We start from the raw sequence: 113804 nt of genomic DNA, 5'->3' as shown, positions 1-113804 counted from the left end.
CTCGTTGCGCAGCGCGGTCTTCATCTGTTCGCTGAACAGGACCGGTGTGTAGTTCACCGCGTTCTTCAGGGACTTGGCGGCGGCGACGCGCACCCGGGTCTCGTCGGTCCCGTCCTCCTTGGTGAAGTACGGGTCGTCCAGCGATCCGGCGGTGCTCGGGAAGATCGCGACCTTCCTGGCGAACGACATCTGGTTCTTCGCGTCGGTGACGTAGTGCGCGAAGGCGACCGCGGCGGGCTTCTGCTTGGTCCGTGAGTTCACCATCACGCCCATCACGTACATGTTCACCTTGCCGGTGCTGGTGATCTGGTCCGTGATGCCGATGTTCTTGTACAGGTTCGGCGCCTGCTTCTTGAAGTTGCCCAGATCCAGCGCGCTGCCGGGGTTCATGGCGACGGCCCCGGTGAGGAACTTCTTGCCGGACGACTCGGGGGTCGCGGTCAGCGCCTGCGAGTCGAGCGCCTTGGCGTCGTACAACTCCTTGTACTTGGTGAGGAGTTCGATGCCCTTGGCCTCGTCGAAGGCGAATTTGGTGCCTTCCTCGTTCATCAGCCGGACGCCGTAGCGGCCGAAGTCCTCGATGGTGGGCACGTTGGCGAGCGTGGCCACCTCGCCCTTGCTCTTCCTCGCCAGTTGCAGCGCGTCGGCGAAGAGTTCGTCATACGTCTTCGGAGGCTTCGAGGAATCGAGCCCGGCCTGCTCGAAGAGGCTCTTGTTGTAGAACAGCGGGCCCGTGTTCAGGTACCAGGGGAACGCGTACGTGCCGGTCATGCCCGGTATCCGGTGGCTGGCCCAGGCGCCGTCCAGGTACTCCTTCCGGTACTTCCCGGCGGCCTTGTCGAGGTCGAGGGCGAGGCCCGCCCGGGCGAGCGGGGCGACGAGGTCGGGCGAGACGTTGACGACGTCCGGCAGGGTGCCGCCGGCCGCGTCCGCGCTGATCTTGTCGGCGTAGCCCTCGGCGGGCTGGTCGACCCACTTCACGTGCGTGCCGGGGTACTTCTTCTCGAAGTCGGCGATCACACCCTCGAAGTACGGCTTGAAGTTCGCTCGCAGGTTCCAGGTCTGGAACGTGATGTCGCCCTCGATCCTGCCGGAGGCGTCCGTCGAGCCGCTGCCGTCGTCCCCGGAGCCGCAGGCGCTGAGCGGCAGGACGACGGCTACGGCGGCGGCGAGGGCTCTGCGGGAGATACGCACGGATGGGGCTCCTTCGCAGGGGATGAACGGGTGCCGTCGCAGACCTTGCACGCAGGCCCGCCGGGAAGTCAATGCATTCGCGCGCACGAAATTCACCAGCCGGGCGAATTACCAGGTCAGGACCGCTTCATGAATCCGTATCCACCTATGACTAATGCGCTTTAGTCAGCTGAGGCTCAAGCGCTTTAGTCAGCAGTCGGCTGCGGTACGCTGACGGCCGCAAGCCACGGGAAAGGGGCCAGGTGTGTCAGCCAAGCGATCCCCCGCGCGCCGGCCGACGATGAAGGACATCGCGCAGCGTGCCGGGGTCTCCGAGAGCGCGGTCTCCTTCGCGCTGAACGACCGGCCCGGAGTCTCCGAGGTGACGCGGGACCGGGTGCGCCGGGTCGCCGAACAGCTGGGCTGGCGGCCCAGCACGGCGGCGCGGCAGCTGTCCGGCGAGGGCACGGCCACCGTCGGCCTCGTGGTGGCGCGTCCGGCGGACACCCTGGGCGTGGACTCGTTCTTCCTGCAGCTGATCTCGGGGATCCAGGAAGTGCTGGCCGAGCGCCATCTCGGCCTGCTCTTCCAGGTGGTCGAGGACGTGGCCGCCGAGTGCGCGGTGTACCGGCGGTGGTGGGCCGAGCACCGCGTGGACGGTGTGCTGGTCGTCGATCCGCGCACCGACGACCCTCGGCCTGACCTCCTCGACGAGCTGGGCCTGCCCGCCGTGGTCATCGGCGGGGTGCCCGACGCGGGGCACCCGGGGCTGTCCGTCGTATGGGCGGACGACGCCGGCGCGATGGCCGCGGTCGTCGGCGAGCTGCATGCCCTCGGGCACCGCCGGATCGTGCACATCGCGGGCCTGCCCGGCCTCGCGCACACCGAGCGCCGGATCCGTACGCTGCGCGACGAGGCCGGCCGGCGCGGTCTGGCCGAGGTGCGCTCGGTGACCACGGACTACTCGGACGCGCAGGGCGCGGCGGTGACCCGCCGCGTCCTGGAGCAGGGCACACCGCCGACCGCGCTGGTCTACGACAACGACGTGATGGCGGTCGCCGGGGTGGCCGCCGCGGCCGAGCTCGGCTTCTCGGTTCCCGGGGACGTGTCGGTGGTGGCCTGGGAGGACTCCGCGCTGTGCCGCATGGTCAAGCCGTGGCTCTCCGCGCTCTCCCGCGACACCGTGGAGTTCGGGCGCACCGCCGCGCAGGAGCTGACGGCGCTGCTGGACGGCGGCCCGGCCCGCACGGTGCAGGTCCCGGTGCCGCGGCTGATCGAACGGGACAGCACGGGGCCCCGCGGGACGTGACCGCCGACCGCTGAACCGTCGGGCCCGGGTGCCGGAGGTCCCGGGTGCCCGAGGTCCCGGGCGCCCGCTGGTCCCGGGCGCCGGGGACCTCGGGGTGCCGGAGGGCCCGGGTGCCGGGGTTACGCACGTGAGGAGTCGCAACCACCGGGACGGCCGGCCGAGGGGGCTCGACGCGCGGCCCCCTCTCCGGGCACAGTGCTCCCTACTACTCGTGAGTAAGCCCGCGTTGCCCGACGAGGAACCCGCCGCGCCCCACCGTGCGGTGCACCCACCGACAAGGAGCGCCCGTGACCAGCTGGGCCGGCCGGACCGCCGCCGACATAGCCGCCGCCGTGCGCGGGAAGAGGGTCACACCGCGCGAGGTGGTGGCCGAGCACCTCGCGCGGATCGAGCGCCTCGACGCCCGGGTCGGCGCCTTCCGCAAGGTGCGGGCGGACGCGGCGCTCGCCGAGGCCGACGAGGTCGCCGCCCGCCCGGACCTGGCGGAACTCCCCCTCGCGGGGGTCCCGTTGGCGGTGAAGGACAACCTGCCCGTACGGGGTGAGGCCACCCGCAACGGCACGGCGGCGACGGCGGACACTCCCGCCGTCCACGACCACGTCACGGTGGCGCGGCTGCGTGCCGCGGGTGCCGTCGTGGTGGGCGTGACGAACGTGCCGGAGCTCTGCGTCTTCGGGACCACGGACGGGGTGCACGGCATCGCGCGCAACCCCTGGGACACCTCCCGCACGGCGGGCGGTTCGTCGGGCGGCAGCGCGGCCGCGGTCGCCGCCGGGCTGGTGCCGCTCGCCCTCGGCAAGGACGGGATGGGGTCACTGCGGATCCCGGCCGCCCACTGCGGGCTCGTCGGACTGAAGCCGGGGTACGGCGTGGTCCCGGCCGGCATCGGTCACGGGGACTGGTTCGGCATGTCGGAGAACGGGCCGCTCGCGACCACCGTCGAGGACGCCCGTCTGATGTTCTCGGTCCTCGCCGGTACCGCCGGTGCCCCCGGGACGGACAGCGACGCGGCACGCCCCTCCGGGGACGCGGGGCGCAGCATCGCCCTCTCCCTGCGCAGCCCGCTCGTCGGGGTGCGCGTCACCCGGCCGTACACGACCGCCGCCCGCGAGGCCGCGGGACTGCTGGCGGGCGCCGGTCACCGGGTACGGCCCGCGGACCCCCCGTACCCGTGGTGGCTCGGCACCACCTCGCTGGCCCACTGGACCGCGGGCACCGCGGTGGACGCCGAGGATCTCGACCCGCGCCGGCTCACCCGGCGCACCCGTGTCCACGCGGCCGTGGGACGCCGCTTCGCGCGGAGCGTCAGCGGCGGTGACCGGCGTGCGGAGCTGCGCCGGCGGCTGGAGCCGTTCTTCGCGGAGCACGACGTGCTGCTGACCCCGGCGCTCGCCCGGCGCGGACCGGCCGCGGCGGCCTGGCACGAGCGGGGCTGGCTGCGCAACCTGCTGGTCAACACCGGCTGCTCGCCGATGACGCCGCCCTGGAATCTGACCGGCTGGCCCGCGATGTCCGTCCCGTTCGGCACGTCGACGTCGGGCGCCCCGTGCGCCGTGCAGCTCGTGGGAAGGCCCGGCTCGGAACCCGTACTCCTGGACGTGGCGGGGCAGTTGGAGACGCTGCGGCCGTGGCGGCGCACCGCACCGCTCGACTAGCGAGCGGGGCTGCTGCCGCGTCAGAGGGCCCGGTACATGACGTGCAGGCCCACCCGGCCGTGCCGGGCGTGTTCGTAGGCGTCCGGGACGGTGCCCAGGATGGTGAAACCGAGCGACGTCCACAGCTTGACGGCGGGGTTGGTCTCCACCACGGCGTTGAACACCATGCCGCGGTAGCCGTCGGCCTTCGCCGCGGCGAGGAGGTGTTCGGCGAGCGCGCGGCCGATGCCGCGGCCGGACCGGTCGGGGTCGACCATGAAGCCCGCGTTGGCGATGCGGGCGGCGGGGCCGCCGTAGTTGGGGGTGACGTAGGCGGAACCGACGACGGTTCCGGTGTCGTCCTGCGCCACGTACACCCGCTTGCCCGGACCCATCCACAGGGCGCGGGCGGCCTCCTCGGAGGTGTCCGGGGCCCAGGCGTAGGTCTCGGCGGCGGCGACGATGCGGTGCCAGAAAGGCCAGATCCGCGGCCAGTCCTCGGCCGCGGCTTCCCTGATCAGCATGGGCGTCAGTCTGGCACGCCCATGCTGATCGCTGTGGCGACGGGTCCTCTGCGGATTTTCCGGAGGTCAGTCCACGCTGGGCAGGATATGGGGCTCGGCGAGGTCGTCCTCGTAGCCCGCGAGGCGGATCGGTGCGGACCTGGCCCACACGTCGAGGCTGCCGAGCTTCTTCTCGGACAGGCCCGCACGCTCCAGGCGTTCCTTGGAACGTTGATCGGGGTTCGTCTTCTCCGGTGTCACCGCGCACTCCTTATGTGTCGGGTCACCCTCGGGATGTACTGGCCCACTCTGCTGCCGTGCGCCTGACGCCCGCTCGGGTCTGGGTCGAAGCAGTTCGGACGCGGTGGCGCCGGTAAGTCGAGGGAGAGCAGGCCGTGATGTACGGCTTGTCCCGGGACGGACCGTGGGTGTGGGTGGGGCCCAGTGTGGCTGTCCGTCCGCTACAGAGTAACCAAATGAGCGGGCGCCCGCTCGATGGGGCTGAAAACAACAGGTAACCGTATCGAGTCGTCCGGCGCCCATCCCCCCACGGTACGGGGGTATTTGGCAGTTTGCGCCCCAAACATCCACCACCCGTTCGGCTCAGCGGGGGAAGGAAAACGCGGAACGGAGCACATCTCGGGACAGGCCCGGACGGACGTGGCGAACCGGGGGGCGCGATCGGGCCCTGACCGCGCCCGCGCTGGCGGCATGTTGGCTGACGTCCCGTCAGGCGGCGGTGCGTGGAAGGTGGAACGACGTCGCCGCGCCGTGGTCCGGCCGGCCTCGGACGCGGCCCCGGTGGATCACGGGCGCGGACCTGCCGGTGGGCGAGGGGACGCGGGTCCGCGCGGAGCACCACGCGGCGCCGCCCGCAGCGGGGACGTACGCCGTGCACGAGCGGCTGCGGAGCCGCGCGCCCGGTCAGCCTCGAGGGGTCACCACTTGCCGGGCGCGTAGTCCTTCAGGAAGACGCCGTACAGGTCCTCGCCCTGCTCGCCGCGGACGATCGGGTCGTACACGCGGGCCGCGCCGTCGATGAGGTCGAGCGGGGCGTGGAAGCCCTCGTCGGCGAGCCGCATCTTGTCGGGGTGGGGGCGCTCGTCGGTGATCCATCCGGTGTCGACGGCGGTCATCAGGATGCCGTCCTTCTGGAACATCTCCTGGGCGCTGGTGCGCGTCAGCATGTTCAGGGCGGCCTTGGCCATGTTGGTGTGCGGGTGGCCCGCGCCCTTGTAGCCGCGGTTGAAGACGCCCTCCATCGCGGAGACGTTCACGATGTAGGTCCGCTTCGCCGGCGCCGCCGCCATCGCCGCCCGGAGCCGGCTGATGAGGATGAACGGCGCGGTGGAGTTGCAGAGCTGCACCTCGAGGAGCTCGACCGGCGTGACCTCCTCGACGGACTGGATCCAGCTGTTGGTGTCGTGCAGGTCGGGGACGAGACCGCCCGCGTCGATCGCCGTGCCGGCCGCGATCCGCTCCAGGGAGGCCGAGCCGGAGACCAGCGCGAGGTCGGTGACCTCCTGCGCGGTGAGCGCGCCGCCGCCGGCGACCGGGAGCGCGGCCACGGCGCCGGAGCCGAAGGTGCCGATCACCTCGGCCGGGGGCAGCTCACCGGCGGGCAGCGGGCCCGACTCGGCGGCCAGCAGCTCGCTGTAGGCGCCCGGGGAACGGCGTACGGTCTGGGCCGCGTTGTTGATCAGGATGTCGAGGGGGCCCTCGGCGGCGACCGAGTCGGCGAGGGCGACCACCTGCGCGGGGTCGCGCAGGTCGATGCCGACGATCTTCAGGCGGCCGATCCACTCGTCGCTGTCCGGCATGGCCTTGAAGCGGCGGATGGCGTCATTGGGGAAGCGCGTGGTGATGGTGGTGTGCGCGCCGTCGCGCAGCAGCCGCAGCGCGATGTACATGCCGATCTTGGCGCGGCCGCCGGTGAGCAGCGCCCGCTTCCCGGCGAGGTCGGCGCGGGCCTCGCGCCGCGAGCGGTTCTCGGCGGCGCAGCCCTGGCACAGCTGGTGGTAGAAGTAGTCGACCTCGACGTACCGCGTCTTGCAGATGTAGCAGGAGCGGGGACGCTGGAGGATCCCCGCGATCTCGCCGGCGTCCGTCACCGACGACGGGAGGATGCCTTCCGTCTCGTCGTCGATGCGCTGGGCGGATCCGGTGGCCGTGGACTCGGTGACCGCCTTGTCGTGAGCGGTCTTCGCGGCCCGGCGTTCCTGACGGCGGCGCTGCTTGACCGTACGGTAGACGCCGGCGGTGGCGCGGCGTACCGCGATGGCGTCGGGGTGGTCGACGTCCAGCTTGTCGAGCTCATCGAGCACGCCGAGGCAGACGGCGAGGCGTTCGGGGTCGATGCCGGGGCCCCACGACACCTCCGTGAGGTCCGTGGCACCCGTCTGGCCGTGCTCTGTCACCGTCATCGCCGCTGCGTTCCTCATGTCACTCGGTCCGCCGCGCGCCTCGAACAGCCACGGCAGCTCCCAAAAGGGGGCACCCTACACGTTGCTCCCTACGTCCCGCCAGCTCAGGAGCATACTGACGCGACGGGTGTCAGCAAAATGGTCGCATGTCACCCGGCCGGCCCTCCTGGGCCGCCCCGGGAGCCGGGTTCAGCGCCGGTCGCCGTCGGCCGGGGGCGCGCCGGCCGCCGCCAGTTCGGCGATCTCGTCGCGCAGGGCGCGCGCCAGCACGTCGAGGTCCGGCACGGCCTCCGCGTCGGCCACCAGCCCGTAGTGGACGCGTCCGCGGAACGTGGACACGGCGACGGCGAGGGAGTGGCCGTGGGCGAGCGGTGCGAGCGGGAAGACCGCGGTGAGCGGGGAGCCGCCGAGCGTGAGGCTGAGGCCGGGCAGCGGCACGCTGGTGACGAGGACGTCGAAGAGCAGCCGGGCCGCCTGGCCGACGAGAGGCCCGCTGAGCCGGTGCCCGAGGGGCGGCACATGGTCGGCGAGCAGCGCGACGGCGCCTGCGCCCCGGTGGGGTCCGGCGTCCTTGTTGCGGTCCATCTCGGTGCGCACCGTGCGCAGCCGGCCGAGCGGATCCGGATCGTCCACCGGCAGCCGCACCAGGTAGCCCGACAGCCGGTTGCCCTGCGGGTACGCGGTGCGCGGGCGGCGCCGGGACACCGGGATCAGCGCCCGGGGCGCGACACCCTCGCTGCCGTCGCCCCGCTCGTCGAGCCAGCGCCGCAGCGCACCGGCGACGACGGCGATCAGCACGTCGTTGACGGTGCCGCCCACGCTCTTGCGGACGCGGTGCACCTCGTCGAGGTCGATGACGACACCCGCGGTCCTGCGGGTGCCGGTGGCCTCGGAGGTCAGCGCGGGCGAGGACCGTACGTCCCAGGTGGCGCGCGCGACGGACACCCCGATGTCGAGGGCGCGTCCCAGGTCGCAGAGCGTGTCGCGCAGGCGCCCCGGCAGGTCGCGCGCGTCCGGGAAGAGGCTTCGCGGGGGTGCGGCGGGGCGCGGCCCCGGCGCGGGCAGGTCCGTCGGGTCCATGAGCGCCGCGGCGAGCGTCAGCGCCCGCAGTCCGTCGGCGAGGGCGTGGTGGAAGGTGAAGAGGACGGCGAACGACATGCCGTCCTCGGCGGGCAGCACGTGGGCCTGCCACGGGGGCCGCCCGCGCTCCAGGGGGAGCTCCATGAGACGGCCCGCGACCGCGTGGAAATCGCGCGCCGGAGCGTGGAGGCGTACGTGCCGGAGCGGGTCGAAGTCGGGTACGGGCTCCCGCGTCGCACCGCCGAAGGCGAGCAGGGAGGGCAGCGGCTGCCAGCAGTCACGGATCCGCATGCGCAGCCCCGGAACGGCCGCCGCGCGCGCCGCGAGGAGTTCGGCCGCGTGCGGACCCGCGCTCGGCGACCGGGCCGCGAAGACCCCGAGGGCACCGAGGTGCATGGGGTGCCGGGCGGACTCGATGTTCCAGAACGCCAGGTCGAGTGGTGCGAGCGGCTCTGAGGTCAAGGGCTTGCTCTCGCGTCGACGGTCGGGTGAACCAGCAAGTCAACTCCTGACCCTCAATTACGGTCAAGTGTGATCAAGCTACGCTCCGTTAACAGCAGATTACGTCCCGCCCCTCCGGGAGAGGCGGGACGCAGGAGTGGCGGAGGAGCTACCGGGTCAGTTCAGGGCGGGCGGAGCGGCTTCCTCGGACGTACCCCACCCGGACGGCTCCGGGCCGACGGTGAAGGCGAGCGAGCGGATGCCGCGCAGCTTGTCCGTCGTCAGATACGTACGCCCGTACGCGTCGCCGTCCACCCGCGCCGACCGGATGTACCGGGAACTCTCCGAGGTGCCCGGCGCCGTCACGGTCAGGGCGCCGCGCGGGTAGTAGCGCCGGTCCAGGGTGAGGTCGACGCGGTCGAAGACGGGCGTGGACAGACCCCAGCTGTCGTAGCCGGGCTGCACCGGGAAGATCCCGATGGACGACAGGACGTTCCAGGCGGACATCGTGCCCAGGTCGTCGTTGCCCGTCATGCCGGTCGGGGTGTCGGTGAACAGGGTCAGCGCCGCGTGGACCACGTCCGTGGTCTTCCAGGGCTCACCGGTCGACAGGTAGGTGTAGGGGGCGATCAGGTCCGGCTCGTTCTGCGGGTTGTACTTGTCCGCGTTGTAGTAGTCGTACGGCCCGTTGACCCACACCTCGCGGGCGGTCTTCGCCGGGTCCTTCAGCAGCTCGTCGTAGGCGAAGAACGAGTCGAGCCGCTCGTTGGCCGCCCGCTTGCCGCCGATCAGGGCGACCATGCCGGGCAGGTCCTGCGGCACGAGCCACTGGTACTGCCAGGACGTGCCCTCGTGGAAGCCCTCGCTGCGGGCGGGGTCCGCCGGTCCGGTGAAGGCCCCGGCTGCGTCGCGTGCGCGGAAGAAGCCGGTCGAGGAGTCGAAGATCCTGCGGTAGTTCTGCGCCCGGGCGGCGTAGCGCGCGGCGTCCGCCCCGTGCCCGAGGTCGCGTGCCATCTCGCCGAGCATGGCGTCCGACAGTGCGTACTCCAGAGTCGCGGACGCGCCGTGGTCGTAGTCGGAGTCGCCGGGCTTCGCGTGCGGCCGCCCCTTGACGTGGGGTACGAACCCGTTGGCCTGGTACTCCTTGTTCGCCTCGCGGCCGACGGCCGGCGAGTCGGCGGGCGGCACCCCGTCCGCGTTCTTCTTCAGCGCGCGGTAGGCCCGCTCCTCGTACCCCTTGAGCAGCCCCTGCTGATAGGCGTTGGTGAGGAAGGGAGTGACCGGGTCGCCGGTCATGATGTTCGTCTCGACCGTCCCGTAGCCCCATTTGGGCAGCCAGCCGCTCTCCTCGTCGATCCTGATGACGGAGATCGCCATGTCGCGGGCCTCGCGCGGCGCGAGCAGGGACAGCAGCTGCGACTGGGTGCGGTAGGTGTCCCACAGCGACCAGTTCTGGTAGTACGTGAAACCCTTCGCGCGGTGGATCCGCTGGTCCCAGCCGGTGTAGCGGCCGTCGGCGTCGCTGCCGATGTTGGGCGCGAGGAAGGACCGGTACAGGGACGAGTAGAACGTGCGGCGCAGGGTGTCGCCGCCGCCCCGTGCGCGCACGTCGTCGAGCCGGTCCTCCCAGGAGCGGTGGGCCGCCCTCCTGACCGCGTCGAACGAACGGCCGCCCTCGGAGCGGAGGTTGACGGCGGCACCCCGGGCGTCCACGTACGACAGGGCGGTGGTCGCCTCGACCGTGCGGTCCTCGGTGGTGTCGAAGCGGACGAAGGCGCCGTTGCGGCCGGTGCCCGCCGACTCCCTGGAGCCCGTGGTGACGGTGTCGCCGTTCCAGGTGCCGGACGTCGTGAACGGCCGGTCGAAGCGGGTGACGGTGTAGACGGTGTAGGGCTTCGTGTCCTGGCAGAAGCCGCTGCCGGTGATCGCGGTGCGCACCGTGCGGCGGTCGAGGATCTCGACCTCGGTGGTGATCCCCCTGTGCAGCGACTGACCCGCGTTCAGCAGGACGTTGGCCTTGCCGGTCGCGGGGAACGTGTACCGCTGCACGCCGGTGCGTTCCGTCGCGGTCAGCTCCGCCTCGATGCCGGTCTTCAGGCCCACCTTGTAGTAGCCGGGGCTCGCGGACTCGTCGTCGTGGCTGAACTCGGCCTGGTAGGCGGCGTAGTCCGTCCTCGTGACGTCCCCGGTGGTCGGCAGTACCGGCAGATCGCCGCCGAGGCCGCAGCCGACGCCCGACAGATGGACGAGCGAGAACCCGCGGATGTGGGTGTGGGAGTAGTCGTAGCCGGTGTTGTGGCCGGTGTCCGGCGAGAACTGCACCATGCCGAACGGCACCGCGGCACCCGGGTAGGTGTTGCCCTCGTTCTCCGTTCCGATGAACGGGTTGACCAGGTCGGTGAGCGGTCCGTCCTGCGCGTCGGCGGCCTGGGCGGCCGGCGCGGTGAAGGAGCTGCCGAGCAGCGCGGCGGCGACGACCGCCATGCCCGCTCCGCGGAGCCGTTGGGTCCATTTCATGGGCGGGAGGGCCTCCTCAGGCTTGGACAACGTTGTCAAAGCACACAGCGCGCTCATTCTTCGTCGTGTACGTGTACTCGTCAAGAGTCACGGCCGGGACCCGGCGCGGCGCTGAGCCGATGCACGGCAGGTATCACACAGGCGGGCTTGTTGTCACGGTGAGCCGGGGGTTACCGGTTACGCAGCGATTCCGCGATCGTGACGGAGGACGGGGCGAGCCGGGTCTGGCCGTCGTCGATGTCCCAGAGCGAGTTCTGCAGCAGCCGTCCCAGGGTCCAGCAGGTCGCGCGTGCGCGGTCCAGGCCGAGGACATCGGTCAGCAGATCGAAGCGGCGCTGCACGATGCGCAGCGGGTCGCCCTTCGCGACGACGTCGTCCCACCTGCTGTCCAGGGCGGGCCACAGATCGAATCCTGGGTCGCCGGCGAGTGGCTCGGGATCGATGGCGATCCACGGCTCGCGTTGTGCGGCCAGAACGTTGTCGTAGTGCAGATCCCAGTGCAGCATCCGGTCCCCGGGCTCATCGACCAGTTCGGCCACCGCCGATGCCCAGCTCCGCAGGAGTTGACGCTCGGCCGGGTCGGCCAGCTTCGTGATCGCCCGTGGGACCCGCTCCAGCATCTCGGAGGCGATGTCGCCCAGACTGCGCAGTCCCTGCGGGGCGGGGACTGCGACCAGCCGCGAGTGAAGCTCGGCGAGGGTGCTCATCGCGTGGTCGTCGTCGTTGATCGAGGCCAGAGTGCGGGCTCCGTCCAGGCGCTCCAGGAGCATGCTGCTGCTCACAGGGTCGTGATCGAGCAGCCGTACCATCCCCTTGCCGTTCCAGGCACGGAGGCCGATCAGTGCAGCGGTGGTCTCCCGTCTGGGCATCTGAAGTCTGAGGACCGCGGGCGCGCCGTCGGGGCGCAGCACCGGCAGCACCAGCGAGGTTTCTCCGGCTCCTGCAGTGCCGTCCCGTTCCAGCTCCCAGCGTTCCAGCATTTCCGCCACGAGGGCCGGCAGTTCGGCGATCCAGGCTCTCCCTTCTTCACCGAAACCCCTGGCGTACGAAACCGCCAGGTGTTGCGGGACCTCGTCTGGTTCCGGCGTGCTCACATCGGACCTCCTGCCGAGGGAATCGAGTTCGCGCCGCAACCTACCGGAGGTCGACGGACAGCCTGCCGTCGCGGCGCACCAGCCATCTCGAACCCAGCGCGGCACCGGCCGTGACCTGCCTCCGGGTGTCCCGGGCGGAGTATTGGCCGGGGCGGAACGGGTCACCGACGACGGCCCGTTGGACCGTGGTCGGACGTCGAGCCGGCCGAGCGCGGGGATGTCCGGCCGGACCGGTCCGCCCGGGTGGGAGGGCGGACCGGGCCCGCGACCCGGCGCCGGGTCGGGGCGGGGCGCTCGCCGGGCGGCGGGGAGGTGCCGGCCGGCGGGCGCCCCGCCGTCATCAGGCGCAGCCCGCCGGTGTCGCCTGCGACGCGCCCCGGATCAGCGCCTGGTGGGCCGCCTTGAGCCGCCCCACATCGGGTTTGACCACCCTGCGGTCGTAGGTGACCAGGCCGTTCAGCTCACCCTCCACGTCCGAGATCTGGGTGTAGACGGCGCCGTTCCCGCCCTTGCAGGTCAGCTTCCGCACTTCGGCCAGCCGGGCGAGGTAGTCGTCCGTGTACGTCGACGGGTCCACGTCCACGTAGGACTGCTGCACCGACCAGGCGTGTCCCGGCACCGCGAGCCCGAGGCCCCCGTACTCGCCGCTGACCAGAGCCCGTTCACCGTCCGGGCGGGGTGGCAGCGCCGGGCTCGGGTAGCCGTGCTCGTCGATGATGTCGCCGGTGCCTCCGTCGCGTCCCAGGTTGATGCCCGACATGCTGTTGACCAGCCGGGTCGGGTCCCAGGCCTTGGCCTGGTCGGCGATGCGGGCCTCCTCGTACTGGCCCCAGCCCTCGTTGAAGGTCACCCACATGACGACCGACGGGCTGCTGATGTGCTCGTCGATCATCTGCTTCATCTCGCGCTCGTACTGGGCGCGGGACGCGGCGTCGGGGTCGACACCCGCGGTCATCGCGGGCATGTCCTGCCAGACCAGCAGGCCCAGCCTGTCGGTCCAGTAGAACCACCGGTCGGGTTCCACCTTGATGTGCTTGCGGACCGAGTTGAAGCCCAGCCTCTTGTGCAGCTTCAGGTCGTACGCGAGCGCCTCGTCGGTCGGGGCGGTGTGCAGTCCGTCCGGCCAGAAGCCCTGGTCGAGCGTGGCCATCAGGAAGACCGGCTTGCCGTTGAGGACGGTGCGCGGGGTGCCGTTCACCTTCTCGACGGCGATGGACCGCATCCCGAAGTAGCTGCCGACGCGGTCACCGCCGACCCTCACCGACAGGTCGTAGAGGAACGGATCGTCCGGCGACCACAGATGCGGGTCGTCGATCTTCAGGACGAGGGGTTGTCCCGTGCGGCCGCTGACCGTGGCGACCTTGTGCCGCCCGGCGTACGCGGTCGCCCTGACCGCGAGTCCGTCGCGCACACCCTTCGGCTCCACGGTCAGCTGCTTCCTGCCGACGTCGGGCGTGAGCTTCAGCGAGTCGACGTGGTCGGCGGCCACGGGCTCCATCCAGACGGTCTGCCAGATACCGGAGGACGGGGTGTACCAGATGCCGCTCGGGTCCAGGCGCTGCTTGCCCACCGGCGGGTTCTCGCCGCCCTGCGCGTCGGTCGGGTCGTAGACGCCGACGATCAGTTCCTGGGTACGGCCGGGCTTCAGTGCGTCGGTGACGTCGGCGCTGAACTTGTCGTAGCCGCCCTTGTGTTCGGCGACCCGGGTGCCGTTGACATACACCTCGGACTGCCAGTCCACGGCGCCGAAGTTGAGGCGCAGCCGTTTGCCGGAGCCGACCTTCCAGCCGACCGGGACGGTGAACGTGCGGCGGTACCACATCCGGTCCTCGTGCCGTTCGACGCCGGAGAGCTGGGACTCCACGGGGTACGGGACGAGGATCCTCCGGGCCAGCTTCCTGCCCACCGGCGGCTGCTCGCCGGCCTTGGCGGCGGCGAACTGCCACTGTCCGTTGAGGTTCCGCCAGGCGTCACGGGTCAGCTGGGGCCTCGGGTACTCGGGCAGGGCGTTGCGCGGTCCCACGTCGTCGGCCCACTTGGTGCGCAGTTCGTGGGTGGAGCGGTTGGGGCCGCTGCTCCAGAAGGCGCTGACAACGTTGCCGTCGGCCGCCAGCAGGCCGCCTCTGCCGTCGTAGCGCAGGTCGGCGGTCCCCCGGGCGGTGCCGGTCCTGTTGCCGACGACCGGCTCGTCCAGTCCGACGAGGAGCGCCTTGGCGTCGGCCGGGTCCAGCCTGACCTTCCCCAGCGGCCACTTGGCGCCGCCGACGACCGCCTCGACGTGGTCGGTGAGACCGGCCGGCGGCACCTTCAGCCGCTGCGCGAAGTCCAGCCGGAGCGTCCGGCCGTCCTTGAGCACCGTGGTCCTGATCGCGCCGTCGTAGGCGTAGCCCTCGGGCAGTCGCAGCGCCGACTGCGGCACGCCCTCCTTGCGGCCGCCGGGTTCGGTCCAGCGCAGGTGGAGGTTGGAGCCTCCGAAGTGCTCGAAGTACTCGACCTTGATGTCGTAGGCGCGGCCGGCGGTGAGTTCGACCGGCTCCGAGGTCTGCTCGCGGTCCCAGTCGTCGACCCAGTGGTCGATGGCCGGCTTCCCGTCGACCCACAGCCGGAAGCCGTTGTCGCCGGTGATCGAGAAGGTGTGGGCGCCGGTCTTCTCCGGCACGATCCTGCCGGTCCAGCGGACGTTGACGTCGTCCGACCGGCCGGTGGCGAAGTTCAGGCGCGGCTCCAGGTTGTCGAAGTCGAGGTGGGTGTCGAAACCGGTGGCCTTGAGCTCGTGGAAGTCGAAGGCGCCGGGGGCGGACTGGGTGTAGTACTCGCCCTTGAGGCCGTGGACCTCGACGGGGTCCCCGGCCGCGGTCGCGGCGGGCGTGGCGGTGAGTCCCGCCGTCCCGAGGGCGGCTGCGAGCAGGAACGCCATTCGGATTCTGAGTCGGCTGATGCGCACGGATCCTCCTTGGCTCAGGAAGGGTGGCGGCTCGGTGCTTCAGTCTGTACAACGTTGGAAGCAACGGCAGTTGGCATGAGAGCACGGCTCCCGGCCTCTGTCCAGGGCCATGACGAATGCCCCGGTGAGAGAGCCCCCATCGATGCGGAGGAGATCCCTTGCGGGTCAGCCTGAAGGACGTCGCGGAACGCGCCGGCGTCTCGATCAAGACGGTCTCGAACGTCGTGAACAACTATCCGCACGTCACACCCGCCATGCGCGCGAAGGTCCAGGAGGCCATCGACGAGCTGGGCTACCGCCCGAATCTGACGGCACGCCACCTGCGCAAGGGCCGTACGGGCATCATCGCGCTCGCCGTGCCCGAACTCGGCAACCCCTACTTCGCGGAGCTCGCCGGAGCCGTGATCGACGCGGCCGCCGAGCACGAGTTCACGGTGCTTCTCGACCACACCCGCGGCGACCGTCAGCAGGAGATGCTGGTCAGCCAGGGGTTCCGGGCCAATGTGATCGACGGCCTGATCCTCAGTCCGCTGGAGCTCGAGGCCGAGGACCTGCGCGCCCGGACGGACGACGTGCCCCTGGTCCTGCTCGGCGAGCGGGAGTACGACCTGCCCCACGACCACATCGCGATCGACAACGTGGCGGCGGCACGCGCGGCCGTACGTCACCTGCTGAGCCGTGGCCGGACGAGGATCGCCTACCTGGGCGCGCGCACCGACTCGGCCAACCGGCCCGCCCATCTGCGCCTCGCGGGCTGGCGCGAGGAGCTGGCGGCGGCCGGGGTGCCCGCGCCCGAGGAGCTGGTGGTACCCGTCGGCGGCTGGGACCGCGACGAGGGTGCGCGGGCGATGGCGCGGGTGCTGGATTCGGGGGTGCGCCCGGACGCCGTCTTCGCGTACAACGACCTGGTCGCGATCGGTGCGATGCGGGTGCTGCACGAGCGCGGGCTGCGGGTGCCGTGGGACGTGGCGGTGGTCGGGTTCGACGACATCGCGGAGGGCCGGTTCGGCGCGGTCACGCTGACCACGGTCTCGCCGGACAAGCAGGCGATCGCCCGCATGGCGGTGGCCTCGCTGCTGCGCAGCCTGTCGGGCCGTACGGACCCCGGCGGGCGTGAACTCACCGCGGAATTCCGGCTCGTGGAGCGGGAGAGCACACTGGGCCGACGCTGACGGGATTTCGGACAGAAGGCTTTACAGCCCTCTTCCAACGATGTAAAAACCTCCCCTGAACAACGTGCACATCGAGTTGACCGCAAGAGCCGAACTTCCCCGGGAGCGCTCTCAGCGCCGGGGCCGTGCCGTTTGGGGACTCCATGAAGCCGACCGCATTCCTTCGCCGCACCCCTGTCCAAACCCTCCTCGCCACCGGCCTCGTCACGAGCCTCGCGCTCGTCTCCGGATGCGCCAAGTCCGAGGACGACGACGGGAAGGACAAGAACCCCGCGAGCCAGGGCGACTCCGGCCAGGTCGTCGCGACGCCGGACGCCGGATCAGGACCGACCTGCGCCATCGACGCCTACGGCGGCAGGAAGATCGACCTCGACACCGCCACCGTCGGCTTCTCCCAGTCCGAGAAGGAGGCCAACCCCTTCCGGATCGCGGAGACGGCCTCCATCAAGGCCGAAGCGAAGAAGCGCGGCGTGAAGCTGCTGACGGCCAACGCGCAGTCGCAGTTCTCCAAGCAGATCAGCGACGTCCAGGATCTCATCGCCAAGGGCGCCGACCTGCTGGTGATCGCGCCACTGAACTCCGACGGCTGGGAGCCGGTGCTGCGCGCCGCGTCCGCCAAGCACATCCCGATCGTCACGATCGACCGCAAGATCAACGCCACCGCGTGCAAGGACTATGTGAGCTTCATCGGCTCGGACTTCGTCGAGCAGGGCAGGCGGGCCGCGGACCGGATGATCGAGGCGACCGGCGGCAAGGGCGAGATCGCCGTTCTGCTCGGCGCCGCGGGCAACAACGTGACCACCGAGCGCACGGAGGGCTTCGAGGACCGCATCAAGGAGAAGGCACCCGGCCTCAAGGTCGTGTTCAGGCAGACCGGGGAATTCGCCCGCGAGAAGGGCCAGTCGGTCACCGAGAACCTCATCCAGTCCAAGCCGGGCATCACCGGGATCTACGCCGAGAACGACGAGATGGGACTCGGCGCCGTCAACGCCCTCAAGGGGGCCGGCAAGAAGCCCGGCGCCGTCAAGATCGTGACGATCGACGGCACCCGCAACGCCGTACGGGGCATCGTCGACGGCTGGATCGACGGCGTCATCGAGTCCAACCCGCGCTTCGGTCCGCTCGCCTTCCAGACCCTCGACACCTTCACCAAGGGCGAGAAGGTCGCACAGGACGTCGTCATCGAGGACAGCGCCTACACGACCGACAACGCCGAGGCGGACCTGGGCAAGGCCTACTGACATGCTGGCGGTGACCGGTCTGTCCAAGAACTTCCCCGGCGTGAAGGCCCTGTCCGGGGTGGACTTCACGGCCCGCGCCGGGGAGGTGCACGCGCTCATCGGCGAGAACGGCGCGGGCAAGTCGACCCTCATCAAAGTCCTCACCGGCGTCCACCGGCCCGACGAGGGCGAGATGACCTACGACGGTGCCCCGGTCCGCTTCGCCACTCCGCTCCAGGCGCAGCTCGCGGGCGTCTCCACCATCTACCAGGAGGTCAACCTCGTCCCGCTGATGAGTGTGGCCCGCAATCTCTTCCTCGGCCGCGAACCCCGCGGCCGGCTGGGCCTGATCGACTTCCGGCGCATGCACCGCGAGGCCGACGAGGCGCTGCGCGGGCTCGGCCTCCGGATCGACGTCCGCAGACCGCTGCGTGAACTCGGCGTCGGGGCACAGCAGATGGTGGCCCTGGCGCGGGCGGTCTCGGTCGACGCCCGGGTCGTCGTCATGGACGAGCCGACCTCCTCGCTCGAACCCCGCGAGGTGCGCACCCTCTTCGAAGTGATCCGGATGCTGCGCGAACGCGGGATCGCGGTGGTCTACGTCAGCCATCGCCTCGACGAGCTGTACGAGATCTGCGACGCCGTCACCGTGCTGCGTGACGGCAAGGTCGTGCACACGGGCCGGATCGCCGGCCTCGACCGGCTCAGGCTCGTGTCCCTGATGCTGGGCCGCGATGTCGGCGCCGTACGGGACAAGGGCCTGACGGAGTTCACCGGGAGTCATGACACACAGGCCGAACCGGTGCTGCGGGCGCACGCCTTGACGATCCGTCACCGGCTGCGTGCGGTGTCCGTGAGCGTGCGGCCCGGTGAGGTCGTCGGCCTCGGCGGGCTGCTCGGCTCGGGGCGCAGCGAGACCGCGAAGGCGATCGCGGGCGCGCTGCCCGTCGACTCCGGCCGGGTCGTCGTGGCGGGGGCGGCGGTGCGCACCGGCTCCACGCCCGCCGCGATCCGGGCCGGCATCAGCCTGCTGCCCGAGGACCGGAAGGCGGAAGGCGGAAGGCATCGTGCCGGGGCTCTCGGTCCGCGAGAACATCGCCCTCGCCGCGCTGCCGGGACTGTCCCGGTTCGGTCTGGTCGACGAGGCGCGCGTCGACCGGATCGTCGACACCTTCATGAAGCGGCTGCGCATCAAGGCCGCGGGACCGCACCAGAAGGTCGGCGAACTCTCCGGCGGCAACCAGCAGAAGGTGCTGCTGGCCCGTTGGCTCGCCATGCACCCCAAGGTCCTGCTGCTGGACGAGCCGACCCGGGGCATCGACGTCGGTGCCAAGGCGGAGGTGCAACGGCTCATCGACGAACTGGCCGACGACGGCCTCGGGGTGGTGCTGATCTCCTCGGACACGGAGGAGCTGATCGAGGGCAGCGACCGGGTGATCGTCCTCAAGGACGGCGCGGTGGTCGAGGAGCTCACCGGCGACGCCGTCACCGAGGACCGGCTGATGCGGGCCATCGCGACCGCACCCACCGGCACCGAAGCCACGACGCCGGCCCCGGCCGCCACCGTCGTGGTGTCCGGCGGCCCCCCGCAGCCCGGCGCCGGCGTCGGCGCCGGGAAGACCCCGCCGAAGTCCCACGGCACCGGAGAGACCAATGACTGACCTGTCCCTGGGCCGGGTGACCGCGGACCGCGACCGGCTGCTGCGTCTGCTCAAGGACTACGGCGTCCATCTCGGCGTCGCGGTCCTGCTCCTGGCGAACACCGTTCTCACCCCGCACTTCCTGTCCGGCGAGAACTTCCGCACCCAGGCCGTCCAGGTGGCGCCGGTGCTGATCGTGGCACTGGGCATGGCCCTGGCGATCGGCAGCGAGGGCGTGGATCTGTCGGTGGGCTCGGTGATGGCCCTGTCGACCTCCCTGCTGTCCCTCTATCTCGGGTACGGGCCGTGGACCGCCGCCCTGACGGCGTTGCTCGGCGGGGCGGTGAGCGGCCTCGCGAGCGGGTCACTGATCGCGTACGTGGGCGTCCAGCCGATCGTCGCGACGCTCGCCCTGATGGTCGCCGGACGGGGACTCGCCCTGGTCCTCCTCCCCCAGCTCAAGGACGTCCGCGACCCCGGCATGGCCGAACTCGGCTCCGGGGCCGTGCTGGGAGTGCCGTACCTGGTGCTGATCGCCGCCGCGCTCGCCCTGCTCGTCGCCTTCGTGGTGCGCCGCACGACGTTCGGCCGGCAGCTCCTGGCGGTCGGCGACAGCCGTCCGGCGGCCCGGCTCGCCGGTCTGCCGGTGCGCCGGGTGCTGATCCTGGTGTACGTCGCCTCCGGCGTCCTCGCCGCGGTCGCCGGGGTGCTGGCCACCGCGCGCCTGACCGCAAGCGACCCCACCTCACTCGGCACCCTGATGGAACTGTCCGCGATCACCGCCGTGGTGGTCGGCGGCACCCCCCTGAGCGGTGGGCGGGTCCGCGTCGGCGGCACCGTCGCCGGCGCCGTCCTGATCCAGCTGCTCACCACCACGCTCATCAAGCACGATCTGCCGCCGTCGTGGACCCAGATCGCCCAGGCCGTGGTGATCGTCCTCGCCGTCTACGCGGCCAGGGAACGGGGAAAGCGATGACGACCGACGTGGACACTCCCCCGCGCACGACCCCGGCGCCCGGGGAGGAGCCGCTCGGTGCCGGGCGCTCCGAGCGGATCAGCGCCCTCGCCCAGCAGCACGGCGCGCTGGTCACGCTCGTCGTCGCCATGATCGTGGCGTCACTGAGCTTCGACACGTTCCCCACCGGCGACAACCTGGAGAACATGGCGCTGTCCTCGGCGTTCCTCGCCGTGGTCGCCCTCGGCATGACCTTCGTGATCGTCACCGGCGGCATCGACCTGTCCGTGGGGTCGCTGTTCGCCCTGGGCGGCGTGCTCGCGGCCTGGGGCTCGCAGTACGGGACCGCTCTCGCGCTGCTGCTCCCGCTGGCGGTGTGCGGGCTCATCGGGCTGGTCAACGGGCTGCTGATCGCCCGCTCCCGGCTGGCCCCCTTCATCGTCACGCTCGCCGCGATGCTGGGCGCCCGCGGCATCCTGCCCTCGGTCACCGACGAGGGGTCCCGGACCTACCTGGTGGACAAGGAGTCGTTCTTCGCCACCCTCGGCCAGGGCACGCTCCTCGGCATCGGCGTGCCGGTGTGGATCACCGTCGCGCTGTTCGTCCTCGGCGCCGTCGTCCTGCGGCGCACCCGGTTCGGGCAGTACGTGTACGCGGTCGGCGGCAACGAGGACGCGGCGGCGCTGATGGGCGCCCCCGTGGCCCGTACGAAGATCGTCGTCTACACGCTGTCCGGACTGTGCGCGGGGCTCGCGGGAGCCCTCAACGCGGCCTGGCTCGTGTCGGGGGTGACGATCCTCGGGTCCGGCATGGAGCTGGAGGCGATCTCCGCCGTGGTGATCGGCGGCACGCTGCTCACCGGCGGGTTCGGCTTCATCAGCGGCTCGCTGGTGGGAGTGCTGCTGCTGAAGGTCATCCAGAACGTCATCAACCAGATCGGTTCACTGGACTCGGCGTACCAGCAGGTCGTCAGCGGGGCGTTCCTCGCGGTCGTCGTCATCGCCCAGACCTGGCTGGGCCGGCGACGGCGGGTGCTGTGACGCCCGCGCCGGCCGTCCCGGCCCCGCCCCGTCCACCGCCGCGCTACGGGACCCGCTGCCCCTTGCCGAGGCCGATCACTCCGGCCTTCGAGACGGTGTAGAGCTCCGCGTCCCGCTCCGGATTGACCCCTATCGTCGCGCCGGGGGGCACCTCGACGTTCTTGTCGAGGATCGCGCCGCGCACCACCGCTCCCCGCCCTATGTGGACGTTGTCGTGCAGGACCGAGTTCTGCACGACGGCTCCCGGGTCGACGACGACGCCGGGCGAGAGCACGGAACGGGTGACCTGGCCGCGGATGAGGCATCCCGCGCTGATGATCGACTCGCTGGCGATGCCGCCGGCGTTGAACCGCGCCGGGGAGAGCTGCCCGGAGTGGGTGTAGATGGGCCAGCTGCGGTTGTAGAGGTTGAAGGTGGGGCGTTCCGCGATCAGGTCCATGTGGGCGTCGTAGTAGGCGTCGAGGGTTCCGACGTCACGCCAGTAGCCCTGGTCCCGGGTGGTCTCGCCGGGGACGTGGTTCTCGCTGAAGTCGTACAGCCGCGCCTCGCCGCGCTCGGTGAGCATGGGGAGGATCGAACCGCCCATGTCGTGCACGGAGTTCTCGTCCTCGGCGTCCCGGTGCAGCGCCTCGATCAGGGCCTTGGTGGAGAAGATGTAGTTGCCCATGGACGCGAAGACGCACTCGGGGTCGTCCGCGAGGCCCGGCGGGTCGGCGGGCTTCTCCAGGAAGCCCTGCACGGTCTGCCCGTCGGAGCCGGGCGTGATGATCCCGAACGCCGACGAGTCGGCGCGCGGGATCCGGATGCCTGCGACGGTCACCCCGGCGCCGCCCTCGATGTGCTGCTCCAGCATCTGCCGCGGATCCATGCGGTACACGTGGTCGGCGCCGAACACCGCTATGTAGTCCGGCTGTTCGTCGTGGACCAGGTTGAGCGACTGCAGGATCGCGTCCGCGCTGCCGAGATACCAGCGCGGGCCGAGGCGCTGCTGGGCGGGGACGGGAGTGACGTAGTTGCCGAGGAGGCTCGACATCCGCCACGTCGTCGTCACGTGCCGGTCCAGCGAGTGCGACTTGTACTGCGTCAGGACGCAGATGCGCAGGATGTCCGCGTTGACGAGATTGGAGAGCACGAAGTCGACGAGGCGGTACGTCCCGCCGAAGGTCACCGCGGGTTTCGCACGGTCCGCGGTGAGGGGCATGAGTCTCTTGCCCTCTCCGCCCGCCAGTACGATTCCCAGCACCGAAGGTCCACCGCGCCGCATTCCGCCGCCCCTCTACGCCCGGTCGGGCCGCCCCTGTCGCAGAGCCGGCTCCGGTTTCTCGACTACGCCTGCCCCACGGCTACCCCGGTTTGCGGACTTCCTCGTACAACTGGACGGTTCTGCGGGCGACCGCGTCCCAGCCGAACTCCCGCACGGCGCGCTCCCGTCCGGCCTCCCCCATCCGCCGCGCCGTCTGCGGATCGGCGAGCACCGAGTCCAGGGCACGCGCGAGCTGTGCCTCGAAGTCGCCCTCGACCGGGACGAGTACGCCGGTGCGGCCGTCGTCGACGACCTCCGGGATGCCGCCGACCCGGGAGGCCACCACGGCCGTGCCGCAGGCCATCGCCTCCAGATTGACGATGCCGAGCGGCTCGTACACCGAAGGGCACACGAACACGGCGGCGTGCGTGAGGAGTTGGATCACGTCCGGGCGCGGCAGCATCTGCGGGATCCAGTGCACTCCCTCGCGTACGCCGCTCAGTTCCCGGAAGAGGTCGCGGAACTCCCGGTCGATCTCCGGGGTGTCGGGGGCGCCCGCGCACAGCACCACCTGGACGGCCGGGTCGATGTCCCGTACCGCGCGCAGCAGATGGGGCACGCCCTTCTGGCGCGTGATGCGGCCGACGAACAGGACGTACGGGCGGTCCGGGTCGAGGCCGACGCGGGACAGGACGTCCGTGCCGTGGTCCGGCCGGTAGAGGGACGTGTCGATGCCGTTGTGGACGACGCGCACCTTGGCCGGGTCCAGGGCGGGGTAGCAGGTGAGGATGTCCTCGCGCATCGCTGCGGACACGGCGATCACGGCGTCCGCGGACTCCACGGCGGTGCGCTCCGCCCAGCTCGACAGGGCGTAACCCCCGCCGAGCTGCTCGGCCTTCCAGGGGCGCAGCGGTTCCAGGGAGTGGGCGGTCATCACGTGGGGGATGCCGTACAGCAGCTTGCCGAAGTGGCCGGCGAGGTTGGCGTACCAGGTGTGCGAGTGGACGAGGTCGCGGCCTTCGAGGGCGGCGGCGATGGCCAGGTCCACGGAGAAGGTGCGCAGCGCGTCGTTGGCGCCGTCCAGCGCGGGCCAGGGCCGGTGCCGTACGACTCCGCCGGCGGCGCCCTCGCCCCAGCAGTGCACGTCCAGGTCGACGAGGGACCTCAACTCGCGGGCGAGGAACTCGACATGCACCCCCGCACCGCCGTACACGTCGGGTGGATACTCCCGCGTCAGCAGCCCCACACGCACCCAGAACCCCTTGTCGTCGCAGTCGGATTCCATGGTCACCCAGAAGTGGCCCCCGGGGAAGAGCGCGGTGGCCGGGAACCGCTCCCCGCCGGCCGGGGCGGGCGGTCGAAACAGCAGTCGCCGCACAGGCCCCCGCCGGGCAGCCGGTAGTAGAGACAGCAGCTGCGGCGGCGGAGCGTGCTCCTGTCCAGCGTGCCGGACAGACCGGGGTGCGCGAGGAGCGGACCCGCGAGCGCGCGGGCCCGTGCCGCGACCTCCGGACGGCCGTTCGCCCGCGCCCAGCGGTCGAGCTGCCGCACCGCGCCGGCGAGTGCGGAAGCCGCGTTGCCCCACAGCAGACGGGCGGAGATCGTGTACCTGGCGTGCAGGGCGGCCGCCAGCGGCACCAGGTGTCCTTCCGTCACGACCTCGCCGAGCGCCTCCGCGGGCAGCGCCCGCACCTCGGACAGCCAGAGATCCCGCGGAGCGCCGCCGTCCGGATCCCACCGCAGCCGACGCGCGTCAAGGTCGGGCACCCGCCCGTACAGCGCGGCGGCGCCGAGGGAGACGGACCACAGCCGGGCCACGAGTCCCTGGTGCGCCACCGACACCGCGATCCGCGTCTCCGTCGCCCCGAGACTCCGCGCCACTTTCCGGACACGGAAAATTACCGGATCCCCGTAGACCTCCTGGCCGACGGCCGTCGGGTCCGCGTACGCCCGCGCGAGCGTCGGCAGCGCGCGGCCCGGCGCTACGCCGGTGCGTAGTACGAAGAAGCCGCCGAGGGCGTCGAGGTCTGCGAGGTCGGGGTCGAGGTCCACGAAGAGCAGTAGTACCAAGGCCCCTAGGGGGTGACACCCCCGGGGAGGCGTCCGGTGTCACCCACCCTGGGGAGGACGGCGGCCCCGCTCTACTCCATCGGCAGTAGGACTCAATGACTGCTCAAGGACGACGACATGGACTGATTCGCGAGGCATCGTTGTAACCATGGAAGCCGACCGTACGTCGCGCCGGGCACCGCGCCCCCGCAGCACGCAGAGGAGGGACTCGTGAACGCCCTCTCGCTGTCCGTGCTGCTCTCGCTCGTCTCCGCCGTCGCCTACGCGGGCGGGGCGATCGTCCAGGAGCAGGTCGCGGTGACGTCCCCGGACGAGACGTACGCGCCGCTGCGCAGGCCGGGCTGGTGGGCCGCCGTCGCACTGAACGGCCTCGGCGGGCTGCTGCACGTGGTGGCACTCGCCTACGGTCCGCTGAGCCTCGTGCAGCCGCTCGGCGCGCTGACGATCGTGTTCGCGCTGCCGATGGCGGCCCTCTTCGTCGGCCGCCGGGCCGGGTCGACCGCCTGGCGCGGCGCGATCATGGCGACGGTCGGCCTCGCGGGTCTCCTGTCCCTGGTCGGCACGGCCGACTCGCAGTCCCTGGGCGGCGCCCAGCGGGTGGTCCTGGCGCTGGTGACGGGCGGCGCGGTGGTGGCGCTCATGGTGGCGGCCCGCGCGGCACACCGTCACCCGGCGGTGCGCTCCGTGCTCCTCGCGGTCGCGGCCGGTCTCGCCTTCGGCATCTCGTCGGTGTTCACGAAGACCGTCGCGGTGGACTGGACCGGCGGTGTCTCCCTCGCGGACCTGCCGTCCCTGGCCGTCATCGCGGTCCTGGCCACGGCCGGCATGCTGCTGTCGCAGGCCTCCTACCGGGGCGGTGGCCTCGCGGCCCCGCTCGCCACGCTGACGGTGGTGAACCCGGTCGTGGCGGCGGCCGTGGGCATCACGATGTTCGGCGAGACCTTCCGCTACGGGACGACGGGGACGGTGCTGGCGCTGGGCTGCGGGGTCGTCGCCGCGGGTGGTCTGATCCTGCTCACCACGGAGCGGCTCGGCGGCGGCCGGGGCACGGACGCGCAGCCCGTCCCGTCGGGCACGCCCGTCACGGCCGGGGTCCCCGCGGCCCGGGGTGCCGGGGCGGAGGCGGCCGGGGCGCCGGAGGCGCCGGGGGTGGAGAGCACGGACGTGAGCGTCCCGGACACGTTCGCCGGACCGAAGGCGGTCGTCGGCACGCACGCGTCACGCGCCTCGGCCGCGCTGGCCGGACCGGACGTGCTGAGCGGACCGGACGTGCTCCTGGGGCCGGACGCCCTGGTCGACCGGGAGGCGCAGGCCGGGCCGGGAGCGCTGCCCGGGCCGGAGGCACTGGCCGCGTCGGACCTGGTCGAGGAACTGCTGGCGCGGCTTCCCGACCAGCCCGTCGCCGCGGCTCCCGCGGACGTCTTCCCCTGCGTGACGCTCCCGGAGGACGTCCTCGTCCCGGTCGCGGTGTCCGCCCCGGGGAGCGCGCACGACGACCGGGATGCGTCCGACGACGAGGTGCCGGGCTACTGGAGCCCCTTCTACGGCGCTCCGTACGTACCGCTGCCCCACCGCAACCACCGGCGGACCCGCGTCAGATCCTGACGCCGCCCGCTCGCAGATAGGCGACCGGGTCGACGTCGCTGCCGAAGCCGGGCCCCGTGCGCACCTCGAAGTGCAGATGGGGTCCCGTGCTGTTGCCCGTCGATCCGGAGCGTCCTATGCGCTGCCCGCCCGTCACGCTCTGCCCGCCGCGCACGGAGATCGCCGACAGGTGGGCGTACTGGCTGTAGCGCCCGTCGGCGTGCCGGATCACCACCTGGTAGCCGTACGAACCGCCCCAGCCGGCGCTGACGACCTGGCCGGCCCCGACCGCCCTGACCGAGGTCCCGGTGGCGACGGGGAAGTCGACGCCGGTGTGGTAGCCCTTCGACCAGGACGACCCGGCGGCGCGGTACGGCGTGCCGGTCGCCGCGCTCACGGGCGCGACGAGGGTGTGGGTCTTCGTCGCCGTGTCCGAGGACGTCTTTTGCGGATCGGCCTTGCGGGGCGCCGGCTTCCTCGGGGCGGGCTTCGCCGCGGGCCTGCGGGCGGGCGCGGTCGTACCGGCGGTGTGCGTCGGGGACTTGGCGCGCAGGTCCAGCCGCTGGCCGGGGACGATCAGGTCGGGATCGGCGCCCACGGTCGCGCGGTTGGCCTCGTACAGCCGCTGCCAGCCGCCCTGGACCCGCCGCGAGTCGGCGATCCCGGAGAGGGTGTCGCCCTGGACGACGGTGTACATCCGCGCGGTGCCCGCCTGCGACTGGGGCGTGGTCTGCGGCTGCACGTCCCGGACGGTGCGCGGGGGCGTGCGCGGTGAGGTGTCGACGGCGGGTGTGCCGCCGCCGCGGGTGAGACCCGCGCGAACGGAGCACACCGGCCAGGCCCGCGGCCCCTGGCTTTTGAGCACCTTCTCGGCGACGGCGATCTGCTGGCCCTTGGTGGCCAGGTCCGCCCGCCCGGCGAAGACCTTGCCGCCGTACGCCTCCCACGTGGACTGGCTGAACTGCAGTCCCCCGTAATAGCCGTTGCCGGTGTTGATGCTCCAGTTGCTGGTGGACTCGCAGGCCGCGACCTTGTTCCAGGTCCCCACGTCGGCCGCGTCCGCGACGCCGGCGCCGATGAGCGGGATCGCCATCCCGGCACCGCCCGCCGTGACGGTGAGCGAGGCCCGGTTGATCCTGTTCGGCTGGTACCGGCGATGCCGCCCGCGCACGGCCATGATGAAGCCCCCCTCGACACCTGTCAGGAGCGGCAAAAGTAAGTGCCGCGAACAGACCGTGACAAGGCGGCAATCGGCCGTGCTGTTGCCGTTTCAAGAGGTGCTGAGGTCAGCGGTGGGCCACCTGGCCGAAATCCGATGGTGCCGGACGGTGCCGCCCGATGAGGCCCGACGCATTCTCCTGCGTACACACCCTTGGCGAGTCAGGATGGCCGGAGCGCAATACTGACGAGCACGACCGGCATCAGCGACAACAGAATTCTCAGGAGTCACACCTATGAGCACTTCAGCGCAGATCGGCGTCACGGGTCTCGCGGTCATGGGCCGCAACCTCGCCCGCAACTTCGCGCGCAACGGCTACGCGGTCGCCGTGCACAACCGGACCGCCGCGAAGACGCATGCCCTGGTGGCGGAGTTCGGGCACGAGGGGGACTTCGTGGCGGCCGAGACCGCGAAGGACTTCGTGGCGGCCCTGGAACGTCCGCGGCGTCTGGTGATCATGGTCAAGGCCGGCGAACCCACGGACGCGGTGATCCAGGAGTTCGCCCCGCTCCTGGAGCCCGGGGACATGATCATCGACGGTGGCAACGCCCACTTCGCGGACACCCGCCGCCGGGAGCGCGAGCTGCGCGAGCAGGGCATCCACTTCGTCGGTACGGGCATCTCCGGCGGCGAGGAGGGGGCGCTGCACGGGCCGAGCATCATGCCCGGCGGCTCCCCGGAGTCGTACGAGTCGCTGGGCCCGATGCTGGAGAAGATCTCCGCGAAGGCCACCGACGGCTCGCCGTGCGTGACGCACGTCGGTCCCGACGGCGCCGGGCACTTCGTCAAGATGGTGCACAACGGCATCGAGTACGCCGACATGCAGCTCATCGGCGAGGCCTACCAGCTGCTGCGCGACGTGGCCGGGTACTCCCCCGCGCAGATCGCCGACATCTTCCGCACCTGGAACACCGGACGCCTCGACTCGTACCTGATCGAGATCACCGCCGAGGTCCTCTCCCACGTGGACGAGGCGACGGGCGAGCCGTTCGTGGACATCGTCCAGGACCGGGCGGAGCAGAAGGGCACGGGCCGCTGGACCGTCCAGATCGCCCTGGACCTCGGGGTCCCGGTGTCCGGCATCGCGGAGGCGGTCTTCGCCCGCTCGCTGTCCGGACACGCCGACCTTCGGGCCGCCTCCCGCGGTCTCGCCGGCCCGAAGGCCACCCGGCTCGGGGACGCCGAGGCGGCGGCCTTCGCGGACCGCGTGGAGCAGGCGCTGTACGCCTCGAAGATCGTGTCGTACACCCAGGGCTTCCACGAGATCAGCGCGGGCAGCGAGGAGTACGGCTGGGACATCGACCTCGGCGCGGTCGCCTCCATCTGGCGTGGCGGCTGCATCATCCGCGCCGCCTTCCTGGACCGCATCCGCGCGGCCTACGACGCCCGGGCGGACCTGCCGAGCCTGCTGTCCGACGAGACGTTCGCGCAGGAGATCGCAGCGGCGCAGGACAACTGGCGCGAGGTCCTCGTCGCGGCGACCCTCCAGGGTGTGCCGACGCCAGGTTTCGCGGCGGCCCTCGCCTACTACGACGCGCTGCGCGCCGAGCGGCTCCCCGCCGCCCTCACGCAGGGCCAGCGGGACTTCTTCGGTGCGCACACCTACCGGCGCACGGACCGGGAGGGCTCGTTCCACACGCTGTGGGGCGGGGACCGGTCGGAGGTCGAGGCGTAGGGGGTCGCGCGGGTACGGGGTTGCCGTACGCGCGGGTACGGGGTGCCGTACGCGCGGGTACGGGGTGCCGTACGCGCGGGTACGGGGTGCCGTACGCGCGGGTACGGCAGCGCCGTCGTCCGGTCGCGCCGGCGAGCGGTCGCCCGGGTCGCACCGGTCGACCGCGCGTCGTGCGGGTCGAGCGCGCGTCGTGCGGGTCGAGCGGGTCGAGCGGTCGCCCACGGCGTGCGGGGTGAGCGGACGCCAGCGTCGCGCCGGTCGAGGGGCCGCGCGGGTTCCTCGCCCGGGGTCGCCCGGGGCATCCGGAGTCGTCCGGGTCACCCGGGGGCGCCCGGCCGTCCCGGTCGTCCGTCAGGAGAGCGGTCCCGGCTGCGGCTCCGGCTCGGGGACCGGGTCGGGCCCCGGCGGCTTCGGAACGGGCGACGGCGACGGCTCCGGAGAGGGCTGCGGACCGGGGCCCGGACCCGGTGGCGGGGTCGGGTTCGGCGGAGCCGGGTCGGGGAACGGCTGCGGGTCGGGGACCGGCCCCGGCGTGGGGCTCGGCGGCACGGGTGTGGGGAACGGCTCGGTCATGTGTCCTCCAGCCAGTCGGTTCATCGGCCCTGGACTTTTCCCCCGCGTACCCGGCCCCGGCGCCCGCAGTCACCCCGTCGCCGCACGGAAGACGACCAGGTGGGGCCAACCGGGGCAACCGGGCCGACCGGGTGAGCCGGGCCGACCGGGTGAGCCGGGCCGACCGGGTGAGGCGGGCCGACCGGGTGAGGCGGGCCGACCGGGGAGCGTTCGCTTCGGGAGCGGAGGCCCCGTCACCCCCGGCGCACCGCGGCCGCTCCCGCGGCCAGTCCCGGACGAGGGCTCGACAGCACCGGCACGGCGGTCGTCGTCAGGTGCTGCGCGGGCGCCATGGACGCCTGGGCGAGGACGATCGAGTCGGCGTCGGTGACCGAGTCGGCGGCCTGGGCGACGGCGCGGGCGTACCCGTCCGTGTCGCCCGCCTCGAAACGGGCGAAGGCGCCGTCGACGAGGAGGGTGCGGACGTCGGCCGGGCGTCCGGCGCGCCGGGCCTCCTGCTCGACGAGGGCGACCGTCGGCGCCAAGGTGCTCTCCACCGTGGCGAGGACGACGACGCGGGGGCCCGCCGCCACCGCGGCGGCGGCCATCGGCCGGTCCACACGCAGGACGGGCACCGCGGCGCCCGAGGCCTCGGCGACCTCGCCGATGGTCGAGCACGTGCAGAGCACGGCTCCCGCCCCCTCGGCGACCGCCCGCCCGACTGCTGCCCGTACGTCGTCGGCGACCGCGTCCGGGCCCTGGGCGCGGGCCCGGGCGAGCAGGTCCTCGGCCACGAGATGCCGCAACTCCAGACCCGGGTGGGACTCGTCGCGCAGCGCGTCGAAGACAGGGATGTGCGCGGGCGAGGTGTGCAGCAGGGCGAGCGGGCGGGGCTGCGTCATCAGAACCGCTCCGGGTGCGCCGTCAACCAGTCCTTCGCGGCCTGTACCAGCTCCGGCGAGGCGGCCGGGGCCTCCTCGGGATGGCGGGCGGCCCACTTGACGACGTACGGGCACAGCGGCGCGACCGGGACGCCCTCGCGTCCCGAGAGGGCGTACAGCTCGCGCGCGAGGGAGCCGGCGATACCCCGGCCCTCGTGCTCGGGTTCCACAATCGTGTGCACGGGGACGAGGGCGCGCTCGGGGGCGTCGAGGACGAAGTACTCGATGCGGCCGACCACTTCGTCCCCGGCGAAGGCCGCCAGGCGGCCGGCGTCCCGGTCGTCGCGGATCTCGATGTCGCTCATGGAGCACACCTCTCGGGATGGGGTGCGGACCCGGACGACGGAGTGCGGCTCAGGCCGGGACGGCCTGCGGACTGCGCTCCTGGTCCGAGCCCGGCACCGGCTCGGACGGATCGGCACCCAGGGCGACGATGCGGTTGTCGCGGTCCACGTGCACGACCCGGGGCTGGAGTGTCCGCGCCTCGGCGTCGGTCACCTGAGCGTAGCTGATGATGATCACCAGATCGCCGGGGTGCACGAGGTGGGCGGCGGCCCCGTTGATCCCGACGACACCCGAGCCGCGCTCCCCCTCGATGACGTACGTCTCGAGGCGGGCACCGTTCGTGATGTCGACGATGTGCACGAGCTCGCCGGGCAGCAGATCGGCGGCGTCGAGCAGATCGGCGTCGATGGTCACCGATCCCACGTAGTGCAGGTCGGCCTGGGTGACGGTGGCGCGGTGGATCTTGGACTTGAACATGGTGCGGAACATGGAGAGCTCCCATTTTGTCAGCTCCCTGCCCGCTTCTGCGGGTCAAGGGCGATCTCCGGAGACTACAACGGTTCGCTTGTCCGGTCAGCTGTCGGCGGGTGTTCGAGCCCTCACACCGACTCGTTGCTGACTGTTCCGGCGAACCATCAGGGTGTTGCGGACCCTGCTCTGCAACCCGAGAGCATGGCTAGCCGGGCGAAAGACAGGCAGAGGTCAGACATCGGCTCACGCCTTCCCCGCCACCTCCGTCAGAGCCCACGTCGACACGGCGGCCTTCCGTCACGCCCTGGAGACCGGCCCGGTCCGCGCGGGCGTCCGGCGGACAACTGCTGTGGGGCGCACCGTCGCCTCGGCCGAACTCCTGCACGCCCCTGCCCATTTGGGATGTGCTGTCCCATACTCACCGGGAGGGGCTGGTCCAGTATCTCGTCCGGGGCCGGGGGGATGGGGGACGATCCATGGCTGACGCACGTCTTCAGTGGCTCCAAGAAGCAGTTTCCGAATTCGGCGCCGAATGCAAGCGGAACCTGATGGGCCCCGGTGACCGCGAAGCAGCCATCCGCAGCCCTCTGGAACAGCTGTTCCGGACCATCGCTGTGCACCGAGCCCGGCCCGAGGTCAGCTGGTATCCGGAGACCCGCATACCGCACCTGGGAGTACGACCCGACTACGCGGTGCGCGTCAACACGGACGTGACGGGTTATATCGAGGTGAAGCGACCCGCGAAGAGCATCGACCCCGACTCCTTCACCGGTCACGACAAGAGGCAGTGGGAACGCCTGCGCGACCTCCCCAACCTGCTCTACACCAACGGCACCCACTGGCGGGTGTTCCAGTACGGCGTGCAGATCGGTGAGGAGGTCGTGCTGTCGGGGGTTTTGAGGAGCGCCGGGGAGAGACTGACTGCCGTCGACCTCGCCGCCTTCGACGCGCTGGCACAGACGGTGCTCTGCTGGGAGCCGCCGCAGATCCGCCGTGTTTCGGTACTCGTCCAGCACCTCGCTCCACTGTGCCGCCTGCTGCGCGAGGCCGTACGGGAGCAACTACGGGCCGAAGAGGGGCTGAACGCGGACGGCTCCGCCGCCGACCGCCCTTTCACCGGTCTCCGAAGCGACTGGCGAAAATACCTCTTCCCCACCGCCGACGATGCGACCTTTGCCGACGGCTACGCCCAGACGGTCACCTTCGCGCTGCTCCTCGCCCGCACCGAGGACATCCCGGTCACCGGCACGAGCTTCCACGAGATCGGCCGCCGCCTCCACGCGGGCCACGCTCTGATGGGCAAAGCCCTTCAGCTGCTCACTGACAACGTCAACGAGCGGTTCGAAGTGACCTTGAACCTCCTTGCCCGCACCGTCGCGGGGCGTCGACTGGGAGACCATCCGACACGGCAACCGGGATGCCTACCTCCACCTCTACGAATCGTTCCTCTCCGTCTATGACGACAGCCTCCGCCAGCGCAGCGGCTCGTACTACACCCCGCACCAAGTCGTCGAGGAGATGGTCCGGCTCGCCGAAGAGGTACTGCGCACCCGCCTGGGCAAGGCACGCGGCTACGGCGACGAGAGCGTGCACATCGTCGACCCCGCGATGGGCACCGGAACATACCTGCACACCGTCATCGAGCGGGTGGCGCGGCAGGCGGCCGAGCGGCACGGCGAGGCCATGGCACCCGACGCGATCGGCCGGCTCGCCGAGCGGCTGTACGGGTTCGAGCTCCAGATGGGCCCGTTCGCTGTCGCCGAACTTCGGGCGGCCGACCTGTTGAAGAAGCACGGCGCCCCACTCCCACCGGGCGGGCTCAACCTCCATGTCACGGACACGCTCGACGACCCCTATGTCCAGGAGGAGCAACTCGCCTCGACGTACGCGGCCCTCTCCGTGTCACGCGCCCGCGCCAACCACGTCAAGGCCAACGTCCCGGTCACCGTGGTCATCTCCAATCCGCCGTACGACGACAAGGCGGAGAACCGCGGCGGTTGGATCGAGAAACGGGTGAAGGGCCAGGGCCGTCCTCCCCTGGACGACTTCCGGTATCCGGGCAACGGCCGTTACGAGCACGCGCTGAAGAACCTGTACGTCTACTTCTGGCGCTGGGCCACCTGGAAGGTCTTCGACGCCCATGCGGACGACCGGCACGGCGTCGTCTGCTTCATCACCCCGTCGGCGTTCGCCACCGGTCCCGCCGGGCGGGGCATGCGCGACTATCTGCGAAGGACGTGCGACGAGGGGTGGATCATCAACCTGTCGCCGGAGGGGCAGCGGTCCGACGTGGCCACCCGCGTGTTCCCCCGTGTCGCCCAGCCGTTGTCGATCTGCGTGTTCGTACGGCGGGCGGATCACGACCCCGGCCGCCCGGCGCGCGTCCACTACCGGGCTCTGCAGGGCAGGCGGGCGGACAAATTCGCTCAGCTCCGGGGGGTGACTCTGGATGACGGGGGCTGGCGGGACGCACATGCGCGGGAGGTGCGGCCGTTCACTCCGGTTTCCTCGTCGGGCTGGGACGAGTACCCGGCGCTGGAGGCGCTCTTCCCATGGGGCAGTCCGGGCAGCAAGGCAAACCGGTCATGGGTCACTTCGCCCTCGGCATCAGTCCTCGTTCGTCGCTGGGCGCGTGTCAGCGCAGAGGCGGACCCCGAGGCCAAAGCCGTCCTGTTCAAAGAGACACGAGACCGTCGGCTCAGCACACGGCCAGCGGCCCTGCCAGGTTTCCCCCACCGCGACCGAAGCATGGAGCAAGAGACGGACACACGACCGCAGTTGGCGCGGATAGCCATGCGCAGTTTCGACCGTCAGTGGCTCATCGCCGACAACCGGGCACTCGACTTCCCACGGCCCGACCTATGGGAGTCCTTACAGCCGGGGCAGGTGTTCCTCAATCAGCAGAGCAGCCATGAGATAGGCAGCGGCCCCGCACTGGTGGCGACCGCGCTGCTTCCGGACACCCATCACTTCAACGGCCGAGGTGGCAGGGTGCACCCCGTGCTTCATCCCGACGGCGGCGCCAACGTGCCCACCGGACTGCTCCGGTATTTGGCGGGTGCCCTGGGCTCGGACGACGTGACCGTGCACGACCTCGCCGCCTACGCCGTGGCCGTCGCCGGACACAGTGCCTTCACGGAGCACTTCGCCGAGGAACTGCTCACCCCTGGTCTCCGCTTGCCTCTCACGCGCGACTCGGTGCTGTGGAGTGAAGCGGTCCGGGTCGGCCGCGAATTCCTGTGGGCGGCGACCTACGGCGATGTCGGCAGCCCTCCAGCCGGCCAGGAGAACGTCGCCTTTCCGTCGGGAGACCCGCGGCAAGTGCGGTACGAGACGGGGATTGGCTCCGCCGTGCCGGACACGCTCGACTACGACACGGAGACCGGCACCCTGCGCGTGGGACCGGGTGCCTTCACCGGTGTCCCGCCCGAGGTCTGGAACTACGAAGTCGGCGGGATGAACGTCGTCAAGAAGTGGTTCGGTTACCGGAAGGCCTCCCCCACCAGCCGGAAGACCAGCCCGCTCGACGACCTCCACGTCACGTCCTGGCCGAGCAAGTGGACCGAGGAACTGATCGACCTGTTGTCCGTCCTGCGGCGGTTGGTCGACCTCGCACCCGCCCAGCAGTCGCTCACCATGAAGATCGTGGGGTCGCCGGTCATCAGCGTCACCGACCTCACTTCGGCGGGCGTGCTCCCGCCGCAGCCCGGGGCGACTCGCGCCCGTCGCCGTGTGGTCCTGGACTTCGGCCAGGCGGACAGGTCATGAGCCGTCGGCGCCTGTCTCACCCGTGCGGACGTAGGATCTCGCCTGCTCCAGGGTCCATGTCCCCTCCGCGAGTCGTCTCAGGGCGAGCCCGGCGGGGCGGGGCGCCGCGCCCATGGACACGGTGTCGGCGAAGGACGCCACGGCGCTCAGGCGAGCCGCCAGTGCGTCGCACTCCGCCGCGCGCAGAGCCGCCGCTCCGAGCGGGGTGAGCGCGAGGCCGCCCGTGTCACCACCTCGCTGCTCCACCAGTCCGGCCCACAACAGGGTGGGCAGGGCGTCCCGGATCTCGTCCGTGTCGAGATTACGAGCCAGGTAGGACTCCGGTTCGCTTTCGGGAGCCGGGAGGTCGCACAGATCCAGTTCCTGCAACAGGTGTTGTTGGAGCGGCGAGAGCTGACCGCTGGGAACGAGCATGCCCCCAGTATGGCCCGCGCCGTTGGTTCCACCGTCCCGATGATGAGGTGTTGATGATGCGATGCGCGACACTCGGACCATGAGCGCGGACACAGCGGCTGTGATGCCGGATGGCACTGCGATCCCCGGCCGCGACGAGGTGCTCGGCCAGAAGATCCCCTTCGACCGGGCCCGTTGGCTGCCTCTCCTGCCCGGCTCCGACTGGTGGCCCGCGGACCTCGACGACTGCCCAACGGTGGCCGGCCGAACGAGGGTCGACCGGCGTACGGTCTTCGGCATCGCCCTACGCTCGGAGACCGTCGCAGGCCGACGCCACCTTCTGACCGCAGCCCTCGTCTGGGGTACCGGAACCAAAGCCCAGTCCGTCGCGCGGCGCGCACGCATCTTCGCGGAGTCCTCGCCCCGGGACATCGACGCGCGTCTGGAGGCCGCGTTGGGCATCCTTCGGGAAGAGGGCGCCGTCGCGGCGTACCACGCCTTCAACAACTGGCACCGGATCAGGTTCCTGGGTCCGGCGTTCTTCACAAAGGTGTTGTACTTCGCCGGTCACGAGCAGTGCGCGGGGCTGTTGCGTCCGCTGATTCTGGACCGTTTCGTCGCCCTGACGCTGCGGACATCCGATCCCGGCGAGAAGTGGCGCGGAGGGGGCTGGACCACGCCGCGCTACAGCCGGTATCTGGCTCTCGCCCATGACCACGCACAACAAGCGGGAGTCCTGCCGGACCAGATAGAGGCCACATGGTTCGCCCACGGCAGGCGACAGGCCTGACCCGGGCGACGGCGTCGAGCCCCGCCGTGGCGGCTCTGCCCGGGAGGTGGGCCGGAGCCTGAACTGTCAGGTCTCCCACGCCTGGTGGACGGCAGTCGGCGGAGGGGCCCGCACACTTCTCGCATGATCGTGTCGCGCCCTGTTCTGGAAGTACTTCCGCCGCCTGACTTCACGTTGTGGCCCGTCGCCGACGTCGCGCCGTACGACTTCCTGCCGCTCCACGACGGACTCGCTCCCGCCGAGATCGGCACGGCGTTGGTGAGCATCGCCCACCGCAACTCCGTCACGCCCGAGGACGCACGCCCTTCGGCATCCGTGAACCCGATCGACGGGCTCCTGCACGGGCTGTTCACGACGGACTGCGTCTATGTACCGGGCGGTCTGCGCGTGACGGACACCGGCACCGGCTTCACGTTGCTTCCGGGGTGCTGCAACGGCCTCGAGGAGCGCGGCGACTGGTTCGAAGTCCTCGACGGGGAAGGGTGGGCGTCCTTCGGCCACGATCCTTCTCCGGTCGCTGAGCGCGTCGGGGATGTCGTCCGCCTGACCGTGGACGCGGACCGGGCAGACAGTCCCGTGACCGAGGTTCAGGTAGCTGGGCTGCGGCAGTCTCTCGCCGGGGTGGAGCGCGATCTGATCGACTTCCTGCACCTGGTCGCGGTCTGGGCCGCCGGACAACTGCCCGACCACGCCCAGGACGTCACGAGGGTGCTTGCGCGAGCTTTGGGCCTGCCGACTCCGGCACTGCCGGATCTGCGGATCGACGGCTGACCTGTTCCGTCTCGATCGCACGACTTCGCCGGGGCGTTTGTTCGGGCGCGGATCTCGGCCCGGATCGGTGGGCACGTGGCGTCAGCACTCACTCCGTCCTGCCCTGCGCTTCCTCCTCGTCCCCGCGTCGGCGGCGGGCTCGCTCGGCGATCCCACTGGAGAGTTTGCCCTTGACCGAGCCGGCCCGGTCGAGGGTCACCTTGCCGCGGCTTCTGGCGGCATCGACGCCCTTCGCTCCTGTCTCGAGCGCCTTGTCCCTCACCTCGGTGGCCGCGTCCACCCATCGTCTCGCTTCCGACGACCGGCGACCGGACCCGATCCCGAGCCGCTCGTGGAAGTCATGGACGCCGATCGCGACATTGTTGCTCGACTGCACCACGGCCGGGGACTTGGTCGGGTGCAGCAGCACCTTGGCGTTGGCCGTGCCGGCGACCGCCTTCATCCGGGCCACCAGTCGCTCGGTGCTCCGCGATATGAGTTCCTGCCGGTCCTGCCGGGCGGCCTTCAGTCCGAGGCGATGAGCGTCCAGCTCCTGCGGGGACGTGTCCAGCACCCGGTCGAGTTCGAGCACGGCGATCGCGTCCTGCAGTTGGAAGCAGCGAGCCAGAACGGCGAGCCACTCCCGAGCCGGGGACTCGGCATCCCTGACCGTCGCGGCGAGATCACCGATCTTGGACTGCCGTTCCATCTTCTCCGCGATCACGTCGAGTTGGCGCAAGGCGTACACCTGGGTCTCCGCGATCGCCGTCGGCGCGTCCTGCACCTTCGACCACATGGTCTCGTCGACCCTGCCCCGCTTCTCGCGGATGGTCATGGTCTCGTCGATGACGATGCCCACTCCGATCATGCGGGACAGCACAGTGTCCTTCTGGGCGCGCAACACGTCGTCGACCTTCGCGTCGATCGCGGCGAGGTAGTCGGTGATCTCCTCCATGCTCTGTTGCATCGCGACCTGCGACATGAGTTTCGCGGCATTGGCGAGAGCCGCCGGGTTGGTCAGAAACGATTGGGGTCCCTTCACGAACTCCACGAATCCCCTGATCTGGCCCTTCTGCCCCTTCAACACACCCGTGCCGAAACCGGTCTTCGAGCTTTCCCTCAGCCCGTACTTCCTGACGAGCTGCGCCGACTTCGGCGTCAACTTCACCCAGCGACCGGAGCTCCCGGCAATCTCCGAAGCCGCCTGCGCGACTGCGGATCCGGCACCGAAGACGGACTTGAGCCACTGCGGACCGAGATCCTTCGACGACGACAGCCCCTCCGAGATGAGGAAGCGGTCGACATCGGCCGCGTTCCCGATCACCATCAGCCCGTCATCGTCACTGATCAGCTGGATCTCGCCGTCCATCGCCCGCTCCTGAAGTCGTTTCTCTCAGTGACGCCAGGATCCGAAGACTGCGGCCGCAAAGCTCACAACACGCCGCCGCTCGGTGGCCCCACACCCACCGCCCTACTCGGATCGGCTGCTCAGCCTACGTACTCCGCCCCCGCGCCCGGGTCAGCTGCTTCAGTTCGATGATGGTCGCGACGGCGCGCAGCCAGGTGGCCGCCGTGTCGTCGGCGGCGGTCCCGCCCACGAGTTCGGTGCCGGCCCGCAGCCACTCCCGTACGAGGACGGCCGCCTCCCGGCGGGGCAGCGGCTCGGGCAGTTCCGCGGCGCGGGCGAGTCCGCCGGCGCGCACGGTGTCGGCGAGGAAGGCGACGGAGCGCGGCTCGGTGCCGAGGCGGTCGAGGACGACGGCTGCGGCCGCGGCGCCGTCGCCGAACAGGGCGGTGCGCCGGGTGCCGGGCGGGGCGGTGAGGCCGTAACGCAGCAGGACGGTGACGTCGAGCCGGACCAGCTCGTCGTCCGTGCGGTCCGGCGGAAACGGGGCGTCGTCGTCCGTGCGGTCCGGCGGGTATGGGACGCCTTCGTCCCTGCGGTCTGACAGAAACGGGGCCTCTTCGTCCCTGCGGTCCGGCTGGTGCGGGGCGTCTTGGTCCGTGCGGTCCTGCTGGTGCGGGGCGTCGTCGTTCATGGCTGGGATTCGAGTGTCTCGTCTCATCGGGCTGGTCCGCCGCGGCTCAGTTGACGGTGACGGTGTACGTGATGCGTTCGGGGGCCTGGGAGGGAGTGGTCGACCCCGTGGTCGGGGTGGCGGAGGGTCCGGTCGTCTCGGGAGGCACGGTGGCGGTGTTGCCCTGGCAGGTGGTGGACTTGCAGTGCAGCAGCGTGAACCGGGTGGTCCCCCTGCCCTTGGCCTCGAAGGCGAAGGTGAGCCGGCCGCCGGCACCGGGCATCGGCTCGTCGCCCGAGTCCGACGCGTAGTTGCGGCCGCGGCTGACCAGCACCGAGCTGTCGGGCTCGGGGTCGACCAGGTACCAGTACTCGCGGGTGGAGGCGTTCTGGTCGACGGTGAGCGTGAAGCGCTCGCCCGGCTCGGCAGTGATGCTGGTGTCCGTAACCGGCCGGCCGGCCGGGCGGCCCGCGGTGCCCGTGGAGTGGCTCGCGGTGTCCGCGGAGCCGCCGGCCGGCTCGTCGGTGCCCGAGCCGCACCCCGTGGCTAGCGCGAGGAGAGCCGCCGCCGTGATCGCGGCACCGCCCCTGCTACCGCGGGAGATAGACGCTGTACGCATTGGGGAGTTCACTCTTGGATGCCTTGCCCATGTGGCCGTTGATGAAGTCGTCCTCGCTGACCCAGGTGGTCGAGCCCCAGGGGTTGTACACCTGGAGCTTGTCACCCTCCTGGGCGATGATGGTCATGGCGTGGGCGCCCTCCTTGCCCGAGACGTCGACCGGCACCGGCCGCCCCTGCGCCACCGACTTCTCGACCTCGGTGAGGACCGCCCTGCGGTCGGCGGCGCTGTTCAGGTCCTGGCGCTGGTAGTCACTGCCGGTGGCACTGCCGACGGTGGTGTCGTTGATCCGTTCCTGTCCCTCGGGCCCCATACCGCCCCAGTTCTCACCGCCGTCGCCCTCGGTGTGCAGCCGGTGCTGTTCGGCCACCAGGCGCTGTTTGAAGGCGTTGGGGTCGTCCTGCTGCCCGTCGGGGCCGCCGGTGAGGTCGAGCGCGTAGAGCGGGTCGACCATGGCGCGGGACGTGACGGTGGACGAGGCCACGCAGGTGCCCTCGGTGCCGTTGCCGCCCTGGACCCACCGCTGGCCGTCGAACGTGACGTAGTCCTTGTTGTTGTTCGAGCCGTCCGGCGCCAGACCCTCGTCGTTCATGCCGTCCGCGGCGGTGACCACCGGAGTGAGGTGCCGGCGCAGCCAGTCGGGGTCCTTGCCGTGGATCTTGTCCTGGAACTTCCCGATCTCGGCGACACTGTGGCCGGCGGCCAGCGATTTCATCAGGTAGGCCCGCTCCTGCGGGCTGTCCGACTTCGCCAGCATCCGCTGCATGGCCATCTCGTCGTCGAGGCTCAGCAGGTCCATACGCGTCGACGCGCGCGCCAGGTCGTCGGCCGTGAGGACCTCGTTCAGCTCGGTGTCGGCGCCCGCGACGCCGGTGTCCGCGAGCATCAGCTTGTCGACGGCGGTGAGTTCGCTGGTCTCCAGCTTCCCGGCCCGTGCCTCCGTGGCCCACTTGTTCAGGTCCCGGGCCGCGACGCGGGTGGCCTCCTCCGCTTCGGAGACGGCGGCGTGCATCAGGTCGACCGCGTAGGAGCCGAAGTGGGCGGCGTTCTTGCGGTCCCACTCCTCCTCGTCGTTCTCGTGCAGGTCGTCGAAGAAACCGTCCTTGCCGCCGAGCGTCTTCTTCTGCTCCAGCAGCTGGCCGCGGCCCTGCTCGTCCTTGCGCTGCGCGGCGCCGATCGCGTCGGCCAGCGTCAGCAGCACCGTCGCGCACCCCCGGAACGCCTCGCCCATCCGGGTCACGGACCGCCCGGCGGCGTTGACCACGTCGGAGGCGAGGACGCTCGTGTCGCCGACCCACACCTCCGGAAGACCCTTGCGGCCCACCCGGTCGACCTGGTCGAAGACACTGCCGACGTGGTCGACCTGGCCGCGGTAGAGCTGTGCCAGGCCTTCCAGTACGCCTTCGTCACCGCCCGGTACGGGCACCGAGAGGGCGTCGTCGATCAGGTCGAGGAGTTCGTTCTTGCTGCCGGCACCGAGCATGCTCTTGGACAGCCCGGCGAGCAGAGCTAGGCGGAAGGAAGGGGAGTCGAAGGGAGAGGAGAAGAACGACACCGGCCCGCTCCTCAGTAGCTCGACAGGGCGGAGGTGCGCCCGCCCTGCGCCGATGTGTCGGTGAGACTGCTCGCGCCGCCTACGGTGACGCTGTCCGCGTGCGTCTTCACCAGGCCGTCGGTGCCGTGGTAGGTCTTCTTGGCCAACTGCACCTTGCCACCGAGCTCGTGCAACGCCGACGCCAGGGTCTTGGCCTCCGCCTCCCAGGCCTTGACGAACGCGTTCAGCGCCGACGCGGCGTCCTCGCCGCCGACATCGCCGTACGAGTACGTCGTGCGGGACTTGACGGCCGAGGCGACGCCGTCCATGTCCGTGCCGGCGTCGTCGAGTTGCTGGGCCTGCCCGGTCATGCCTGCCCTGACCTGGTAGCCGTCCAAGCCCACCGTGCCTCCCCCCGTACACATTTGATCTTGATCGCGGGCAGGCTAACACGCGCTGTTTGTACGAAGATCACACGTCATTTGGCGCACACACCTCTGCCCCCACTGTCGCGGGACTCAGACCACCACGGTCCGGGGCGTCTCCCCGGGGGCCGTGTCCGCCCGGTCCGTCCCGCCGTCGCGGGCAGTGCCCGCCTTGGCGAACTGCGTCCGGTACAGCTCTGCGTACCGGCCGTCCGCCGCCAGCAGTTCGTCGTGCGTCCCGCGCTCCACGATCCGTCCGGCCTCGACGACGAGGATGGCGTCGGCTGCCCGCACGGTCGACAGGCGGTGGGCGATCACCACGGCCGTCCGTCCCTCCAGCGCCTCGGCGAGCGCCTCCTGGACGGCCGCCTCCGAGGTGTTGTCCAGGTGGGCGGTGGCCTCGTCGAGGATGACGACGCGCTGCCGGGCGAGCAGCAGCCGGGCGATGGTCATGCGCTGGCGCTCGCCGCCGGAGAGCCGGTAGCCGCGCTCGCCGACCACCGTGTCGAGACCGTCGGGCAGGGACCGGACGAGATCTTCCAGTCGGGCGCGGCGCAGGACGCCCCACAGTTCGTCCTCGTTCGCGGTGGGACGGGCGAGCAGCAGGTTGGCCCGCACCGAGTCGTGGAAGAGGTGCCCGTCCTGGGTGACCATGCCGAGGGTCGCGCGCATCGACTCGGCAGTCAGGTCGCGTACGTCGACGCCGCCGATGCGGATGACGCCCTCGTCGGTGTCGTACAGCCGCGGCAGCAGCTGGGCGATGGTGGACTTGCCGGCGCCGGAGGACCCGACGAGCGCGACGGTCCGGCCGGGTTCGGCACGGAAGGAGACGCCGTGCAGGACCTCGGCACCGCCGCGCGTGTCGAGGGCGGCGACCTCCTCCAGCGAGGCGAGGGAGACCTTGTCGGCGGAGGGGTAGGCGAAGCGGACGTCCTCGAACTCCACGGACACCGGGCCCTCCGGGACCTCGCGGGCGTCCGGCTTCTCCTCGATGAGGGGTTTCAGGTCGAGGACCTCGAAGACGCGCTCGAAGCTGACGAGTGCGCTCATGACCTCCACGCGGGCCCCGGCGAGCGAGGTGAGCGGGGCGTAGAGGCGGGTGAGGAGCAGGGCGAGCGAGACGACGGCGCCCGGTTCCAGGCTGCCGCGCAGGGCGAACCAGCCGCCGAGCCCGTACACGAGGGCGAGGGCGAGGGCGGACACCAGGGTCAGTGCGGTGATGAACGCGGACTGCGCCATCGCCGTGCGCACCCCGATGTCCCGCACGCGGCGGGCCCTGGCCGCGAACTCGGCGGATTCGTCGCCGGGCCGGCCGAACAGTTTGACGAGGGTCGCGCCGGGTGCCGAGAAGCGCTCGGTCATCCGGGTGCCCATCGAGGCGTTGAGGTCCGCCGCCTCGCGCTGGAGCCTGGCCATCCGGCTGCCCATCCGGCGGGCCGGGACCACGAACACCGGGAGCAGCACCAGCGCGAGCAGGGTGATCTGCCAGGACAGGGTGAGCATCACGGCGAGGGTGAGCAGCAGGGTCACGACGTTGCCGACGACTCCGGACAGGGTGTTGCTGAAGGCCCGCTGGGCACCGATCACGTCGTTGTTGAGCCGGCTGACGAGCGCGCCCGTACGGGTACGTGTGAAGAACGCGACCGGCATGCGCTGCACATGATCGAACACCGCCGTCCGCAGATCGAGGATGAGCCCCTCCCCCAGCGTCGACGACAGCCAGCGTCCGACGATCCCGAGCGCCGCCTCGGCGAAGGCGATGACCGCGATGAGCACGGCGAGCCGTGTCACCGTGCTCTCGTCGCCGCCGGACACGATGGCGTCCACGACGCGTCCCGCGAGGACCGGCGTGGCGACGGCGAGCAGGGCGGTGACGACGCTGAGCGCCAAGAACCAGGCGATGCGGCGGCGGTGCGGGCGGGCGAAGGCGGCGATGCGGCGCAGGGTGACGCGGGCGAAGGGGCGGCGCTCCTGCTGCGCGTTCATGACGCTGTGCAGTTGCATCCAGGCTGTGGTCTCCATACTCATGACAGAGACGTTAAGACCTCAAGCAACGTTGAGGTCAACGGTTCAGCGGTCTCTCCCGGTTCTTCCGTGCCTTGCCCCGCGTGTCAGCCGCCGTCCTCGCGTCCGCAACCCCACGTTGGTGCGGTGTGGAAAACCTCTCCGGGTGTGACAGCCGTCGTACGCCCTCCCGACACCCTCTCCCGACGCGTTCCGGTCCGGCAGTTGCTGTGCCTGCTCCCGCTCGCCCTGGTGCTGTGGGTGGCGGTGCGCCACCGTGCCGTGATCCAGGAGGGCTTCGGGCACCTGGAGGGCGCCGAGCTGCCGTGGCTGGCGGTGGCCGCCGCGGCGACCTGTCTGACCTGGGTGGCCGCGGCCTTCACCCGGCAGGGCGCGGTCGTCGAGCGGCTGCCCGCAGGCCGGCTGCTCGCCACGCAGTTCGCGGCGGGCGCGGCCAACCACCTGCTCCCGACGGGCCTCGGGGCGAGCGCGGTCAACCTGCGCTTCATGACGGTGTGCGGTGTCCCGCCGGCCCGCGCGTCGGCCGCGCTGGCGCTGTATCTGCTCGCGGAGTCCGTGACCCGGGTGGGCCTGCTGCTCGTGCTGATGATCTCCTTTCCGGACGCGCTGCGCCCGGGGACCCTCGTGCCGCCGAGTGCGGCCGGTCCCCTGCTGCTCGCCGTGGCGGTGGCCCTCTTCGCGGCGGTCACGGTCCTGCTCCTCGTCCGCCGGCTGCGCGCGGCCGTCGGCTCGTTCCTGCGGACCGCGCTTCGTGAGGCGCGTTCCGTGCACGTCCGCCCGGCCCGTGCGTGCGCCCTGTGGGGCGGATCGCTGGCGTTCCCGGCGCTCCAGGCCGCCGGACTGGCAGCGGTGGGGCGGGCGTTGGACGTGCCGGTGCCGCCCGCGCATCTGGCCGTGGCGTATCTGGCGGCCACGGTCGCCGTCGCGCTCGTGCCGGTGCCGGGCGGTATCGGTTCGGTCGAGGCGGCACTGATCGTCACGCTCGTGGCCGCGGGCAGCCCGGCGGCCCTGGCGACCGCCGCGGTCCTCGGCTACCGGATCATCACCGTCTGGCTGCCGCTGCTGCCCGGGGCGCTGACACTGGGCGCCCTGCTGCGGCTGAAGGTCGTCTGAGCCCGGCGGACACGGCGCGGCGCCGACAGCGTGCGCGGACGACAGAAGTTGAGCCGGAGCGAGGCCGCGGATGCCGGTACGGCGGATCGAACGGCCGTGACCCGAAGGCCCGGTGACGGACGGGCAGCCGGATGCGGCAGGATGAGCGGTCGTCCCGGACGGCACGCACCCGTCCGGCACGATCGTGCATTCCCGGATTCGAGCAGGTGGCAAGTGACGACACTTCACATCGGGCCCACGAGCCCTTCCCTCGGCCGTACGGGAGGCGACCGGTGAACCGCGCCCTGACCCTGGACGATCTCGTCGTCGCCGGCATCGCCCTGGCGGCGGGCCTCGCGACGGCCTTCCTGCTGCGCATGCTGCTGCGCTGGCTGGGCAAGCACGCGCTGCGCACCCGCTGGAGCGGGGACGACGTCCTCGTCGACGCGCTGCGGACCCTCGTGCCGTGGGCGGCGGTGTCCGCGGGCATCGCGACGGCGGCCACGGCGCTGCCGCTGACCGCATCGGTCGGACGGAACGTGAACCGGGTCCTGACCGTGGTCCTCATCCTGGTCGCCACCGTCACCGCGGCCCGCGTCATCACCGGCCTCGTGGGCAGTCTCGCCCAGTCCCGGTCGGGCGTCGCGGGCTCCGCCACCATCTTCGTCAACATCACGCGCGTCGTGGTGCTGGCGATGGGCTTCCTGATCATGCTGCAGACTCTGGGCATCTCCATAGCCCCGCTGCTCACGGCCCTCGGCGTGGGCGGTCTCGCGGTCGCGCTGGCGCTCCAGGACACCCTCGCCAACCTCTTCGCCGGCGTCCACATCCTCGCGTCGAAGACGATCCAGCCCGGCGACTACATCCGCCTCAGCAGCGGCGAGGAGGGCTACGTCGTCGACATCAACTGGCGCAACACGACCGTCCGCCAGCTCTCCAACAACCTGGTGATCATCCCGAACGCCCAGCTCGCGGGCACCAACATGACCAACTTCACCCGCCCCGAGCAGGAGATGACCCTGCTCGTGCAGGTCGGCGTGGGCTACGACAGCGACCTGGAGCACGTCGAGCGCGTCACCACGGAGGTGATCACCGAGGTGATGACGGAGATCACCGGGGCCGTCCCCGAGCACGAGCCCGCCGTCCGCTTCCACACCTTCGGCGACTCGCGCATCGGCCTCACCGTGATCCTCGGCGTGGGCGAGTTCAGCGACCAGTACCGGATCAAGCACGAGTTCATCAAGCGGCTGCACCGGCGCTACCGGGACGAGGCCATCAGGATTCCGGCGCCGACCCGGACGGTGGCGCTCCAGCAGGGCGCGTCATCCCTGCCCGACGCCGTCAACCCCGACACCGTCCTCCCCGACTCCGGCATCCCGCACCAGCGGGAGGCACGGACGCGGCTGCCGTAGCTCCCGGAGCCACCGCGGGGGGTGCCCCGCCGGGGACGGGCGTGCGGACGGCGGGCAGGGCCCTGTCGAGTGGGGGCCGGTCACGAGATATCTTGATGTCGAGCAATGTTGCAGACGTGGAGCGGAGCACCGGTGACTGACTCGACCATCATCTATACGCACACCGACGAGGCCCCGGCCCTGGCGACCCATTCGTTCTTGCCGGTGGTCCAGGCATACGCGTCGCAGGCCGGTGTCACTGTGGAAACCCGTGACATCTCGCTTGCCGGGCGCATCATCGCCCTCTTCCCCGAGTACCTGGAGGAGGGCCAGCGCATCCCCGACGCCCTGGCGGAGCTCGGCGAGCTGGCCAAGACGCCCGAGGCCAACATCATCAAGCTGCCGAACATCTCGGCCTCGATCCCGCAGCTGAAGGCGGCCGTCGCCGAGCTCCAGGAGCAGGGCTACGCGCTGCCGGCGTACCCGGACGACCCGAAGAGCGACGAGGAGCGGGAGATCCGCGCCCGTTACGACAAGGTCAAGGGCTCCGCCGTGAACCCGGTGCTGCGCGAGGGCAACTCCGACCGCCGCGCCCCGTCCTCGGTGAAGAACTACGCCAAGGCCCACCCGCACCGCATGGGCGCCTGGACCACCGAGTCGAAGACCAACGTCGCGACCATGGGCGTCGACGACTTCCGCTCCACCGAGAAGTCCACGGTCATCTCCGAGCCGGGTTCCCTGCGCATCGAGCTCACGGCCGACGACGGCTCCACGACCGTGCTGCGCGAGTCCGTACCCGTCCTGGCCGGGGAGGTCGTGGACGCGTCCGTGATGCACGTCGCGCCGCTGCGCGAGTTCCTCACCGCGCAGATCGCCCGCGCCAAGGCCGAGGGCGTGCTGTTCTCGGTGCACCTGAAGGCCACGATGATGAAGGTCTCCGACCCGATCATCTTCGGTCACGTGGTCCGCGCCTTCTTCCCGAAGACGTTCGCGAAGTACGGCGAGACCCTCGCCGCCGCCGGTCTCTCCCCGAACGACGGTCTCGGCGGCCTCTACAAGGGCCTCGAGGCGCTGCCCGAGGGCGCCGAGATCAAGGCGTCCTTCGACGCCGAGCTCGCCGAGGGCCCGGAGCTGGCGATGGTCGACTCCGACAAGGGCATCACCAACCTGCACGTCCCCTCGGACGTCATCGTCGACGCCTCCATGCCGGCGATGATCCGTACCTCCGGCCACATGTGGGGCCCGGACGGCCAGGAGGCCGACACCCTCGCGGTCCTGCCGGACAGCAGCTACTCCGGCGTGTACCAGGTCGTCATCGACGACTGCCGCGCCAACGGCGCCTTCGACCCCTCGACGATGGGTTCCGTCCCGAACGTCGGTCTGATGGCGCAGAAGGCCGAGGAGTACGGCAGCCACGACAAGACCTTCGAGATCCCCGCCACCGGCACGGTCCGCCTCGTCGACCAGGCCGGGAACACCGTCCTGGAGCAGGCCGTCTCGGCCGGCGACATCTTCCGCGCCTGCCAGACCAAGGACGCCCCGATCAAGGACTGGGTCAAGCTCGCCGTCACCCGCGCCCGCGCGACCGGCGACCCGGCCGTGTTCTGGCTGGACGAGACCCGCGCGCACGACGCCCAGCTGATCGAGAAGGTCAGGCGGTACCTGCCCGAGCACGACACGGAGGGCCTGGACATCAAGATCCTGTCCCCGGTCGAGGCCACCGCGTTCTCCCTGCAGCGCATCCGCCGCGGCGAGAACACCATCTCCGTCACCGGCAACGTCCTGCGCGACTACCTGACCGACCTGTTCCCGATCCTGGAGCTGGGCACCAGCGCCAAGATGCTCTCGATCGTGCCGCTCATGAACGGCGGCGGCCTCTTCGAGACGGGCGCGGGCGGTTCCGCGCCGAAGCACGTGCAGCAGCTGGTCAAGGAGAACTACCTGCGCTGGGACAGCCTCGGCGAGTTCCTCGCACTGGCGTCCAGCTTCGAGCACCTCGCGACGACCACGGGCAACGCGCGCGCCCAGGTCCTCGCCGACACGCTCGACCGCGCGACGGCCTCCTTCCTGGAGAACGACAAGTCGCCGACCCGTCGCGTCGGCGGCATCGACAACCGCGGCAGCCACTTCTACCTGTCCCTGTACTGGGCCCAGGAGCTGGCCGCGCAGACCGAGGACGCCGACCTCGCCAAGGCGTTCGGCCCGCTCGCCGAGACGCTCTCCGCCAAGGAGCGGACGATCGTCGACGAGCTGATCGCCGCGCAGGGCAAGCCGGCCGAGATCGGCGGCTACTACCAGCCCGACGTCACCAGGGCCACGGCCGTCATGCGCCCGTCGAAGACGTGGAACGAGGCACTGGCGATCCTCGCCTGACGCACCCCCGCGGACCCGCCGTCCGCACACAGCCGCCCCGGCCGGGATCACTCCGGCCGGGGCGGCTGCCGTTTCCGCCACCGTGGTGGCGCGTCGGGCCCCGTACGGGTTCGCAGGGCCGGGGGCGGGTAGCGATCAACCGGGCCGCGACCCGGGTTTCGGCGGTCGGCGGCCCACCGGACTCGACGGAACGGAGTGAGACGTGACAGCGGACGCCGGTATCGATGTGCGGCCGGCCTCGGGCCACACCGGCGCGGAGATCGGCGGAGTCGACCTGGCAGGGCCCCTGGACGACGCGGTCGTCGCGGCGATCCGGGCGGCGGTCCTGCGCTGGAAGGTGGTGTTCTTCCGGGACCAGCACCTCGATCACGCCGCCCATGTGGCGCTCGCCCGCCGCTTCGGGGAACCGGTCGCCCTGCGGTCCCGCGGCACGGCGTCCCCGGCGGACTTCCCGCAGGTGGAGACCACGGCGGACCGGCTGGAGCTGGCCGGGCGGTACGGCATGGACCGCGACGAATGGCTGGAGCGGCGCCGCCACACGCTGCTGCGGGGCTGGCACTGCGACCACGGCGCCCGGATCGATCCGCCGGCGGCCACCATCCTGCGCGCGGAGACCGTCCCCCCGTACGGCGGGGACACCACCTGGTCGAATCTGGCGGCCGCCTACGCGGGCCTGTCCGAGCCGGTGAAGCGCTTCGCCGAGGGACTGCGCGCGGAGCACCGGCTCGGCGTCGGATACCAGCCCCGTCCCGGCCAGGACGCCTACCTCCAGCACCTCCAGGACCATCAGGTCGCCTCGGTGCACCCCCTGGTGCGGGTGCACCCGGAGACGGGCGAGCGCCTGCTGTTCGTCAACGGGTACTACGTGGAGCGGATCCTGGGCGTGTCCCGCGCGGAGAACGTGCGGCTGCTGGAGATGTTCGTCGAGCAGGCGACCCGCCCCGAGTACACGGTCCGCTTCCGGTGGGAGCCGGGCAGCGTCGCCTTCTGGGACAACCGGGCCACCGTCCATCTCGCCCCCGGCGACACCGGCCACCTCGACCACCCCCGCGTCATGCACCGCGTCATGCTCGCGGGCGACATCCCGCAGGGCGTGGACGGCAGGCCCTCCGAAGCCCTGACCGGCTCCCCGCTGCACCCGTCCTGAGAACGCACCCCTTGCCACAAAAGTGAATATTGCGCCCCTTGTGCGATTGTCGCTTGATCGTCCTATTCTGATGCGGGGAGGGCTCGGACAGTCGACGGCCGGCTCCGTGCCGGTGGGAAGTGGGCTTCCATGGCTGAACGATTCAAGCGGCTGGGGCTGGCCGGCGAGATGTCGGCCGAGTTCCTCGGCACCATGATTCTCATCCTCTTCGGTTGCGGCGTGGTGGCCCAGGTGGTCGCCGGCGGCGCACTCACGACGCCTGCGGGCGGTCTCGGCAACCACGACAGCATCGCCTGGGCCTGGGGCCTCGGCGTGACCCTCGGCGTCTACGTCGCGGCACGGCTGAGCGGTGCTCACCTCAACCCCGCGGTGACCGTCGCACTGGCCACGTTCAAGGGTTTCCCGTGGAGCAAGGTGGCACCGTACGCGCTGGCCCAGACGGCCGGCGCCTTCGTGGCCGCCCTGCTGGTGCGCTGGAACTACACCGAGGCGCTGGCCAAGGCCGACCCCGGCCACACCATCAAGACACAGGGCGTGTTCTCGACCCTTCCGGCGAACGGCAACCCCAATCTGCCGGTCCACGAGTGGGGCGCGTTCCGCGACCAGATCATCGGCACCGCGATCCTGCTGCTGCTGATCCTGGCCATCACGGACCTGCTCAACACGCCGCCCGGCGCCAACCTGGCACCGTTCATCATCGGTCTCGTCGTGGTCGCGATCGGCATGGCCTGGGGTACCAACGCCGGCTACGCGATCAATCCGGCGCGTGACTTCGGGCCCCGGCTGGCCAGCTTCCTCACGGGATACGGCGGAGCCTGGCGAGATCAGTACGGGAACTTCTACTTCTGGGTGCCGATCATCGGCCCGCTGATCGGCGGACTGCTCGGCGCCGGCCTGTACAAGCTCCTGATCGGCCGGTTCCTGCCGACGGCGGAGCCGGAGCCCCCCGGACGCGTCCCCTCACCCGACGAGTCCTGACGCCCGCGAAGGAGGCGTATTCCCATGGCGGACTTCGTGGGCGCGGTGGACCAAGGGACCACCAGCACCCGTTTCATGATCTTCGACCACGCCGGCAACGAGGTGGCGAAGCACCAACTCGAGCACGCCCAGATCATGCCGCGCTCCGGCTGGGTCGAACACGATCCGGTGGAGATCTGGGAGCGCACCAACTCGGTGATGCAGAACGCCATGCGGCACGGGAACCTGTCCCCGACCGACCTGGCGGCGATCGGCATCACCAACCAGCGCGAGACCACGGTGGTCTGGGACCCGCGCAACGGCCGTCCCTACTACAACGCCATCGTCTGGCAGGACACCCGCACCGACTCCATCGCCGCGGCGCTGGAACGCTCGGGGCAGGGCGACGTCATCCGCCGCAAGGCGGGGCTGCCGCCGGCGACCTACTTCTCCGGCGGCAAGATCCAGTGGATCCTGGAGAACGTCGACGGGGTCCGTGAGGCGGCCGAACAGGGCCACGCCCTCTTCGGCAACACGGACGCCTGGGTCCTGTGGAACCTGACGGGCGGTCCCGACGGCGGTATCCACGCCACCGACGTGACCAACGCCAGCCGCACCATGCTGATGGACCTGGAAACCCTCGACTGGGACGACGAGCTGCTGGGCTTCTTCGACATCCCCCGGGCCATGCTGCCCGCCATCAGCCCCTCGTCCCACCGGGAGGCGTTCGGGGTGACCCGGACCTCCCGGCCGCTGCGCGCCCCGATTCCCATCACGGGCGTGCTCGGCGACCAGCAGGCGGCCACCGTCGGTCAGGTCTGCTACGCGCCCGGCGAGGCCAAGAACACCTACGGCACCGGCAACTTCCTGGTGCTCAACACCGGTACGGAACTGGTCCGTTCACAGCACGGTCTGCTCACGACCGTGGCGTACCAGTTCGGCGACAGCCCGGCGATCTACGCCCTGGAGGGCTCGATCGCGGTCACCGGGTCCGCCGTGCAGTGGCTGCGCGACCAGATGAAGATCATCAGTGACGCGGCCGAGAGCGAGACCCTGGCGAAGACCGTCGAGGACAACGGCGGAATCTACTTCGTGCCCGCGTTCTCGGGTCTCTTCGCCCCGTACTGGCGCTCCGACGCGCGCGGCGCGATCGTCGGCCTCGCCCGGTACAACGACGGCGGTCATCTGGCCAGGGCCACGCTGGAGTCCATCTGCTACCAGAGCCGCGACGTCGTGGAGGCGATGGAGCAGGACTCCGGGGTCCACCTCGACGTGCTGAAGGTCGACGGCGGCGTGACCGCCAACGACCTGTGCATGCAGATCCAGGCCGACGTCCTCGGCGTACCGGTCAGCCGTCCGGTCGTCGCCGAGACGACGGCGCTCGGCGCCGCCTACGCGGCGGGGCTGGCCACCGGCTTCTGGCGCGACACCGACGAACTGCGCACCCACTGGCAGGAGTCCAAGCGCTGGGAGCCCCAGTGGTCCGAAGACCGGCGCGCGGAGGGCTACGCGGGCTGGAAGCGTGCGGTGGAGCGCACGCTCGACTGGGCGAAGGTCGAGTAGCCGGGCCCGGCGGCGCAACGGTCAAAGGCCGTACCGGATGTCCGGTACGGCCTTTGACCTGCGACTTCGCAAAGTCGGGACGACAGGATTTGAACCTGCGACCCCTTGACCCCCAGTCAAGTGCGCTACCAAGCTGCGCCACGTCCCGCCGCGTTCCCGTGGTGGCCCACGTGATCGCGCAGGTGAACCCTACCGCACGCGCACGGCCGGTCTCGCCGCGCGTGCTCGTCAGGCGTTGGGGTCGAAGGCGATGCCGGCCGGCTCGGCCTTCGCCAGGTGCGCGTTGAAGTTGCCGTCCTTGAGGCCGAAGACGGCGCTGCCCCAGTTGGCCTGGCTCAGCTTGTCGCGGAGACCGGCGGGGTAGCCGTTCCAGCCGACGAGGCTCGGGAAGCGCCAGGCGTGGGAGTGGTTCTCCGGCGGCTCGTCGTTGGAGTTGGCCGGGCGGAAGCAGTGCGTGCGCACGCCGTCCTTGTGGTAGACGACCTTGGGGTGGGTGCCGTCCCACCGGATCCGGTCGCGGCCGTAGACACTGAAGCCGCCGTGCGCGGAGGTGGAGACGTACTGGGCCTGGTTGTTCTGCACCCACACCACGACGTGCTCCCAGTCGTGACGGTGCCCGCCGAGGCTGCTGCCGGCCACGGCCTGGTCCTTCTCGAAGTAGAGGCCGTACATGATCGCGCACCACCCGTTGTTGCACTTCTCGCGCGCGTAACCGTTGGTGTTGTCGAGGTCCCAGGAGTCGCGGCACTGCCCGTTCAGGGCACCGGACGGGTTGAGACCGGCGTTGAGGGTCCCGTCGGGGCCGATGGCCGGCGTCGGGTAGCAGCCGTCCGTGTCGTAGTCGAAGGCCGGCTGGAACGTCTGCTCCAGTCCGTCCGCGTCGGCCGGCAGGGCCGTGGGCGGACCGGCGAGCGCGCTGCCCGGGAGGGCGACGACCAGCGCGAGCGCGCTGCCGAGGATCACCGAGACTCGGCGGGTGCGTGAGTTCTTCTTCACTACGTCCTCCTGGTCGACCGCGGTGGGGGGCGGAGCGGGCGGTCGCGTTGACATGCCCGGATCAGCTTTCCGGGCCGTCGCCGAAAGCACCAGAGGCGGCAGGTGTCGGAGTGATGAAGGATCAACCGGAGTCGGGAGAACGCGGGTTGGTGCGGCGCGCGGTCACACGGCCGCGCGCGGCCTGACGAACCGCGCGCAGCGCGACCGGCTCGCTCGGCGAGCGGCTGGACAACTCCCGCCGCCCGGTCGGCCGCGCAGGGCCGGGCGGCGTCAGCGGGCAGCAGGCGGCAGGCAGCGGGCGCTCAACGCAAGGGGACCGGACGGTCGTGGACGTTCTTCGGCGTCGCGATCTCGGTGATCACCCGGGCGACGAGCGAGGACGGCTCCTGCTCTCCGACGAGGATGTCGGTGTTGATCATCACCACCAGGGTGGCCTTCTTCGACGGCAGGTAGACGGTCACCGTCTCGTAGCCCGGGATGGAGCCGTTGTGCCCGAGCCGGCCGCCGGACTTGAAGATGCCGAGGCCGTAGCTCGTCCCGGGGTCGCCGATCGGCAACGTCTTGAGCCGTTGCGCCTGGGTCTTCGGGCTGAGCAGTTCGCCGGTGGCCACGATCTTCGCCCACCGGCGCAGGTCGCGCAGGTCCGAGATCATCTGCCCGGCCGCCCAGGCCCAGCTGGGTTCCAGTCCGTGGAGTCCTCCACCTCACCGCTCAGCGTCTGGTCGGTGTAGCCGCGGGCGTGCGGTGCGGGGAACTCGTGCTCCTCGGGGAACAGCGTGTGGCGCAGGCGGGCCGGCCGCAGGACCCGCCTCTCGATGAAGTCGCCGAGGCGGGGGCCGCTGACCTTCTCGATCACCAGGCCGAGGAGCACGAGGTTGCTGTTGGAGTACTGGAACTCCGCTCAGGGCTTCGAGTGGCAACGTCACCATCCGGTCCCCGGGGTACACCCCTCGCCCGGTACGCGTTCCTGCGAGTCCACCCGTTCGGCGCCACGGGGGTCTCCGGACGGCCCCGGACAAGGGCGCACGCCCGGTCCCGTGCGGCGCCACAGGGGTCTTGGTGGCGGCCCCGGACAAGGGCGTACACCCCGCCGGCCCGTCCGCGGATCCCGCTCACCGTGCCGCCCCGGGGCGGCGGACACCGGTGACGGACACGACGCGGGGCCGCGGCGAGGATCACCCGGGTCGGCGGCTCAGTGGCCCGCGCGCAGCCGCCAGCCGTGGTCGACCGGGCCGAGGCCGGCGCCCAGCGGGAACCCCGCCGCTATCGCGCCCGTGACGTAGTCCTTCGCGAGCCGCACCGCCTCGGGCACCGTCCTCCCCTGCGCCAAACCCACGGCGACGGCCGAGGCAAGGGTGCAACCCGTGCCGTGCGTATGCCGGTTGTCGTGGCGGGGGGCGCGCAGCCAGTGCGCCTCCGTGCCGTTGGTGAGCAGGTCCACGGCCTCGCCCGGCAGATGCCCGCCCTTGACCAGGACCCAGCGCGGCCCGTAGGACAGCAGTCGCTCCGCGGCCTCGGACATGCCTCGCTCGTCCGTCGCACGGACGCCGGTGAGCTGCGCCGTCTCGTCCAGGTTGGGCGTGGCCACCGTCGCGACCGGCAGCAGCACGGAACGTACGGCGTCCAGCGCCTCGTCCGCGAGCAGCCGGTCGCCGTGCTTGGACACGCTCACGGGGTCCACGACCACGGGTGCGGCGGTGTCCGCGAGCAACCCGGCCACGGTGGCGACGAGTTCGGGCGAGGCGAGCATCCCGGTCTTCACCGCCTGCACGCCGATGTCGTCCACGACACTGCGGTACTGCGCCCGCACCGCTTCGGCCGGAAGCTCCCAGGCGCCCTGGACACCGACGGAGTTCTGCGCGGTGACCGCGGTGAGCACGCTCATCCCGTGTGCGCCGAGCGCGAGCATCGTCTTCAGGTCGGCCTGGATGCCCGCGCCGCCGCCGGAGTCCGATCCGGCGACGGTCAGGACGCGGGCCGGTGCGGCGGACGGTCCGGCGGGGGTGACGGGCGGTGTCATACCTGGTTCTCCGTACGGGGGACGGCGTGCGGGGGGCGAGGTCAGCGGACGACGGCGGTGAGCGCGGTGGCGAGGTCGAGGCCGAGTGCGACGCCGACCGTGCCGGTGAACACGCCGGTCATGGTCGGGCTGGGCGCGGACCACGCCGTGGACAGCCGGCCGTGGCGTGCGCCTTCGGGCACCGGCACGCTGCCCCGCGCCTCGACGCGCAGGTCACCGGGGGCGGCGGGCATCCGCCCGGGGAAGACGCGCTGCGGGCCTGCGACGGCCGCCTCGCCGCCGGCACGCGGCAACGACATGAGACATCCCTCCGCCAGTGCGAACTGGTTCAGGTTCGACGGGTGTGATCTCAGCCCTCGTGCGGGGCACCCCGTGTCCGGTACGCCGGTCAGGATAGCCGAGCCGTGGACGGGCCCTGCGGGTCCCTCACAGTTCGAAGCCGGCGAACCCGTCCTCCGCGTCGTGCCCCGGTGCCGTCACGGTGTAGCCGAAGCGTTCCCGCAGGCCGGGGACGTCCCACGGCACGGCGCGGTCGCGGTAGTTGAAGACGATCTCCTTCTCGGCTCCGCCGTGTTCGAGGATCCGGGCGACGGCACTCTCGTCGGGGTGCTGGTGCCGCGCTCCGCTGGTCGAGATCAGGTAGCGGTCGCAGTCGATCAGTCCGAGGAGTTCGTTCGAGAGGTTGTGACCGCTGCCGTGGTGGGCGACCTTGAGCGCGTCGAGGTGCAGCCGTCCGCCTTCCGCCTCGGCCCGGGGCCGCAGCGACGCCACCAGCCGCCCGTCGGCGGCATCGCCGGTGAGCACGATGCGCCGGCCCTCGAACTCGAAGAGCAGGCCGATGCTGGTGACGTTCGTCGGTGAGGTGTCGGCCCGGAAGGGGGACGCGGCGAGCTGCGCCACGTTCACGGTGCCGAAGTGCTCGAAGCCCGGCACCGGAGGGTTCTCCTCGGGGTTCCGGCCGGGAATCAGGCCGTGCCTGGCGCATTCCGCGGTCCACAACGGGGCCAGCCGCTCCAGCTGGCCGCGGTCGGGAGAGAGGACCTCCATGGTGGATCCGTCGTCGAACCAGGCGAGCGGGCGTCCGACCTCGACGCCGCGTCCGCCGAAGGCGTCGTTCCACGGCGTCCGCTGCGCCAGGAGAGCGCTGGTGAGCTTCTCGCCGTCCCGGGCGCCGAATCCCTCGGCGTCCAGCAGGTGGTCGAAGCCGTTGAACCAGACGTCTGCGAACTCGACGGTCCGGTCGGGGTCGTCGAGCAGGGCGAGGATTCCGAGGATGTGGTCCTGGTCGACATGGGTGACGACGAGGACGTCGATCAGGCCGTCGAGGCCGGCGAGGGTGGACTTGATACGCGGATAGGTACGGGCGCGTCCGCCGTCGACGAGGACGCGGCGGACGAATGTGCCGTCCCCGTACTCCAGGAGCAGGCAGTCGCCGTCCTCGCCGGGCAGCATGGTGAACCGGATCATTGCGACCTCCTGCGCAGGGCGACGACCACGAACGGTTCCCGCATGTCGACCCGCCACGACAGCCGGCGGGCGCGGTCGAGCCGGTCGGCGCACTCGGGGTCGTCCGGGAACTCGGAGAGGCCGTGGATGAGACGGCTCAGCCCCAGCGTGAAGACCGGGACCCCGCGTTCGAAGGCCTCGACGAGCGCGTCCCGTGCCGCCGCCCGTTCCGTCTCGTTCCGGGCCCGGCGCAGGTGACGCATGGCCCACAGCACGGACCCGTCGCTCATCCAGTCGCACTCGTGCCGCAGCCGGTCGAGCCAGGGGTCCCAGCGGTGCGGCTCCTCCGTCAGCTCGCTGCCGACCAGGACGTAGGCGCCTGCCACCGCCGCTAGCGGGTTGGTCATCCGGCCGTAGAGCATGGTCTCCGCGTCCCGGACGAGCGTCGCCGCCGCGTCGAAGGCGCCGCGGACCATGTATCCGAGGGCGGGTCCCACCCGGCTGTCGCGCACGGTGACCGAGACGGCGCTGCCGCTGGGACTCTGCCGTTCGTTGACCAGCACCTCGATCTGCGCGGATCCCCAGGGGGCCGGCAGGGTGACGACGTACTCGTTGCCGGCCAGGTGGACTACGAGGAACTGCCGCGGCCCGGTGCGCTCGTCCAGGGTGGGTCCGCCGTCCTCGTCCAGCGGGCCGTGCGGGCCGAACCGGTAGAGCCGGGCCGCCGCGTCGCCGAGGTCGAGGCTCCCTACGGAGTGCGGCGAGGACCGGGCGAGCTCGAACACCGCCGACCGCCGCACCAGCCCGTCGGCCAGTGGGAGCATGGTCGTGAAGTGCCAGCCCTCCGGCTTGGGGTCGCCGACCCAGGCCGCGTGGCCCGGTTCGACGATCGAGTCCCACTCCCAGACCCCGGACCGCGCGCCCTGGGACCGGGGCACGGGAACCGCCTGACCGTCGTGGTAGGCGCCGTAGGACTCGATGTTGCCCATCAGGTACTGCCAGGAGTGGGACTCGTAGGGCGAGCCCGCGGTGCAGAGCGTCACCACGGTGTGCGCGCCCTCCCGTACCTCGGCGTCCTTGGACAGAACGGCACCCGAGGGCAGCCGGGCGGAGACGACGTAGTGCCCGGGAGTGACCTCGTAGCGGGCCGGCGGCGCCGAAGTGCCGCAGGGGAAGAGGACGTTGCGATGTGCGGCTCCGCCGTCGGCCGAGTAGATGTTGCCGACGACCTTGGCCCCGTCGGGGAGGTCCGTCTCGTGAAGGTCCAGTGCGACGGTCACGCTCAGGCCGGTGCTCATGACCGCACCAGCTGCACCCGGCGGAAGACCGGTCGTACGGTGATGGACTTGCGCAGCACCTCGTCGCCGATCCGCGCCTCGAAGTCGTAGTCCCCGAAGCTCAGTTCTATGGCCCACTCGCTCTCCGGGTCCGCGCCGCCGCCCTCCCCCGCGGCCCGCCGCAGCCGCTCGCAGCCGTCCTCCTTGCAGACGAACTCCGCCGTGGCGTTGTCCTGGGCGGGCGCGCAGCTCACGTACACCGGAACGACTGGCGGGCCGGGCAGTTCGTGCAGGACGAAGACGGGCAGTTCGCCGACCGAGGGGACCTGCACGCCCGCGACCGCCCCGGCGAACTGCGGCTGGTGCATGAAGTGGTCGATGGCCTCGAGCAGATGGGAGGTGTTGACGCGCCACTCGCCCTCGGGATCGTCGCTCGCCGCACCCGCGAGGCTTTTCAGCAGCGCCTCGGTGAAGAGGCTGACCCGGCCGGGCCGGGCGTGCGACCGGTCTCCGGACAGGGTGGCGTAGTAGGGGATGTGGAACCGCCGGGGGAGGTCGAGCGGACGGGTCCCCGCGCCCAGCGGCAGGCGCCCGGCGAACCGCGCGCCCGAACTCTCGATCAGGACATCGGAGTTGGACCGGCAGGCGTCGACGAAGAACACCTGCTGGGCGGCCCTGCACCGCTTGAGGCCGTTCATCAGCCCGGCGAAGTCGAGGGCGCAGTTCAGCGGGTTGTGCTGGTCGGCGAAGATGTCGGCGGCCAGCAGTGCCATGTCGTCACCCTGTGAGACGCCGTGTCCGCAGAAGTAGAAGACGAGGCGGTTGTCGACGTGGCTGTCGCCCCGGTCGTACCACCGGGTGACCGCGGCGAGGATGTTGTCGATGGTCGCGACGTCGATGTCGTGGGCCTCGCCGGTGCGAGGGTTCACGAAGGGGGTCGGCCGGTCCTCGCTCAGCAGCAGGGACAGGCTGCCGAGAGGGCGTCCCCGGTCGCGGTATTCGGAGAGGAGCCAGCTCGCGAGGGCACGGGCGGAGAGCGGGGGCGAGCTGAGCTGCCGCATGCCGTCGGAGTCCGCGACCGGGGCCTCGCCACCGGCGAGGTGGGGGTACTTGCCGACGCCGATGACCAGGGCGTGGGTGCGCGGGGACTCGGCATCCGCGTCGAGGTGGACTACTGAACCGGCCATGGACCCTCCGGAAACCCACCACACCAGAGCATGCCCGAAGGCAGCATTTCTCTTACTATATTCCTGTACGTCAGATGTGTCCCGGTATACCCACGCGGGTGGCTCCGCTCACCGTCGACCGTCGCCCTCAGGGAACGCGAGGCCCGACATGGCCAAGAATCTCGTCGTCTGTCTGGACGGCACGGGCAACCAGTTGAAGGCGAAAGGGAACACCAACGTCGTCCGGCTCTACGAGATGCTGGACCTGGCCGTTCCCGCCCGGCAGATCGCGTACTACGACCCGGGCGTCGGCACCTTCTCCGCGGCGGGCGCCTGGACACCGGCGGGCCGCCGCCTGTCGAAACTGCTCGGCCTGGCCATCGGATCCGGAATGAGGGACAACCTGGCCGAGGCGTACACGTATCTGATGAGGCACTACGAACCCGGTGACCGTATCTACGTGTTCGGCTTCAGCCGGGGTGCCTACACCGCCCGTGCGCTCACGGGCATGCTGAAGGCCGTCGGGCTGATGCGGCCCGGCATGGAGAACCTCGTCCCCTACGCCGTGTCCGTGTACGCGAAGAACAAGGACTGGTCCTCGCAGGACTGGGCCCAACTGCACCGCTTCGCGGGCGCCTTCAGCAACGCAGTCGACGGCCGCGTCGGCATCCCCGTCGAGTACCTGGGCATCTGGGACTCCGTGAAGGCCGCAGGCGTGCTGCGGTGGAACGTGCGGTGGCCGTACACGCGGCAGGCCCCGGGAGTCCGCCGCGTCCGGCACGCCATGTCCATCGACGAGAAGCGCCGGCCCTACCGCGAGTACCTCGTCACCCCCGGAGAGGGAAAGCGGTCCGCCTCGGTCGAGCAGGTGTGGTTCGCCGGGGTGCACTCCGACGTGGGCGGCACCTTCGACGACGACCCCCGGCTCCCCAGTGTCGCCCTCAAGTGGGTCGTGGACGGCGCCCTCGAGGCGGGTCTGCGGCTGAAGCCAGGAGCCTACGCCCGCGAGGTGGCCCTCGTGCCGGAGGACGCCCTCGGCACCGTGCACCGGATGGGCTGGGTCTGGTCACTGCTCACCTACCGCCGCCGCCGGCTGCCCCCGGACGCCCACGTGCACGCGAGCGTCCGGACGCGGCTGGAGACGGACCCGGGCTACGCGGGCCGGGTGCCGGTGACCGCGGTCTGGTCCGACCCGGACTGGCTCACCGCGCGCACGGCGCCGTGATCGGCGACACGCCGGCCACCGGAACGTCAGGCGATCTCCACGAGCAGGTCGCCGCCCTCCACCTGCTGGATGCGGTTGATGGCCAGCCGCGACACCGTGCCGCTCCTGGAGGCGGTGACCGCGGCCTCCATCTTCATCGCCTCGATGGTGGCCACCGTGGCACCGGCCTCGATCTCGTCCCCCTCGGTGACGGCGAGCGTCACCACTCCCGCGAACGGCGCGGCGACGTGGCCGGAGTCGGCACGGTCGGCCTTCTCCGTGGCCGGGATGTCGGAGGAGACGGCGGCGTCGCGCACCTGGATCGGCCTCAGCTGGCCGTTCAACGCCGACATCACGGTGCGCATGCCTCGTTCGTCGGCCTCGCCCACGGCCTCCAGCTCGATGAGCAGCCGGACGCCCGGTTCGAGGTCGACCGCGTACTCCTTGCCCGGACGCAGCCCGTAGAAGAAGTCCTTGCTGTCGAGCACGCTGGTGTCGCCGTAGGTCTGCCGGTGCGTCTCGAACTCGCGGGTCGGCCCGGGGAACAGCAGCCGGTTGAGCGTCGCCCGCCGGTCCTTCACCAGACCGTCGCGGTCGTCCGCGGTCAGCTCCTCCCGGGGCTTCGGCGCGGCGCGGCCCTCCAGCGCCCGGGTGCGGAACGGCTCGGGCCACCCGCCGGGCGGATTGCCCAGCTCGCCGCGGAGGAAGCCGATGACGGAGTCCGGGATGTCGAACCGGTCCGGGCGGGCCTCGAAGTCCTCCGGGTCGACGCCGGCGCCGACCAGGTGGAGGGCGAGGTCGCCGACCACCTTCGACGAGGGGGTGACCTTCACCAGGTGGCCGAGGATCCGGTCGGCGGCGGCGTACATCGCCTCGATCTCCTCGAAGCGGTCGCCGAGGCCCAGCGCGACGGCCTGCGTGCGCAGGTTGGACAGCTGCCCGCCGGGGATCTCGTGGTGGTAGACCCGCCCCGTCGGCGAGGCGAGGCCCGCCTCGAAGGGCGCGTAGATCCTGCGGACGCTCTCCCAGTACGGCTCCAGGTCGCCCACGGCCCGCAGGCTCAGCCCGGTCGGCCGCTCGGAGTAGTCGGTCGCCGCGACGATGCCCGACAGCGACGGCTGGGAGGTGGTCCCGGCCATGGACGCCACCGCTCCGTCGACCGCGTCCGCTCCGGCCTGGATCGCGGCCAGGTAGGTGGCGAGCTGGCCGCCCGCGGTGTCGTGGGTGTGGATGTGCACCGGCAGGTCGAACTCGCGGCGCAGCGCCGATACGAGTGTGGCGGCGGCCGGGGCGCGCAGCAGGCCAGCCATGTCCTTGACGGCGAGGACATGGGCGCCCGCCTCGACGATCTGCTCGGCCAGGCGGAGGTAGTAGTCCAGGGTGTACAGCCGCTCGGACGGGTCGGACAGGTCGGAGGTGTAGCACAGGGCGACCTCGGCGACGGCCGTTCCGGTCTCCCGTACGGCGTCGATGGCGGGCCGCATCTGTCCGACGTCGTTCAGCGCGTCGAAGATCCGGAAGATGTCGATGCCGGTGGCCGCCGCCTCCTGCACGAAGGCGTCGGTCACCTCGGTCGGGTACGGCGTGTAGCCCACCGTGTTGCGGCCGCGCAGCAGCATCTGCAGGCAGATGTTCGGCACCGCCTCGCGCAGTGCGGCCAGGCGTTCCCAGGGATCCTCGGCGAGGAAGCGGAGGGCGACGTCGTAGGTGGCGCCGCCCCAGCACTCCAGGGACAGCAGTTCGGGCAGGGTCCTGGCCACCACGGGGGCGATGGCGAGCATGTCCTTGGTGCGGACGCGGGTGGCGAGCAGTGACTGGTGGGCGTCGCGGAACGTGGTGTCGGTGACGCCGATGGCCGGTGACGCGCGCAGCCACCGGGCGAAGCCGTCGGGGCCCAGCTCGACGAGCCGCTGCCGGGAGCCGGCGGGCGGTTCCCCGGCCGGCACGGCCGGGATCTTGGTGGTGGGGTCGACCAGCTCGGGCCGTTCACCGTGCGGCTTGTTCACCGTGACGTCGGCGAGATAGGTGAGCAGTTTCGTGCCGCGGTCGGCGGAGTGGCGTGCCGTGAGCAGGTGCGGGCGCTGTTCGATGAACGAGGTCGTGACCCGGCCGCCCCGGAAGTCCGGGTCGTCGAGCACGGCCTGGAGGAACGGGATGTTCGTGGCCACGCCGCGGATGCGGAACTCGGCGACGGCACGCCGGGCCCGGCCGATCGCGGTGTCGAAGTCCCGGCCCCGGCAGGTGAGCTTGACCAGCATCGAGTCGAAGTGGGCGCTGATCTCCGTACCGGCGTGGGTGGTGCCGCCGTCCAGCCGGATCCCGGAACCGCCCGGCGAGCGGTAGGCGCTGATCCGGCCGGTGTCCGGGCGGAAGCCGTTGGCCGGGTCCTCGGTGGTGATACGGCACTGGAGGGCGGCGCCGTGCAGGGTGACGGTCTCCTGGGAGAGGCCGAGGTCGGCCAGGGTCTCACCGGAGGCGATGCGCAGCTGGGCCTGCACGAGGTCGACGTCGGTGACCTCCTCGGTCACCGTGTGCTCGACCTGGATGCGCGGGTTCATCTCGATGAAGACGTGGTTGCCGTCGCGGTCGAGGAGGAACTCCACGGTGCCGGCGTTGCGGTAGCCGATCTCCCGGGCGAACCGCACGGCGTCGGCGCAGATCCGCTCGCGCAGCGCCGGGTCGAGGTTCGGCGCGGGGGCCAGCTCGATCACCTTCTGGTGGCGGCGCTGCACCGAACAGTCGCGCTCGAACAGGTGGATGACGTTGCCCTGCCCGTCGGCGAGGATCTGCACCTCGATGTGCCGGGGCTCGATGACGGCCCTCTCCAGGAAGACCGTCGGGTCGCCGAACGCGGAGGCGGCCTCGCGCGACGCGGCCTCGATGGACTCGCGGAGCTGGGCGGGGTCCTCGACGCGGCGCATGCCGCGCCCGCCGCCGCCGGCGACCGCCTTGACGAACACCGGGAACCCGACGTCCTCGGCGGCCCGGACGAGTTCGTCCACGTCGGTGGAGGGGGCCGAGGACCCGAGTACCGGCACGCCGGCCGCGCGGGCGGCGGCCACCGCGCGCGCCTTGTTCCCGGTCAGTTCGAGCGTCTCGGTGCCGGGCCCCACGAAGGTGATGCCGGCCGCCTCGCAGGCGCGGGCCAGGTCGGGGTTCTCCGAGAGGAACCCGTAGCCCGGATAGACCGCGTCCGCTCCCGCCCTGCGGGCCGCGCGGACGATCTCCTCGACGGAGAGATACGCCCGCACCGGGTGCCCGGGCTCACCGATCTCGTAGGCCTCGTCGGCCTTCAACCGGTGCAGTGAGTTGCGGTCCTCGTGCGGGAAGACGGCCACGGTCCGCGCGCCCAGCTCATAGCCGGCACGGAACGCGCGGATCGCGATCTCACCTCGGTTGGCGACCAGCACCTTGCGGAACATGCGGGATCCCTTCAGCCTGCCGGTGACGCGCACCATGGTGTCGGCCCCGCCCGTTCCGCGCCATGTGAGGCGGCCCACTCCCCCGCTGTGAAGCAGGCCACTCCGGCGGCTTCTCGCCCCGCCGGGGTCCTCGCGGTCAGGGCAGCCGGGCCCGCGCGGGGCTGTCGTCGAGGAAGCCGCCGGACTGGTGCTGCCACAGCTTCGCGTAGGTGCCGGCGCGGGCGAGCAGTTCCTGGTGGGTGCCCTGTTCGACGATCCGGCCGCGGTCCAGGACGACGAGCCGGTCCATGCCGGCGACCGTGCTCAGCCGGTGCGCGACGACGAGCGCCGTCCGCCCTTCCATGAGCCGCCACAGCGCCTCCTGCACGAGGAGCTCGCTCTCGGAGTCCAGGGCGCTGGTGGCCTCGTCGAGGAGCAGGACCGGCGCGTCGCGCAGGATCGCCCGGGCGAGGGCGACCCGCTGGCGCTGGCCGCCGGACAGTTTCACGCCGCGCTCGCCGACCATGGTGTCGAAGCCCTCCGGCAGCGCGTCGGCGAACTCCGTGACGTGCGCCGCCTCGGCCGCGCGGCGGATCTCGGCGTCGGTGGCGTCCGGCCGGGCGAAGGCGATGTTGGCGCGCAGGGTGCGGTGGAACATCGCCGGGTCCTGGGGGACGTAGGCGATCAGGCTGCGCAGGTCGGCCTGGCGCAGCGCGCTGATGTCCTGGCCGCCGATCAGGATCCGTCCGCCGTCGATGTCCGTCATCCGCAGCAGCAGCCGGGTGAGCGTGGTCTTGCCGCCGCCGGACCGGCCGACGAGACCGACCTTCGCCCCGCTGGGCACGGCCAGGTCGAGGCCCTCGAAGAGCGGCCGCGCGCCGGAGTGGGCGAAGGTGACGTGCTCGAAGCGGACGTCGGCGGCCCGGGACAGCAGCGGCTGCGGGGACGGCGGGTCGAGCACGGTCGGCGGTGTCAGCAGCAGCTCGGTGAACTGCGCGGCCTCCGTCATCGAGCTCTCCAGACGGCGGTAGATCTGGTTGAACTCGAACATGATCCGTGTCGCGTTGGTGTAGTACATGAAGGCGACCACGACCGCTTCGACGCCGAGCCTGCCGCCGCCGAGGGCGACCGCGAGCAGCAGGCCGAGCGCGTTCGTCAGGACGGACATCGGCGCGACCAGCGTGTCGATGCGCAGGTTGCCGTAGTCCCACGACCGCAGCGTGAGCCGTCGTGACTCCGCGACGCGGGAGCGGTGCTCGGCGGCCTCGCCCTCCTCGGCGGCGAAGGCCCGGACCGTGTCCATGTTCATCAGGCTGTCGGCGACGTGTCCGGACACCCGGGCGATCGCCTCCTCGCGCCGGCCGACGAGTGCCTGGCGGCGCCGGATGAGGGGCGCCACGCACAGCGCCGTCAGCGCGATCATCACCAGGAGCCCGACCACGAGCAGTGGTTCGTAGTGCCACAGCACCACCGACCCGAAGATCAGCGGTACGAGGCTGCCCACGACCGAGAACGTCAGGGTGTCGACGCCCTCCTCGAAGCGGGAGGCGAAGCTCAGGACCCGCTTCGTCAGCGACCCCGCGAAGTTGTCGTGGAAGAACGCGGCGTCCTTGGCGAACAGCTCGTCCATGCCGATGACGTACAGGTGCTCGATGCCGAGGGCGTCGACACGGTTCAGGCAGTGCAGGCCGACGCGCCACAGCAGCTCCGCGAGCAGCAGCACGCCGGCGAAGCCGAGTACGTAGGGCAGGGTCTGGCCGAGGCCCACTCCGGCGTCCCCGGCGATGCGGCCGACGAGCTTGGCGACGACGAGCGGGGCGAGGTAGTTGAGGCCGATGTTGCCCAGCGCCGGCAGCAGCACGGCGGGCACCGCCAGCCACCGCAGCCGGACCAACTCCCGTCCGTAGAAACGAAGTGCGAGGGACACCGCCCCTTTTCCGGGCGGAGTCCCACGCGACATGACCGGTCCCATCCCACCCCCCGTGTCGTCGTACGGCGACCGCTCCGGGGTCGTCCGGCCGGCGACGCGAGGGGTGACGACGACGGTCACGCGCCTCGCGCCGGCTCCGACACGCACGTCCGGGCGGTCCGGGAACCGCAGTGTGTCGCGACGCCGCGGGCGCGGTCCAAGCGTTTTCGCGGTCGGCGGCCCGCCGCGCACGGTTTCACGCCACTCACGGAGGTGGGGCAGGGCCTTCCCCGACTGCGCCGCCGCGCTCGCACGAGGCCGACGCGCACAGGAGGGCGGCGGGCCCGGGGCACTGACACCCCGGGACCGCCGCCCTTCGTGGTCCTACGGGGTCACACGGAGGCGGGCCGCTCCTCCAGGTACTCCTCGCTGATCTCCCGCGGCCCGAACGGCCAGGCCTTCTCGAAGCGGGCCCACGCGACGAAGGCCACGCAGCCAAGCGCCAGCCAGGCCGGCGACCACTCGACGGGGTGTCGACCGGGGGAGTTGGTGTCGGCGTAGCCGTAGATGACCAGCCAGCCGACCAGTGCGACCGCGCTCGGCAGCGGGTACAGCCACATCCGGTACGGCCGCCTCAGCGTCGGCTGGCGCTTGCGGAGCACGGTCAGCGCCAGGATCTGCGCGAGGGCCTGGACCAGGACCATCACGGTGGTGAGCAGCTGGATCAGGGTGATCAGGTCGGTATGGCGGCCGATGAGGAAGCGCTTTCCTCGGGACCCGCGCCCGCCGCAGCGGGCGCCACGCGGAACCATCTCGGCCGGTTGCGGGGTATTGAGTCGGCGCGACGTCTGGTAGTAAAGTTTCCTAACAAGTCGCCCGAGCATCAACTTCCTTATGGAGGCACCGTGTTCACCCCCCACCGCATGCGACTGGCCGTCGGCGCCCTGCTCGGCGCTGCCCTGATCGCCGCACCCGTCACCGCCCACGCGACCGCCGCCACCAGCGCGGACCAGGCCGCCGTGAGCGCCTCGGCGGCCGCTGCCGTCGGGCTCGACGATCCGGTGAAGAAGGACATCGCCATGCAGATCGTCTCCAGCGCGGAGAACTCCTCGCTGAACTGGAAGGCGCAGTACAAGTACATCGAGGACATAGGCGACGAGCGCGGCTACACGGCCGGGATCATCGGCTTCTGTTCCGGCACCGGCGACATGCTCGACCTCGTCGAGTACTACACGAGCGTCAAGCCGGACAACGTCCTCGCCAGGTACCTCCCCGCCCTGCGCAGGGTCAACGGCACCGACTCGCACGAGGACCTCGACCCCAACTTCACCAGTGACTGGGCCAGGGCAGCGAATGACTCCGCCTTCAAGAAGGCCCAGGACCACGAGCGCGACCGCGTCTACTTCAACCCCGCCGTCAAGCAGGGCAAGGCCGACGGGGTGGGCACGCTCGGCCAGTTCACCTACTACGACGCGATCGTCATGCACGGTGACGGCGACGACTCCACCAGCTTCCGCAACATCCGCAAGCGCGCCCTCTCCAAGGCCAAGCCCCCGTCCCAGGGTGGCAACGAGACCACCTGGCTCAACGCCTTCCTCGACGCCCGCGTCTGGGCGATGAAGCAGGAAGAGGCGCACAGCGACACCAGCCGCGTGGACACGGCGCAGCGGGTGTGGCTCAACAAGGGCAACCTCAACCTCAACACCCCGCTGGACTGGAAGGTTTACGGGGACTCCTTCCACATCGGCTGATCGGCGCCGTCCGTACCGCGCGGCGGCGGCCCGGGGTGACCTTCCTCCTCCCCGCTCCGGGCCGCCGCCCACCCCCCACACCCCCGCCCCCGGTCCGGCCGCCTGCCGCGCTCCCGGCGGGGCTTTGCGCCCCGGCTTTCCGCCCGGCCGCCCGCCGTCGTAGCTGCCGCGCCCGCCAGCCCGTACGCCACCGGGACGGTCTGCTCGCCCAGCGCACGCACCGACACGTAGGCCGCGGCCCCCGCGGTGCCACGCCCAGCCACAGAGGCCCTCGTCCTCGACGGCAGGGACGCGGCCCACCCACTCGACGCAGCGTTGGGCGTCCTCCGCGCCTCCTTCGAAGCGGCGGGCGGCTACTTCGCCGAACGCGTCGCACCGCGAGGAGTACCTCGGCACCCTGTCCCGCGCCGCCGACCGGATCCCCGTGTTCGTCACCGGGTTCGGCACCCAGAACTACGCGGGCGAGGGCAGCAACGACTTCAGCATGTCGCAGAAGTACCTCGACCTGATGGCGGCCAAGAAGATCAGCTGGACCAACTGGAACTTCTCCGACGACAACCGCACCGGAGCGGTCTTCAAGACGGGCACCTGCGACCGCAACGGCTTGTGGACCGGCACCACTTCGCTCAAGCCGGCCGGGGTCTGGATCCGCGACCGCATCCGCACCGCCGACGACTTCCCCACCGCCTGAGGGACGCGATCCGCCCGTGCCCCACCCGGGCCCCACCGGGCGCTCCCTCGGACCCCGCGTCCGCTCACCGGAACCACGAGCGGGCGCGGGGGCCGGTCGTGTGCCAGAGAGCGGCGCCGGCGGCGGTGATCTTGGGCACGTCGGGGTGCAGGTAGCGCTGCGTGCCCGTGGGGGAACCGTGGAGCGTGCACGGGGACACCCACGAAACTGACGCGGCCAAGCGCGCCGGTCCCCAACTGGTCCCCAGAAATGATCGAGGGGCCGCTTCAGATTGCTCTGAAGCGGCCCCTGACCTGCGACTTCGAAAAGTCGGGACGACAGGATTTGAACCTGCGACCCCTTGACCCCCAGTCAAGTGCGCTACCAAGCTGCGCCACGTCCCGGTGCGCCTTCCGAGGTGAACCGCGGAACGGCGCGTACAGAACTTTACCGCACGTCGGCGGCGGGTCCGAAGGGGGCGCCGGGGCGGCGCCGCGCCCCGGGCGGGACAATCGGAGGATGACCGGGACTTCTGAGGGCCGGACGAACGACGGACGCGACCGCGACACGGAGGGACGGGCACGCAACGCCCGGCCGCGGGACGGGCTGGGCCGCCCCCTGCCGTACGGCGCGGACGGGGTGGAGCGGCAGCCGGAAGGGGTCGTGCGCACTCCGGCGGAGACGGTCGCGCAGGCGCAGGCGCTGCTGGACGCGGGCAGGCCGTTCCACGCGCACGAGGTCTTCGAGGACGCCTGGAAGTCGGGCCCCGAGGAGGAGCGCGGGCTGTGGCGCGGGCTGGCCCAGCTCGCGGTGGGTCTCACCCACGCGGCCCGGGGCAACACGACGGGCGGCGCCCGGCTGCTGCGGCGTGGCGCCGGGGCCGTCGAGCAGTGGGCCGCCGAGACGGACCGGCCCCGGCCGTACGGCATGGCCCTGGCGGAACTCGCCGACTGGGCGCGGGAGTTGGCGGGCGGCGTGGAGCGGTCCGGGACGGCGGTCGACGCCGGGGAGCGGGCGCCCCGGCTGACCGGGGCCGGGACCCGGTAGACCGAGGCCGACGGTGCGGGGATCCCGGGTCCGGCGGTGCGGGGATCACCGTCCGGATCGGTGGTGGCGGTCCGCGCGGCGCCGGGGACCGCTCCGCGGACGCGGTGCGCCGGGCGCCCGCGGCGTGCGGCAGACTCGGTGCGTGCGAAAGATACATGTCATCGGTATTGGGGCGGGCGACCCCGAGCAGCTGACCCTGCAGGCGGTCAGGGCGCTGAGGAGCACGGACGTGTTCTTCATCCTGGACAAGGGCGAGGTGAAGTCCGACCTCGTCGGGCTGCGCCGGGACATCCTCGACGCGCACGTGCCGCAGGGGGCGTACCGGCTGGTCGAGGCGCGCGATCCGGACCGGGACCGGGCCGCCGGGGGTGCGGCGTACTCCCCCGCCGTCGGGGACTGGCGCAGCGCCCGCGCGGAGATCTACGAGCGGCTGATCGCCGAGGAGCTGGGCGAGGACGAGAGCGGCGCCTTCCTGGTGTGGGGCGATCCCGCGCTGTACGACAGCACGCTCGGCATCCTGGAGGAGATCCTCGGCCGGGGCGCGGTGGCGTTCACTTACGACGTGGTGCCCGGCATCAGCAGCGTCTCGGCCCTCGTCGCCAGACACCGCACGGGCCTCAACCGCGTCGCGCGGCCCGTCCAGATCACCACGGGGCGCCGGCTGGCAGAGGGTTTCCCCGAGGACGTGGACGACGTCGTGGTGATGCTCGACGCGCACCAGACCTTCCGGCAGTACGCCGACCAGGACATCGACATCTACTGGGGCGCCTACATCGGCACCCCGGACGAGATCCTCGACTCGGGTCCCCTGGCGGAGGCGGCCCCGCGGATCGAGCGCCTGCGCGCGGAGGCCAGGGAGCGCAAGGGCTGGATCATGGACACGTATCTGCTGCGCAGGCGTCCGCGCGGGTAGGCGCAGGCGGCGGGTGGGCACCCGGGTCCGCCCCGGGCGGACCCGGCCGGCGACGCCTGCGCACGGAGACGGGGCGACCGGCACGCACCGTCCCTCGTCGGGCTCCGCGGTCCGTCACCGTGGGCCGAGGTCCAGCCGGTCCAGGGCTCCGGCCACGTCCGGCACCGCGACGACCCCGGCGGGCAGCGGCGGACGGCGTACGACGACGACCGGGAGGGCGAGTTCACGGGCGGCGGTGAGCTTCGCCGAGGTCGCGGCTCCCCCGCTGTCCTTCGTCACCAGGACGTCGATGCGGTGTTCGCGCAGCAGGGCCCGCTCGCCGGACACGGTGAACGGGCCGCGGGCCAGCAGCACCCGCGTGTGCGGCGGCATCGGCGGCTGGGGTGCCTCCACCGAGCGGACGAGGAAGTGGTGTGCGGACAGCCGCGCGAAGGCGGCGAGGCCCAGTCGGCCGGTGGTGAGGAAGACCCGGCGGCCGAGCCGGGGCAGGGCCGCGGCGGCTTCGTCGAGGGACGCGACGGGGTGCCAGCGGTCGGCGGGTTCCGGGCACCAGCCCGGGCGGCGCAGGACGACGGCCGGGACACCGGCCGTCGCGGCGGCCCGCGCCGCGTTCGCCGTGATGCCCGCGGCGAAGGGGTGGGTGGCGTCGACGACGGCGTCCGCCCGGTGCTCGCGCAGCCAGGACGCCAGCCCCTCCGCCCCGCCGAACCCTCCGACGCGGACGTCCCCGTCGAGCGCGCCCGGCCGGGACACGCGTCCGGCGAGCGATGTCGTCACCCGCACTCCGGGATGCGCCGCGAGGCGGGCGGCGAGCTCGCGTGCCTCGGTCGTACCGCCGAGGACCAGGATGTGCGGGGACATGGCGCCGAGCGTACGGGGAGCGCGTGGACGACGGTCCGTGAGGTGCTGCCGGCGCGGGTCAGCGCAGCAGCAGCTGGACGCCTCCGACGATCGTCGCGGCGATCACGAGCTGCTCGAACAGGCGCTGGTCGATGCGGTCGACGGCCCACTTGCCGAGGAGGGCACCCGGCAGCACGAAGGCCGCGAGCGCCGCGTCGAGCAGCAGCGAGTTCCCGTCGATCAGGCCGAGCCCGACGCTGAAGGGCACCTTGGACACGTTGACGATGAGGAAGAAGAAGGCGGAGGTGCCGAGGAAGCCCAGCTTGCGGAAGCCGGCGGAGAGCAGGTAGAGCGACATCACGGGACCGCCGGCGTTGGCGACCATCGTGGTGAAGCCGCCGAGGACCCCGTACGAGCGCGCCTTGATCCGGCCCGTCCGCGTGACGACGGAGTCGGGCTCCTGGTCCCGGTCCGCGGTCCGGCGGCGCCACAGCGTGACCGCCGCCATGAACAGCAGGATCGCGCCGATGGACGTCCGTACGATCCCGTCGTCGGCCCGCGCCAGGAAGAGCGTGCCGAGGACGACACCCGCGGCGACGGCGGGGAACAGCCGCCACAGCGTGGGCCAGTGGGCGTGCCGCCGGTAGGTGAGGACGGCGAGGACGTCACCGACGATCAGGACGGGCAGGAGCACGCCGGTCGAGGCGCGGGCCGGCAGGACGGCGGCGAAGACGGCGAGGCTGACCGTGTTGGCCCCGCTCACCGCGGTCTTCGAGAAGCCGACGAGCACGGCCGCCGCGGCGAGGGCGGCGAACTCCCAGAGCGATATGTGCCAGAGCGTCATCGTGTTCATGCGGGAACCGATGCTATGCCCCCGTGTTCCCGCCGGGCCGGGAGCGTCCCGTCAGGGGGCCGCGCCCGCCGCCGTCACCTCGTGTACCGCACCCGCAGCTCCCGCTTGAGGACCTTCATGCTCGGGCCGAGCGGCAGCTCGTCGGCGAACTCCACCCGTCGCGGGTACTTGTGGCGGCCCAGGTGCTCCTTGGACCACTCGGTGATCTGCGCGGCGTCCGGCGCGGCTCCAGGGGCGCGGACGACGACCGCGCACACCTCTTCGCCGTGCAGTTCGTCGGGCAGGCCGATGACCGCGACCTGGGCGATGCCGGGGTGGCGGGCCAGGACCTCCTCGACCTCTCGCGGGTAGACGTTGAAGCCGCCGCGGATGATGACGTCCTTCTTGCGGTCGACGATCCGCAGGAAGCCGTCGTCGTCCTTGGTGCCGAGGTCGCCGCTGCGGAACCAGCCGTCGACCACGGCCTCGGCGGTCGCCTCGGGCCGGCCCAGGTATCCGGAGAAGACGTTGTGCCCGCGGATGACGACCTCGCCGAGTTCCCCCGGCGGCAGCAGTTCGATCCGGCCCTCGACCTCGGCGCGCGCGATCTCGACGTCGACGCCCCACAGGGGATGGCCGATGGTGCCGGGCCTGGTGCCGAAGAGGGGCTGGTTCACGGTCGCGGTCGGCGAGGTCTCCGAGAGCCCGTACCCCTCGTAGACCGTCGCGCCGAAGGCCTCCTCGAAGCGCTCCAGGACGGCGACGGGCAGCGAGGCGCCGCCGGAGACGCACACGCGCAGGTCGGGGAGCTCGTCCATGGAGGCCGCGACGGCGGCCAGCGCGACGAACATCGTCGGTACGCCGTGGAAGGTGTTCACCCCTTCCTTCACCATCAGCCCGACGGCGCGGGCCGCGTCGAAGCGCGGCAGCAGGACGAGGGTGGCGCCCGCACGCCAGGTGGAGTTCATGGAGACGGTCTGGCCGAACGCGTGGAACAGCGGGAGCGCGCCGAGGGCGATGTCGTCGGGGCGGATGTCGTTGGCGTCGAAGGCGTTGACGGTCGCGTTCATGACCAGGTTGAAGTGGCTGAGCACGGCGCCCTTGGGGACGCCGGTCGTGCCGCTGGTGTAGAAGACGACGGCGGGGTCGTCGGCCTGGCGGCCGACGTACGACGGCAGCGGCTCGGCCCGCGCGGCGAGCGACTCGAACTCGGTGCCGAGGCTGACGACCGGGACGTCCGCGGTGCGGGCGGCCGCCGTGCCGGTCTCCGCCTGCGCCGGGTGGCACAGCAGCAGGGTGGCGCCGCTGTCCTTCAGGACGTGCTCGACCTCGGTGGCGGACAGCAGCAGGTGGACGGGGACGACCACGCCGCCCGCCGCCGCGATCGCGTAGTAGGCCTGCGGGAACTCGGCCGTGTTGGGCGCCATCAGCGCCACCCGGTCCCCGGGCCGTACGCCGAGTCCGACGAGGGCGCCGGCCTGGGCGAGGGCGCGCTGCCAGACCTCGGCGAAGGTGAGGCGCAGCTCGCCCTCGACGAGCGCCGTCCGTCCGGGGCGGCGGCGGGCGTTCTCGGCGAGGATCGCCGCGAGGGACAGGGTTGCCATGGAGGAGTACTCCGTTTCCGTGCTGGTGCGGCTCTGGACCAGGTCGTTCTGCGGTGGCGTCCCGGGCTCTCAGGGGCGCTCGACGAGCACCGCGCTCCCCTGTCCGACGCCGACGCACATCGTGGCGAGGCCGCGTGCCGCGCCGGAGCGCCGCATGCGGTGGAGCAGGGTGGTGAGGATGCGGGCTCCCGAGCAGCCCAGCGGGTGGCCGAGTGCGATGGCGCCGCCCGTCGGGTTGACCAGCTCCGGGTCGATGCCGAGCCGGTCCACGCAGGCCAGGGCCTGGGCGGCGAACGCCTCGTTGAACTCGGCCTCCTCCAGGTCGGCGACCGTCCAGCCGACCCGTCCGAGCGCCTTCTCGGTGGCGGGCACGGGTCCGATGCCCATGACGTCGGGGTGGACGCCGGCGGAGGCCCCGGCGACGTACCGCCCGAGGGATTCCAGCCCCAGTTCGCGCAGGGCGTCCTCGCTGACCAGGAGGAGCCCTGCGGCGCCGTCGTTCATCGGTGAGGCGTTGCCCGCGGTGACCGTGCCGCCGGGGCGGAACACCGGCTTGAGGCGGGCCAGCTTCTCGTACGACGTGTCCTCGCGGACGCACTCGTCGGTGTCGACGACGACTCCGTCGGGCCGGGTCACGGGCAGCAGCTCGGCGTCGAAGTACCCGTTCTTGCGGGCGTCCGCGGCGCGCTGGTGGCTGCGCAGGGCGAACTCGTCCTGGCGTCGGCGCGGGACGCCGTACCGTTCGGCGACCTCCTCGGCGGTCTCGCCCATGGAGAGCACGCCGTGCAGGTCCTTCATCGCCGGGTTGACCAGGCGCCAGCCGAGCCGGGTGTCGACGGTCTCGATGCGGTGCGGCAGGGCCTCGTCGGGGCGGGGCAGCACGAACGGGGCGCGGCTCATGGACTCGGACCCGCCGGCGAGCACGATGTCGGCCTCGCCCGCGGCGATCGTGCGGGCGGCCGTGGTGACGGCCTCCAGGCCGGAGGCGCACAGCCGGTTGACGGTGGCGCCGGGCACGGTCTCGGGGAGTCCGGCGAGCAGGGCGGCCATGCGGGCGACGTTGCGGTTGTCCTCGCCCGCCTGGTTGGCGGCGCCCCAGTAGACGTCGTCGATCCGGGCCGGGTCGAGGGCGGGCGCATCGGCGAGGAGCGCGCGGAGCACGGCCGCGGCGAGATCGTCGGGGCGTACGGCGGAGAGGGCTCCGCGCAGCTTGCCGATGGGGGTGCGGCGGGCGGCCGCGAAGTGGACGGGACGCACGGCAGGACTCCTGACGGACACCGGACTGGGACGGGGGGAGTGATGACGAGAACCACGTAAATTAGCACTGCTAGTTTTTGACTATAGACCGCCGCCCGCCCGCTGGGAAGGCCCTCCGGGGCCCTGCCCACCCCTCCCCGGCGGGAAACGATCGAGGCGGTTTCCGCCCATCCGTCCTGGGCACCCGCGCGTGGGGACCGGGCCCCCGCGGGAGCCGGGCGCGTCCACGGGCCCTCGTCCCCGGAAGCGACCCGGAAGGAGTCACGCCGTGACCGACGCCCTCGAACTCGACGCGCTGTGGGCCGAGTTCCACCGTGTGGTGAACATGACGTCCCAGGAGCTCGCCGCGTGGCTGCGGATCCGCGACGCCGACGACAACGCGGAGCCGGCGCCCGGGCACGGGGGCACGCCCACCGGTCAGCACGTCCTGGCCCTGCTCCAGAAGCGGCGCACGGACCTCACCGACGACGACATCCGCGTCATGTACGAGGTGGTGGACACCGTCACCGCCGAGACGGACGGGGCGAAGGAGCCCCTGGCCGAGGACGAGCGGCGGCGCCACCGGCTGATGACCCTCGGACACGATGCGCTCCGGCCTCCCCAGGGAGCGGGCACGTGACCGACCGGCAGCGCCGCGTGATCGAGCGGCTCGTCGCCTCGTACGGCCGCACGTACGCGGAGGAGGCGGGCATCACACTGCGGAACACCCCCCAGCCGCTGTACCGCACCCTCGTCCTGGCCTGCCTGCTGAGCGCGCGCATCCGTGCCTCCGTCGCCGTGGCGACCGCCCGCGCCCTGTACGACGCGGGACTGCAAGATCCCCGGCGGATGGCCGCGGCGGACCGGCACAAGCTGGTCGTCGCACTCGGCGCCGGCGGCTACCGGCGCTACGACGAACGTACGGCGACCCAGCTTGGGGACGGGGCACGGATGCTGACGGAGCGTTGGGGCGGCGACCTGCGGCGCCTGCGGGACGAGGCCGACGGCGACCTGCCCCGGCTGCGCGCGCTCCTGCGGGAGGTGCCCGGGATCGGGCCCACGGGCGCGGACATCTTCCTGCGCGAGGTCCAGCGCGTCTGGCCCGAGACGGCACCGTACGTCGACGGCAAGGCCCTTCAGGGCGCGGGGCGGCTCGGCCTTCCCGAGGATCCCGGTCGGCTGGTCGAACTCGCCGGGAACACCGAACCGGCCGCCCTGGCGGCGGCGTTGGTCCGCTCGGCGCTCGACAGGCGGGTGGCCGAGGACGTCCTCGGGGCCGCCGCGTGAGAGCACCCGCCACGGACGGTCCCACCGCCGGCGAACACGAGGGCGACGACCACCGGGTCCGGGGCGTTCCGTCTGCGCGCGCACGGGGCGCTCAGCTCCGGGCCCGCGCCCGCCGTCACCTGACGCGCCCTGTGGCAACGCGGTCCCCGAGGGGCGTGCGGAGACCGGTGCGGCCGGTCCGGGCAGGACGGCCCCGCCGTGCGGGGGCGGGACCGTCGTGACGTCACCTGGCCGGTGCCGTGCGGGACGACGGGCCAGGGGCCGGGGCGTAGCCGGCGGGCCGGGCGGTGAAGACTCCCCGGCCCTGGGTCCGGCCGCGCAGCCGCGTCGCGTAGCCGAACAATTCGGCCAGCGGCACGGTGGCGGTGATCACCGCCGCTCCCCCGCGCGTGGTCGAGCCGGAGACCCGGCCTCGACGCACGGCCAGATCACCGAGCACACCGCCCACGGCGTCGACCGGCACGGTGACCGTGACGTCGGCCACCGGCTCCAGGAGGGCCATCGAGCTCGCGCGCAGGGCCTCCCGGAGCGCGAACCGGCCGGCGGCCCGGAACGCCATCTCCGAGGAGTCCTTCGCGTGCGTCGCCCCGTCGGTCAGCACCACGCGCAGTCCTGTCACGGGGTGACCGCCGATCGGCCCCTCCGCCAGCGCGTCACGGCAGCCTGCCTCCACCGCACGGACGTACTCCTGGGGCACCCGTCCGCCGACGACGGCCGACCGGAACGCGAAGCCCGTCGCGCTGCCCGCGTCCGCACCGGTGTCCGACCCCAACGGTTCCACGTCGAGGACGACATGGGCGAACTGACCGGCGCCGCCGTCCTGTTTGACGTGCCGGTACACCAGTCCGCCCACGCCCCGGACGACGGTCTCCCGGAAGGCCACCTTCGGCCGGCCGACCCGGACGTCCAGCCCGTGGGCGCGGCGGATCTTCTCCACGGCCACCTCCAGATGCAGTTCGCCCATGCCGGACAGCGTCGTCTGGCCGGTCTCGGGGTCGGTCCTGACCACCAGTGAGGGGTCCTCCTCCATCAGTCGCGCCAGCGCCGACGCCAGCCGGTCCGTGTCCGTGCCCGCGCACGCCTCGACGGCCGCGGAGACCACGGGGTCGGCCACGGTCGGCGGTTCGAGCACCAGCGGCGCTCCGGCGGCGCACAGGGTCGATCCGGCGCGCGCGCCCTTCGGCCCGATCACCGCGACGATGTCGCCGGCCACCGCCCGGTCCAGCTGGGCGTGGCGGCCGGCCTGCACACGCAGTACCCGGCCGACGCGTTCGGTGCCCCGTGCGCTCGCGTTCCACACCGTGTCTCCCGTCCGGATCGTTCCCGAGTACAGGCGCAGGAAGGTCAGCCGTCCCACGGCGGTCGCCTCGACCTTGAACGCCAGGGCCGCGAGCGGTGCCGCCGGGTCGGCGGCCCGCTCCTGTTCCGTGCCGTCCCAGGTGCCCCGCGCCGCGGGTACGTCCAGCGGCGAGGGCAGATAGGCGACCACGGCGTCCAGCAGGGGTTCGATGCCCCGGTTGCGGTAGGCCGAGCCGCACAGCACGACCACGCCGTCCCCACTGCGGGTCAGGTCGCGCAGCGCCGACCTCAGCGTGTCTGCGGAGAGCTTCGAGCCCGCGCAGAACTCCTCCAGGGCGAGCGGGTGCAGCTCCGCCACCGCTTCCTCCAGAAGCCGGCGCCGCCGCCTCGCCTGGTCGCGCAGCGCGTCCGGTACGGGCCCCTCCTCGGCCGTGTCCCCGCCGCCGGCCCACACGAGGGCCCGCATGCGCAGCAGATCCACGACCCCGGTGAAGCCGTCCTCCGTACCGATCGGCAACTGGACGACCAGCGGGGCCGGATGCAGGAGTTCCCGGATCGAGGCGACCGCCGAGTCGAGGTCGGCGCCCGCACGGTCCAGCTTGTTGACGAACGCGATGCGCGGGACCCCGTACCGGTCGGCCTGCCGCCACACCGCCTCGCTCTGCGGCTCGACGCCCGCGACGGCGTCGAACACCGCGACCGCGCCGTCGAGCACACGCAGCGAGCGCGTCACCTCGTCGGAGAAGTCGACGTGGCCCGGGGTGTCGATCAGGTTGATCCGGTGGGCGTCCCAGTCGCAGCTCACGGCCGCGGCGAAGATGGTGATGCCCCGGTCGCGTTCCTGCGGGTCGAAGTCGGTGACGGTCGTGCCGTCGTGGACCTCGCCGCGCTTGTGGGTGGCTCCGGTGAGATAGAGGATCCGCTCGGTGACGGTGGTCTTCCCGGCGTCGACGTGGGCGAGGATGCCCAGATTGCGGACGGCGGTCAGCGGGACGGTCGGGTGAGGGTGCAGGTCGGTGCGCACGGCTCGGGCCTTTCGGGGCGTTCTGGAAAGGGCGGCGCTGTTCCCGGACGAAGCCGCCTGTGAGCAGCCCGGGTCGGAGCTGTTGAGGCACCGGCGCGGCGCGCCCCCGCAGGGCGCGCCGACCAGGTGACTGCGTGTCAGGTCAGGCGTTCGTCACGGACGTCCGGTGCCGGCCGCGCAGCGGGCACCGGGCGGACGAGGACACGAGGATCACCTCGTAGCGTGACCGGGAAGCGACGACAGCGGTGCGGCAACGCACGGCCCGGCTCCCCTCGTTCGTCACGGCGTGCGCTGCGGACGGTGTGGTGGCGCACGGTGTGTGGCGAGTGTAGGGAAGCGGGCGGGAGCGGGGCACCGGGTTTTCTCCCGCCCGGCCTCCGGCGCCGGGCCCGCCGCGCCCCGCGGCGTGGTGCGGCCCGACTGGTATCCGGGCGCCCGCTCCACCCGCCGACCACCACCGCGCCCGGTGCGTACCTCGCGGGTGCCCTGCGGAGCTGAGGGACGGTGGGCGGGATCGCCGAACGGCCCAAAAGGATGAATCACCTCCCGAATGCCGCGTGTCCCACGGGCAGAGCGAGCACTGTGCGGAGGCGGGTGTGCCGGCGGTGCCCCGCCCGTCGGCACGGCGTCACGCCCGTTCCGGCGAGGGGCACCGCCACCAGTGCGGAACGAGGCAAGGGGTTGGCGTGGGAGCAAGGCGGCCGAAGGGGCGGCGGGTGTCGTTACAGGACCGGGTGCGCTACCGGTTCGACCGCACACTGGCCCGGAGCACCGGCACCCTGATGGGCTGGCTGGTCATCAGCTGTCTGGCCGTCGTCGTCCCGGTGAGCGCGCTGCTGGTGTGGACGGACCCCGGCTCCCCGCATTCGCTGTCGGGGCGGCTGACGGCGGTGTGGCGGACCAGTGCGGAGACACTGCGTCTGGGGGCGGTGGACGGCACACCGCTGCGGATGCTGCTGGCGGCCGTGCTCGGGCTGGTCGCGCTGCTGTGCGTGTCGACGCTGGTCGGGGTGATCACCACGGGTCTGGCCGAGCGGCTGGCGGAGCTGAGCCGGGGGCGGTCGACGGTGCTCGAGCAGGGCCACGCCGTCGTGCTCGGCTGGTCGGACCAGGTTCCCACCGTGGTGGCCGAGCTGGTCGCCGCACAGGCCCGGCACCGGCCGCGGGCCGTCGTCCTGCTCGCCGACCGGGACAAGCACGAGATGGAGCGGGTGCTCGCCGCCCACGTCGGTCCGGTCGGCCGTACCCGGCTGATCTGCCGCAGCGGGCCCGCGAGCGATCCCGGCGTACTCGCACTGGTCAGCCCCCGGACGGCGAGCACCGTGCTGGTGCTGCCGTCCGGGGAACCGACGGCCGACGCCGAGGTGCTGCGCACCCTGCTCGCGCTGCGCGCGGTGCTCGGCGAGGAACCGGGCGGGCCTCCGGCCGTCGGAGGCCAACTGGACGGGCCACCGGCGCTCGGGCGGGAGGCGGACGGGCCGATCCGGCTCGACGAGGAACCGGGCCCCCCACCGACCCCCGCAGGCCAACTGGACAGTTCGCCGGCGCTCCGCCGAAAGGCGAGCCCGCCGACCCGGCTCGGCAAGGAACCGGGCGGGCCTCCGGTGCTCGCCGCGGTCCGGGACGACCGGTACCGGGCCGCGGCCCGGCTGGCCGCGGGACCCCGGGGCACGGTCCTGGAGACCGACACCGTCACGGCCCGGCTGATCGCGCAGTGCGTGGGCCGGCCCGGCCTCTCCCTCGTCCTGCGCGATCTGCTCGACTTCGCCGGCGACGAGTTCCATCTCGCCGACGCCACGGCGTTCCACGGGGTTCCCTTCGGCACGGTCCTGATGGGGTTCCCCACCGCCTGCGCGGTGGGACTGCTCACCCCCGAGGGACACACCCTGCTCAATCCCGCCGCCGACACCGTCGTCACTCCGGGGAGCCGTCTGATCGTCCTCGCACCCGACGACGACGGGGCCCGGCAGGAGGACTGCCGGCACCTCGTCGACGCGTCGGCGACCGCCTCCGCGGAGCCACCGCAGGAGAGGGCCGCGCACCTGCTGCTGCTCGGCTGGAACCGGCGGGCGCCGCTCGTCGTGGAGCAGCTGCGGCGCACGGCACGGCCGGGTTCGGTGCTGGACGTGGTGACGGACCGGGCCGTGCCCGCCCCGGCCCGGGAGCCCGAGCCCGAGCCGGCGGACACCGCCCGGCTGACCGTGCGGTTCCGGTCCGCCGCGCTGTCGCGGCCCGAGACCCTGCTCGGGTTCGACCTCACTCCCTACGACGGGACGGTCGTACTCGGACCCGATCCGGGCGACGGGCCGGACCGCCCCGACGACCGCACACTGGTCACCCTGCTGGCCCTGCGGGTGCTGGAGGAGCGGACCGGGCGGGAGCTGCGCGTGGTCACCGAGCTCACCGACGACCGCAACCGCCCCCTGGCTCCCCTCGACCCGGGCTCCGACGTCATCGTCAGTGGCGAGCTGACCGGGTTGCTCATGGCGCAGATCGCGCAGAACCGGCATCTGGCGGCGGTGTTCGACGAGCTGTTCTCCGCCGCAGGCAGCACGATCTGTCTGCGACCGGCCGGGCACTACGTCCGGCCGGGCGGAGTGGCCACCTTCGCGACCGTCGTGGCCGCCGCGCGCGACCGCGGCGAGTGCGCCATCGGCTACCGCCGTCACGACCTGCGGAGGCAGCCCCCGGACCACGGGGTCCGGCTCAATCCGCCCAAGGCGGAACAGCGCGAGTGGCGGGCCGAGGACCAGGTGGTCCTCGTGGCGACGGAACCGACGGCCCCCACCGGGGCGGACACGCACGCGGACACCGGAGGCGACGATCGGCAAACCCCGCACTCCGTCCCGGAACCCGGCCCGCGGCCACCTCGGTGAACCGGGAAGCGGTCGGCGCCCGAGCCCGGTTCCGGCCCAGCCCGGTTCCGTCCGAGCCCGGTTCACCCGCCCGAAGACCCGCGTGACCCCGGAACACCGGCCGCGGTCGTCGAGCGCCTGGGCCGCGCCCGCACATCGGCGGGAACCAACACGGACGGAAGAGACGCGTCAGGCTAAGGTCACCGCATGCGCCTGGCTCTTTTCGACCTGGACGGGACCCTGGTCGACCGTCGTTCCGCGTTCGCCGAGGCCGTGGGCGAGCTGACTCGCACGCGCGGCTTCGGGCCCGACGTCGAGCACTGGATGCTCACGCAGCTCGCCGACCGGGCGGGTCCGGAGGACTTCGCCCGGCTCCGGGAGCTCTTCAACCTGGACGAATCCGCCGCGGACCTGTGGCGCGCGTACATCGACCGCATGGCGTCCGCCGTCACCTGCCGCCCCGCCGTGCTCGACAGCCTGGCCCGGCTCAGGGCCGCCTCCTGGACCGTCGGCGTCGCCACCAACGGGCCGTCCGACATCCAGCGCGCCAAGATCCGCGCCACCGGTCTCGCCGACCTGATCGACGGGGTCGCGGCCAGCGGCGACATCGACGTGCGCAAACCGGATCCCCGCCTCTTCGAGCTGGCGGCGGCCCGGTGCGGCACCCAGCTCTCGCGCGACGACTGGATGATCGGCGACGACCCGGAGAACGACATCGCCGGCGGGTACAAAGCGGGACTGCAGCCGATCTGGGTCCGCGGGCGGCCCTGGCCCGACGATCTCGCCGTGCCCCATCACAGCGTGGACGACGTCACCCAGGCGATCGACTACCTGCTCACGCACTCCGCCCGCTGACGCGGACCCCGCGGGTGCCTATGGCGCGCCCGAGGAGCGCTGACGCTGTTCGGTCTCGCGCATCAGCCGGGTACGGCGGCCGATGTCACCGACCCGGTCGGCGAGTTCGGGATGCGCGGTGCGCAGGTGCGGCCCCGCCGCCGTGAGGGGGTCCAGCAGACGGGCCGGATCACTGTCCCCCAGCGCCGTCCGGAGGTCGCCCAGCGCGTCCGTCGCCGCCTCGGGCAGGTCGGGCAGGTCCGTGATCGTCCCGGCGAGCTGGCGCAGTGCGGCGGCGTGGTCGTGGGCCCAGGACGCGACGGAGCGGTCCGCCGCCCGCCGGTCACGGGTGGCCCGCACGCGCTGTTCCTTCGTCGTACCGGCTTCCCCGGGCCGTACACGCAAGTACCGCCGCTCGGCCGCCTGGCGGCTGGAGACACCGAGCGGCCGGGCCAGGTCCGCCCAGCTGGCGCCCGCCTCCCGGGCCGTCTCGATCAGACCCGGTTCCCAGTCGGCGAGCTGCTCGCGCACCTCACGCAGAAGCAGCAGCGCCGCCATCGCCCGCTCGGGGTCGTCCGTGGAGGAGGCGTCGGCGGTGCGGGCCGTCCGCATGGCCCGCGCGATGGCCTCCAACGCCGTGGCCGCCGCCATGAAGGAGGCCGGAGCCGGGGTGCTGTCGTCGTTCATCGCCTCTCCTATTTCTCCTTCGGCTCCTTCGCCGAGCGTTCTTCTCCTTCGGCTCCTTCGCCGAGCGGCTCCGCAGACCGGCAGCTCCGCCCCCCGCAGACCTCGCTGAGCGCCCGCCGGACCCGATCGTCATCGATCGGATGACATCTCACTTGTCGTCGGATGGATGACATGCTACAACGGAGTCAGGTGAAGCGCATTGGCAGCAACTGCCTGAACCTTCTGGAGGTGTTTCCCGTGTTGATGCGCACCGACCCGTTCCGTGAACTCGACCGGCTGGCCCAGCATCTGATGGGTCCGGGAACGTGGTCCCGCCCCTCCGCGATGCCGATGGACGCCTACCGCGACGGCGACCAGTACGTGATCGCCTTCGATCTGCCCGGCATCGACCCCGACGCGCTGGACATCGACGTCGAGCGCAACATGCTGACGGTGCGGGCCGAGCGGCGCCCCCTCGCGAGGTCCGAGAACGCGCAGACGGAACTGTCCGAGCGGCCGCTGGGTGTCTTCTCCCGCCAGGTCGTCCTGGCCGACACCCTCGACACCGAGCACATCACGGCCGACTACGAGGACGGCGTCCTCACCCTGCGCATCCCGATCACCGAGCGCGCCAGGCCCCGGAAGGTCAGCGTCCGCGGCAGCGGGAAGCGCAGGGAAATCGACGGCTGAACAACCGGCCGTACGCCCGCCGTCGCGGCTCGGGGCGGTTCACCCAGGGTTCCGCCCCGGGAGGCGGCCGGCTTCCTCGCCTCGCAGGTCCCCTCCGGCAAGCCGCTCAGCGGCTGGGGGTTCGTGAAGGACCTCGCCGAACGCACCGGCGGTTCCGCGACCACGCGCTGGGACACCGGCTCGGTCCACGGTGTCGTCGCACGCCTCGCCGGCGACGATCTGACCTCCCGCGTCATCCGTCGGCTCCCGGACGGATACGCCCTGCTGTTCGGACGGGCGCAGCTGGTCCAGGCGGCCTGACGGACACCCCGGCCGTCGGAGTCCCGCCTCCACCACGAACCCCGCACACCCACGACGCCGTACGCGGTGCCCGCCCCTCTCCAGGGCGGGCACCGCGTACGGCTGTCGCCGTCCCGTACCGGCGGTCGTCCGGCGCCGGGCTCGACCCGGAGCAGTAGGGCCCGCTCAGTGCAGCACCCGCCCGAGGAAGCCGCGCAGGTAGCCCGCGACGACGTCCAGGTGGCTCTCCAGCAGGAAGTGACCGCCGTTGATCAGGTGCACCTCGTTGTCCTTCGCGTCGCGGGCGAAGGCCAGGGCGCCGGCCGGGCCGAAGATTTCGTCATTGCGGCCCCAGACGGCGAGCACCGGGACCTCGCTGGTGCGCAGGAATTCGTGCAGCAGCGGGTAGAGCGGGCGGTTGTTCCGGTAGTCGCGGAACAGCGCCAGCTGGACCTCGTCGTTGCCCTCGCGGGAGACGAGGGCGAAGTCGTGCTCCCAGGTGTCCGGGCTGACCAGGCTCGGGTCGGGCACGCCGTGCACGTACTGCCAGCGGATGGCGTCGACGCTCAGTGCGGCGCGCACGGCGGGTTCGGTGTCGGGGCCGGGGTTCGCCCCGTAGGCCCAGACGTCGGTCCAGAACGACTCGACGAAGCCGTCCTCGTAGCCGTTGCCGTTCTGGGTGACGAGGGCGGAGATCCGTTCGGGGTGCTTGAGCGCGAGGCGCCATCCGATGGGGGCGCCGTAGTCCTGGACGTAGAGGGCGTAGCGGTCCAGGCCCAGTTGGTCGAGCAGTCCGGAGGTGATTTCGGCGAGGGCGTCGAAGGTGTAGGCGAACTCCCCTACGAGGGGGGCGTCGGAGTGGCCGAAGCCGAGGTGGTCCGGCGCGATGACGTGGTAGTCGTCGGCCAGCAGCGGGATGAGTTCGCGGAACATGAACGAGCTGGCTGGGTAGCCGTGCAGCAGGACGATCGCGGGGGCGTCGGCGGGGCCGGCTTCGCGGTAGAAGATCTCGTGGCCGTCGACGATGGCGGTCCGGTGGTGCACCGAGCTCATGTCTAACCCCTTCAAACGTATGATCCGGTTAGTTCCTCGTCAGGCAAGCACGGGATGAGCTAACCTGTCAAGTGACTTGATGTGGTTAGAGAGGGGGCGGTACCCGATGGACACGCTGCTGGACCTGCTCAACAGCAGGCCATTGGTCAACGGCGAGGAACGGGACGCACTCGGCGACCCGGCCGGAGGCAGGCGCTGGGCGCGGGAGCACGGCGGCGAAGGCAGCCTCGCGGAACTGGCGCTGCTGCGTGAGACGCGGGACATCCTGCGGGACATAGTGCGTGGAGAAAGCTCGCCCACCGCGTTGAGCCCGCTGCTCGAAGGGGTCCGGCAGATTCCGGAGATCACTTCGGATGGTCTTCAGTGGACGATCAAGACTTCTCCGCACGCCCGGCTGGCCGTCGAGGTGGTTCTCGCCTGGGCCGCCACCGAGGAGCAACTGCCCGGCCGGCTACGCCCCTGCGCCAACGACGAGTGCCAGTTGTTCCTGCTCGACCGCAGCCGCGCCAACCGTGCCCGCTGGTGCTCGATGGCTGTCTGCGGCAACCGCGAGAAAGCACGTCGCCACTACGAACGCACCCGCTGAGCCTGTCCTTGGTCTGACCTCGAACGGCAGCACCACCCGCCGTCGTCCAGCGCGGTGTCGCCGACCTGGATGCAGTGGGGCCCTGTTCGCCTCGCCGGGAGTCACCGAGGTGTTCGACACGTGGCGTACCCGCCACCCGTACAAGGCGGCGTGGGTGAACCACGAGGCGCCGGCGCAAACCACATCTCTGTCATGCGGACGGTTGTGATCGAACCCGGTGCCCGGTCGGGTGAACTCGGCCGGGCGGACGCGTGAGAACAGATCCGCGGATTTTGCATCCGCGGATCCCAGACTCATCGCACGTCAGCTCACGGGCACCGGGTACGTCGGGTACTCCACCCCGGACACGTGCTGGACGACGCGGATCACCTGGCAGGAGTAGCCGAACTCGTTGTCGTACCAGAGGTAGAGGATGGCGTCGTCGCCCTCCACCTTCGTGGCACCGGCGTCGACGATCGAGGCGTGACGCGAACCGATGAAGTCGCTGGAGACCGCGTCGGGGGCGCTGATGAAGTCGATCTGGCGCTTCAGCGGCGAGGTCAGCGACACGTTCCGCAGGTAGTCGAGGACCTCCTCGCGGGTGGTCTCGCGGGCGAGCCGCAGGTTCAGGATCGCGATCGAGACGTCCGGCACCGGCACGCGGATCGAGCTGCCGGTGATCCTCGCCTCGAGGTCGGGCAGCGCCTTGGCGACGGCGGAGGCGGCGCCGGTTTCCGTGAGCACCATGTTGAGCGGCGCCGAACGGCCACGGCGGTCGGAGTTGTGGTAGTTGTCCAGCAGGTTCTGGTCGTTGGTGAACGAGTGGACGGTCTCCACGTGGCCGCGCAGGACGCCGTACTCGTCCGCCATCGCCTTCAGCGGCGGCACGATCGCGTTGGTGGTGCAGGACGCGCAGGACAGGATCTGCTCGTCGGGCTTGATCGTGTCGTGGTTGACGCCGTGGACGATGTTCGGGACGTCGCCCTTGCCCGGCGCCGTCAGGACGACCTTGTCGATGCCCGGACGCAGGTGCTGCGACAGGCCCTCGCGGTCGCGCCACTTGCCGGTGTTGTCGATGAGGATGGCGTTCTTGATCCCGTACGCCGTGTAGTCGACCTCCGACGGGTCGCCCGCGTAGATCACCTTGATCTCGTTGCCGTTGGCGATGATCGTGCTGTTCGCCTCGTCGACGGTGATCGTGCCCTGGAACTGGCCGTGGATCGAGTCCCGGCGCAGCAGCGAGGCCCGCTTCACGATGTCCTGGGCGCCGCCCTGCCGGACGACGACGGCCCGCAGCCGCAGGCCGTTGCCCGAGCCCGCCTTCTCGATGAGCAGGCGGGCGACGAGCCGGCCGATCCGGCCGAACCCGTACAGGACGACGTCGCGTCCCTCACGGCGCTCGATCTTGTTCTCACCCGTGGCGCCGGCGACGGCCTCGGCGGTGAAGTCGGCCACCGAGAGCCCGCGGTCGTCGGACTTGTAGGTCGCGGCGAGCATGCCGATGTCGATCTGGGACGGGCCGAGGTCGAGCGTGGTGAGCGTCTGCAGGAACGGCAGGGTCTCGGTGACCGAGAGCTCCTCGCCGGCCATCTGCCGGGCGAACCGGTGGGTCTTGAGGATGCTGACCACCGACTTGTTCACCAAGGAGCGGCTGTGCAGCAGGACTGTGACGTCCCGCTCGCGGTGCAGCTTCCCGATGATCGGGATCATCGACTCCGCGATCTCCTCGCGGTTCTTCCAGTTGGTGAACGAGTCGTCGTTGACAGTCACAGGTTTATCTTTCGAGCTAGGCGGTGCTCAGATGTTAACGCTCCCGGTACTTTGATCACGCAGGGGGTGCCCCGGGCAGGGCCGCGGGTCCGCGAGGACATCGGCGAGGGTCACCGCGGGGCAGCCGAGCACCTCGGTCAGCACGTGGCGCTGGTGCGCCGGGTGCCGCCGGGTTCCGGCACCGTCCTGGACCGGCACCGCTGGTCCTACTTGTTCGCCTTCTGCTTGCCGGACGCCTTCTCCGTCTTGGACGCCTTCTGCTTCTTGGGCGCCTTCTGCTTCTTGGGCGCCTTGTGCTTGGGCGACTTGGCCTGCGGCTCGGGGGCGGCCGGCGCGGCGACCTGGCGAGTTGTCACCGCGTTCTCCCGGGGTGCGGGGGCCGACGCGGAAGGCGCGGACGCGGAGGACGTGACGGGCTGCGTCCCGGCCCGCGCGGAGGCGCTCCGGGAGACCGGCGCGGCCTTCGGGTCCGACGCGGGCCGCGAGGTGTCCGACGGCTCGGTGCCCGCGCTGGACGACGCCTGACTGTCGAGGCCCGCGCTGGACGACGCCTGACTGTCGGGGCCCGCGCTGGACGAGGCATGGCTGTCGGGCCCCGCAGCGGCGCCGTGGTCGGGCAGACCCACCACGCCCGCGAGGGTGACGCCGAGCAGCGTTGCCAGCGCCGCGCCCGCGGTGGCCAGCGCGCGCCCGCTGCCGTGCCGTACGGGAGAGGCGTCACCGTCGGCGGCACGCATGCCGGGGCCGGCACCGGGGACCCGGGCCGTGTCGTGGCCGTCCTTCGCGCCAGGGGACTGCGGGGGCAGCGTACGGATCACAGCGGGCCGCTCCCCCGCGCCCAGGGCCGACAGCATGTCCGCGCAGGTGCGGGCGTCGGGGCGCTCGTCCTCGTCCAGGGCGGTCATGGCACCGAGCAGAGCGGCCAGCTCCTCGCCCAGGAAGGGCGGGAAGACCGGGGCACGGTGCAGGCGGGCGATCGCCGCCTCCAACGGGGCGCCGTCGTACTCGAGCTCTCCCTTGAGGCATTCCAGGAGGGTCAGTCCGAGCGCGTACACGTCGGCGGGGGGCCCGACCGGCCGGCCCATGACCTGCTCGGGAGCCAGGTACGCGGCGGTGCCCACCAGCGCGCCCGTGGCGGTCTGGGTGGTGCTGTCCATCAGCCGCGAGATGCCGAAGTCGGTCAGGTGAGGTACGCCCGTCCCGTCCAGGAGGATGTTCGACGGCTTGACGTCGCGGTGCACCACTCCGGCCGCGTGCACGTAGTCGAGGGCGTCCGCCAGGGCCGCCCCGACGGTGCACGCCTCGGCGGGGGTGAGGGCTCCCCCGGCGACCCGGGCACGCAGCGTCGCACCGGTGACGAGCTGCATGACGAGGAACGGGCTGCCCGCTTCCCGTCCGGAGTCGAAGACCGTGACGAGTCCGGGGTGCTGGAGACCGGCCAGCATCACGGCCTCCTCGGTGAACCGTTCCTCCGTCTGCGCGTCGGTGCCGAGCCTGAACACCTTCACCGCGACCGGCCGCCGGAGTCTCAGATCGAAGCCGCCGTACACGTCGGCGGCACCGCCCCGGCCGAGAAGAGCGTCCAGACGGTACCGGCCCGCCAGCACGTCGTTGCTGCCGAAGCGGGTTTCCGTCCGCAACGGCCATTGCGGTGCTGGCATGTGCCCTCCTGTGCGGGACGGTCGGGTCGGTGCGGGATCCCGGTGGGGTGATCCCGGGGCAGCCGTCCGCGTTCCCACAATGCGCCGCGCTATCCCTTTTCGGGCCGATCTCGATACCGCGCACCGGACCGGCGGGAGTCACCGCCCGGGGACGGCCGCCCGACGAACGGCGATTTCCCCGGCCCAGGGAATGCCGGGACAGACTGGTGGACGGCCGCGTCCGAGAGGGGTACCGCACAGCACCGGACCGTGCGTTCGTGATCATAGAGGGGATGACGTGTGGTCCTGTGTCACCCGAACACCGCGCCCCGGACGGGCCGGAGCGTGTCGGACGCTACGACCGGGGCGCACGATGCCACCGTGGGCTCCGCTCCCTGGGCCGAGGAGGAACTTGTGGATTCCGACACGCCGAAGACCGCGCTGGTCGTCATCGACATGATCAACACCTATGAGCACGACGACGCCGAGGTGCTGGTCGACTCCGTGCGCGAGGCACTGCCCGCGATGCGCAGGCTGATCGCCCGGGCCCGGGAACAGGGGGCGGACGTCATCTATGTCAACGACAACTCCGGACGGTGGCGCTCGCACCACGACGAGCTCCTGGACGCCGCCCTGCGGGGGCCCCACGCCGACCTCGTCGATCCGATCCGGCCGGACGGTGAGTCGCTCTTCGTCGTCAAGGCCCGGCACTCGATCTTCTACCAGACGCCACTGGAGTACCTGCTGGCCGAGCAGGAGGTGAGGCACATCGTGATGTGCGGGCAGGTCACCGAGCAGTGCGTGCTGTACTCCGCGCTCGACGCCCACATCCGGCACTTCCGGGTGACCGTGCCGAGCGACGCCGTCGCCCACATCCACGAGGATCTCGCGCGGGCGTCCTTCCAGATGATGGAACGGAACATGAACGCCGAGGTCGTACGGGCCGACGACGTCGACTTCGCCAAGGCGTGACGGAGCGGGACCGCGAAGGGGCGGCCGGGCTGCACGAGCACGACGGAGGCCGCCTCCCCAAGAAGGGAAGACGGCCTCCGACTTCACACGTCGGGACGACAGGATTTGAACCTGCGACCCCTTGACCCCCAGTCAAGTGCGCTACCAAGCTGCGCCACGTCCCGATGCCCGTCTGACCTGGGGTTTCCCCTGGCCGAACGCGCACGGAAACAATACCGCACTCGGGCCGGTGGTCGCGCACCGCTTTTACGGGGCGACGCACAGCGGCGGCTCCCTGGGGCAATCCCGCATCTCACTGTTGACCTCAACTCCGCTTGAGGTTGCACGATCGTCGGCATGACGATCACGGCTGAGCGCGATCACGCGCGGTACCGGTACGAGGACCTGCCCGGGCTCATGGGGCTGATGACGGGTGACGAGAAGCACGGGCCCGCGGCGACATCCACCCTGGACGTGCTGTGGGTGCTGTACGACCGCGTGCTCGACGTGCGGCCCGAGGGGACGGACGATCCCGGACGGGACCGGTTCCTGCTGTCCAAGGGGCACGGGCCGATGGCGTACTACGCCGTGCTCGCCGCCAAGGGCTTCCTGCCCGTCGACTGGCTGCCGGGCTTCGGCTCCTACGACTCGCCGCTCGGGCATCACCCGGACCGCGTCCTGGTGCCGGGCGCCGAGATCGGCAGCGGGTCGCTCGGGCACGGGCTGCCGATCGCCGTCGGCACGGCACTCGGGCTGCGCGCCCAGGGGCTCGACGCGCCGCGCGTGTGGGTGCTGGTCGGGGATGCCGAGCTGGACGAGGGCAGCAACCACGAGGCCGTCGCGTACGCCGGACCCGCCGGACTCGAGCGGCTGCACACCGTCGTCATCGACAACTCCTCCGCCCGTCACGCCCGGCCCGGCGGCATCGCGGCGCGGTTCGCGGCCGCCGGGTGGTCCACGGAGACCGTGGACGGCCGTGACCACGCGGCGCTGTACGCCGCGTTCACCGCGCCGCACCCGGGCCGGCCGCACGTGGTCGTGGCCCGGGTCGAGCCCAAGGACGCCTGACCGCCCCCGGTCGCCCCCGGTCGCCCCCTGCCATCCGCTCGCTTCGCTCGGGAGACCCCCGGGAAGGGAAACACCCCCATGGACACCATGCGCGACCGCTTCGCCCCCGTCGTCACGCGGCTGCTCGACGAGGATCCGCGGGTCGCGGTCGTCCTCGCGGAGATCGGCGCGGACGGCTTCGCGGAGGCCCGGCGCAGACATCCGGACCGGGTGATCAACGTCGGTATCCGCGAGCAGCTCCTCGTCGGCACGGCCGCGGGACTCGCGCTCACCGGGCTGCGGCCGGTGGCGCACACCTTCGCCAGTTTCCTGGTGGAGCGGCCGTTCGAGCAGGTCAAGCTGGACCTCGGGCATCAGGACGCCGGTGCGGTCCTGGTCAGCGCCGCCGCCTCCTTCGACTGGCCGGCCGGCGGCTTCACCCACATGTCACCGGGTGACGTGGCGCTCCTCGACACGCTGGACGGCTGGACCGTGCACGTCCCCGGCCATCCGGACGAGGCGGAGACACTGCTGCGCCACGCGGTCGCCGCCGGGGACGACAAGGTGTACGTGCGGCTGTCCGTGCAGTCGAACGCGCGCGGGCGGGCCGTCGACGGGGCGCGCCTCCTCACCGTCCGGGAGGGGCGCGCCGGTGTGGTCGTCGCCGTGGGCCCGATGCTCGACGGCGTGCTCGACGCGACGGAGGGACTCGACGTGACGGTCCTGTACGCGGCCACGGTCCGGCCCTTCGACGCGGCGGGGCTGCGCCGGGCCACCGGTTCGGGCGCCGCGGACGTCGTCCTGGTCGAGCCGTATCTGGCGGGTACGTCGACGACCGCCGCCAACGACGCGCTCGCCGACCTGCCGCACCGGGTCCTCGGTCTCGGCGTGGGCCGCCGTGAACTGCGCCGGTACGGCACCGTCGACGAACACGTGGCCGCCCACGGGCTCGACGCGGGGACGTTGCGGGAGCGGATCGGCGGGTTCCTGGGGGCGGGGGCGCACGGGTGAGCGTCCGGCGGGTTTCTGGGGCGGGGGCGCACGGCTGAGCGTCAGGCGGGTTCCTGGGGCGGGCTCCAGGAACGTGAGTTTTTGCCCGGCGAGGCGGGAGCGGCCGGCCCGGCGGCCGTCCGGAGCCGGTGCCGAGGCCGCCGTGACCGTCGCGTCAGCCGGTGGCCGGGGGCCCCAGCTCCGGGTGGGAGTCGAGGAGCCGGGGCGGGGCCGCCTGGCGCCAGGAGTCGGCCAGGATGTCGCGCAGTTCGTCCTCGTCCTCCAGGGCGGCGAGGCGGACACGGACCCAGGCGAAGTTCGCCTCGTGGCCGGCGATCCAGAACTTCCCCGGCTCGGCCAGGGCCAGTTCGTCGCGCTCCTCCTTGGGGCAGCGGACGGCGATGGAGGTCTCGTTCTCGGGCAGCGTGGCGAACATCTTGCCCGCGACCCGGAACGTGGGCATGCTCCAGGCGGTCTTCTCCGTCGTTTCCGGCAGGGAGAGGGCGATACGGCGTACGTCGTGGGCATCCGGCATGGATCGCACCGTAGCGAAGGGCACTGACAATCACCCGGTGGGGGTCAGCCGGGTGGAGTTGCAGGTCCCACGTGTTTGTAGAAGATCGTCGTGGCGTGCAGCGCGCCCTCGGGGGTCGCCGCGTAGTCGGGTATCGCACCGACCCGTGTCCATCCGGCGGAGCGGTAGAGGGACTCGGCGGGGCTGCCGGTCTCCGTGTCGAGGTGCAGAAGTGTGACGCCGGCCGCGGCCGCCGCGCGCTCGGCGGTCGCCAGGAGCCTGCGGCCGAGGCCCTGGCCGCGGCCGTCCCGGTGCACCATCAGCTTCACCACTTCGGCGCGGTGCCGGCTGTTGGGCCTGCCGGGGAAGGCAAGGCCGACGGTGCCGGTCACCCGGCCCCCGGTGCGCGCCGCCCAGACGGCGAGCCCTCCGGCGGCGACCGCTTCGGCCCGCCCCCGCCACCAGTCGGCTGCCTCCGCGGGGCCGAGCGGCGCGAGGAACCCCACGGAAGCCCCGCCGTCCACGGTGTCGGCCAGCAGGTCCGCCAACTCATCTGCGGCAGAGAGGAGTTCGGCTGCACTCAGCCTGGACACGGCGGTCACGGCAGCACCACCGCCAGCGCGTACCGCGCGCCTTCGGGGCCGGGTGCCCGGAAGCGGGTCGGCCCCCAGACTTGCATGCGGAGGCAGTCTCCTGCGGCGAGGTGATGCTCGACGTCCCGCACGGTCACGTCGAGGCTCCCGGCCAGGACCCAGATGTGCTGTTCGAGACCGGGGACGGGCGGACGGTCGTACGCGATGTCGGCGCCCGCCGTGAGCCGGCCCTCGACCAGTTCGCCGCGCAGGCCCGCGTGGGGAGGGGACACCGACCGCCGTACGAAACCGGACGCCCTGTCCTCCCAGACGGCCTGGTCCGCGGCTCGCACGAGCGGGTCGGGAGCCGCCTCGACCTCGCTGAGCAGCTGCGACATGGTGCGTCCGTAGACACCGCACAGGCGGTTCAGCAGTGAGGCCGTGGGGCTGGTCTCCGCCCGCTCGGCCCGGGAGAGCGTCGAGCGGCTCACCCCGCTGCGCTCCGCCAACTGCCCCAAGGAATAACCGTGTTCGGCCCGCAGCTCGGCCAGTCTGGCCGCCAGCCGGGCATCGACGGCACCCTCCACATCGTCTCTCATATTCGGGATGCTATCCCAGATGTGAAACACACCGTCCAGCAGAGAGGCGGCAGGGCTTCCGTCCCCCTACGCCGTCGCGGCCTCCGCCAGCGCCTCCAGTACCGGGCGGATCAGCGGATGCCCCTCCGCGCCACGACGCACGGCGGCGAAGACGCGGCGCGTGGGAGCGGTGCCGTCGACGGGGCGCACCACCACACCCGCGAGGTCCATGCCGCGCAGGGCCGAGCGGGGCACCAGGGCGACCCCGGCGGCCGCCGAGGCGAGGGCGACGACGGCCCTGAAGTCGTCCGAGGAGTGCTCCAGACGGGGCTGGAATCCTGCGTTCTCGCAGGCCAGGACGACCACGTCGTGGCAGGGGTTGCCGGGGTAGGGGCCGATCCAGGGATCCTTGGCGAGCTCGGCGAGCGGCACCTCCCCCGCGTCGGCGAGCCGGTGGGCGACCGGAACGACCGCGTCGAAGGGCTCGGCATAGAGCGGGACGTGCGTGAGGCGCGGGTCGTCGGCGGCCGGGGCGCCCCGGTACTCGACGGCCACCGCGACGTCGACCTGCCGGTCCAGCACCATGGGCAGGCTGGCGTCGCCCTCGGCGTCCTGGACGCGGAGGCGGATGCCGGGCGCCGTCAGCGCGAGGCGGGCCAGCGCCGGAGCCACGACCAGACCGATGCCGGTCGCGAAGGCGGCGACGGTGACCGTGCCCGCGGCCCCCGAGCTGTACGCCGCCAACTCCGCTTCCGCGCGCTCCAGTTGAGCGAGGACCACGTTCGTGTGGGTGAGCAGGATCTCGCCCGCGGGGGTCAGCCGGACGCCCCGGGCACCCCGCTCGACGAGCCGGTGGCCTGTCTCCTGTTCGAGCGCGGCGAGCTGCTGGGAGACGGCCGACGGCGTGAGATACAGCGCGGCGGCAGCCGCCGTCACCGTGCGGTGGTCCGCCACCGCACGGAGGATGTGGAGCCGCCGCGCCTCGATCATGCGACCGATTCTCTCAGGCCGGGAGGACCGGTATGTCCCTCCCTCAGGCGCCCAGCTCCGCGCGGGCGGCCACGAACGCGTCCACCGCCCGGTTGACGTCCTCGGTCGAGTGGGCGGCGGACAGCTGCACCCGGATCCGCGCCTGGCCCTGCGGGACCACCGGGTACGAGAAGCCGATCACGTACACACCGCGTTCCAGGAGCAGCTCCGCAAGGCGTCCCGCGACGGTCGCGTCGCCGATCATGACGGGGGCGATCGCGTGGTCGCCGGGCAGCACGTCGAAACCCTCCTCCGTCATCCGGGAGCGGAACAGCGCCGTGTTGGCGGCGAGCTTGTCGCGCAGGTCACCGGCCGACTCGAGCAGGTCGAGGACCTTCAGGGACGCCGCCGCGATCACCGGGGCGAGCGTGTTGGAGAAGAGGTACGGGCGGGAGCGCTGGCGCAGCAGGGCGACGATCTCGGCGCGGGCGGCCACGTAGCCGCCGGACGCGCCGCCGAGGGCCTTGCCGAGGGTGCCGGTGATGATGTCGACGCGGTCCATGACCCCGTGCAGCTCGGGGGTGCCGCGGCCGCCGGGGCCGACGAAGCCGACGGCGTGCGAGTCGTCGACCATGACCATGGCGTCGTAGCGGTCGGCGAGGTCGCAGATCTCGCGCAGCGGCGCCACGTAACCGTCCATGGAGAAGACGCCGTCGGTGACGATGAGGCGGCGCCTGGCGTCGGACGCCTCCTTGAGCTTCTGCTCCAGGTCCGCGAGGTCACGGTTGGCGTACCGGAAGCGGCGGGCCTTGGACAGCCGGATGCCGTCGATGATCGACGCGTGGTTGAGGGCGTCGGAGATCACCGCGTCCTCCGCGCCGAGGAGGGTCTCGAAGACACCGCCGTTGGCGTCGAAGCAGGAGGAGTACAGGATCGTGTCCTCCTGGCCGAGGAACGCGGACAGGCGCTGCTCCAGCTCCTTGTGCACCTCCTGCGTGCCGCAGATGAAGCGCACGGAGGCCATGCCGTAGCCCCAGCGGTCGAGTGCCTCGTGGGCGGCGGCGACGACCTCGGGGTGGTCGGCGAGGCCGAGGTAGTTGTTCGCGCAGAAGTTGAGGACCTCACCGGGGCGGCCACCGGCGGTGACACTCACCGTCGCGGACTGCGGGGTGCCGATGACGCGCTCGGGCTTGTGCAGGCCGGCGGCGCGGATCTCGTCGAGGGTGGCGCGCAGGTCGTCGCGCACGGAGTCGAACATGGAAGGGCTCCAGGAGTTGCGTGGGGGCGGGTGGGCCGAAGCGCCGGACCCGGGATCAGGCGGTCCAGTCGAGGATGACCTTGCCGCCGCGGCCGCTCGCCGCGTCCGCGAAGGCCGCCTCGAAGTCGCGGTAGCCGTACCGGCCGGTGATGACGGGGGCGAGGTCGAGGCCGCCTTCGAGCAGCACCGACATCGCGTACCAGGTCTCGAACATCTCCCGGCCGTAGATTCCCTTGATCGTGATCATGGACGTCACGATCCGGGCCCAGTCGACCGGGAACTCCTGGGCGGGCAGCCCGAGCATGGCGATCCGGCCGCCGTGGGTCATGTTGGCGATCATGTCGCGCATCGCCTCGGGGCGGCCCGACATCTCCAGGCCGATGTCGAAGCCCTCGCGCAGGCCGAGCGCGCGCTGCCCGTCCGCGATGGTCGCCCTGCCCACGTTCAGGGCGAGGCTGACGCCGATCTTGCGGGCGAGTTCCAGCCGCTCCTCGCTGACGTCGGTGATGACGACGTTGCGGGCGCCGGCGTGGCGGGCCACGGCCGCGGCCATCAGGCCGATCGGTCCGGCGCCGGTGACCAGGACGTCCTCGCCGACCAGCGGGAAGGAGAGCGCCGTGTGCACCGCGTTGCCGAACGGGTCGAAGATCGCGGCGATGTCGAGGTCCACGGGCACCCGGTGCACCCACACGTTGGCCGCGGGCAGCGCCACGTACTCGGCGAACGCGCCGTCGCGGCCGACACCGAGGCCCACCGTGGCCCGGCACAGGTGGCGCCGGCCGGCCAGGCAGTTGCGGCACTTGCCGCAGACCAGGTGGCCCTCGCCGCTGACCCGGTCGCCCACCTTGATGTCGGCGACGTCACGGCCGGTCTCGACGACCTCGCCGGCGAATTCGTGGCCGACGACGAGCGGGGTGCTGATCGTCTGCTGCGCCCAGCCGTCCCAGCTGCGGATGTGCAGGTCGGTGCCGCAGATCCCGGTCCTGAGGACCTTGATCAGTACGTCGCCGGGGCCGATGGACGGCTCGGGTACGTCCGTGAGCCAGAGGCCCGGCTCCGCCTTCTCCTTGACCAGCGCCTTCAACGCTACGGCTCCTGTGGGTGAGGTCCCGGAGACGGGGCACGCCGAAGTGGCCCGGACCCGGGGAAAGGGGTGAGATCCCCCAGGAATCTGCCGTACGACGACGGTCCCGGTCCATCGAGGTTTTCTTAAGCGGCGCCGCAGCTTTGCTTCACGCCCCGGCGGCCAAGTCAGCTGCCGTCGCTCTCCCGGAGTGCGATCTGCGCGACCAGGTCCGACGCCATCGACTTGATGGTCTCCAGGCCCGCCCTGCCCCACGGGCGGGGTTCGACGTCGACGACGCAGACCGTGCCGAGGGCGATCCCCGTGCGGTCGATGAGCGGAGCGCCCAGGTAGGAGCGGATCCCGATCTCGTCCACGACCGGGTTGCCGGCGAACCGCGGGTAGTCGCAGACGTCCTCCAGGACCAGTGCCTTGCGGCGGACCACCACATGGGGACAGAAGCCGTAGTCGCGAGTCAGGTGGCGGCCGAACCGGCGTGTGCCGCCGTCGGCGGTCGCGGCGGTGATCAGCCGTGCGCCCGATCCGGTCCCGTCGGGCGTGTGCAGACCGGCGAAGAACTGCCGTTTCTCGTCAATGAAGTTGACCATGGAGTACGGCACCGCGGCGACCTCGGCGAGCCGGTCCGCGAAGGCGTCGAAGGCCGGTTCGGCGCGCTCGCCCAGGCCCAGCAGACGCAGCCGCCGCACCCTCGCCGGTGCGTCCTTGTCCTCCGGGGTCAGCAGCAGACGACCTGCCGGACGCGGCGGGTCGTAACTCATGGGCGGACTCCTCGACCTGGGGGTGGGTTCATGGACGGGCTCCCTGACCCGGGGGCCGGGCTCACGTGTGGGCTCCGTGACTCGGGGCGCGGGTCGGCGCGTGGGCGAGGAGATGGCGTACCAGCGTGAGCAGGGTCTGCACACCTGAGCTGGAGATCCGGGCGTCGCAGCGCAGCACGGGGATCTCCGGGTCGAGGCCGATGGCCGCGCGCACCTCGTCGGGGTCGTAGCGGTACGAGCCGTCGAACTCGTTGATCGCGACGATGAATCCGAGACCGCGCTGCTCGAAGAAGTCGACGGCGGCGAAGCAGTCCTCCAGGCGGCGGGTGTCGGCGAGGATCACCGCGCCGAGCGCGCCCTCGGAGAGCTCGTCCCACATGAACCAGAACCGCTCCTGTCCGGGAGTACCGAACAGGTAGAGCACGTGTTCCGGGTCCAGGGTGATGCGCCCGAAGTCCATCGCCACGGTCGTCTCGACCTTGTTCTCGATCCCGTCGAGGTTGTCGGTCGCGGCGCTGACCGTGGTGAGCAGCTCCTCGGTGCTGAGCGGCGCGATCTCGCTCACCGCGCCGACGAACGTCGTCTTGCCGACCCCGAACCCGCCCGCCACCAAGATCTTCAGTGCGGTGGGGAACGGGTCAGAGCTGTCGTCGTAGTCCATCGAGCACTGCCTCCAGAAGAGACCGGTCAGTGGGGTGGTGGTGGAACTCGGGGGGCTTCGTGGTCAGCGCCCCGCAGTCGACGAGGTCGGACAGCAGCACCTTGGTGACCACCACCGGCAGCCTCAGATGCGCGGCGATCTCCGCGACCGAGAGCGGCCCGCGGCACAGTTCGAGCGCCTGGGTGTGCTCGGGGCCGAGGTATCCGAGGGGGGTCGCCCCGGTGGTCATCACCTGCGAGAGCAGGTCGAGCTCGGTCGTCGGCCTGGTCCGGCCGTTGCTGACCGTGTAGGGGCGCACGAGCCGTCCGGCCGCGTCGTCGAGCCAGGGCCCGTCGCCGGCCGCGGCCACCCTCACGGCCTCATCGCCGACGGTTCGACGGCGGTCCGCCTGGGCGCGGTCATGAGATACGGCCGGACACTCTTGACCAGCATCGCCATCTCGTAGCCGAGCACCGCCGCGTCGGTCTCGCGTCCGGCGAGTACGGCGAGGCAGGTGCCGGAGCCCGCGGTGGAGACGAACAGCAGCGTCGAGTCGAGCTCGACGACGACCTGGCGTACGTCGCCGCCCTCGCCGAAGCGGTGTCCGGCGCTGCGTCCGAGGGAGTACAGGCCGGAGGCCAGGGCCGCCATGTGGTCGGCACTGTCCGTGTCGAGGCCGTGAACCGACCTCACTAGTCCGTCGCAGGACAGGAGTACCGCGCTCGTGGTGTGCGGTACGCGCTGGACGAGGCCGCTCATCAGCCAGTCGAGATCGGATACCTGGCCGGTCGGCGCATCGCTCGCCATGGTGGATCGACTCCTTGGGATACGAAGGTCTGCGGGAGCGGTGGGGGTGGGGGTGGTCATCCGGCCGGTGCGCTCCCGTCGTGCCGGGTGGTGAAACCGGGGCCGGGCGCGGGCGCGATCTCGCGCGCTGCCCTCGTTTCGTGCCGCCCGGACGCGTGGACGGAGTGGGCTTCGGCTGTGTGCGGCGCGTCCGGCCCCATGTGGCCCGGCTCCATGTGCTCCGGGGGGAAGTGATCCGGCCCCATGTGGCCCGGTCCCGTGTGGCCCGACTGCGCGTGGTCCGGTCCCGTGTGGTCCGGCCGCGTGTGACCCGGCTGCGGGTGGTCCGGCTCCAGCTGGGCGGCCTCCGCGAGGCCGATCCCGCGCTGGAACGCGGCCATCAGGCCGGGGTCGTGGCCGACGTGCTGCCCGTCGTCCGGGCGGGGTGTGGACACCGGGCCGGCGCGGAGCTGCGGGGCGAGGTGGTCCTGGGCCCGCCTGCGGGGCAGCTGGGGCGGCCTGCCCATGGTGCCGCGCACCGCGCCGTTGCGCGGCACGGGCGGCGTGATCGCGTTCTGCGCCACCGTCCGCCGGTCCTCCGGGCGGACGCCGGGCACGGCCGCCGCCGGAGTGGGCCGCTCCTGGCGGGCGCCCCGCAGCGGCAGCGGCGCCGGACCGCCGTCGCCGCGGGAGACGGGCGCGGGAGCCCCGCCGGCCGGCTCCGGCTCACGGGGCTCCCGCGTCTGCCGCGGCAGGGAGGGGGAGGCGGCGTGCCGGGGCGCCGACGGCTCGGGCGCGGGCCCGGTGACGGCGGGCTGCTCGGGACCGGCGTCCGCTCGCGGCGGGTCCACGGCCTCCCGCGGCGGCGTCCGGGGAATGGCCCCGGTGGTCTCCGGACCCGTCCCGAGCAGCGCCCGCGGCACGACGAGTACGGCCTGGACACCGCCGTAGATGTTGGTCTGGAGCCGGACGTGGATGCCGTGCCGCCGGGCCAGCTGCGAGACCACGAAGAGGCCGATGCGGCCGTCCTGCAGCAGGCTGGCGACATTGACCTGGTCGGGGTCGGCGAGCAGGGCGTTCATCTTGTTCTGCTCGCCCATGGGCATGCCGAGGCCCCGGTCCTCGACCTCGACGGCCAGCCCGGAGGTGACGAGACTGGCGCGCAGCAGCACCTGGGTGTGCGGGGCGGAGAAGACGGTGGCGTTCTCGACGAGTTCGGCGAGGAGGTGGATGACGTCGGCGACCGCGTGTCCGCGCAGGGTGCCGTCGATCGGGGGCACCAGCTTGACCCGCGAGTACTGCTCGACCTCGGCGATGGCGGACCGCAGCACCTCGGTCGTGGTGACGGGGTTGCTCCACTGGCGGCGCGAGACGGCACCGCCGAGCACGGCGAGGTTCTCGGCGTGACGCCGGATGCGGGTGGCGAGGTGGTCGACGTGGAAGAGGCCCTTGAGCAGGTCCGGGTCCTCGATCTCGTTCTCCAGCTCGTCGAGGATGGAGATCTCCCGGTGCACGAGGGACTGGAGGCGCCGGGCCAGATTGACGAAGACCTCGACCTTCTGCTCGCTGCCCGTGTGGCTGGAGAGCTGTGCGGCCTGGACGACCGCGGTCGCGGCGCCGTCCTGGGCGCGGACCAGGTCGGCGGCGAGCAGCTCGAACTCGTCGGCGTCCGGGGGCGGCCCGCCGCGCGGCTTGCGCGCGGGTGCCGGCTCGCCGCGGCGCAGGGTCTCCAGGAGGGCGCGCAGGTCGGCCTGGCCGCGGGCGGTGGTGCGGCGCAGGGCGCCGACCCGGTCGCCCACGGTCCTGGCGGCACGGTCGGCGGCGACGGCGGCGATCACGATCCCCGCGAGCGCCACACCGACCGCTCCGGCGAGCACGGCCCACAGGCCAGGGCTGGGGCGGGCGCCGGCCGTGCGGAGCATGAACAGCACGGCGGCGCAGGCACTGAGGGCCACGGCGGTCGGGGGCAGGACGGCCAGGCGCAGCAACTGAGACCGTATGTGGGTCTCGGGCAGCGGCGGAGTGGCACGGGCGGCCGGTCGCCCGTGCCGTCCGCCCTCACGGCGGTCTGCGCGGGCGGCCGGTGCGCGGAGGTGAGACATCGGCGTCCTCGTACTGGTGCGTCGGGGGCACGGGGCCCCCGCGGGTCTGCGCGACTCGGTCGTGCGCCATCGCGGTGCCGGTCGGCGGGGCCGAAGACACCGACGCCACGTCGCCCGACGGCAACTCACAGTAGTCGGCAACGCGTGAGATGCGGTGGGCAGTTGACAAAGTCCCGCGGAAGCCGTCCCGCTCTGGTATGAGGGTTCGCACGACAAGCCGACCAGTTCCTCGGACAGACGTTCCCGTCGAGCACCGACTCGATCGAACCTGGTCAGGAGTGGTCCAGAGCGAACGGCGAAGGGCCGGGGAGCGATGCGCTCCCCGGCCCTCGGCGTACGGCGTCTCGTCCCGGGCGGTCACCCGGCAGGAACGGTCTCCGGCTCTCCGGTGCCCTCCGCGGCCTTGGTCGAAGGATCACTCTGCGTGGTCGCGGTGGTGATGCCGGTGGTCGTGGCGGTCTCCGCGGGCTCGCTCCAGCCGCCTTCGGGCTCCCGGGCGACCCCGCGCCACCAGGGCTCGGACGGGACGGTTGCGGCCGTCGGCTCGAACGGTTCCCCGACCCGCGGCAGGGCGATGCGCGCGCCCGCCGCACGACCCGCGTCGATCGTCCCCTCGCCCGGCTCCACCCACGGGTGCGTCGCGAGATTGAACGTCGCCCAGTGGATCGGCATCATCACGCCGGCCGGCCGGCCGCCCTGAAGATCCAGGTGGGCTCGCATGCCCTCCTCGGGTGTCATGTGGATGTCCGGCCAGAAGTCGCTGTACGCGCCGACCTGGATCATCGTCAGGTCGAACGGGCCGTGTCCGGCGCCGATGTCCCGGAAGCCCTCGAAGTAGCCGGTGTCCCCGCTGTGGTAGATCCGGTGCTCGTCGCCCGAGACGGCCCAGGAGGCCCAGAGCGTGTGCTGGGCGTTGCGCAGGCCGCGGCCGCAGAAGTGACGTGCGGGGGTGGCGGTCAGGGAGAGACCGCCCACCTTCGTCGTCTCGTTCCAGTCCAGCTCGCGCAGGCGGTCGGCCGAGACGCCCCAGCGCTCCAGGTGCGCGCCGACGCCGAGCGGCACCGCGAACACGGTGTCCGTGCCGGCGAGGGCCTTGATGCTGGGCATGTCGAGGTGGTCGTAGTGGTCGTGCGAGATGACGACGACGTCGACCGGGCCGAGGGCGGCCAGGGGCAGGGGCACGGGGTGCAGCCGCCTGGGCCCGGCGAAGGGGAACGGGGAGCAGCGCTCGCCCCAGACCGGGTCGAAGAGCACCCGGTGCCCGTCGATCTCCGCCAGCACGCTGGAGTGCCCCATCCAGGTGATCCGAAGTCCGCTCACGGCGGGCCTGTCCAGGTCCGCGAGCGTCGTGGGGTGCACCGGCACCGTCCCGGCCGGGAAGCGGTGGACGCGCTCGTCGCGGCGGAAGTAGACCTTCGCGAAGTCGACCATGGAGCCGTCGGGCCTGATCCGGGCGCTCTCCGGGTTCTTGAAGACGCCGTCGGCGAAGTGGGGTGATCTGCGGATGCGCTCGAGGCGCTCGCCGCTCGGATCCGCGCCGAAGGCGGCGGGCCGCAACGAGCGGAGCCCGGAGCTCGGGAGACGGGAACCGGTCACGGCAACCTCCAGGTGGAGTCGGTCTGACATTCCATTATGGTCCGCCCCTCCGACAGGCCCGGATCGGCCGGGTGACGACAAGGTGTCCGGGAACCTCCGGCACCGGGCCGCCCTGCCGGGCCCGCGCCCTCCGGAGCACCCGGTCCGCCCGCCCACCCGGGCCCGGACTGACCCGTCGTTCAGTAGATGCCGTCACGCGGATATCATCCCTGCGGATCCCGAACCGGGGGCGCGGCCCGGCCGGCCGTCCCGGCGGGCCAGCCGCCGATCGCCGTCCCTGGAGCCCGCATGACCGCCCTCGCCGACGCCCCGCTCATCCGGCTGACCTGGACCGACCACGTCACCGGGCGCACGGGCCACCTCGTCGTCGACCGGCTGGTACGGGGCGTCTCCAGCGGCGGACTGCGGATGCGGGAGGGCTGCACGGTGGACGAGGTCGCGGGGCTCGCCCGCGGCATGACCGTCAAAGAGGCCCTGCACTACAACCCCGAGGGCCACTACATCCCCCTGGGCGGCGCCAAGGGCGGCATCGACTGCGACCCCCGGCATCCGGACGCGTACGGCGTGCTCGTGCGGTATCTGCGCGCCATGCGCCCCTATGTCGAGACCGTCTGGGCCACCGGGGAGGATCTCGGCCTGACCCAGGACCTGGTCGACCGGGCGGCGGCCGAGGCGGGGCTCGTCTCCTCCGTCCAGGCGGTGTATCCGCTGCTCGACGACGAGGCGGCGGCCCGCCGTCGCCTCGCGGACGCCTTCGCGGTCGAGGTGGACGGCATCGGGCTCGACGAGCTGGCCGGCGGCTGCGGTGTCGCCGAGTCCGTCCTCGCCGTGCTGGACCGGGCGGGGGTGCCGTACGCGGGAACTCGGGTCGCCTTGCAGGGGTTCGGCACGATGGGCGGGGCGACGGCGCGGTTCCTCACCCGCGCGGGGCTCATCGTGGTGGCCGTCGCCGACGTAAAGGGCACGATCGCCAACCCCCGGGGGCTCGATGTGGAGACGCTGCTGGCCGCGCGGGACGCGTACGGGACGGTCGACCGCGGCGCGCTGCGTCCCCGGGACCGTGAACTGCCGGGCGACGCCTGGTTGTTCACCGACGCCGAGGTCCTGGTGCCGGCCGCTGTCTCGTACGCGGTCGACACCGTCAACCAGGCCGCGATCACGGCCCGTTGGATCGTGGAGGCCGCCAACATGCCCGTCCTGCCAGGGGCGGAGGACCTGCTCGCCGCACGCGGGATCACGGTCCTGCCGGACGTGGTGGTCAACTCCGGTACCAACGCCTGGTGGTGGTGGACACTGTTCGGTGACATCGGTCCCGACGCGGACGAGGCGTTCGCGTACCTCCGTCGCGCGATGCGCGTCCTGATCGACCGCGTGCTGGCACGTGCGGAGGCCGACGGCACGACTCCCCGGGCGGCGGCGCACGCCGTAGCCGCCGACCGGCTGCCGGTGATCGCGGAACGGTTCGGCTGGTACCGGTGACGGGCGGCGGCCCCTGCGGAGGACGGTCGCGATACGGATGCCGGTGCCGGTCCGGCTCCGGTGACGGACCGGCTCCGGTGACGGACCGGCTCCGGCGACGGAGGCACCCGCCCACGCCCGAGCAGGGCCGGGGCGGAGTCGGAGTCGGAGTCGGAGCAGCCCAGGCGTTCGCGGCGAGGCCGGGCCGGGCGTCCGGAGTGTGCTGCGCGACCGATTAGGGTTGCCGCGTGGCGAGAGTGCGGTTGAGTGTGGTCCAGCGGCGCGAGGAGATGCTGCGGGCGGCCATCGGACAGATCGAGGAGCGCGGTGTCGCGGCCGTGCGCATCGCGGACGTGGCTGCGGCGCTCGGGGTGAGCAACGCGCTGGTGCTCTACCACTTCTCGACGAAGGAGAAACTGGTCGCCGAGGCGTTCGCGTTCGCCGCCGAGGACGACCTCGCCCGGCTCCGCAAGCTGCTGGGCCGGCGCACGTCGGCGCTGCGGCGGCTGCGGGCGGCCGTCCGCTGGTACGCGCCGACCGGCCAGGCCAAGGGCTGGCGGCTGTGGATCGAGGGCTGGGCGGTGGCCCTGCGCGAGCCGGGGCTGCGCGAGGTCACTCAGCACCTCGACCGGCAGTGGAAGGCCGCGCTCGCCGAGGTGATCGCGGAGGGCGTGGCCGCGGGGGAGTTCCGCTGCCCGGACGCCATGGACGCGGCCCTGCGGCTCACTGCCCTGCTGGACGGTCTCGCCGTGCAGATGACGGCCTACCCCGGCGCGGTGTCGCGGGCGCGCACCCGGGCATGGGCGGACGAGGCCCTCGCCCGCGAACTGGGCCTGGAGCGCGAGGCCTTGACGTCACCGCCCGGCTGAGCCGCCCACTCAGCCGCCGTACCGGGCGCACCGCCCGCGCACCCGGGTCCTGTGCCCGGCCCCTCACACCGCCGGTGCGATCCGCAGCTTGATGTCGTCCGGTGACAGGCTGCCCTTGGCCGCCACATGGTCCCCGGAGGACTGGCCGCGCAGTCGGCGGCCGATCCACGGCACCAGGTACTCGCGCGCCCACTGGATGTTGTCGCGGCGCACCTCGAAGGTGCCGCGCGGAGGCAGCGGGGGCCAGGGCTGGTCCGGGTCCGCCGGGACCTCGAGGCCGAGGACCTGGCCGGCCCGCAGGGCGACCCGGGTGTGTCCCTCGGGCGACAGGTGGAGACGGTCGCCGTCCCAGGCGCGCCGGTCCTGGATGGTCTTGAGCGACCACAGGTCCAGCACCGGGCAGCCGTAACGGTCGGCGATGGCCCGCACATGCCCGTTGTACGTGGCGATCTTGCCGCGCAGATGCCTGAGCACGGGCATGGTGCGGGTGTCGAACCCGGTGGTCACCATGACGGTACCGACGGCCGAGGCGAGGTCGGCGACCGCGCGCTCGAAGCGCTCGGCGACCTCGTCGGGGTCGGTTCCCGGCCGGAGAATGTCGTTGCCGCCGGCGCAGAAGGAGACGAGGTCCGGTGCCAGTTCCTTGGCCTGCCGAAGCTGGCCCTCGACGATCTGGTCGAGCAGTTTGCCGCGTACGGCGAGGTTGGTGTAGCCGAAGTCGCCCTCGGGGCGCCGGTCGGCGAGCAGTACCGCGAACCGGTCGGCCCAGCCGACGAAGGCCCCGTCCGGACCGGGATCGCCGACGCCTTCGGTGAAGCTGTCCCCCACCGCCACGTACGACCCGATCACTGATCTGTTGTCACTCTTCGAATCGTCTGCCACATCGGCCCATGATTCCCCTCCGATGTGAGCTACGCGACCGTAGGAAGGGGTTGACGGTCGGTGAGATAAGCCACTCGTCAAGTGTTGGTCAACCTCGGAATAAGGCGGTGCGCAGGGGCGGTTGACGAGCCTCAACGCCCGGAAGCACGGGCTCCGCACTTCCCGTCGCCGACGCCGTGCACGCCGGAGGCCGGACCCCGGGGATCGGGGTCCGGCCTCCGGTGGAGTGGGCGGGCGTCAGCCGACGGAGACGCCGTGTGCGCGCAGGTACGCGACGGGGTCCACGTCCGAGCCGTAGTCCGGGGTGGTGCGGATCTCGAAGTGCAGGTGCGGTCCGGTGACGTTGCCGGTCGCACCGGACAGGCCTATCTGCTGGCCGCCGGTCACGGTCTGCCCGGCCGAGACCGACAACGAGGACAGGTGGGCGTACTGGGAGTACAGGCCGTCGGCGTGCCGGATGACGACCTGGTTGCCGTACGCGCCGCCCCAGCCGGCCGAGACGACGGTGCCAGGTCCGACGGCCTTGAGGGAGGTGCCGGTCGGGACCACGAAGTCGACGCCGGTGTGATAGCCGCTGGACCACATGCTGCCCGCGGTCTTGTAGGCGGTGCCGACGGTGGCGCCCGCGACCGGCATGGTGTAGCCGGAGCTGCTGGTGGCCGCGGCCGGAGCGGCCTGCGTCTTCGTCGTCTGGGTGGTCTTGCCGGACGACGGGGCGGCGGGGGACGCGGCCTTGCCGCCGAGCGTCAGCTCCAGACCCGGGTGGATCAGCGCCGGGTCGCCCCCGATGACCGCGCGGTTGTCCTGGTAGAGCTTCTTCCAGCCGCCGGTGACGTGCTGCGTGTCGGCGATCTTCGCGAGGGAGTCGCCGGCCTTCACCGCGTAGGTCTTCGTCGCGGCCTTCTGGGCGGCGGCCGGCGCGGCGGCGGCCTTCTCCGGAGCGGCGGAGACGGCGGCCGCGGGAGTCGCGGCGTGGGCGCCCGCGGCTCCCATCAGCGGCAGGGCGAGTGCGGCGCCACCGGTGCCGACGACGGCGATCGAGCGGGTCAGGCGCAGGGACTTGGGACGGCGGTGCTTACCCTTCGCGGGCATGGTGCATTCCTCTCCGGCGCCTGCGAGGTGAGCTGTCGGGTGCGAGCTGGAGATGCCCGGCCGCGTTGCGCGCGGCTCAACCCCTAGCCTGTCCGGAGACCGGAACAGGCGTCGTACCTGTGGGTCCCCCGCTCCTGCCGTGGACGGGTGAGTGTGCGGGATTCCGGGCGGCGGCAGGATTGGGCGTCCGTCCGGAGTGAGGGTGAACGTAGGCGACATGAGAGGGCGTCGACAAGCTTGTGGGTTTTCTGTGCACACCCATTTCTTGATCCATGTCCGGATTGCCGGTCACTGTCCGTCGACGAGTGATCTTTCCGGGTCGGCAATCGCCCGGTAATCCCGCAGACTTGAGAAACCGGGTTCACGACGCATTGTCACCGGTATGACGCTGCTCACGCGCCACCCCGCCAGGAGGCCCTTATTCCCTACCAGTTGGACTGATGCGGCTAAACAGGACAGAAGGTCCAGACGGTACCTTGAGGGACATCTGACGCACGCCGTCCGGCGGCCGCCGGGACAAACGGACGGCGACGGCGGACCGCTCGTGGAGACGCGGCCCGCCGAGGGCTCGGACGGCCACCCGCACCGAGGCGGCCACGGTGGAGAGCGGTGCTCCCCGGGGCTCACCGCAGCAGACGCAGCGCCAGCCGGGGGCTCTTGCGCACCAGAGCGGCAGCGGCAAGGCCGATCAACGCTCCGGCCGCGACGTCGGACGGATAGTGGGCGCCGGTGTGCACCCGTTCGGTGGCCACCATCGCGGCCGGAACCGCACACACGGCGCCCGCCAGGGGCCACACCGCCGCCACCGCCGCCGTGAACCCCACGCCCGCGGCGGTGTGCCCGGAGGGGAACGAGGAGGAGTCGGGCCGCTCGTGCACGTCCTCGTGCGAGATCCATTCCTTCGGCGGCCGCTCCCGCTCGAACACCTGCTTGAGCACGGCGTTGGACACCAGCTCCGCCACAGCCATGCTCGCCAGTCCCGCGACAGCGGCCCGACGGCCTCTCCAGCCGCCCAGGGACATGACGGCGGCGGCACCCCACCACAGCTTGGTGTGCTGGGCGGCGTCCTCCACCGCCGGCAGCACGCGCCGCGCACAGTCCGACTGCCACGCGGCGACCCGCCGCGTCAACCGATGATCCTTTTCACGAAGGTCCGCCCATGCGTTCATGGGCTGCGACTTCCCGCCCGGGACGAGTCGTAACAGGCGTCGGCCCGGCATCCGCGTGGCAGCTCGGACATGAGCGTCCCGGGCGGGGCAGCCTGCGTGCCGCCCCGCCCGACAGGCCGACGTTCTCACCGGTCCTGACGAGCCGGTACGGTGCCGTCCGCCGACGCCACCGGAACGGTGCCGTCCGCCGCGGACCGGTCCGTCACCTGCGCCGGGAGCGCCGGCAGCGGACTGGTGCAGGACGCGCAGCGGCGGGCCTCCGTGGGCACGGGGCTGAGGCATTCGGGGCACTCGCGCTTGGGTGCCTGCACGTCGTGGCTCGGCGCGAAACGCTGGTGCAGCTTGTTCACGGGCAGCACCACGAGGAAGTACAGGGCGGTCGCGACGAGCAGGAAGCTGATGGCGGCGTTGATGAACGCCCCGTACGGGAATTCGGTCCCGCCCACCGTGAAGGTCTTGCGGCTGAGGTCACCGGTGGTCCCCGACGCCAGACCGACCAGCGGGGTCAGGAAGGCCCGGACGAAGCCGTTCACCACGGCGGTGAACGCCGCACCGATGACGATGCCGACCGCCAGGTCGACCACATTGCCGCGCAGGATGAATCCGCGGAAGCCCTTCACCTGTCACTCCTCCATCTGCCTGGGTCACCACCCTCCGGTGCGGGTGGTCCCCGCACGGCCCGGCGCCCTACACGCGACGTCTTACCGGCTTCGGCCCCGGGCAACCTTCGGTCATGTCGTCGCGCGTCGCGGTACTCCGCCAGGGATGCGCCGCCTGTGGACAACTCATTGCCCCAGGAACCCATGTCGTATCGTCAAGAGCGCATCCGGTCGGTGAGCTACGCCGAGCAGCGCCGTCGGACGAGTGGGAGGAGCCCCCGTGACGCAGCAGATCCCGTCGACCGAGCCAGAGCTGGCCGGTGTGCGCAACTTCCGTGACGTGGGCGGCCTGCCCACCACGGACGGTCGGCGAGTGCGGTACGGGCGGTTGTTCCGCAGCGGCCACCTCGCGCACGCGACCCGGGAGGACGCCGCGTTCCTGGCCTCGCTCGGCCTCCACACGATCTTCGACTTCCGTAACGCCGCGGACCAGAGGCTGGAGGGCCCGGACGTCGAGCTGCCGGGCGTGCGGAACGTGAATCTGCCGCTGAGCGATCCTGCGGACGGCGCCGAGTTCTGGAAGATGGTCCGCGACGGCGACCTGGAGCAGCTGCGCGCGATCCTCGCCGACGGCAAGGCGGCGGACCGGATGACCGGCTCCTACCGCATGATCATCCGGGAGCGCACCGCAGAGCACTCGCGCGTGCTGCACGCGCTGGCCAAGGACAGTGTGCCCGCCCTGATGCACTGCGCGGCGGGCAAGGACCGCGCCGGCCTGTCGATAGCGGTGACCCTCCTCGCCGTCGGTGTCGAGCGCGACGCGATCCTCGCCGACTACCTGGAGTCGAACGCCGCGCACCGCCGGTACAAGGTCCACCGCAGCAGCTCCGCGGCCTCCGCCTACTCCCCCGAGGTCATGGAGCTGCTCAGCCCGCTCTTCGACGCCCGCGCCGAGTATCTGACGGCCGCCTTCGAGACGATCGAGGCGACCTGGGGCGGGACCGACGCCTACCTGGAGCAGGGGCTGCGGGTCACCCCGGAACTGCGGGAGCGGCTGCGCGACCGGCTCCTCGACTGAGGAGTCCCCGGCCCGGGGTCCTGACGGCCGGCCTCCCGCCGGCCGGCCGAGCCGGGACGCCCCCCTTCGGCTACTGGTTCTGCGCGCCCAGTGTGAACAGCAGATAGACGAAGGCCGCGAACAGGTGGCCCACGGCCACGTAGATGATGAGCCGCACCCACAGCGCGCGCGGGAACTTCTCCTCCATGGACCGCCGGGACCCGGGCTCCGTGGGTTCGGTCATGACGTCTCTCCTGGTGTCGGGTGGCCGGTCACCGCGCCGAGGCACAGCGCGGTGGTGGGACTCTGCAGCAGTGTGTGGACGAAGAGCAGCTCGGCCCCGGCGCGGTCGGCGGCGGCCAGGCGGTGCGGGGTGAGCGAGTCGAAGTGCGCGCTGTCCCCGGGCGCCAGGACGTGCGCGGTGCCCCCGAGGCGCAGGCGCAGCCCGCCGTTCAGGACGTACAGCCACTCCTCGCCGGGGTGGACGCGCACGATGTCGCCCTGCGCCCCGTGGGGCACGTGCACGCGCAGTGCCTGCATGCCGCGGCCGGGGGCGCCCGCCTGCCAGTAGGTCCAGCCGCCCGCCGTGCTGGGCTCCAGGTCGGCGGCGCGCATCACGGCGTCCCGGTCGGCGACGCTCTCGCCGAGCAGCTCCGAGACCGTCGTACCGTAGACGCGGGCGAGCGCGAGCAGCATCGGCAGCGAGGGCTGGCGCTGCCCGGTCTCCAGCCGCGAGAGATGGGCGGGCGAGAGATGGGCGGCGCGCGACGCCGCCTCCAGGGTCAGGGAGGCACGGCGGCGCAGTGCGCGCAGCTGCGGGGCGACGGCGGGCAGGTCGTCCCCCGGTCCGGGAGGGTGCGTACCCTCGGCAGGGCTCATACCGTCCATTGAGCCGCAGCGCTTGCCTCCGAGGCAAGTTTGTTGCCTCGGAGGCAAAAGAAGTGGGTCAGCGGTTCGCGACCGCCTGCTTGACCAGGGTCTTCCCGAAGTCCCACATCAGTCCGCCCCCGCTGTGCGCGTCGTCCATGACGGCGGTGAAGGCCTCCACGAACCGGTCCACTTCGCGCTCCCCGATGATCAGCGGCGGAATCAGCTTGATCACCTCCAGGTGATCGCCGGAGACCTGCGTCAGGATGCGGTGCCGTTGCAGCAGCGGCACGACCACCATCTGCGCGAACAGTCCCTTCCGCGCGGCCTGGAGCATCGTCCACCGGCTGCGCAGCTTGAGCGACCGGGGCCGGCCGAACTCGATGCCGATCATCAGGCCGCGGCCACGTACGTCACTGAGCAGCTCGTACCTGTCGATGAGCGCGGTGAGCCGGGACTTCAACTGCTCGCCCGTCGCCCGGGCGTTGGCGACCACCTGCTCGTTCTCCAGCACGGAGAGCACGGCGAGCCCGGCCGCCATGGCCTGGGCATTGGATCCGAAGCTCGCCGAGTGCACCAGAACGCGGTCCATCGACGAGTAGACCTTCTTGAAGATCCAGTCCCTGCCGAGCGTCGCGCCGACCGGCACGTAGCCGCCGGACAGCGCCTTCGCCACACAGACCAGGTCCGGCTCCACGCCCTCCTCGTGCTGGTAGGCGTAGAAGTCGCCGGTCCGCCCGAGCCCGGTCTGCACCTCGTCGGCGATGAGCAGCGCCTTGTGCCCGCGCAGCAGCTCCTGGGCCGCGCGCAGATAGCCGGGCGGGGCCTCGAGCACACCCTTGCCCTGAATGGGTTCGACGATCAGGGCGGCGACGTCGCCCTTCTTCAACTCCCGCGCCAGGGCGTCCAGGTCACCGAGCGGGACGGCCGTGTCGGGCAGCAGCGGCGCAAAGCCGTCGCGGAAGCCGCTCTCGCCGTTCACGGACAGCGAGCCGGTGGTCAGCCCGTGGAAGGCGTGCGAACAGAACAGGACGCGCGGCCTTCCCGTCGCGTACCGGGCGAACTTGAGGGCGGTCTCGACGGCCTCCGTCCCGCTGTTGCCGAAGAACACCCGGTCCAGGTGCGGGCTGTGGGTGAGCAGCTTCTCCGCGAGCAGTCCGGGCAGGGGCTGGCAGTCGAAACGGGTGAGGTCGGCGAGTGAGGCGTCGAGGACGTCGTGCAGCGCCTTGCGGACGACGGGGTGGTGGCGGCCGAGGCCCATCACGCCGAATCCGGCGAGCATGTCCAGGTAGTCGTTGCCGTCCGCGTCCCAGAAGTGCGCCCCCTCGGCCCGCTCGTAGACCTTGTCGAAGCCGATGGTGTGCAGCATGCGCGGGAGCTGGTGGTTGAGGTGCTTGGTGTGCAGCTCGTAGCGCTCGCCGCCGCGCTCGGCCAGGAGCTCGCCGAGATCGAACTCACGCGCACCGGGAAGCGGCTCCCCGGAAGGGGAGTTGGCGGAAGGGGAGTCCCCGGGCAGGGGCCTCCCGGTGACGGGCTCCTCCGAGGGAGCCGTCCCTGAGGGGATGGTCATTCCTGTTTCTCCTTGGCGAACTGGTCCTTCGCCGCCAGGCCGGCGCTGATCCGTCCGGCGATCTCGACGGGCGTGAGGCCGATGTCCGCGAGCACCTCACCGCGCTTGGCGTGCGCGAGGAACTGCTCCGGAATGCCGAACCTCCTGACGGGTACGTCGACTTCGGCGTCACCGAGGGCGAGGGCGACGGCGCCGCCGACCCCGGACGCCCTGCTGTTGTCCTCCACGACGGCGACGAGACGGTGCCGGGCGGCGAGGCCCGGCAGCGCGGGATCGACCGGCTTGACCCAGCGCGGGTCGACGACGGTGCAGCCGGTCCGCCGGGCCTCCAGCAGTTCGGCGGCCTTCAGGCACACCGGCGCCATCACGCCGACGGCGACCAGAAGCACCTCGGGCCGCTCGGCGCTGTGCAGGACGTCCATGCCGCCGACCCGGCCGACCGCGGGGACGGCCGGACCGACCGACTCCTTGGGGAAGCGGACGAGCGTCGGGGCGTCGTCGACGGCGACCGCCTCGCGCAACTGGGCCCGCAGTTGGCCGGCGTCGCGCGGCGCCGCGATCCTGAGCCCCGGCACGACCTGGAGGATGGACATGTCCCACATGCCGTTGTGGGAGGCGCCGTCCACACCGGTGACGCCCGCCCGGTCCAGTACGAAGGTCACCCCGCACCGGTGCAGCGCGACGTCCATCAGCAACTGGTCGAACGCCCGGTTGAGGAAGGTCGCGTAGACGGCGACCACGGGATGCAGGCCTCCCGTGGCCAGCCCGGCCGCGGACACCGCGGCATGCTGCTCGGCGATCCCGACGTCCCAGACCCGGTCGGGGAACCGCTCGGCGAACTCGCCGAGCCCCACCGGGTGCAGCATGGCCGCCGTGATCGCCACGACGTCCTCGCGCTCCTCCCCGATGCGGACGATCTCGTCACCGAACACCGAGGTCCAGGACGGCCCGTTGGCAGGCGCGAGGGACTCGCAGGTGAGCGGGTCCATCACCCCGACCGTGTGGAAACGGTCCTCCTCGTGCGCGAGAGCGGGTTCGAAGCCGCGGCCCTTCTCGGTGAGGCAGTGGACGAGAACCGGCCCGTGAAAGCCCTTGGCGCGCCGCAGCGCCGACTCGACGGCAGCCATGTCGTGCCCGTCGATCGGCCCGACGTACTTGAGCCCAAGGTCCTCGAACATGCCCTGCGGCGCGAACGCGTCCTTGAACCCCTTCTTCGCGCCGTGCAGCGACTCGTAGAGGGTGTTCCCGACGACAGGCGTCCGCAGCAGTACGTCCTTCCCCCAGGCCAGCGCCTTCTCGTACCCGTCTGTCGTCCGCAGGGTCGCGAGGTGGTTGGCCAGGCCGCCGATGGTCGGGGCGTACGAGCGCTCGTTGTCGTTGACGACGATGATCAGCGGACGGTCCCTGGCGGCGGCGATGTTGTTCAGCGCCTCCCACGCCATGCCGCCGGTCAGCGCGCCGTCCCCGATGACCGCGACGACGTGGCCGTCCCCGCCCCGCACCTCGCGTGCCTTGGCGAGACCGTCCGCCCAGCCCAGCACGGTCGACGCGTGGCTGTTCTCGATGACGTCGTGCTCGGACTCCTCGCGCGACGGATAGCCGGAGAGGCCGCCCTTTCCGCGCAGCTTGGAGAAGTCCTGGCGGCCGGTGAGCAGCTTGTGCACATAGCTCTGATGGCCGGTGTCCCACAGGATGCGGTCGACGGGCGACTCGAAGACCCGGTGGAGCGCGACGGACAGTTCCACCACGCCCAGGTTGGGCCCGAGGTGACCCCCGGTCCTCGCGACCGCCTGCACCAGGAACTCGCGTATCTCAGTGGCCAGTTCGCCGGTCTGCGCCTCGGACAGCGCCTTCAGGTCGCGCGGTCCCCGGATGCTCTCCAGAATGGTCACTCTCGGGCCCCCTCTCGGTCCGTTTCCGCTTCAGATCACCGTCACCGCGGGTGTCCCCGTGACGGCGGGGGCGCCGGAGGCGATGCCGTCGGCCTCCATCTGCTCGGCGAGTTTCATCGCCTCTTCGATGAGGGTCTCGACGATCTTCGACTCGGGAACGGTCTTGATGACCTCGCCCTTGACGAAGATCTGCCCCTTGC

93 protein-coding genes, 3 tRNA genes, 7 pseudogenes and 2 riboswitches (1 of these 105 running past the window's edge) are annotated in these 113804 nt (G+C 71.8%); of the genes and pseudogenes, 37 read left to right on the top strand and 66 right to left on the bottom strand.

Annotation, left to right across the window (positions count from 1 at the left end; all coding sequences use genetic code 11):
* On the bottom strand, nt 1–1194 hold the 5' portion of the coding sequence (locus AC0ZLC_RS16355; protein ID WP_476752683.1) for an ABC transporter substrate-binding protein. 93 nt of this gene lie to the left of the window's left edge; only the first 1194 of its 1287 coding nucleotides appear in the window; its start codon is at nt 1192–1194; its stop codon lies beyond the left edge, outside the window.
* A 244-nt stretch (nt 1195–1438) separates the two neighbouring features.
* Between AC0ZLC_RS16355 and AC0ZLC_RS16350 the strand changes: the two genes are divergently transcribed.
* Nucleotides 1439–2482 carry a LacI family DNA-binding transcriptional regulator gene (locus AC0ZLC_RS16350; protein ID WP_476752682.1) on the top strand — a complete coding sequence of 348 codons (1044 nt, stop codon included), beginning with the start codon at nt 1439–1441 and terminating at the stop codon, nt 2480–2482.
* Between the two features lie 287 nt (nt 2483–2769).
* On the top strand, nt 2770–4137 hold the full coding sequence (locus AC0ZLC_RS16345; protein ID WP_476752681.1) for an amidase: 1368 nt from the start codon (nt 2770–2772) through the stop codon (nt 4135–4137).
* Between the two features lie 20 nt (nt 4138–4157).
* Here the strand turns inward: AC0ZLC_RS16345 and AC0ZLC_RS16340 are convergent, their stop codons facing one another.
* The 7 genes from AC0ZLC_RS16340 to AC0ZLC_RS16310 form a co-directional block, all read right to left on the bottom strand.
* Nucleotides 4158–4640: an N-acetyltransferase family protein gene (locus AC0ZLC_RS16340; protein ID WP_476752680.1), complete on the bottom strand. Its 483-nt coding sequence runs from the start codon at nt 4638–4640 to the stop codon at nt 4158–4160.
* A 66-nt stretch (nt 4641–4706) separates the two neighbouring features.
* Nucleotides 4707–4880, bottom strand: a complete 174-nt coding sequence (locus tag AC0ZLC_RS16335) for a hypothetical protein (RefSeq protein ID WP_358850719.1) — start codon at nt 4878–4880, stop codon at nt 4707–4709.
* Nucleotides 4881–5557: 677 nt separating this feature from the next.
* On the bottom strand, nt 5558–7042 hold the full coding sequence (locus tag AC0ZLC_RS16330; protein WP_476752679.1) for an SDR family NAD(P)-dependent oxidoreductase: 1485 nt from the start codon (nt 7040–7042) through the stop codon (nt 5558–5560).
* 189 nt (nt 7043–7231) lie between these two features.
* Nucleotides 7232–8584: a wax ester/triacylglycerol synthase family O-acyltransferase gene (locus AC0ZLC_RS16325; protein WP_476752678.1), complete on the bottom strand. Its 1353-nt coding sequence runs from the start codon at nt 8582–8584 to the stop codon at nt 7232–7234.
* A 156-nt stretch (nt 8585–8740) separates the two neighbouring features.
* Nucleotides 8741–11080 (bottom strand): GH92 family glycosyl hydrolase, encoded by a 2340-nt coding sequence (locus AC0ZLC_RS16320; protein ID WP_476752677.1) that lies wholly within the window; start codon nt 11078–11080, stop codon nt 8741–8743.
* Between the two features lie 170 nt (nt 11081–11250).
* The gene (locus AC0ZLC_RS16315; RefSeq protein WP_476752676.1) at nt 11251–12174 is read right to left on the bottom strand and encodes an aminoglycoside phosphotransferase family protein; all 924 of its coding nucleotides are present in this window, start codon (nt 12172–12174) and stop codon (nt 11251–11253) included.
* Between the two features lie 340 nt (nt 12175–12514).
* Nucleotides 12515–15118, bottom strand: coding sequence for a PA14 domain-containing protein (locus AC0ZLC_RS16310; RefSeq protein WP_476752675.1), 2604 nt, complete (start codon nt 15116–15118; stop codon nt 12515–12517).
* Nucleotides 15119–15276: 158 nt separating this feature from the next.
* Between AC0ZLC_RS16310 and AC0ZLC_RS16305 the strand changes: the two genes are divergently transcribed.
* The 5 genes and pseudogenes from AC0ZLC_RS16305 (at nt 15277) to AC0ZLC_RS16285 (ending at nt 21145) form a co-directional block, all read left to right on the top strand.
* On the top strand, nt 15277–16290 hold the full coding sequence (locus AC0ZLC_RS16305; protein WP_476752674.1) for a LacI family DNA-binding transcriptional regulator: 1014 nt from the start codon (nt 15277–15279) through the stop codon (nt 16288–16290).
* 143 nt (nt 16291–16433) lie between these two features.
* Nucleotides 16434–17531: an ABC transporter substrate-binding protein gene (locus tag AC0ZLC_RS16300; protein WP_476752673.1), complete on the top strand. Its 1098-nt coding sequence runs from the start codon at nt 16434–16436 to the stop codon at nt 17529–17531.
* Nucleotide 17532: 1 nt separating this feature from the next.
* Nucleotides 17533–19171: pseudogene (locus AC0ZLC_RS16295) on the top strand (sugar ABC transporter ATP-binding protein).
* Entirely contained in the window at nt 19164–20126 is a 963-nt protein-coding gene (locus tag AC0ZLC_RS16290) for an ABC transporter permease (protein WP_476752672.1), read from the top strand. The pseudogene AC0ZLC_RS16295 and the gene AC0ZLC_RS16290 overlap by 8 nt, the downstream one beginning before the upstream one ends.
* On the top strand, nt 20123–21145 hold the full coding sequence (locus AC0ZLC_RS16285; protein ID WP_476752671.1) for an ABC transporter permease: 1023 nt from the start codon (nt 20123–20125) through the stop codon (nt 21143–21145). Before AC0ZLC_RS16290 ends, AC0ZLC_RS16285 begins: the two co-directional genes overlap by 4 nt.
* 43 nt (nt 21146–21188) lie before the next feature.
* Here AC0ZLC_RS16285 and glgC read toward each other — a convergent pair whose 3' ends face one another.
* From glgC to AC0ZLC_RS16270, 3 genes are all read right to left on the bottom strand, one after another.
* Nucleotides 21189–22409: a glucose-1-phosphate adenylyltransferase gene (gene glgC, locus AC0ZLC_RS16280; protein ID WP_476752670.1), complete on the bottom strand. Its 1221-nt coding sequence runs from the start codon at nt 22407–22409 to the stop codon at nt 21189–21191.
* A gap of 79 nt (nt 22410–22488) precedes the next feature.
* Entirely contained in the window at nt 22489–23640 is a 1152-nt protein-coding gene (gene glgA, locus AC0ZLC_RS16275; protein ID WP_476752887.1) for a glycogen synthase, read from the bottom strand.
* Between the two features lie 35 nt (nt 23641–23675).
* Nucleotides 23676–24458: a (2Fe-2S)-binding protein gene (locus tag AC0ZLC_RS16270; RefSeq protein ID WP_476752669.1), complete on the bottom strand. Its 783-nt coding sequence runs from the start codon at nt 24456–24458 to the stop codon at nt 23676–23678.
* 210 nt (nt 24459–24668) lie between these two features.
* Here AC0ZLC_RS16270 and AC0ZLC_RS16265 point away from each other — a divergent pair, with 210 nt between their 5' ends.
* A complete protein-coding gene (locus AC0ZLC_RS16265; protein WP_476752668.1) occupies nt 24669–26063 on the top strand; it encodes a DMT family transporter in 1395 nt (464 codons plus the stop codon).
* On the opposite strand, the pseudogene AC0ZLC_RS16260 reads toward AC0ZLC_RS16265, so the two are convergent.
* Together AC0ZLC_RS16260 and AC0ZLC_RS16255 are read right to left on the bottom strand one after the other, a co-directional pair.
* Nucleotides 26053–26451 (bottom strand): annotated as a pseudogene (locus AC0ZLC_RS16260) (M23 family metallopeptidase); the annotation flags it as partial. The gene AC0ZLC_RS16265 and the pseudogene AC0ZLC_RS16260 overlap by 11 nt on opposite strands.
* Before the next feature lie 122 nt (nt 26452–26573).
* Nucleotides 26574–27219, bottom strand: a pseudogene (locus AC0ZLC_RS16255) (transglycosylase family protein); the annotation flags it as partial.
* A gap of 277 nt (nt 27220–27496) precedes the next feature.
* Between AC0ZLC_RS16255 and gndA the strand changes: the two are divergent.
* Complete coding sequence (gene gndA, locus AC0ZLC_RS16250) at nt 27497–28936, top strand: NADP-dependent phosphogluconate dehydrogenase (protein WP_476752667.1); 1440 nt, start codon at nt 27497–27499, stop codon at nt 28934–28936.
* 806 nt (nt 28937–29742) lie between these two features.
* Here gndA and AC0ZLC_RS16245 read toward each other — a convergent pair.
* Genes AC0ZLC_RS16245 through panD form a run of 3 tightly spaced genes read right to left on the bottom strand, consistent with a single transcriptional unit; the run spans nt 29743 to nt 31203 of the window.
* Complete coding sequence (locus tag AC0ZLC_RS16245) at nt 29743–30390, bottom strand: arylsulfatase (protein WP_476752666.1); 648 nt, start codon at nt 30388–30390, stop codon at nt 29743–29745.
* Nucleotides 30390–30734, bottom strand: a complete 345-nt coding sequence (locus AC0ZLC_RS16240) for a GNAT family N-acetyltransferase (protein WP_476752665.1) — start codon at nt 30732–30734, stop codon at nt 30390–30392. Before AC0ZLC_RS16240 ends, AC0ZLC_RS16245 begins: the two co-directional genes overlap by 1 nt.
* A 49-nt stretch (nt 30735–30783) precedes the next feature.
* Nucleotides 30784–31203: an aspartate 1-decarboxylase gene (gene panD / locus AC0ZLC_RS16235; RefSeq protein WP_476752664.1), complete on the bottom strand. Its 420-nt coding sequence runs from the start codon at nt 31201–31203 to the stop codon at nt 30784–30786.
* 458 nt (nt 31204–31661) lie between these two features.
* Between panD and AC0ZLC_RS16230 the strand changes: the two genes are divergently transcribed.
* Nucleotides 31662–32645 carry a hypothetical protein gene (locus AC0ZLC_RS16230; RefSeq protein WP_476752663.1) on the top strand — a complete coding sequence of 328 codons (984 nt, stop codon included), beginning with the start codon at nt 31662–31664 and terminating at the stop codon, nt 32643–32645.
* A complete protein-coding gene (locus AC0ZLC_RS16225; protein ID WP_476752662.1) occupies nt 32548–34953 on the top strand; it encodes a type ISP restriction/modification enzyme in 2406 nt (801 codons plus the stop codon). The genes AC0ZLC_RS16230 and AC0ZLC_RS16225 overlap by 98 nt, the downstream gene beginning before the upstream one ends.
* Here the strand turns inward: AC0ZLC_RS16225 and AC0ZLC_RS16220 are convergent.
* Nucleotides 34948–35367: a hypothetical protein gene (locus AC0ZLC_RS16220; protein ID WP_476752661.1), complete on the bottom strand. Its 420-nt coding sequence runs from the start codon at nt 35365–35367 to the stop codon at nt 34948–34950. The genes AC0ZLC_RS16225 and AC0ZLC_RS16220 overlap by 6 nt on opposite strands.
* Nucleotides 35368–35446: 79 nt before the next feature.
* Here AC0ZLC_RS16220 and AC0ZLC_RS16215 point away from each other — a divergent pair, with 79 nt between their 5' ends.
* Both AC0ZLC_RS16215 and AC0ZLC_RS16210 read left to right on the top strand, forming a co-directional pair.
* Entirely contained in the window at nt 35447–36136 is a 690-nt protein-coding gene (locus AC0ZLC_RS16215; protein ID WP_476752660.1) for an 8-oxoguanine DNA glycosylase OGG fold protein, read from the top strand.
* Between the two features lie 123 nt (nt 36137–36259).
* A complete protein-coding gene (locus AC0ZLC_RS16210; RefSeq protein WP_476752659.1) occupies nt 36260–36907 on the top strand; it encodes a hypothetical protein in 648 nt (215 codons plus the stop codon).
* A gap of 88 nt (nt 36908–36995) precedes the next feature.
* On the opposite strand, the gene AC0ZLC_RS16205 is transcribed toward AC0ZLC_RS16210, so the two are convergent.
* The 6 genes from AC0ZLC_RS16205 to AC0ZLC_RS16180 all read right to left on the bottom strand — a co-directional run bounded on the left by AC0ZLC_RS16205 (nt 36996) and on the right by AC0ZLC_RS16180 (nt 43504).
* Entirely contained in the window at nt 36996–38255 is a 1260-nt protein-coding gene (locus AC0ZLC_RS16205) for a hypothetical protein (RefSeq protein ID WP_476752658.1), read from the bottom strand.
* A 124-nt stretch (nt 38256–38379) separates the two neighbouring features.
* Complete coding sequence (locus tag AC0ZLC_RS16200) at nt 38380–38925, bottom strand: hypothetical protein (protein WP_476752657.1); 546 nt, start codon at nt 38923–38925, stop codon at nt 38380–38382.
* 46 nt (nt 38926–38971) lie between these two features.
* On the bottom strand, nt 38972–39523 hold the full coding sequence (locus AC0ZLC_RS16195; protein ID WP_476752656.1) for a protease inhibitor I42 family protein: 552 nt from the start codon (nt 39521–39523) through the stop codon (nt 38972–38974).
* On the bottom strand, nt 39495–41078 hold the full coding sequence (locus tag AC0ZLC_RS16190) for a peptidoglycan-binding protein (RefSeq protein ID WP_476752655.1): 1584 nt from the start codon (nt 41076–41078) through the stop codon (nt 39495–39497). Before AC0ZLC_RS16190 ends, AC0ZLC_RS16195 begins: the two co-directional genes overlap by 29 nt.
* A gap of 11 nt (nt 41079–41089) precedes the next feature.
* Complete coding sequence (locus tag AC0ZLC_RS16185; RefSeq protein ID WP_476752654.1) at nt 41090–41461, bottom strand: hypothetical protein; 372 nt, start codon at nt 41459–41461, stop codon at nt 41090–41092.
* 114 nt (nt 41462–41575) lie between these two features.
* Complete coding sequence (locus tag AC0ZLC_RS16180; protein ID WP_476752886.1) at nt 41576–43504, bottom strand: ABC transporter ATP-binding protein; 1929 nt, start codon at nt 43502–43504, stop codon at nt 41576–41578.
* A gap of 150 nt (nt 43505–43654) precedes the next feature.
* On the opposite strand from AC0ZLC_RS16180, the gene AC0ZLC_RS16175 reads away from it, so the two are divergent.
* The 6 genes from AC0ZLC_RS16175 to glpK all read left to right on the top strand — a co-directional run bounded on the left by AC0ZLC_RS16175 (nt 43655) and on the right by glpK (nt 52030).
* Entirely contained in the window at nt 43655–44620 is a 966-nt protein-coding gene (locus AC0ZLC_RS16175; protein WP_476752653.1) for a lysylphosphatidylglycerol synthase transmembrane domain-containing protein, read from the top strand.
* A gap of 272 nt (nt 44621–44892) precedes the next feature.
* Entirely contained in the window at nt 44893–46011 is a 1119-nt protein-coding gene (locus tag AC0ZLC_RS16170; RefSeq protein WP_476752652.1) for a mechanosensitive ion channel family protein, read from the top strand.
* A 132-nt stretch (nt 46012–46143) separates the two neighbouring features.
* The gene (locus AC0ZLC_RS16165) at nt 46144–48363 is read left to right on the top strand and encodes an NADP-dependent isocitrate dehydrogenase (protein ID WP_476752651.1); all 2220 of its coding nucleotides are present in this window, start codon (nt 46144–46146) and stop codon (nt 48361–48363) included.
* A gap of 202 nt (nt 48364–48565) precedes the next feature.
* A complete protein-coding gene (locus tag AC0ZLC_RS16160) occupies nt 48566–49510 on the top strand; it encodes a TauD/TfdA dioxygenase family protein (RefSeq protein ID WP_476752650.1) in 945 nt (314 codons plus the stop codon).
* 129 nt (nt 49511–49639) lie between these two features.
* On the top strand, nt 49640–50488 hold the full coding sequence (locus AC0ZLC_RS16155; RefSeq protein WP_476752649.1) for an MIP/aquaporin family protein: 849 nt from the start codon (nt 49640–49642) through the stop codon (nt 50486–50488).
* Between the two features lie 24 nt (nt 50489–50512).
* A complete protein-coding gene (gene glpK, locus AC0ZLC_RS16150; protein ID WP_476752648.1) occupies nt 50513–52030 on the top strand; it encodes a glycerol kinase GlpK in 1518 nt (505 codons plus the stop codon).
* Nucleotides 52031–52104: 74 nt separating this feature from the next.
* Here the strand turns inward: glpK and AC0ZLC_RS16145 are convergent.
* The 8 genes and pseudogenes from AC0ZLC_RS16145 to AC0ZLC_RS16110 form a co-directional block, all read right to left on the bottom strand.
* Nucleotides 52105–52178 (bottom strand) — tRNA-Pro (locus AC0ZLC_RS16145).
* Between the two features lie 80 nt (nt 52179–52258).
* Nucleotides 52259–53026, bottom strand: a complete 768-nt coding sequence (locus tag AC0ZLC_RS16140; protein WP_476752647.1) for an NPP1 family protein — start codon at nt 53024–53026, stop codon at nt 52259–52261.
* Between the two features lie 302 nt (nt 53027–53328).
* Nucleotides 53329–53927, bottom strand: a pseudogene (locus tag AC0ZLC_RS16135) (serine hydrolase domain-containing protein); the annotation flags it as partial.
* A 291-nt stretch (nt 53928–54218) separates the two neighbouring features.
* Nucleotides 54219–55046, bottom strand: coding sequence for a bifunctional hydroxymethylpyrimidine kinase/phosphomethylpyrimidine kinase (gene thiD, locus AC0ZLC_RS16130; protein ID WP_476752646.1), 828 nt, complete (start codon nt 55044–55046; stop codon nt 54219–54221).
* A gap of 47 nt (nt 55047–55093) precedes the next feature.
* Nucleotides 55094–55345 (bottom strand): annotated as a pseudogene (locus AC0ZLC_RS16125) (cytosine permease); the annotation flags it as partial.
* A riboswitch (TPP riboswitch) is annotated at nt 55335–55429 on the bottom strand. Its footprint overlaps the pseudogene before it by 11 nt.
* A gap of 43 nt (nt 55430–55472) precedes the next feature.
* Nucleotides 55473–56513: a ComEC/Rec2 family competence protein gene (locus tag AC0ZLC_RS16120; RefSeq protein WP_476752645.1), complete on the bottom strand. Its 1041-nt coding sequence runs from the start codon at nt 56511–56513 to the stop codon at nt 55473–55475.
* Nucleotides 56510–57790, bottom strand: coding sequence for a hypothetical protein (locus AC0ZLC_RS16115; RefSeq protein WP_476752644.1), 1281 nt, complete (start codon nt 57788–57790; stop codon nt 56510–56512). The genes AC0ZLC_RS16120 and AC0ZLC_RS16115 overlap by 4 nt, the downstream gene beginning before the upstream one ends.
* Entirely contained in the window at nt 57787–58956 is a 1170-nt protein-coding gene (locus AC0ZLC_RS16110; RefSeq protein ID WP_476752643.1) for a caspase family protein, read from the bottom strand. The genes AC0ZLC_RS16115 and AC0ZLC_RS16110 overlap by 4 nt, the downstream gene beginning before the upstream one ends.
* Nucleotides 58957–59104: 148 nt before the next feature.
* Here AC0ZLC_RS16110 and AC0ZLC_RS16105 point away from each other — a divergent pair, with 148 nt between their 5' ends.
* Nucleotides 59105–60160, top strand: a complete 1056-nt coding sequence (locus AC0ZLC_RS16105) for a DUF2235 domain-containing protein (RefSeq protein WP_476752642.1) — start codon at nt 59105–59107, stop codon at nt 60158–60160.
* 26 nt (nt 60161–60186) lie between these two features.
* Here the strand turns inward: AC0ZLC_RS16105 and AC0ZLC_RS16100 are convergent, their stop codons facing one another.
* The 3 genes and pseudogenes from AC0ZLC_RS16100 to AC0ZLC_RS16090 all read right to left on the bottom strand — a co-directional run.
* Complete coding sequence (locus AC0ZLC_RS16100; RefSeq protein WP_476752641.1) at nt 60187–63561, bottom strand: pyruvate carboxylase; 3375 nt, start codon at nt 63559–63561, stop codon at nt 60187–60189.
* Nucleotides 63562–63697: 136 nt separating this feature from the next.
* Nucleotides 63698–65512 (bottom strand): ABC transporter ATP-binding protein, encoded by a 1815-nt coding sequence (locus AC0ZLC_RS16095; RefSeq protein WP_476752640.1) that lies wholly within the window; start codon nt 65510–65512, stop codon nt 63698–63700.
* 329 nt (nt 65513–65841) lie between these two features.
* Nucleotides 65842–66210: pseudogene (locus AC0ZLC_RS16090) on the bottom strand (amino acid permease); the annotation flags it as partial.
* Between the two features lie 162 nt (nt 66211–66372).
* Here AC0ZLC_RS16090 and AC0ZLC_RS16085 point away from each other — a divergent pair.
* Nucleotides 66373–67200: a chitosanase gene (locus tag AC0ZLC_RS16085; RefSeq protein WP_476752885.1), complete on the top strand. Its 828-nt coding sequence runs from the start codon at nt 66373–66375 to the stop codon at nt 67198–67200.
* 163 nt (nt 67201–67363) lie between these two features.
* Nucleotides 67364–67891, top strand: coding sequence for a cellulase family glycosylhydrolase (locus AC0ZLC_RS16080; protein WP_476752884.1), 528 nt, complete (start codon nt 67364–67366; stop codon nt 67889–67891).
* A gap of 309 nt (nt 67892–68200) precedes the next feature.
* Here AC0ZLC_RS16080 and AC0ZLC_RS16075 read toward each other — a convergent pair.
* Nucleotides 68201–68274 (bottom strand) — tRNA-Pro (locus AC0ZLC_RS16075).
* Between the two features lie 115 nt (nt 68275–68389).
* Between AC0ZLC_RS16075 and AC0ZLC_RS16070 the strand changes: the two genes are divergently transcribed.
* Nucleotides 68390–68917 carry a DUF309 domain-containing protein gene (locus AC0ZLC_RS16070; protein ID WP_476752639.1) on the top strand — a complete coding sequence of 176 codons (528 nt, stop codon included), beginning with the start codon at nt 68390–68392 and terminating at the stop codon, nt 68915–68917.
* Between the two features lie 142 nt (nt 68918–69059).
* On the top strand, nt 69060–69830 hold the full coding sequence (cobF, locus tag AC0ZLC_RS16065) for a precorrin-6A synthase (deacetylating) (RefSeq protein WP_476752638.1): 771 nt from the start codon (nt 69060–69062) through the stop codon (nt 69828–69830).
* A 114-nt stretch (nt 69831–69944) separates the two neighbouring features.
* Here the strand turns inward: cobF and AC0ZLC_RS16060 are convergent, their stop codons facing one another.
* The 4 genes from AC0ZLC_RS16060 to AC0ZLC_RS16045 form a co-directional block, all read right to left on the bottom strand.
* Nucleotides 69945–70691, bottom strand: coding sequence for a cobalt-precorrin-6A reductase (locus tag AC0ZLC_RS16060; RefSeq protein WP_476752637.1), 747 nt, complete (start codon nt 70689–70691; stop codon nt 69945–69947).
* A gap of 58 nt (nt 70692–70749) precedes the next feature.
* Nucleotides 70750–71523: a sulfite exporter TauE/SafE family protein gene (locus AC0ZLC_RS16055; RefSeq protein ID WP_476752636.1), complete on the bottom strand. Its 774-nt coding sequence runs from the start codon at nt 71521–71523 to the stop codon at nt 70750–70752.
* 74 nt (nt 71524–71597) lie between these two features.
* Nucleotides 71598–73106, bottom strand: coding sequence for a long-chain-fatty-acid--CoA ligase (locus AC0ZLC_RS16050; protein WP_476752635.1), 1509 nt, complete (start codon nt 73104–73106; stop codon nt 71598–71600).
* Nucleotides 73107–73175: 69 nt separating this feature from the next.
* Nucleotides 73176–74363, bottom strand: coding sequence for a thiolase family protein (locus AC0ZLC_RS16045; protein ID WP_476752634.1), 1188 nt, complete (start codon nt 74361–74363; stop codon nt 73176–73178).
* Nucleotides 74364–74631: 268 nt separating this feature from the next.
* Between AC0ZLC_RS16045 and AC0ZLC_RS16040 the strand changes: the two genes are divergently transcribed.
* Nucleotides 74632–74982: a DUF3140 domain-containing protein gene (locus tag AC0ZLC_RS16040; RefSeq protein WP_476752633.1), complete on the top strand. Its 351-nt coding sequence runs from the start codon at nt 74632–74634 to the stop codon at nt 74980–74982.
* Nucleotides 74979–75629, top strand: a complete 651-nt coding sequence (locus AC0ZLC_RS16035) for an HhH-GDP family DNA glycosylase (protein ID WP_476752632.1) — start codon at nt 74979–74981, stop codon at nt 75627–75629. The genes AC0ZLC_RS16040 and AC0ZLC_RS16035 overlap by 4 nt, the downstream gene beginning before the upstream one ends.
* A 223-nt stretch (nt 75630–75852) precedes the next feature.
* On the opposite strand, the gene fusA is transcribed toward AC0ZLC_RS16035, so the two are convergent.
* Complete coding sequence (gene fusA / locus AC0ZLC_RS16030; protein WP_476752631.1) at nt 75853–77952, bottom strand: elongation factor G; 2100 nt, start codon at nt 77950–77952, stop codon at nt 75853–75855.
* Between the two features lie 716 nt (nt 77953–78668).
* Between fusA and AC0ZLC_RS16025 the strand changes: the two genes are divergently transcribed.
* Nucleotides 78669–80828: a CASTOR/POLLUX-related putative ion channel gene (locus AC0ZLC_RS16025; RefSeq protein WP_476752630.1), complete on the top strand. Its 2160-nt coding sequence runs from the start codon at nt 78669–78671 to the stop codon at nt 80826–80828.
* Between the two features lie 186 nt (nt 80829–81014).
* Complete coding sequence (locus AC0ZLC_RS16020; RefSeq protein WP_476752629.1) at nt 81015–81662, top strand: HAD family hydrolase; 648 nt, start codon at nt 81015–81017, stop codon at nt 81660–81662.
* An 18-nt stretch (nt 81663–81680) separates the two neighbouring features.
* Here AC0ZLC_RS16020 and AC0ZLC_RS16015 read toward each other — a convergent pair whose 3' ends face one another.
* A complete protein-coding gene (locus tag AC0ZLC_RS16015; protein ID WP_476752628.1) occupies nt 81681–82328 on the bottom strand; it encodes a type III effector protein in 648 nt (215 codons plus the stop codon).
* Between the two features lie 237 nt (nt 82329–82565).
* On the opposite strand from AC0ZLC_RS16015, the gene AC0ZLC_RS16010 reads away from it, so the two are divergent.
* The gene (locus AC0ZLC_RS16010) at nt 82566–82997 is read left to right on the top strand and encodes an Hsp20/alpha crystallin family protein (protein WP_476752883.1); all 432 of its coding nucleotides are present in this window, start codon (nt 82566–82568) and stop codon (nt 82995–82997) included.
* Between the two features lie 123 nt (nt 82998–83120).
* Nucleotides 83121–83297, top strand: a complete 177-nt coding sequence (locus AC0ZLC_RS16005) for a hypothetical protein (RefSeq protein WP_476752627.1) — start codon at nt 83121–83123, stop codon at nt 83295–83297.
* A gap of 165 nt (nt 83298–83462) precedes the next feature.
* Here the strand turns inward: AC0ZLC_RS16005 and AC0ZLC_RS16000 are convergent, their stop codons facing one another.
* Complete coding sequence (locus tag AC0ZLC_RS16000; RefSeq protein ID WP_476752626.1) at nt 83463–84329, bottom strand: alpha/beta fold hydrolase; 867 nt, start codon at nt 84327–84329, stop codon at nt 83463–83465.
* Nucleotides 84330–84435: 106 nt separating this feature from the next.
* On the opposite strand from AC0ZLC_RS16000, the gene AC0ZLC_RS15995 reads away from it, so the two are divergent.
* On the top strand, nt 84436–84915 hold the full coding sequence (locus AC0ZLC_RS15995) for a CGNR zinc finger domain-containing protein (RefSeq protein ID WP_476752625.1): 480 nt from the start codon (nt 84436–84438) through the stop codon (nt 84913–84915).
* Nucleotides 84916–85218: 303 nt separating this feature from the next.
* Here AC0ZLC_RS15995 and AC0ZLC_RS15990 read toward each other — a convergent pair whose 3' ends face one another.
* Complete coding sequence (locus AC0ZLC_RS15990) at nt 85219–86664, bottom strand: glyceraldehyde-3-phosphate dehydrogenase (protein ID WP_476752624.1); 1446 nt, start codon at nt 86662–86664, stop codon at nt 85219–85221.
* Nucleotides 86665–86870: 206 nt separating this feature from the next.
* The gene (locus tag AC0ZLC_RS15985; RefSeq protein ID WP_476752623.1) at nt 86871–88325 is read right to left on the bottom strand and encodes a serine/threonine-protein kinase; all 1455 of its coding nucleotides are present in this window, start codon (nt 88323–88325) and stop codon (nt 86871–86873) included.
* 435 nt (nt 88326–88760) lie between these two features.
* On the opposite strand from AC0ZLC_RS15985, the gene AC0ZLC_RS15980 reads away from it, so the two are divergent.
* Entirely contained in the window at nt 88761–89276 is a 516-nt protein-coding gene (locus AC0ZLC_RS15980; RefSeq protein WP_476752882.1) for a cysteine hydrolase family protein, read from the top strand.
* A gap of 90 nt (nt 89277–89366) precedes the next feature.
* On the opposite strand, the gene AC0ZLC_RS15975 is transcribed toward AC0ZLC_RS15980, so the two are convergent.
* A tRNA-Pro gene (locus tag AC0ZLC_RS15975) sits at nt 89367–89440 on the bottom strand.
* Nucleotides 89441–89612: 172 nt separating this feature from the next.
* Between AC0ZLC_RS15975 and AC0ZLC_RS15970 the strand changes: the two genes are divergently transcribed.
* Entirely contained in the window at nt 89613–90323 is a 711-nt protein-coding gene (locus tag AC0ZLC_RS15970) for a transketolase (RefSeq protein WP_476752622.1), read from the top strand.
* A gap of 78 nt (nt 90324–90401) precedes the next feature.
* Complete coding sequence (locus tag AC0ZLC_RS15965; RefSeq protein ID WP_476752621.1) at nt 90402–91313, top strand: transketolase family protein; 912 nt, start codon at nt 90402–90404, stop codon at nt 91311–91313.
* A gap of 154 nt (nt 91314–91467) precedes the next feature.
* Here the strand turns inward: AC0ZLC_RS15965 and AC0ZLC_RS15960 are convergent, their stop codons facing one another.
* From AC0ZLC_RS15960 to AC0ZLC_RS15905, 12 genes are all read right to left on the bottom strand, one after another.
* Nucleotides 91468–91827 carry an MmcQ/YjbR family DNA-binding protein gene (locus AC0ZLC_RS15960; RefSeq protein ID WP_476752620.1) on the bottom strand — a complete coding sequence of 120 codons (360 nt, stop codon included), beginning with the start codon at nt 91825–91827 and terminating at the stop codon, nt 91468–91470.
* A 44-nt stretch (nt 91828–91871) separates the two neighbouring features.
* Nucleotides 91872–92399: an N-acetyltransferase family protein gene (locus AC0ZLC_RS15955; protein ID WP_476752619.1), complete on the bottom strand. Its 528-nt coding sequence runs from the start codon at nt 92397–92399 to the stop codon at nt 91872–91874.
* A 5-nt stretch (nt 92400–92404) separates the two neighbouring features.
* The gene (locus AC0ZLC_RS15950) at nt 92405–92977 is read right to left on the bottom strand and encodes a helix-turn-helix domain-containing protein (protein ID WP_476752618.1); all 573 of its coding nucleotides are present in this window, start codon (nt 92975–92977) and stop codon (nt 92405–92407) included.
* 66 nt (nt 92978–93043) lie between these two features.
* Entirely contained in the window at nt 93044–93946 is a 903-nt protein-coding gene (locus tag AC0ZLC_RS15945; RefSeq protein WP_476752617.1) for a LysR family transcriptional regulator, read from the bottom strand.
* Nucleotides 93947–93989: 43 nt separating this feature from the next.
* A complete protein-coding gene (locus AC0ZLC_RS15940) occupies nt 93990–95183 on the bottom strand; it encodes a glycine C-acetyltransferase (protein ID WP_476752616.1) in 1194 nt (397 codons plus the stop codon).
* Nucleotides 95184–95238: 55 nt separating this feature from the next.
* Complete coding sequence (gene tdh, locus AC0ZLC_RS15935) at nt 95239–96267, bottom strand: L-threonine 3-dehydrogenase (protein WP_476752615.1); 1029 nt, start codon at nt 96265–96267, stop codon at nt 95239–95241.
* A gap of 167 nt (nt 96268–96434) precedes the next feature.
* A complete protein-coding gene (locus tag AC0ZLC_RS15930; RefSeq protein ID WP_476752614.1) occupies nt 96435–97025 on the bottom strand; it encodes a GAF domain-containing protein in 591 nt (196 codons plus the stop codon).
* A 61-nt stretch (nt 97026–97086) separates the two neighbouring features.
* On the bottom strand, nt 97087–97686 hold the full coding sequence (locus AC0ZLC_RS15925; RefSeq protein WP_476752613.1) for a GTP-binding protein: 600 nt from the start codon (nt 97684–97686) through the stop codon (nt 97087–97089).
* Nucleotides 97664–98035, bottom strand: coding sequence for a DUF742 domain-containing protein (locus AC0ZLC_RS15920; protein WP_476752881.1), 372 nt, complete (start codon nt 98033–98035; stop codon nt 97664–97666). The genes AC0ZLC_RS15925 and AC0ZLC_RS15920 overlap by 23 nt, the downstream gene beginning before the upstream one ends.
* A 2-nt stretch (nt 98036–98037) precedes the next feature.
* A complete protein-coding gene (locus AC0ZLC_RS15915; protein WP_476752612.1) occupies nt 98038–98472 on the bottom strand; it encodes a roadblock/LC7 domain-containing protein in 435 nt (144 codons plus the stop codon).
* A gap of 56 nt (nt 98473–98528) precedes the next feature.
* A complete protein-coding gene (locus tag AC0ZLC_RS15910) occupies nt 98529–100553 on the bottom strand; it encodes a sensor histidine kinase (RefSeq protein WP_476752611.1) in 2025 nt (674 codons plus the stop codon).
* A gap of 357 nt (nt 100554–100910) precedes the next feature.
* Complete coding sequence (locus AC0ZLC_RS15905) at nt 100911–102179, bottom strand: MBL fold metallo-hydrolase (RefSeq protein WP_476752610.1); 1269 nt, start codon at nt 102177–102179, stop codon at nt 100911–100913.
* A gap of 258 nt (nt 102180–102437) precedes the next feature.
* On the opposite strand from AC0ZLC_RS15905, the gene AC0ZLC_RS15900 reads away from it, so the two are divergent.
* Both AC0ZLC_RS15900 and AC0ZLC_RS15895 read left to right on the top strand, forming a co-directional pair.
* Nucleotides 102438–103628: a Glu/Leu/Phe/Val dehydrogenase dimerization domain-containing protein gene (locus AC0ZLC_RS15900; RefSeq protein ID WP_476752609.1), complete on the top strand. Its 1191-nt coding sequence runs from the start codon at nt 102438–102440 to the stop codon at nt 103626–103628.
* 227 nt (nt 103629–103855) lie between these two features.
* On the top strand, nt 103856–104476 hold the full coding sequence (locus tag AC0ZLC_RS15895) for a TetR/AcrR family transcriptional regulator (RefSeq protein WP_476752608.1): 621 nt from the start codon (nt 103856–103858) through the stop codon (nt 104474–104476).
* Between the two features lie 63 nt (nt 104477–104539).
* Here the strand turns inward: AC0ZLC_RS15895 and AC0ZLC_RS15890 are convergent, their stop codons facing one another.
* The 4 genes from AC0ZLC_RS15890 to mscL form a co-directional block, all read right to left on the bottom strand.
* The gene (locus AC0ZLC_RS15890) at nt 104540–105325 is read right to left on the bottom strand and encodes an SGNH/GDSL hydrolase family protein (RefSeq protein WP_358851948.1); all 786 of its coding nucleotides are present in this window, start codon (nt 105323–105325) and stop codon (nt 104540–104542) included.
* A 270-nt stretch (nt 105326–105595) separates the two neighbouring features.
* A complete protein-coding gene (locus AC0ZLC_RS15885; RefSeq protein ID WP_476752607.1) occupies nt 105596–106450 on the bottom strand; it encodes a M23 family metallopeptidase in 855 nt (284 codons plus the stop codon).
* Nucleotides 106451–106452: 2 nt separating this feature from the next.
* Nucleotides 106453–106610: riboswitch (cyclic di-AMP (ydaO/yuaA leader) on the bottom strand.
* A 463-nt stretch (nt 106611–107073) separates the two neighbouring features.
* Nucleotides 107074–107580: a phosphatase PAP2 family protein gene (locus AC0ZLC_RS15880; protein ID WP_476752606.1), complete on the bottom strand. Its 507-nt coding sequence runs from the start codon at nt 107578–107580 to the stop codon at nt 107074–107076.
* A 164-nt stretch (nt 107581–107744) separates the two neighbouring features.
* Nucleotides 107745–108239: a large conductance mechanosensitive channel protein MscL gene (gene mscL / locus AC0ZLC_RS15875; protein ID WP_476752605.1), complete on the bottom strand. Its 495-nt coding sequence runs from the start codon at nt 108237–108239 to the stop codon at nt 107745–107747.
* A 259-nt stretch (nt 108240–108498) separates the two neighbouring features.
* Here mscL and AC0ZLC_RS15870 point away from each other — a divergent pair, with 259 nt between their 5' ends.
* The gene (locus AC0ZLC_RS15870; RefSeq protein ID WP_476752604.1) at nt 108499–109296 is read left to right on the top strand and encodes a tyrosine-protein phosphatase; all 798 of its coding nucleotides are present in this window, start codon (nt 108499–108501) and stop codon (nt 109294–109296) included.
* 70 nt (nt 109297–109366) lie between these two features.
* Here the strand turns inward: AC0ZLC_RS15870 and AC0ZLC_RS15865 are convergent, their stop codons facing one another.
* From AC0ZLC_RS15865 to AC0ZLC_RS15845, 5 genes and pseudogenes are all read right to left on the bottom strand, one after another.
* Nucleotides 109367–109483: a DUF6126 family protein gene (locus tag AC0ZLC_RS15865; protein WP_081221928.1), complete on the bottom strand. Its 117-nt coding sequence runs from the start codon at nt 109481–109483 to the stop codon at nt 109367–109369.
* A 32-nt stretch (nt 109484–109515) separates the two neighbouring features.
* A complete protein-coding gene (locus AC0ZLC_RS15860; RefSeq protein ID WP_476752603.1) occupies nt 109516–110154 on the bottom strand; it encodes a helix-turn-helix domain-containing protein in 639 nt (212 codons plus the stop codon).
* Nucleotides 110155–110221: 67 nt separating this feature from the next.
* Nucleotides 110222–111712 carry an aspartate aminotransferase family protein gene (locus tag AC0ZLC_RS15855; RefSeq protein ID WP_476752602.1) on the bottom strand — a complete coding sequence of 497 codons (1491 nt, stop codon included), beginning with the start codon at nt 111710–111712 and terminating at the stop codon, nt 110222–110224.
* On the bottom strand, nt 111709–113604 hold the full coding sequence (gene dxs, locus AC0ZLC_RS15850) for a 1-deoxy-D-xylulose-5-phosphate synthase (protein ID WP_476752601.1): 1896 nt from the start codon (nt 113602–113604) through the stop codon (nt 111709–111711). The genes AC0ZLC_RS15855 and dxs overlap by 4 nt, the downstream gene beginning before the upstream one ends.
* Before the next feature lie 30 nt (nt 113605–113634).
* A pseudogene (locus AC0ZLC_RS15845) lies at nt 113635–113804 on the bottom strand (flavodoxin-dependent (E)-4-hydroxy-3-methylbut-2-enyl-diphosphate synthase); the annotation flags it as partial.

This window comes from Streptomyces sp. GLSS-08 (genome assembly GCF_056387915.1).
The sequence above is the reverse complement of the archived record's forward strand: the minus strand, read 5'-3'. Positions and strand labels throughout refer to the sequence as shown.

Bases quoted from the DNA above. Each gene is read 5' to 3' on its own strand.
- AC0ZLC_RS16340 (WP_476752680.1), bottom strand. From the start codon at position 4,640: ATGCTGATCAGGGAAGCCGCGGCCGAGGACTGGCCGCGGATCTGGCCT.
- AC0ZLC_RS16330 (WP_476752679.1), bottom strand. From the start codon at position 7,042: ATGACGGTGACAGAGCACGGCCAGACGGGTGCCACGGACCTCACGGAG.
- AC0ZLC_RS16320 (WP_476752677.1), bottom strand. From the start codon at position 11,080: ATGAAATGGACCCAACGGCTCCGCGGAGCGGGCATGGCGGTCGTCGCC.
- AC0ZLC_RS16300 (WP_476752673.1), top strand. From the start codon at position 16,434: ATGAAGCCGACCGCATTCCTTCGCCGCACCCCTGTCCAAACCCTCCTC.
- AC0ZLC_RS16290 (WP_476752672.1), top strand. From the start codon at position 19,164: ATGACTGACCTGTCCCTGGGCCGGGTGACCGCGGACCGCGACCGGCTG.
- AC0ZLC_RS16285 (WP_476752671.1), top strand. From the start codon at position 20,123: ATGACGACCGACGTGGACACTCCCCCGCGCACGACCCCGGCGCCCGGG.
- glgC (WP_476752670.1), bottom strand. From the start codon at position 22,409: ATGCGGCGCGGTGGACCTTCGGTGCTGGGAATCGTACTGGCGGGCGGA.
- gndA (WP_476752667.1), top strand. From the start codon at position 27,497: ATGAGCACTTCAGCGCAGATCGGCGTCACGGGTCTCGCGGTCATGGGC.
- AC0ZLC_RS16245 (WP_476752666.1), bottom strand. From the start codon at position 30,390: ATGACGCAGCCCCGCCCGCTCGCCCTGCTGCACACCTCGCCCGCGCAC.
- AC0ZLC_RS16240 (WP_476752665.1), bottom strand. From the start codon at position 30,734: ATGAGCGACATCGAGATCCGCGACGACCGGGACGCCGGCCGCCTGGCG.
- panD (WP_476752664.1), bottom strand. From the start codon at position 31,203: ATGTTCCGCACCATGTTCAAGTCCAAGATCCACCGCGCCACCGTCACC.
- AC0ZLC_RS16230 (WP_476752663.1), top strand. From the start codon at position 31,662: ATGGCTGACGCACGTCTTCAGTGGCTCCAAGAAGCAGTTTCCGAATTC.
- AC0ZLC_RS16220 (WP_476752661.1), bottom strand. From the start codon at position 35,367: ATGCTCGTTCCCAGCGGTCAGCTCTCGCCGCTCCAACAACACCTGTTG.
- AC0ZLC_RS16215 (WP_476752660.1), top strand. From the start codon at position 35,447: ATGAGCGCGGACACAGCGGCTGTGATGCCGGATGGCACTGCGATCCCC.
- AC0ZLC_RS16210 (WP_476752659.1), top strand. From the start codon at position 36,260: ATGATCGTGTCGCGCCCTGTTCTGGAAGTACTTCCGCCGCCTGACTTC.
- AC0ZLC_RS16205 (WP_476752658.1), bottom strand. From the start codon at position 38,255: ATGGACGGCGAGATCCAGCTGATCAGTGACGATGACGGGCTGATGGTG.
- AC0ZLC_RS16200 (WP_476752657.1), bottom strand. From the start codon at position 38,925: ATGAACGACGACGCCCCGCACCAGCAGGACCGCACGGACCAAGACGCC.
- AC0ZLC_RS16195 (WP_476752656.1), bottom strand. From the start codon at position 39,523: ATGCGTACAGCGTCTATCTCCCGCGGTAGCAGGGGCGGTGCCGCGATC.
- AC0ZLC_RS16180 (WP_476752886.1), bottom strand. From the start codon at position 43,504: ATGGAGACCACAGCCTGGATGCAACTGCACAGCGTCATGAACGCGCAG.
- AC0ZLC_RS16155 (WP_476752649.1), top strand. From the start codon at position 49,640: ATGGCTGAACGATTCAAGCGGCTGGGGCTGGCCGGCGAGATGTCGGCC.
- glpK (WP_476752648.1), top strand. From the start codon at position 50,513: ATGGCGGACTTCGTGGGCGCGGTGGACCAAGGGACCACCAGCACCCGT.
- thiD (WP_476752646.1), bottom strand. From the start codon at position 55,046: ATGACACCGCCCGTCACCCCCGCCGGACCGTCCGCCGCACCGGCCCGC.
- AC0ZLC_RS16120 (WP_476752645.1), bottom strand. From the start codon at position 56,513: ATGATCCGGTTCACCATGCTGCCCGGCGAGGACGGCGACTGCCTGCTC.
- AC0ZLC_RS16115 (WP_476752644.1), bottom strand. From the start codon at position 57,790: ATGAGCACCGGCCTGAGCGTGACCGTCGCACTGGACCTTCACGAGACG.
- AC0ZLC_RS16110 (WP_476752643.1), bottom strand. From the start codon at position 58,956: ATGGCCGGTTCAGTAGTCCACCTCGACGCGGATGCCGAGTCCCCGCGC.
- AC0ZLC_RS16105 (WP_476752642.1), top strand. From the start codon at position 59,105: ATGGCCAAGAATCTCGTCGTCTGTCTGGACGGCACGGGCAACCAGTTG.
- AC0ZLC_RS16100 (WP_476752641.1), bottom strand. From the start codon at position 63,561: ATGTTCCGCAAGGTGCTGGTCGCCAACCGAGGTGAGATCGCGATCCGC.
- AC0ZLC_RS16095 (WP_476752640.1), bottom strand. From the start codon at position 65,512: ATGGGACCGGTCATGTCGCGTGGGACTCCGCCCGGAAAAGGGGCGGTG.
- AC0ZLC_RS16085 (WP_476752885.1), top strand. From the start codon at position 66,373: ATGCGACTGGCCGTCGGCGCCCTGCTCGGCGCTGCCCTGATCGCCGCA.
- AC0ZLC_RS16070 (WP_476752639.1), top strand. From the start codon at position 68,390: ATGACCGGGACTTCTGAGGGCCGGACGAACGACGGACGCGACCGCGAC.
- AC0ZLC_RS16060 (WP_476752637.1), bottom strand. From the start codon at position 70,691: ATGTCCCCGCACATCCTGGTCCTCGGCGGTACGACCGAGGCACGCGAG.
- AC0ZLC_RS16055 (WP_476752636.1), bottom strand. From the start codon at position 71,523: ATGAACACGATGACGCTCTGGCACATATCGCTCTGGGAGTTCGCCGCC.
- AC0ZLC_RS16050 (WP_476752635.1), bottom strand. From the start codon at position 73,106: ATGGCAACCCTGTCCCTCGCGGCGATCCTCGCCGAGAACGCCCGCCGC.
- AC0ZLC_RS16020 (WP_476752629.1), top strand. From the start codon at position 81,015: ATGCGCCTGGCTCTTTTCGACCTGGACGGGACCCTGGTCGACCGTCGT.
- AC0ZLC_RS16015 (WP_476752628.1), bottom strand. From the start codon at position 82,328: ATGAACGACGACAGCACCCCGGCTCCGGCCTCCTTCATGGCGGCGGCC.
- AC0ZLC_RS16000 (WP_476752626.1), bottom strand. From the start codon at position 84,329: ATGAGCTCGGTGCACCACCGGACCGCCATCGTCGACGGCCACGAGATC.
- AC0ZLC_RS15995 (WP_476752625.1), top strand. From the start codon at position 84,436: ATGGACACGCTGCTGGACCTGCTCAACAGCAGGCCATTGGTCAACGGC.
- AC0ZLC_RS15985 (WP_476752623.1), bottom strand. From the start codon at position 88,325: ATGCCAGCACCGCAATGGCCGTTGCGGACGGAAACCCGCTTCGGCAGC.
- AC0ZLC_RS15980 (WP_476752882.1), top strand. From the start codon at position 88,761: ATGATCAACACCTATGAGCACGACGACGCCGAGGTGCTGGTCGACTCC.
- AC0ZLC_RS15970 (WP_476752622.1), top strand. From the start codon at position 89,613: ATGACGATCACGGCTGAGCGCGATCACGCGCGGTACCGGTACGAGGAC.
- AC0ZLC_RS15965 (WP_476752621.1), top strand. From the start codon at position 90,402: ATGGACACCATGCGCGACCGCTTCGCCCCCGTCGTCACGCGGCTGCTC.
- AC0ZLC_RS15960 (WP_476752620.1), bottom strand. From the start codon at position 91,827: ATGCCGGATGCCCACGACGTACGCCGTATCGCCCTCTCCCTGCCGGAA.
- AC0ZLC_RS15950 (WP_476752618.1), bottom strand. From the start codon at position 92,977: ATGAGAGACGATGTGGAGGGTGCCGTCGATGCCCGGCTGGCGGCCAGA.
- AC0ZLC_RS15945 (WP_476752617.1), bottom strand. From the start codon at position 93,946: ATGATCGAGGCGCGGCGGCTCCACATCCTCCGTGCGGTGGCGGACCAC.
- AC0ZLC_RS15940 (WP_476752616.1), bottom strand. From the start codon at position 95,183: ATGTTCGACTCCGTGCGCGACGACCTGCGCGCCACCCTCGACGAGATC.
- AC0ZLC_RS15930 (WP_476752614.1), bottom strand. From the start codon at position 97,025: ATGAGTTACGACCCGCCGCGTCCGGCAGGTCGTCTGCTGCTGACCCCG.
- AC0ZLC_RS15925 (WP_476752613.1), bottom strand. From the start codon at position 97,686: ATGGACTACGACGACAGCTCTGACCCGTTCCCCACCGCACTGAAGATC.
- AC0ZLC_RS15915 (WP_476752612.1), bottom strand. From the start codon at position 98,472: ATGGCGAGCGATGCGCCGACCGGCCAGGTATCCGATCTCGACTGGCTG.
- AC0ZLC_RS15910 (WP_476752611.1), bottom strand. From the start codon at position 100,553: ATGTCTCACCTCCGCGCACCGGCCGCCCGCGCAGACCGCCGTGAGGGC.
- AC0ZLC_RS15905 (WP_476752610.1), bottom strand. From the start codon at position 102,179: ATGTCAGACCGACTCCACCTGGAGGTTGCCGTGACCGGTTCCCGTCTC.
- AC0ZLC_RS15900 (WP_476752609.1), top strand. From the start codon at position 102,438: ATGACCGCCCTCGCCGACGCCCCGCTCATCCGGCTGACCTGGACCGAC.
- AC0ZLC_RS15885 (WP_476752607.1), bottom strand. From the start codon at position 106,450: ATGCCCGCGAAGGGTAAGCACCGCCGTCCCAAGTCCCTGCGCCTGACC.
- AC0ZLC_RS15865 (WP_081221928.1), bottom strand. From the start codon at position 109,483: ATGGAGGAGAAGTTCCCGCGCGCGCTGTGGGTGCGGCTCATCATCTAC.
- AC0ZLC_RS15860 (WP_476752603.1), bottom strand. From the start codon at position 110,154: ATGAGCCCTGCCGAGGGTACGCACCCTCCCGGACCGGGGGACGACCTG.
- AC0ZLC_RS15855 (WP_476752602.1), bottom strand. From the start codon at position 111,712: ATGACCATCCCCTCAGGGACGGCTCCCTCGGAGGAGCCCGTCACCGGG.